Annotated in this window: 105 protein-coding genes and 3 pseudogenes (2 of these 108 only partly in view); 59 read left to right on the forward strand and 49 right to left on the reverse strand. The window is 44.5% G+C overall.

Going from position 1 to position 115,343, the window contains the following annotated elements:
• The 4 genes from ADP71_RS04780 to hutI form a co-directional block, all read right to left on the reverse strand.
• Window positions 1-357 carry the beginning of an NAD(P)/FAD-dependent oxidoreductase gene (locus ADP71_RS04780; protein ID WP_019959066.1) on the reverse strand. Its footprint begins 858 nt before the window's first position, so 357 of the gene's 1,215 nt are visible here — the first part of the coding sequence; its start codon is at window positions 355-357; the stop codon falls past the left edge of the window.
• 227 nt (window positions 358-584) lie between these two features.
• Window positions 585-932 (reverse strand): methyltransferase family protein, encoded by a 348-nt coding sequence (locus tag ADP71_RS04785; protein WP_169708877.1) that lies wholly within the window; start codon window positions 930-932, stop codon window positions 585-587.
• Window positions 933-1,149: 217 nt separating this feature from the next.
• Window positions 1,150-2,100 (reverse strand): formimidoylglutamase, encoded by a 951-nt coding sequence (gene hutG / locus ADP71_RS04790; RefSeq protein ID WP_171460933.1) that lies wholly within the window; start codon window positions 2,098-2,100, stop codon window positions 1,150-1,152.
• Between the two features lies 1 nt (window position 2,101).
• Entirely contained in the window at window positions 2,102-3,322 is a 1,221-nt protein-coding gene (gene hutI / locus ADP71_RS04795) for an imidazolonepropionase (protein WP_019959069.1), read from the reverse strand.
• Window positions 3,323-3,501: 179 nt separating this feature from the next.
• On the opposite strand from hutI, the gene hutU reads away from it, so the two are divergent.
• The 4 genes from hutU to ADP71_RS04815 all read left to right on the forward strand — a co-directional run bounded on the left by hutU (window position 3,502) and on the right by ADP71_RS04815 (window position 8,485).
• Window positions 3,502-5,193, forward strand: coding sequence for a urocanate hydratase (gene hutU / locus ADP71_RS04800; RefSeq protein WP_171460934.1), 1,692 nt, complete (start codon window positions 3,502-3,504; stop codon window positions 5,191-5,193).
• A 91-nt stretch (window positions 5,194-5,284) separates the two neighbouring features.
• Window positions 5,285-6,820: a histidine ammonia-lyase gene (gene hutH, locus ADP71_RS04805; RefSeq protein ID WP_026353658.1), complete on the forward strand. Its 1,536-nt coding sequence runs from the start codon at window positions 5,285-5,287 to the stop codon at window positions 6,818-6,820.
• 111 nt (window positions 6,821-6,931) lie between these two features.
• Complete coding sequence (gene hutC / locus ADP71_RS04810) at window positions 6,932-7,651, forward strand: histidine utilization repressor (RefSeq protein WP_040755905.1); 720 nt, start codon at window positions 6,932-6,934, stop codon at window positions 7,649-7,651.
• A 273-nt stretch (window positions 7,652-7,924) separates the two neighbouring features.
• On the forward strand, window positions 7,925-8,485 hold the full coding sequence (locus ADP71_RS04815; protein ID WP_019959073.1) for an acetate uptake transporter: 561 nt from the start codon (window positions 7,925-7,927) through the stop codon (window positions 8,483-8,485).
• Window positions 8,486-8,564: 79 nt separating this feature from the next.
• On the opposite strand, the gene ADP71_RS04820 is transcribed toward ADP71_RS04815, so the two are convergent.
• Together ADP71_RS04820 and ADP71_RS04825 are read right to left on the reverse strand one after the other, a co-directional pair.
• Window positions 8,565-9,620 carry a hypothetical protein gene (locus ADP71_RS04820; RefSeq protein ID WP_019959074.1) on the reverse strand — a complete coding sequence of 352 codons (1,056 nt, stop codon included), beginning with the start codon at window positions 9,618-9,620 and terminating at the stop codon, window positions 8,565-8,567.
• Between the two features lie 144 nt (window positions 9,621-9,764).
• Window positions 9,765-10,619, reverse strand: a complete 855-nt coding sequence (locus ADP71_RS04825) for an AraC family transcriptional regulator (RefSeq protein WP_171460935.1) — start codon at window positions 10,617-10,619, stop codon at window positions 9,765-9,767.
• Between the two features lie 248 nt (window positions 10,620-10,867).
• On the opposite strand from ADP71_RS04825, the gene ADP71_RS04830 reads away from it, so the two are divergent.
• Window positions 10,868-11,629, forward strand: a complete 762-nt coding sequence (locus tag ADP71_RS04830; RefSeq protein ID WP_237343044.1) for a DMT family transporter — start codon at window positions 10,868-10,870, stop codon at window positions 11,627-11,629.
• 238 nt (window positions 11,630-11,867) lie between these two features.
• The gene (gene trpB, locus ADP71_RS04835; protein WP_019959078.1) at window positions 11,868-13,076 is read left to right on the forward strand and encodes a tryptophan synthase subunit beta; all 1,209 of its coding nucleotides are present in this window, start codon (window positions 11,868-11,870) and stop codon (window positions 13,074-13,076) included.
• Window positions 13,077-13,173: 97 nt separating this feature from the next.
• Here the strand turns inward: trpB and ADP71_RS04840 are convergent.
• Window positions 13,174-14,308: pseudogene (locus ADP71_RS04840) on the reverse strand (IS30 family transposase).
• Window positions 14,309-14,446: 138 nt separating this feature from the next.
• Between ADP71_RS04840 and ADP71_RS04845 the strand changes: the two are divergent.
• Window positions 14,447-15,481: a DUF4917 family protein gene (locus ADP71_RS04845; protein ID WP_158667118.1), complete on the forward strand. Its 1,035-nt coding sequence runs from the start codon at window positions 14,447-14,449 to the stop codon at window positions 15,479-15,481.
• A gap of 64 nt (window positions 15,482-15,545) precedes the next feature.
• Here ADP71_RS04845 and ADP71_RS04850 read toward each other — a convergent pair whose 3' ends face one another.
• Complete coding sequence (locus ADP71_RS04850) at window positions 15,546-16,721, reverse strand: acetyl-CoA C-acetyltransferase (RefSeq protein ID WP_019958918.1); 1,176 nt, start codon at window positions 16,719-16,721, stop codon at window positions 15,546-15,548.
• Between the two features lie 36 nt (window positions 16,722-16,757).
• Window positions 16,758-18,512, reverse strand: coding sequence for an alpha/beta fold hydrolase (locus ADP71_RS04855; protein WP_019958919.1), 1,755 nt, complete (start codon window positions 18,510-18,512; stop codon window positions 16,758-16,760).
• A 242-nt stretch (window positions 18,513-18,754) separates the two neighbouring features.
• Between ADP71_RS04855 and ADP71_RS04860 the strand changes: the two genes are divergently transcribed.
• Window positions 18,755-19,393 (forward strand): CoA pyrophosphatase, encoded by a 639-nt coding sequence (locus ADP71_RS04860; RefSeq protein ID WP_019958920.1) that lies wholly within the window; start codon window positions 18,755-18,757, stop codon window positions 19,391-19,393.
• A 62-nt stretch (window positions 19,394-19,455) separates the two neighbouring features.
• On the opposite strand, the gene mscL is transcribed toward ADP71_RS04860, so the two are convergent.
• Entirely contained in the window at window positions 19,456-19,935 is a 480-nt protein-coding gene (mscL, locus tag ADP71_RS04865) for a large-conductance mechanosensitive channel protein MscL (protein ID WP_019958921.1), read from the reverse strand.
• Between the two features lie 187 nt (window positions 19,936-20,122).
• Entirely contained in the window at window positions 20,123-20,914 is a 792-nt protein-coding gene (gene fabI, locus ADP71_RS04870) for an enoyl-ACP reductase FabI (protein WP_019958922.1), read from the reverse strand.
• Between the two features lie 278 nt (window positions 20,915-21,192).
• On the opposite strand from fabI, the gene ADP71_RS04875 reads away from it, so the two are divergent.
• The gene (locus ADP71_RS04875; RefSeq protein ID WP_104931622.1) at window positions 21,193-23,031 is read left to right on the forward strand and encodes an extracellular solute-binding protein; all 1,839 of its coding nucleotides are present in this window, start codon (window positions 21,193-21,195) and stop codon (window positions 23,029-23,031) included.
• A 94-nt stretch (window positions 23,032-23,125) separates the two neighbouring features.
• On the opposite strand, the gene ADP71_RS04880 is transcribed toward ADP71_RS04875, so the two are convergent.
• Complete coding sequence (locus ADP71_RS04880; RefSeq protein ID WP_104931415.1) at window positions 23,126-23,968, reverse strand: IS3 family transposase; 843 nt, start codon at window positions 23,966-23,968, stop codon at window positions 23,126-23,128.
• On the reverse strand, window positions 23,944-24,258 hold the full coding sequence (locus ADP71_RS04885; RefSeq protein WP_104931416.1) for a transposase: 315 nt from the start codon (window positions 24,256-24,258) through the stop codon (window positions 23,944-23,946). The genes ADP71_RS04880 and ADP71_RS04885 overlap by 25 nt, the downstream gene beginning before the upstream one ends.
• A 110-nt stretch (window positions 24,259-24,368) precedes the next feature.
• Here ADP71_RS04885 and cysK point away from each other — a divergent pair, with 110 nt between their 5' ends.
• Window positions 24,369-25,301: a cysteine synthase A gene (cysK, locus tag ADP71_RS04890; RefSeq protein WP_171460936.1), complete on the forward strand. Its 933-nt coding sequence runs from the start codon at window positions 24,369-24,371 to the stop codon at window positions 25,299-25,301.
• Window positions 25,302-25,367: 66 nt separating this feature from the next.
• Window positions 25,368-25,901: a hypothetical protein gene (locus ADP71_RS04895; protein ID WP_026353635.1), complete on the forward strand. Its 534-nt coding sequence runs from the start codon at window positions 25,368-25,370 to the stop codon at window positions 25,899-25,901.
• Between the two features lie 63 nt (window positions 25,902-25,964).
• Here ADP71_RS04895 and ADP71_RS04900 read toward each other — a convergent pair whose 3' ends face one another.
• On the reverse strand, window positions 25,965-26,336 hold the full coding sequence (locus ADP71_RS04900; protein ID WP_019958926.1) for a YkvA family protein: 372 nt from the start codon (window positions 26,334-26,336) through the stop codon (window positions 25,965-25,967).
• A gap of 30 nt (window positions 26,337-26,366) precedes the next feature.
• Window positions 26,367-27,656 carry a serine--tRNA ligase gene (gene serS, locus ADP71_RS04905; RefSeq protein ID WP_019958927.1) on the reverse strand — a complete coding sequence of 430 codons (1,290 nt, stop codon included), beginning with the start codon at window positions 27,654-27,656 and terminating at the stop codon, window positions 26,367-26,369.
• Between the two features lie 208 nt (window positions 27,657-27,864).
• Here serS and ADP71_RS04910 point away from each other — a divergent pair, with 208 nt between their 5' ends.
• From ADP71_RS04910 to ADP71_RS04930, 5 genes are all read left to right on the forward strand, one after another.
• The gene (locus ADP71_RS04910) at window positions 27,865-29,904 is read left to right on the forward strand and encodes a hypothetical protein (protein WP_171460937.1); all 2,040 of its coding nucleotides are present in this window, start codon (window positions 27,865-27,867) and stop codon (window positions 29,902-29,904) included.
• Between the two features lie 76 nt (window positions 29,905-29,980).
• Complete coding sequence (gene phoU, locus ADP71_RS04915) at window positions 29,981-30,691, forward strand: phosphate signaling complex protein PhoU (RefSeq protein ID WP_019958929.1); 711 nt, start codon at window positions 29,981-29,983, stop codon at window positions 30,689-30,691.
• A 101-nt stretch (window positions 30,692-30,792) separates the two neighbouring features.
• The gene (locus ADP71_RS04920) at window positions 30,793-31,074 is read left to right on the forward strand and encodes a DUF4031 domain-containing protein (protein ID WP_104931625.1); all 282 of its coding nucleotides are present in this window, start codon (window positions 30,793-30,795) and stop codon (window positions 31,072-31,074) included.
• 16 nt (window positions 31,075-31,090) lie between these two features.
• On the forward strand, window positions 31,091-31,411 hold the full coding sequence (locus ADP71_RS04925) for a YbjQ family protein (protein WP_104931626.1): 321 nt from the start codon (window positions 31,091-31,093) through the stop codon (window positions 31,409-31,411).
• A 15-nt stretch (window positions 31,412-31,426) separates the two neighbouring features.
• Entirely contained in the window at window positions 31,427-31,855 is a 429-nt protein-coding gene (locus ADP71_RS04930) for a YbjQ family protein (protein WP_019958932.1), read from the forward strand.
• Window positions 31,856-32,485: 630 nt separating this feature from the next.
• On the opposite strand, the pseudogene ADP71_RS04935 reads toward ADP71_RS04930, so the two are convergent.
• A pseudogene (locus ADP71_RS04935) lies at window positions 32,486-33,793 on the reverse strand (DEAD/DEAH box helicase); the annotation flags it as partial.
• A gap of 737 nt (window positions 33,794-34,530) precedes the next feature.
• Between ADP71_RS04935 and ADP71_RS04940 the strand changes: the two are divergent.
• Together ADP71_RS04940 and ADP71_RS04945 are read left to right on the forward strand one after the other, a co-directional pair.
• A complete protein-coding gene (locus ADP71_RS04940) occupies window positions 34,531-35,484 on the forward strand; it encodes a class I SAM-dependent methyltransferase (RefSeq protein WP_019958935.1) in 954 nt (317 codons plus the stop codon).
• A gap of 59 nt (window positions 35,485-35,543) precedes the next feature.
• A complete protein-coding gene (locus ADP71_RS04945; protein ID WP_104931627.1) occupies window positions 35,544-38,018 on the forward strand; it encodes a heavy metal translocating P-type ATPase in 2,475 nt (824 codons plus the stop codon).
• A 233-nt stretch (window positions 38,019-38,251) separates the two neighbouring features.
• Here the strand turns inward: ADP71_RS04945 and ADP71_RS04950 are convergent, their stop codons facing one another.
• From ADP71_RS04950 to rph, 3 genes are all read right to left on the reverse strand, one after another.
• Window positions 38,252-38,479: a hypothetical protein gene (locus ADP71_RS04950; RefSeq protein ID WP_019958937.1), complete on the reverse strand. Its 228-nt coding sequence runs from the start codon at window positions 38,477-38,479 to the stop codon at window positions 38,252-38,254.
• 76 nt (window positions 38,480-38,555) lie between these two features.
• Window positions 38,556-39,797: an aspartate kinase gene (locus ADP71_RS04955; protein ID WP_019958938.1), complete on the reverse strand. Its 1,242-nt coding sequence runs from the start codon at window positions 39,795-39,797 to the stop codon at window positions 38,556-38,558.
• An 84-nt stretch (window positions 39,798-39,881) separates the two neighbouring features.
• A complete protein-coding gene (gene rph / locus ADP71_RS04960; RefSeq protein WP_019958939.1) occupies window positions 39,882-40,619 on the reverse strand; it encodes a ribonuclease PH in 738 nt (245 codons plus the stop codon).
• A 175-nt stretch (window positions 40,620-40,794) separates the two neighbouring features.
• Here rph and ADP71_RS04965 point away from each other — a divergent pair, with 175 nt between their 5' ends.
• From ADP71_RS04965 to ADP71_RS04985, 5 genes are all read left to right on the forward strand, one after another.
• Complete coding sequence (locus ADP71_RS04965) at window positions 40,795-41,664, forward strand: YicC/YloC family endoribonuclease (RefSeq protein ID WP_171460938.1); 870 nt, start codon at window positions 40,795-40,797, stop codon at window positions 41,662-41,664.
• 96 nt (window positions 41,665-41,760) lie between these two features.
• Window positions 41,761-42,744: a 3-oxoacyl-ACP synthase gene (locus tag ADP71_RS04970; RefSeq protein ID WP_019958941.1), complete on the forward strand. Its 984-nt coding sequence runs from the start codon at window positions 41,761-41,763 to the stop codon at window positions 42,742-42,744.
• Window positions 42,741-43,739 (forward strand): NAD-dependent epimerase/dehydratase family protein, encoded by a 999-nt coding sequence (locus tag ADP71_RS04975; protein WP_019958942.1) that lies wholly within the window; start codon window positions 42,741-42,743, stop codon window positions 43,737-43,739. Before ADP71_RS04970 ends, ADP71_RS04975 begins: the two co-directional genes overlap by 4 nt.
• Window positions 43,740-43,747: 8 nt before the next feature.
• A complete protein-coding gene (locus ADP71_RS04980; protein WP_104931628.1) occupies window positions 43,748-44,554 on the forward strand; it encodes an MBL fold metallo-hydrolase in 807 nt (268 codons plus the stop codon).
• Entirely contained in the window at window positions 44,551-45,831 is a 1,281-nt protein-coding gene (locus ADP71_RS04985; protein WP_171460939.1) for a F390 synthetase-related protein, read from the forward strand. The genes ADP71_RS04980 and ADP71_RS04985 overlap by 4 nt, the downstream gene beginning before the upstream one ends.
• 1 nt (window position 45,832) lies before the next feature.
• Here the strand turns inward: ADP71_RS04985 and ADP71_RS04990 are convergent, their stop codons facing one another.
• From ADP71_RS04990 to ADP71_RS05005, 4 genes are all read right to left on the reverse strand, one after another.
• A complete protein-coding gene (locus ADP71_RS04990) occupies window positions 45,833-46,951 on the reverse strand; it encodes a hypothetical protein (protein ID WP_171460940.1) in 1,119 nt (372 codons plus the stop codon).
• A gap of 2 nt (window positions 46,952-46,953) precedes the next feature.
• Window positions 46,954-48,072 (reverse strand): ATP-grasp domain-containing protein, encoded by a 1,119-nt coding sequence (locus ADP71_RS04995; RefSeq protein ID WP_171460941.1) that lies wholly within the window; start codon window positions 48,070-48,072, stop codon window positions 46,954-46,956.
• A 57-nt stretch (window positions 48,073-48,129) separates the two neighbouring features.
• Window positions 48,130-48,690, reverse strand: a complete 561-nt coding sequence (locus ADP71_RS05000) for an rRNA large subunit pseudouridine synthase E (protein ID WP_171460942.1) — start codon at window positions 48,688-48,690, stop codon at window positions 48,130-48,132.
• 265 nt (window positions 48,691-48,955) lie between these two features.
• Window positions 48,956-49,657 carry a GntR family transcriptional regulator gene (locus ADP71_RS05005; RefSeq protein WP_104931631.1) on the reverse strand — a complete coding sequence of 234 codons (702 nt, stop codon included), beginning with the start codon at window positions 49,655-49,657 and terminating at the stop codon, window positions 48,956-48,958.
• 241 nt (window positions 49,658-49,898) lie between these two features.
• On the opposite strand from ADP71_RS05005, the gene ADP71_RS05010 reads away from it, so the two are divergent.
• The 11 genes from ADP71_RS05010 (at window position 49,899) to ADP71_RS05060 (ending at window position 60,656) form a co-directional block, all read left to right on the forward strand.
• Window positions 49,899-50,978: a phosphotransferase gene (locus ADP71_RS05010; RefSeq protein ID WP_171460943.1), complete on the forward strand. Its 1,080-nt coding sequence runs from the start codon at window positions 49,899-49,901 to the stop codon at window positions 50,976-50,978.
• Window positions 50,975-52,234 carry an aspartate aminotransferase family protein gene (locus ADP71_RS05015; RefSeq protein WP_104931634.1) on the forward strand — a complete coding sequence of 420 codons (1,260 nt, stop codon included), beginning with the start codon at window positions 50,975-50,977 and terminating at the stop codon, window positions 52,232-52,234. The genes ADP71_RS05010 and ADP71_RS05015 overlap by 4 nt, the downstream gene beginning before the upstream one ends.
• Window positions 52,235-52,473: 239 nt before the next feature.
• The gene (locus tag ADP71_RS05020) at window positions 52,474-53,589 is read left to right on the forward strand and encodes an ABC transporter substrate-binding protein (RefSeq protein WP_019958951.1); all 1,116 of its coding nucleotides are present in this window, start codon (window positions 52,474-52,476) and stop codon (window positions 53,587-53,589) included.
• Between the two features lie 77 nt (window positions 53,590-53,666).
• Entirely contained in the window at window positions 53,667-54,737 is a 1,071-nt protein-coding gene (locus ADP71_RS05025) for an ABC transporter ATP-binding protein (protein WP_019958952.1), read from the forward strand.
• Window positions 54,734-55,909 (forward strand): ABC transporter permease, encoded by a 1,176-nt coding sequence (locus tag ADP71_RS05030; RefSeq protein ID WP_019958953.1) that lies wholly within the window; start codon window positions 54,734-54,736, stop codon window positions 55,907-55,909. Before ADP71_RS05025 ends, ADP71_RS05030 begins: the two co-directional genes overlap by 4 nt.
• Window positions 55,909-56,685, forward strand: a complete 777-nt coding sequence (locus ADP71_RS05035) for an ABC transporter permease (RefSeq protein ID WP_104931635.1) — start codon at window positions 55,909-55,911, stop codon at window positions 56,683-56,685. Before ADP71_RS05030 ends, ADP71_RS05035 begins: the two co-directional genes overlap by 1 nt.
• Before the next feature lie 76 nt (window positions 56,686-56,761).
• On the forward strand, window positions 56,762-57,496 hold the full coding sequence (locus tag ADP71_RS05040) for an SDR family NAD(P)-dependent oxidoreductase (RefSeq protein WP_019958955.1): 735 nt from the start codon (window positions 56,762-56,764) through the stop codon (window positions 57,494-57,496).
• Window positions 57,497-57,565: 69 nt separating this feature from the next.
• Window positions 57,566-58,318 (forward strand): class II aldolase/adducin family protein, encoded by a 753-nt coding sequence (locus ADP71_RS05045; RefSeq protein WP_019958956.1) that lies wholly within the window; start codon window positions 57,566-57,568, stop codon window positions 58,316-58,318.
• Window positions 58,319-58,494: 176 nt separating this feature from the next.
• Window positions 58,495-58,752 carry a hypothetical protein gene (locus ADP71_RS05050; RefSeq protein ID WP_171460944.1) on the forward strand — a complete coding sequence of 86 codons (258 nt, stop codon included), beginning with the start codon at window positions 58,495-58,497 and terminating at the stop codon, window positions 58,750-58,752.
• A gap of 138 nt (window positions 58,753-58,890) precedes the next feature.
• Window positions 58,891-59,733, forward strand: coding sequence for an SDR family NAD(P)-dependent oxidoreductase (locus ADP71_RS05055; protein WP_171460945.1), 843 nt, complete (start codon window positions 58,891-58,893; stop codon window positions 59,731-59,733).
• Between the two features lie 95 nt (window positions 59,734-59,828).
• Window positions 59,829-60,656: a PhzF family phenazine biosynthesis protein gene (locus tag ADP71_RS05060; RefSeq protein ID WP_019958959.1), complete on the forward strand. Its 828-nt coding sequence runs from the start codon at window positions 59,829-59,831 to the stop codon at window positions 60,654-60,656.
• Window positions 60,657-60,697: 41 nt separating this feature from the next.
• Here ADP71_RS05060 and nusB read toward each other — a convergent pair whose 3' ends face one another.
• The 6 genes from nusB to ADP71_RS05090 all read right to left on the reverse strand — a co-directional run bounded on the left by nusB (window position 60,698) and on the right by ADP71_RS05090 (window position 66,592).
• Window positions 60,698-61,126 carry a transcription antitermination factor NusB gene (gene nusB, locus ADP71_RS05065; protein WP_019958960.1) on the reverse strand — a complete coding sequence of 143 codons (429 nt, stop codon included), beginning with the start codon at window positions 61,124-61,126 and terminating at the stop codon, window positions 60,698-60,700.
• 14 nt (window positions 61,127-61,140) lie between these two features.
• A complete protein-coding gene (gene ribH, locus ADP71_RS05070) occupies window positions 61,141-61,608 on the reverse strand; it encodes a 6,7-dimethyl-8-ribityllumazine synthase (RefSeq protein WP_019958961.1) in 468 nt (155 codons plus the stop codon).
• 95 nt (window positions 61,609-61,703) lie between these two features.
• Complete coding sequence (locus tag ADP71_RS05075) at window positions 61,704-62,798, reverse strand: metallophosphoesterase (protein ID WP_171460946.1); 1,095 nt, start codon at window positions 62,796-62,798, stop codon at window positions 61,704-61,706.
• A gap of 28 nt (window positions 62,799-62,826) precedes the next feature.
• Window positions 62,827-63,489, reverse strand: a complete 663-nt coding sequence (locus tag ADP71_RS05080) for an HAD hydrolase-like protein (protein ID WP_019958963.1) — start codon at window positions 63,487-63,489, stop codon at window positions 62,827-62,829.
• A 76-nt stretch (window positions 63,490-63,565) separates the two neighbouring features.
• Window positions 63,566-65,890: a YgiQ family radical SAM protein gene (locus ADP71_RS05085; RefSeq protein ID WP_171460947.1), complete on the reverse strand. Its 2,325-nt coding sequence runs from the start codon at window positions 65,888-65,890 to the stop codon at window positions 63,566-63,568.
• A gap of 189 nt (window positions 65,891-66,079) precedes the next feature.
• Window positions 66,080-66,592 (reverse strand): hypothetical protein, encoded by a 513-nt coding sequence (locus ADP71_RS05090; protein ID WP_019958965.1) that lies wholly within the window; start codon window positions 66,590-66,592, stop codon window positions 66,080-66,082.
• 202 nt (window positions 66,593-66,794) lie between these two features.
• Between ADP71_RS05090 and gshA the strand changes: the two genes are divergently transcribed.
• The 3 genes from gshA (at window position 66,795) to ADP71_RS05105 (ending at window position 71,556) form a co-directional block, all read left to right on the forward strand.
• The gene (gene gshA, locus ADP71_RS05095) at window positions 66,795-68,105 is read left to right on the forward strand and encodes a glutamate--cysteine ligase (RefSeq protein ID WP_026353642.1); all 1,311 of its coding nucleotides are present in this window, start codon (window positions 66,795-66,797) and stop codon (window positions 68,103-68,105) included.
• Between the two features lie 246 nt (window positions 68,106-68,351).
• Complete coding sequence (gene trpS / locus ADP71_RS05100; RefSeq protein ID WP_104931640.1) at window positions 68,352-69,365, forward strand: tryptophan--tRNA ligase; 1,014 nt, start codon at window positions 68,352-68,354, stop codon at window positions 69,363-69,365.
• Between the two features lie 202 nt (window positions 69,366-69,567).
• Entirely contained in the window at window positions 69,568-71,556 is a 1,989-nt protein-coding gene (locus ADP71_RS05105; RefSeq protein ID WP_171460948.1) for a UvrD-helicase domain-containing protein, read from the forward strand.
• Window positions 71,557-71,671: 115 nt separating this feature from the next.
• On the opposite strand, the gene glnD is transcribed toward ADP71_RS05105, so the two are convergent.
• Window positions 71,672-74,236, reverse strand: a complete 2,565-nt coding sequence (gene glnD / locus ADP71_RS05110; protein ID WP_171460949.1) for a [protein-PII] uridylyltransferase — start codon at window positions 74,234-74,236, stop codon at window positions 71,672-71,674.
• Between the two features lie 11 nt (window positions 74,237-74,247).
• Window positions 74,248-75,354, reverse strand: a complete 1,107-nt coding sequence (gene cca / locus ADP71_RS05115) for a hypothetical protein (protein ID WP_019958971.1) — start codon at window positions 75,352-75,354, stop codon at window positions 74,248-74,250.
• Between the two features lie 270 nt (window positions 75,355-75,624).
• On the opposite strand from cca, the gene ADP71_RS05120 reads away from it, so the two are divergent.
• The 5 genes from ADP71_RS05120 to ADP71_RS05140 all read left to right on the forward strand — a co-directional run bounded on the left by ADP71_RS05120 (window position 75,625) and on the right by ADP71_RS05140 (window position 79,492).
• Window positions 75,625-76,542, forward strand: a complete 918-nt coding sequence (locus tag ADP71_RS05120; protein WP_019958972.1) for a branched-chain amino acid ABC transporter permease — start codon at window positions 75,625-75,627, stop codon at window positions 76,540-76,542.
• A gap of 11 nt (window positions 76,543-76,553) precedes the next feature.
• A complete protein-coding gene (locus ADP71_RS05125; protein ID WP_019958973.1) occupies window positions 76,554-77,648 on the forward strand; it encodes an ABC transporter permease subunit in 1,095 nt (364 codons plus the stop codon).
• On the forward strand, window positions 77,649-78,419 hold the full coding sequence (locus ADP71_RS05130; RefSeq protein WP_019958974.1) for an ABC transporter ATP-binding protein: 771 nt from the start codon (window positions 77,649-77,651) through the stop codon (window positions 78,417-78,419).
• A complete protein-coding gene (locus ADP71_RS05135) occupies window positions 78,416-79,126 on the forward strand; it encodes an ABC transporter ATP-binding protein (protein WP_019958975.1) in 711 nt (236 codons plus the stop codon). The genes ADP71_RS05130 and ADP71_RS05135 overlap by 4 nt, the downstream gene beginning before the upstream one ends.
• Before the next feature lie 180 nt (window positions 79,127-79,306).
• Entirely contained in the window at window positions 79,307-79,492 is a 186-nt protein-coding gene (locus ADP71_RS05140; RefSeq protein ID WP_104931643.1) for a hypothetical protein, read from the forward strand.
• 15 nt (window positions 79,493-79,507) lie between these two features.
• On the opposite strand, the gene ADP71_RS05145 is transcribed toward ADP71_RS05140, so the two are convergent.
• Window positions 79,508-80,350, reverse strand: coding sequence for an IS3 family transposase (locus tag ADP71_RS05145; RefSeq protein ID WP_104931415.1), 843 nt, complete (start codon window positions 80,348-80,350; stop codon window positions 79,508-79,510).
• A complete protein-coding gene (locus ADP71_RS05150; protein WP_104931416.1) occupies window positions 80,326-80,640 on the reverse strand; it encodes a transposase in 315 nt (104 codons plus the stop codon). Before ADP71_RS05150 ends, ADP71_RS05145 begins: the two co-directional genes overlap by 25 nt.
• A gap of 42 nt (window positions 80,641-80,682) precedes the next feature.
• Here ADP71_RS05150 and ADP71_RS05155 point away from each other — a divergent pair, with 42 nt between their 5' ends.
• Complete coding sequence (locus tag ADP71_RS05155; RefSeq protein ID WP_104931644.1) at window positions 80,683-81,000, forward strand: hypothetical protein; 318 nt, start codon at window positions 80,683-80,685, stop codon at window positions 80,998-81,000.
• Between the two features lie 107 nt (window positions 81,001-81,107).
• Here ADP71_RS05155 and trxB read toward each other — a convergent pair whose 3' ends face one another.
• From trxB to ADP71_RS05175, 4 genes are all read right to left on the reverse strand, one after another.
• Window positions 81,108-82,061, reverse strand: coding sequence for a thioredoxin-disulfide reductase (gene trxB, locus ADP71_RS05160; protein ID WP_019958977.1), 954 nt, complete (start codon window positions 82,059-82,061; stop codon window positions 81,108-81,110).
• Between the two features lie 100 nt (window positions 82,062-82,161).
• A complete protein-coding gene (waaF, locus tag ADP71_RS05165; RefSeq protein ID WP_019958978.1) occupies window positions 82,162-83,178 on the reverse strand; it encodes a lipopolysaccharide heptosyltransferase II in 1,017 nt (338 codons plus the stop codon).
• Between the two features lie 3 nt (window positions 83,179-83,181).
• Window positions 83,182-83,370 (reverse strand): zinc-finger domain-containing protein, encoded by a 189-nt coding sequence (locus ADP71_RS05170; RefSeq protein WP_026353644.1) that lies wholly within the window; start codon window positions 83,368-83,370, stop codon window positions 83,182-83,184.
• Between the two features lie 51 nt (window positions 83,371-83,421).
• A complete protein-coding gene (locus ADP71_RS05175; RefSeq protein ID WP_019958980.1) occupies window positions 83,422-83,685 on the reverse strand; it encodes a hypothetical protein in 264 nt (87 codons plus the stop codon).
• 310 nt (window positions 83,686-83,995) lie between these two features.
• On the opposite strand from ADP71_RS05175, the gene ADP71_RS05180 reads away from it, so the two are divergent.
• From ADP71_RS05180 to ADP71_RS05225, 10 genes are all read left to right on the forward strand, one after another.
• On the forward strand, window positions 83,996-84,337 hold the full coding sequence (locus tag ADP71_RS05180; protein WP_081619579.1) for a LapA family protein: 342 nt from the start codon (window positions 83,996-83,998) through the stop codon (window positions 84,335-84,337).
• Window positions 84,338-84,360: 23 nt separating this feature from the next.
• Window positions 84,361-85,539 (forward strand): lipopolysaccharide assembly protein LapB, encoded by a 1,179-nt coding sequence (gene lapB / locus ADP71_RS05185; protein WP_019958982.1) that lies wholly within the window; start codon window positions 84,361-84,363, stop codon window positions 85,537-85,539.
• 5 nt (window positions 85,540-85,544) lie between these two features.
• Complete coding sequence (gene pyrF, locus ADP71_RS05190) at window positions 85,545-86,288, forward strand: orotidine-5'-phosphate decarboxylase (protein WP_104931646.1); 744 nt, start codon at window positions 85,545-85,547, stop codon at window positions 86,286-86,288.
• A gap of 20 nt (window positions 86,289-86,308) precedes the next feature.
• Window positions 86,309-87,271, forward strand: coding sequence for a D-glycero-beta-D-manno-heptose-7-phosphate kinase (gene rfaE1, locus ADP71_RS05195; protein ID WP_019958984.1), 963 nt, complete (start codon window positions 86,309-86,311; stop codon window positions 87,269-87,271).
• A 21-nt stretch (window positions 87,272-87,292) separates the two neighbouring features.
• Window positions 87,293-88,297 carry an ADP-glyceromanno-heptose 6-epimerase gene (rfaD, locus tag ADP71_RS05200; RefSeq protein ID WP_019958985.1) on the forward strand — a complete coding sequence of 335 codons (1,005 nt, stop codon included), beginning with the start codon at window positions 87,293-87,295 and terminating at the stop codon, window positions 88,295-88,297.
• A 191-nt stretch (window positions 88,298-88,488) separates the two neighbouring features.
• Window positions 88,489-89,478, forward strand: a complete 990-nt coding sequence (locus ADP71_RS05205; protein WP_019958987.1) for a putative oxygenase MesX — start codon at window positions 88,489-88,491, stop codon at window positions 89,476-89,478.
• 41 nt (window positions 89,479-89,519) lie between these two features.
• The gene (locus ADP71_RS05210; protein WP_019958988.1) at window positions 89,520-90,545 is read left to right on the forward strand and encodes a methionine synthase; all 1,026 of its coding nucleotides are present in this window, start codon (window positions 89,520-89,522) and stop codon (window positions 90,543-90,545) included.
• Window positions 90,546-90,626: 81 nt separating this feature from the next.
• Window positions 90,627-91,118, forward strand: a complete 492-nt coding sequence (locus tag ADP71_RS05215) for a flavin reductase (RefSeq protein WP_019958989.1) — start codon at window positions 90,627-90,629, stop codon at window positions 91,116-91,118.
• A gap of 94 nt (window positions 91,119-91,212) precedes the next feature.
• Window positions 91,213-92,130 carry a LysR family transcriptional regulator gene (locus tag ADP71_RS05220; protein ID WP_026353645.1) on the forward strand — a complete coding sequence of 306 codons (918 nt, stop codon included), beginning with the start codon at window positions 91,213-91,215 and terminating at the stop codon, window positions 92,128-92,130.
• Between the two features lie 84 nt (window positions 92,131-92,214).
• Window positions 92,215-92,418 carry a hypothetical protein gene (locus tag ADP71_RS05225; protein WP_019958991.1) on the forward strand — a complete coding sequence of 68 codons (204 nt, stop codon included), beginning with the start codon at window positions 92,215-92,217 and terminating at the stop codon, window positions 92,416-92,418.
• Between the two features lie 35 nt (window positions 92,419-92,453).
• Here ADP71_RS05225 and ADP71_RS05230 read toward each other — a convergent pair whose 3' ends face one another.
• The 3 genes from ADP71_RS05230 to ADP71_RS05240 form a co-directional block, all read right to left on the reverse strand.
• Entirely contained in the window at window positions 92,454-94,685 is a 2,232-nt protein-coding gene (locus ADP71_RS05230) for a FepA family TonB-dependent siderophore receptor (RefSeq protein ID WP_019958992.1), read from the reverse strand.
• A gap of 77 nt (window positions 94,686-94,762) precedes the next feature.
• Entirely contained in the window at window positions 94,763-96,391 is a 1,629-nt protein-coding gene (locus ADP71_RS05235; RefSeq protein WP_019958993.1) for an alpha/beta hydrolase-fold protein, read from the reverse strand.
• 494 nt (window positions 96,392-96,885) lie between these two features.
• Complete coding sequence (locus tag ADP71_RS05240) at window positions 96,886-98,223, reverse strand: aspartate aminotransferase family protein (protein WP_104931649.1); 1,338 nt, start codon at window positions 98,221-98,223, stop codon at window positions 96,886-96,888.
• A 460-nt stretch (window positions 98,224-98,683) separates the two neighbouring features.
• Between ADP71_RS05240 and ADP71_RS13090 the strand changes: the two genes are divergently transcribed.
• Both ADP71_RS13090 and ADP71_RS05245 read left to right on the forward strand, forming a co-directional pair.
• Window positions 98,684-98,884, forward strand: a complete 201-nt coding sequence (locus ADP71_RS13090) for an SDR family NAD(P)-dependent oxidoreductase (protein WP_216604041.1) — start codon at window positions 98,684-98,686, stop codon at window positions 98,882-98,884.
• A gap of 50 nt (window positions 98,885-98,934) precedes the next feature.
• A complete protein-coding gene (locus ADP71_RS05245) occupies window positions 98,935-99,483 on the forward strand; it encodes an SDR family NAD(P)-dependent oxidoreductase (protein ID WP_250645962.1) in 549 nt (182 codons plus the stop codon).
• Window positions 99,484-99,882: 399 nt separating this feature from the next.
• Here the strand turns inward: ADP71_RS05245 and ADP71_RS05250 are convergent, their stop codons facing one another.
• Window positions 99,883-100,056, reverse strand: a complete 174-nt coding sequence (locus ADP71_RS05250) for a TonB-dependent receptor domain-containing protein (RefSeq protein ID WP_257793077.1) — start codon at window positions 100,054-100,056, stop codon at window positions 99,883-99,885.
• Between the two features lie 109 nt (window positions 100,057-100,165).
• On the opposite strand from ADP71_RS05250, the pseudogene ADP71_RS05255 reads away from it, so the two are divergent.
• Window positions 100,166-101,300, forward strand: a pseudogene (locus ADP71_RS05255) (IS30 family transposase).
• On the opposite strand, the gene ADP71_RS05260 reads toward ADP71_RS05255, so the two are convergent.
• The 5 genes from ADP71_RS05260 to ADP71_RS05280 are packed head-to-tail and all read right to left on the reverse strand — an operon-like array spanning window position 101,199 to window position 108,433.
• Window positions 101,199-103,220, reverse strand: a complete 2,022-nt coding sequence (locus ADP71_RS05260) for a TonB-dependent siderophore receptor (RefSeq protein WP_171460950.1) — start codon at window positions 103,218-103,220, stop codon at window positions 101,199-101,201. The pseudogene ADP71_RS05255 and the gene ADP71_RS05260 sit on opposite strands and share 102 nt — an antisense overlap.
• A 20-nt stretch (window positions 103,221-103,240) precedes the next feature.
• Window positions 103,241-104,887, reverse strand: a complete 1,647-nt coding sequence (locus tag ADP71_RS05265) for a multidrug ABC transporter permease/ATP-binding protein (RefSeq protein ID WP_171460951.1) — start codon at window positions 104,885-104,887, stop codon at window positions 103,241-103,243.
• The gene (fhuB, locus tag ADP71_RS05270) at window positions 104,884-106,857 is read right to left on the reverse strand and encodes a Fe(3+)-hydroxamate ABC transporter permease FhuB (protein WP_171460952.1); all 1,974 of its coding nucleotides are present in this window, start codon (window positions 106,855-106,857) and stop codon (window positions 104,884-104,886) included. The genes ADP71_RS05265 and fhuB overlap by 4 nt, the downstream gene beginning before the upstream one ends.
• A complete protein-coding gene (locus tag ADP71_RS05275; protein WP_081619587.1) occupies window positions 106,851-107,729 on the reverse strand; it encodes an ABC transporter substrate-binding protein in 879 nt (292 codons plus the stop codon). The genes fhuB and ADP71_RS05275 overlap by 7 nt, the downstream gene beginning before the upstream one ends.
• A complete protein-coding gene (locus ADP71_RS05280; protein WP_104932376.1) occupies window positions 107,726-108,433 on the reverse strand; it encodes an ABC transporter ATP-binding protein in 708 nt (235 codons plus the stop codon). Before ADP71_RS05280 ends, ADP71_RS05275 begins: the two co-directional genes overlap by 4 nt.
• 830 nt (window positions 108,434-109,263) lie before the next feature.
• On the opposite strand from ADP71_RS05280, the gene ADP71_RS05285 reads away from it, so the two are divergent.
• Complete coding sequence (locus tag ADP71_RS05285) at window positions 109,264-110,373, forward strand: YkvI family membrane protein (protein ID WP_019959369.1); 1,110 nt, start codon at window positions 109,264-109,266, stop codon at window positions 110,371-110,373.
• A gap of 291 nt (window positions 110,374-110,664) precedes the next feature.
• Here the strand turns inward: ADP71_RS05285 and ADP71_RS05290 are convergent, their stop codons facing one another.
• Together ADP71_RS05290 and ADP71_RS05295 are read right to left on the reverse strand one after the other, a co-directional pair.
• Window positions 110,665-111,687 (reverse strand): ABC transporter permease, encoded by a 1,023-nt coding sequence (locus ADP71_RS05290; RefSeq protein ID WP_019959371.1) that lies wholly within the window; start codon window positions 111,685-111,687, stop codon window positions 110,665-110,667.
• A complete protein-coding gene (locus ADP71_RS05295) occupies window positions 111,687-112,736 on the reverse strand; it encodes a microcin C ABC transporter permease YejB (protein WP_019959372.1) in 1,050 nt (349 codons plus the stop codon). Before ADP71_RS05295 ends, ADP71_RS05290 begins: the two co-directional genes overlap by 1 nt.
• A 182-nt stretch (window positions 112,737-112,918) precedes the next feature.
• Between ADP71_RS05295 and ADP71_RS05300 the strand changes: the two genes are divergently transcribed.
• Window positions 112,919-113,770, forward strand: a complete 852-nt coding sequence (locus tag ADP71_RS05300; RefSeq protein ID WP_019959374.1) for a ferritin-like domain-containing protein — start codon at window positions 112,919-112,921, stop codon at window positions 113,768-113,770.
• Window positions 113,771-113,778: 8 nt separating this feature from the next.
• Complete coding sequence (locus ADP71_RS05305; protein WP_019959375.1) at window positions 113,779-114,429, forward strand: HAD family hydrolase; 651 nt, start codon at window positions 113,779-113,781, stop codon at window positions 114,427-114,429.
• Between the two features lie 357 nt (window positions 114,430-114,786).
• On the opposite strand, the gene ADP71_RS05310 is transcribed toward ADP71_RS05305, so the two are convergent.
• Window positions 114,787-115,343: the 3' portion of a siderophore-interacting protein gene (locus ADP71_RS05310; protein ID WP_158667129.1), read on the reverse strand. Its footprint extends 541 nt past the window's final position; the window shows 557 of its 1,098 coding nt (coding positions 542-1,098); its start codon lies beyond the right edge, outside the window; the stop codon is at window positions 114,787-114,789.

Raw genomic sequence — 115,343 nt, forward strand, 5'->3', positions numbered from 1 at the left:
ATCAATGATGGTTTGTGAGTCGTCTGACTCTGGGAAAATGCGCCCATCTTCTTCAATTTTCAAACGCACGCCACGGTTTTCAAACCACGCCATCGTGTCGCCTGTACAAAACGAATGAAACGGGCCTTTCAATTCGCGTTCGCCACGCGGGTAAAACTTGGTCAATTCATTCGGTACAAAACACGCATGCGTCACATTACAACGGCCACCGCCCGAAATTTTGACTTTGGACAAAACGTCTTTGCCGCGCTCTAAAATGGCGATGCTCAAATCAGGTCTGAGCTCAGCCAATTGAGCCGCTGCAAAAAATCCCGAAGCGCCGCCGCCGATGATGATGGTGTCAAAATGTTGTGACATGTGTGTAAAAACCTTTGTGAATGGACTGGCCATATTTGAAACAATGAGAAAGGCGTATTTTACGTTTGTTTGGCATCGGTGGCTAAGGTTTATTCCGTTTTGTGAGCCAGTTGCGGTGAAATTTTCGATTGAAATATGGATTTTGAAACGCTGGTGTTGCGGGCATTGAGTATGTGCATGGGTCTTTTAAGCGTCCTGTAAACGTTTACAGGACGCTTAAAGAGGCATTAAAGCCAACGGCGGACTCGTTGACAATATTGTTGAAAAGCATCTTGAAACTTGATGTTTAAAAAACGCTCTTCAGGCAGGATTTGAAAATAAGTCAGATACGCTATGAAAAATGGCAGCCATAAAATGGCGAAGGCATGTGCCAAATACACCAACCAAGCCAGTAAAATCAAGCCAAAGCCAACATACATGGGATTGCGAGTTCGCCTATAAATGCCAGTTTGCACCAAATGTGCGCTGGTTTCAGGTTGCCAAGGATTGACGGTGGTCTGATGGCGTTTGAATGCAATCACGCCCGCTGCAATGAATGCCAGACCCATAAAGGCGATGAGGCTGCACAGCATCATATGCAGCCAATGTGTAGAGGGCGTTTGAACAATTTGGGCAGCCGGAAAAAGCCACGCGAGCCCATAAGCGCCGCTAAGGCAAAACCATAGCAACAATACAGGTGGGATTTTTAATTCCAATTTGGATAAAAATGGCTTCATATGGCTGTCTTTTGGCGGTGATTCCAAATGGTTAAATGGCACATGCTAAAAGACAGTGGCATGAATATCAAGCACTTCAACGCCAAGTTTGCCAAATGTGCCACAGCAAACGTGCGGCCACCCGTGCGCCTTGTTTGTCGATATCAAAATCAGGATTGAATTCTGCCACATCTGCGCCAACCAAGCGCCCACTTTGTAAAATTGGTGTTATCAAGTGTATGAGCAAATCTAGCGCAATGCCTAAGGCGGCAGGGGCTGAAACGGCAGGCATTTGGTAGCTGGGTAAGACATCCAAATCTATGGTCAAATAAACGATGTCGGCACGACTTAAAACTTGTTCGATGTGGCTTAAAACAGCGTTAACATTGCCCCAATGTATATCGGTGTCCCAAACAATATTCACGCCCAAATGTTCAGCGTCCTGTAACAACGCGGCGGTATTGGCAGCACCAGAGGCACCAATGCAAGTGTAATCAAATGGGCGATTTTGAGTGTGCGCCAATTGGGCTAATTGGGCAAATGGCGTGCCTGATGTGGCTTGATGGTGGCGGCGCAAGTCTAAATGTGGGTCAAAATTGATGATGGCAATGCGCTGGTTGGGGTAGGCTGCGTACAGGCCGCTGCCGTGGGCAAAAGCAGTTTCGTGGCCACCGCCCAAAACCAAAGTCTTGCCTTGATGGGCATGAATGGCTTGTACGGCTTGGGCAAATTCGTTTTGAGCTGCATCCAAGTCACCATCAGGATAATGAATGTCGCCTGCATCAAGCAAAGGATAGGCGCTTGTTTGGCTGGCCATATTCGCCAAAGCTTGGCGTAAGACAGGCGGCGCTTTGGCTGCGCCCACGCGCCCTAAATTACGCGCCACTCCGACATCGGACGCAAAACCCAACAAAGCCACATGTTGAGCAGTTTGTTCAGGCTGCCAAGTTTGTAATGAATGTATGGTTTGAAATACCCGTTTGGCAGTAGGGCTTTCGCGGCTGTCGTCGCGCCCTTGCCAGATTTTGCTATCAGAGGCTTGCCACATATTACGCTCCCACAGTGATGTTGCCGTGTAACACACGTTGTTTTAAAAATGAGCGACCCAATTCATACACAATGTCCACAGGCGTGTCGGTATCCCACACGTTGAAATGGGCGGGTTTACCCACTTGCAAGCTGCCAAAATCATGTTCACGGCGCAAAGCGCGCGCAGCATGCACGGTCACGCCTTGCCAAGCTTCCAACGGTGTCAAACCAAATTGCACACACACCATATTCATCGCCAAACGCAGCGAGGCAAATGGGCTGGTGCCAGGGTTAAAGTCTGATGCCACTGCCATCGCAACACCATATTGGCGCAACAAATCAATCGGCGGTTTTTGGGTTTCGCGTAAAAAGTAAAATGCGCCCGGTAACAAGGTCGCCACAGTGCCGTTTTGTGCCATGGCTTGTATGCCTTGTTCATCTAAATATTCGACATGGTCAGCCGACCAACCTTGAAAACGTGCCACCAATTCACTGCCGCCCATGAGGCTTAATTGTTCGGTATGACCTTTAATGGGAATGCCCAGTTGCTGGGCGGCCTGAAACAAGCGTTCGCTTTGTGCCAAATTGAAACCCACATTTTCACAAAACACATCCACACAATCGAACAAATCTTGTTGCCACAAAATCGGCATAATCACCTCAATGATGTGGTTCATATACTCATCAGGGCGTCCTGTAAACTCAGGCGGAATGGCATGCGCAGAAAGCAAGGTGCGGCTGATTTCTATGGCTTGATGTTGTGCCAATTGTTGTGCCACGCGCAAGGTTTTCGCTTCGGTTGCCAAATCCAAACCATAACCTGATTTGATTTCAATCAATCCCACCCCTTCATGCAAAAAACTTTGTAAGCGTTTTTGGCTGAGTGTGAATAAATCTGTTTCAGAAATGGCGCGAGTGGCTTGGACGGTGGCGTTGATGCCGCCACCTTGTGCGCTGATGTCTTGATACGACACACCGTTTTGACGTTGTTCCCACTCATTGGCACGGCTGCCACCAAAGACCAAATGGGTATGGCAATCGACTAAGCTCGGTGTAATCAAAGCGCCCTGTAAGGGATAAATGGTGTCGGCTGATAATTCACCTGATGGGGCAATGGCAATGATTTGATTGCCTTCAACTAAGATGTCATGATGGGTTAATAATCCATATGAATCATCTATTTGTGGGTCAAAAGTGGCAATGGTGGCATTTTGCCACAAGGTTTGGTGTGCTTGGGTCATGGTCATCATCCTTATCAATGAACGGTTTCCAACGGTTTGGTGTGGATTTTAAATTTTTTTATAAAAATTGCATAAAAAATACTTGCATGCAGATTACAATATTTGTATATTCTTGTCTATACAAGTTAGCGCAAGTTTTGCGCTCAACACCCAACACCTAAGAAACAAAGGATGAAGCCATGACAAATTCAGCTGTTGACACCGCTCAAAACAAATTCCGTGATGTGGAAATTCGTGCGCCACGTGGCACCACTTTGAATGCCAAATCTTGGTTGACCGAAGCGCCGCTGCGCATGTTGATGAACAATTTGGATCCTGAAGTGGCGGAAAATCCGAAAGAATTGGTGGTGTATGGTGGTATTGGTCGTGCGGCACGCAATTGGGAATGTTATGACAAAATCGTAGAAACCTTGAAAGAGTTGAACGACAATGAAACTTTGTTGGTGCAATCGGGCAAACCTGTGGGCGTGTTCCAAACCCACAAAGACGCGCCGCGTGTGTTGATTGCCAATTCCAATTTGGTACCGCATTGGGCGAATTGGAAACATTTCAATGAGCTGGATGCCAAGGGTTTGGCAATGTACGGTCAAATGACCGCAGGCAGTTGGATTTACATCGGTTCGCAAGGCATTGTGCAAGGTACGTATGAAACGTTTGTGGAAGCGGGTCGCCAACATTATAACGGTGACTTGACGGGCAAATGGATTTTAACTGCAGGCTTGGGCGGCATGGGTGGGGCGCAACCTTTGGCGGCTTCGTTGGCAGGCGCGTGTTCACTCAACATTGAATGCCAACAAGCGAGTATTGATTTTCGTTTGCGCACGCGTTACGTGGACGAGCAGGCGACTGATTTGGACGATGCTTTGGCGCGCATTGAACAATACACGCAAGAAGGCAAAGCGGTGTCGATTGCTTTGTGTGCCAATGCAGCGGATGTGTTGCCAGAATTGGTGCGCCGCGGTGTGCGTCCTGATATGGTCACCGACCAAACCAGCGCGCATGATCCATTGAACGGTTATTTGCCACAAGGCATGAGCTGGGAAGAGTACAAAGAGCGTGCCAAAACCGAGCCTGAAGCGATAGTACAGGCCGCTAAAGAATCGATGGCGGTGCATGTTCAAGCGATGTTGGATTTTCAACAAATGGGTGTGCCAACGTTTGATTATGGCAATAATATTCGTCAAATGGCGCAAGATGTGGGTGTGAAAAACGCGTTTGATTTCCCAGCTTTTGTACCAGCTTACATTCGCCCATTGTTCTGCCGTGGCGTGGGACCGTTTCGTTGGGTGGCGTTGTCGGGAGACGCGGAAGACATTTACAAAACCGACGCCAAGGTTAAAGAATTGATTGCTGATGATGCACATTTGCACCGTTGGTTGGATATGGCGCGCGAACGCATTGCTTTCCAAGGTTTGCCTGCGCGCATTTGTTGGGTGGGTTTGGGCTGGCGTGCCAAATTGGGTTTGGCGTTCAATGAAATGGTGCGTTCAGGCGAATTGTCGGCACCGATTGTGATTGGGCGTGACCATTTGGACTCAGGCTCGGTGGCAAGCCCGAACCGTGAAACCGAAGCCATGCAAGACGGCTCGGATGCAGTATCAGATTGGCCGCTTTTGAATGCTTTATTGAATACCGCAGGCGGTGCGACGTGGGTGTCTTTGCATCATGGTGGTGGCGTGGGCATGGGTTTTTCGCAACACTCGGGCGTGGTGATTGTGTGTGATGGTACTGACGAAGCGGCGGCGCGCATTGCCCGCGTATTGACCAATGATCCAGCCACTGGTGTGATGCGTCACGCTGATGCAGGTTACGACATCGCCATTGATTGTGCCAAAGAGCAAGGTTTGAATTTGCCGATGATTACAGGCTGATGATCAACATGTGAAGCATCAAGCGTCCTGTAAACATTTACAGGGCGCTTGATGCTACGACAATCCAATAAATTGATGAATGGGCAATAATATGAATACATTGATGATAGAACCGGGTACTTTGACTTTGGCACAATTGCGTCATGTGTTTGAAAATGACGTACAGATTCAATTGCATCCGAATGCCGATGCCAATATTGAGCAATCGGTGGCATGTGTGAACCAAATTGTGGCGGAAAACCGTACTGCTTACGGTATTAACACGGGTTTTGGTTTGCTCGCCTCCACCCGCATTGCCAACGAAGACTTGGAAAAATTGCAACGCTCGATTGTGTTGAGTCATGCGGCAGGCGTCGGTGAAGCCTTGAGCGACGATTTGGTTCGCTTGATTATGGTTTTGAAGATCAACAGTTTGGCGCGCGGTTTTTCAGGCATACGCCGTGTGGTATTGAACCATTTGATGGCGCTTGTTAACGCGCAAGTGTATCCACACATTCCTTTAAAAGGTTCGGTCGGTGCATCGGGCGATTTGGCACCCTTGGCACACATGAGTTTGCTGTTGTTGGGTGACGGCAAAGCGCGTTTTAACGGTCAATGGTTGTCGGCTCAAGATGCTTTGAAACAAGCAGGCATTGAAGCGATTGAGTTGGCACCCAAAGAAGGTTTGGCACTTTTAAATGGTACGCAAGTGTCGACCGCTTTTGCATTGCAAGGCTTGTTTGAAGCGGAAGATTTGTATGCTGCTGCTTCGGTGACAGGCGCGTTAACAGTGGAAGCGGCCTTGGGTTCGCGTACGCCGTTTGATGCACGCATTCATGCGGTGCGTGGTCAACAAGGACAAATCGACGCAGCCAGTGTGTATCGCCATTTATTGGGCAATGAAAGCGAAGTGAGTCATTCGCACGAGCATTGTGGCAAAGTGCAAGACCCGTATTGTTTGCGTTGTCAGCCGCAAGTGATGGGCGCGTGTTTGACGCAATTGCGTCAAGCGGCGGCAGTTTTAGAAGTGGAAGCCAATGCCGTTTCGGACAATCCATTGGTGTTTGCCGATACGGGTGATGTGTTGTCGGGCGGTAATTTCCATGCCGAGCCTGTGGCGATGGCAGCCGACAATTTGGCTTTGGCTTTGGCGGAAATTGGCTCGATGTCTGAGCGTCGTATTTCGATGATGATGGACAAACACATGTCACAATTGCCACCGTTTTTGGTGAACAATGGTGGCGTGAATTCGGGCTTTATGATTGCACAAGTGACCGCAGCCGCGCTTTGTAGCGAAAACAAGGCTTTGGCGTTTCCCAATTCGGTAGACAGCATTCCCACCTCCGCCAACCAAGAAGACCATGTGTCGATGGCGCCACGAGCAGGCGCGCGTTTGTGGGAAATGGCGGCGAATGTGCGTCATATTGTCGCCATTGAGTGGCTCGGTGCCTGCCAAGGTTTGGATTTGCGTGAAGGCTTGAAAACCACTGCTGCTTTGGAACAAGCGCGCTCGATTTTGCGTGAACAAGTCCCATTTTATGAAGAAGATCGTTTTTTTGCACCTGACATTGAAGCGGCAGCTGACTTACTGGCACAACGCCAATTGAGTGATTTATTGCCACAACAAATCTTGTGCAGTTTGGCGTAATGTTGATGTAAATGAAATCATATTAAGCGTCCTGTAAACACTTACAGGACGCTTATTGTTCTGAATTATCGTACAATATCAACTATGAAAATACTATTGCAAGCGAATGCCATGAGTTTGAATACGCCACAACCTTTGTATGAACAAGTCAAACAACATATTTTGCAACACATCAACAGCGGTCAGTGGCAAGTGAATCAACGTTTGCCATCTGAAAACGAATTGGTGGCGCAATTTGGTTTTTCACGCATGACCATCAATCGGGCTTTGCGTGAATTAACCGATGAGGGGCGTTTGGTGCGTTTGCAAGGTGTGGGCACGTTTGTGGCAGAGCCCAAAGCGCAATCGGCTTTGTTTGAAGTCAACAGCATTGCCGATGAAATTCGTCTGCGTGGTCATGTACATTGTTGTCATGTGTTGCAATTGGAATGTGTGGCGGCTGAAGCGGAGATGGCTGCGGCTTTGGGTTTGGTGCAAGGTGCAGCGGTGTTTCATTCGCAAATGGTGCATGATGAAGATGGTCGAGCGGTACAGTTTGAAGACCGTTGGGTCAATCCTGCGATGGCGCCGACATATTTACAGCAAGATTTTCAGCATACCACGCCACATGATTATTTGACTGCGACGACACCATTTAGTGAAGGTGAACACATTGTCGAAGCATTGATGCCGCCTAAATTCATTGCCGAAGCTTTGTATATGCCCAAAGGCGAGCCTTGTTTGGTGGTGCAACGCCGCACTTGGAGCCAAGGGCAGATTGTCACGTTTGTACGCTTGTGGTTTCCAAGCAGCCGTTATCGCTTGATGGGCAAATTCATGGCACCCAATTGAAAGATTGAATTTCCAAAAACCTTGCTGCTAACAGCAAGGTTTTTTTTTGTATTGGCATTATTTTAAAATCTGAATATTAATGAATTAATATTCAGATTTTTTAAAATTAAATCTTTGATGCGCATTGATTTATTCTGATTTTTGCTGGTTTATTTGCCATTTAAACTCGGTTTTTAAAGTTTATCTTCTTTAATAACAAGTAAATAAATGTCTTGATTTTATTTTATTTATAAGTATGATGCGGCTGAATTAAAAACCACAGAGCGGAACAAAATGCACACAGCATCACACGATTACACAGCCAACCCAGGTCCATTGGGTTTGTTTGGCTTTGCCATGACCACCATTTTGTTGAACATTCACAACGCAGGATTTTTCCCTGTGAACAGCATGATCATTGGTATGGGCATTTTCTTTGGCGGCGGTGCGCAATTTATTGCAGGCGTCATGGAATGGAAAAAAGGCAATGATTTTGGCAGTATCGCTTTTATGGCGTATGGCGCATTTTGGTTGACTTTGGTGGTGACGTGGTTGGCGCCTTTGGCTGGTGTGGAAAAAACCGATGGCAATGCTATGGGTTGTTATTTGACTATGTGGGGTTTGTTCACTGTGGTGAATTTCATTCAGACCTTAAAAGGTCCGATGGTGGGTAAATTGTTGTTTGGTTCATTGAGCATTTTGTTCTTTTTGTTGGCAGCGAGCAATTTTGCCGCCAGTAAAACCATTTTGGCCGTTGCCGGTTGGGTGGGGATTGTGTGTGGTTCGATTGCTTTTTATGAAGCTTCCGCCATCATGATTAACAAGCGTTATGGCAAAACGGTTTTGCCTTTGTAAGATAGCAAACGGTTAAAATCTACAAAAGCCGCTTTCAAGGCGGCTTTTGTGTGGTGCCATATCGGTATGTGCCATCAGTTTAAAAAATGGCTTCCATGCGCATAAACGTACCCAATTCATGACCACGATCGGCATTGCGATCATTTTGGTAATTCACATCGCCTTGCATAAAAAACCAATCGCGCAAAACAGGTTGTCGCCATGAGACAAATGGACCATAACTGTTTAAATGTTGTTTTTTCTCAGAACCATTGGTACTGATGCCATAGCTTAAACGCTGATTTTTAAAAAAACTGTGTTCGGCAAACAAATTATTGCCCCATTTTAAGCCTAAATCTTGATTCTCATCTTCATAACCAATATGCAATTGGTTGGACCAAAAATGTTGTTCAAACACTTGTTTGCGCCATTCTAAATTGGCACGTGCATGCAATTGGCTGTCGCTGCCGTAACGCAAAATTTGTTCTGCACGAATGCTCTGTGTGTCATTCAATTGCCAATCTTTACCGACCTTGGCACGCAAATACACATCGTTTCCGCTGCGAATACCAACGTCTAAATCGGTATCTAGACCTAGGCGTTTGGTTTGTTTGGACATGCGCAAAGCCAAAGATTGATTTCTGGAAGTGTCTTTTTGAACTTGGTTTTTTTCTTGTTCATTTAAAGGCATTGGGGTATTGCGTAGATGAGCCGCTTGTTGGAATTCGTCTTCTAAATGTTCATCGCCAAACACCAGACTTAAACGTTTTTTTAAAGTCGGCAATTTAATGCTGCCGCGTATGCGTGGTTTGACTTTATAGCCATCAGTCGGGCTCCAACTTTGGTCTAAAATCGCCCGCACTCTCGCAGACGCGGGCTTGTCTTCGTCAGGTTCGCCAAACCAATCATCCATATGGTGCGCCCAAGTACTCAGTTGGCCTCTGGCTTGATGGTGTTGTTCATCCACCCAGTTTTCACGCACAACCGTTTCATGCTGCAACTGGCTGTGATCGGTATTTAAAATGGCTTTGGCTACCAATTCGGGATTGCTGCGACTGCTGTCTAAGCCCCGTAAATTATGAGCATGAGCGATGCTGATGCACAAAGACCATGCCGTCAAAACCGAGAATTGGAAACAAAAATATTGCGCAGACATGTCTTCCTTGAGCAACTGCTTGCAAAATGGCTATTTAATGCTAGGAGTATAGCGCAAGCATGTCAATGTGCTTTAATAATATTAAAGTGGCATTGTAGTCTGTGCTGGTTGATTTGATGATAAAAGCATTTTATTCTGCCAAATTTAGCGATATTGTGATGGTGTGATACCAAAATATTGTTTGAAGCGGCGGCTGAAATGGCTAGAACTGGCAAAGCCACAAGCGCTGGCAATGTCTGTGAGTGAATAGGGTGGGTATGCCATTAAATTTTTGGCATGTTCTAAACGGCGCTGTAAAACATATTGGTGCGGTGATTGCCCTGTGCTGGCTTTGAACATGTGTGCAAAATGGTATGGGCTCAAACAAGTGATTGTAGCCAAGTCTTGTATGCTCAAAGCGTCCTGTAAATGGGCATCAATATAGGCGGTGACGGTGCGCAAGCTGCTCGGTGACAAACCTCCTTTGATACGTGGTAACGCCCATTTTACACTGCTGTAATGTTGTAAAACATGGTTAATCAACAAGGTATTGGCGCTGCTGATTTGCAAATGTTGACTCGGTTCATGCCAATCTTGGTTGAGTAAAAACAAACGGTACACGCTGCTAATGTGAGGGTCTTGTGCAAAAGTGTGTTCGTTTAAACTGATGCTCAGTGGCTCTTTGTCCCAAATTTGAATGGACAAATCGCGTACATGGGCTGCGGTAAAATACAAATGCACAAAGCCCAAACGCCCACGAATGTCCCATTCGCTTGCTTGTCCTTGCGGCATCAAACAAAAATGATCAGGCGCACCGCCATTTTTCCAACCATGAGCCGTTTTGTGGTAACTCTCATAACCATCTCGGATGTACAAACTCAAAGTATGGTGATTGCTTAAGACTTTGACACGGTCTTGCTCATTAGACCAATGTGCCAATTGCATGCCTGCATTCAAACTCAAACTGTCATGCAGCTTGGCATGGGTGTGTTCTAAAATGTGTCGGGTTTGGTAAACCATGACTGCGGCTCTGTATTCAATGGAAGGGTGATTGTAAACAAAACCGTAAGCTTACAGGACGCTTGTATTAAATAAACGCAAGAACAGGCAAGCGAAACACAAGAAAGTGGCAGTTTGAAACCAGCGAGTCGGTCACAATTGAGTGGTTTTTTGAAACTGTGGCAGGTGTGGAATGAATGCAATATTGTATGTGGCGGTAGTGTTGATTTGGGGGACAACATGGATAGGCATTACTTTACAAAGCCATTATGTGCCACCGTTGGCCGGTATTTTTTGGCGGTTTATGCCTGTGTCGGCGTTTGCAGCGCTTGTCATGGCAAGACCATGTGATGTGTTTGTTACAAAGTCTGTGCGTGTTCAGTTTGAATTTTGTGTGTTTTTATACGGCAGTACAATACATCCATTCAGGCTTGGAGTCGGTGATTTTTTCGATGGCGGTGTTTTTTAATGCCTTGTTTGCGTGGTTGTTTTTTAAACAAAAACCAAGCCGCCAATTGATACCTGCGGCATTGTTAGGCTTAGCGGGTATGGTATTGCTCTTTTGGCAAGAGTGGAATTGGCAAAATGGGGATATGGGACAATTAAAAGGCGTGGCTTTGTCGCTCTTGGGGACTTTGGGCTTTTCTTTGGGCAATATGCTCAGCTTGCGCCATCAACGCCATGGCTTGGATGTGTTTTCCAGCAATGCTTATGCCATGATGTATGGTGTGGTGGTGTTGTGGTTTTTAGCCAAAATAACGGGCACGACTTTGCAAGTACCATGGCAGGAAATGACTTTCACATGGTCTTTATTGTATTTGGCCATATTCGGCTCGGTGATTGGATTTACCGCTTATTTTTCTTTGGTCAAACGCTTGGGTGCCGCCCGTTCGGCTTATGCAACATTGTTGTTTCCCTTGGTGGCATTGGGCATTTCGACCGTGTGGGAAGGATACCAGTGGCATGTGACAGCCATCGTGGGCATGATTTTGATTTTGATGGGCAATTTGTGGATGTTTAAAAAACCTTGAATGGCGTGCATAAATGTTACAGGACGCTTGTATTGGGTCGTGCTGCATATTGGCAGATGCCGTGAACAATATACAAGCGTATCCAAAAAATGAATCTAGGCAGCCTGTCAATTGGATGATATTGAACCAAAATAAAGTTGAATTGATGGGTGAATCAGGTTATGTTCTGATTGCTGTGATTACCCAAATTGGGTAGTTAAATCGAGATGATGAAATGGTGACGAAAATAGGAAAACCAATGGAACAACAGATTAATGGTATTGCTTTGCCTAATGACGAAGGCTTTTTTGGCGTATACGGTGGTCAATTTATTCCAGATGATTTGAAGCAAGCGATGGATGATATCAATGCAGCTTATCAAGAAATTCGCCAAACCGAAGCGTTTCAAACCGAATTGAAAGAATTGTTTGCACATTATGTCGGTCGTCCTAGCCCTTTGTTTCATGCCAAACGCTTGTCTGAAAAATTGGGTGGGGCGCAAATTTATTTGAAACGTGAAGATTTGAACCACACAGGCGCCCACAAAATCAACCACTGTTTGGGCGAAGCATTGCTGGCCAAATACATGGGCAAAACCAAAGTGATTGCCGAAACGGGCGCAGGTCAACACGGTGTGGCTTTGGCAACCGCTTGTGCTTTGGTTGGTATTGCATGTGAAATTCATATGGGACAAGTCGACATTGAAAAAGAGCATCCGAATGTCGTGAAAATGAAGATTTTGGGCGCTCAATTGATTGCGGTGACCCGTGGGACTGCAACGCTGAAAGATGCCGTAGACAGTGCATTTGAAGCGTATTTGAAAGACCCTAAAAATTATATTTATGCCATTGGCTCGGTCGTGGGACCGCATCCATTTCCAATGATGGTGCGTGATTTTCAAGCCATTATTGGCGAGGAAATCAAGGTGCAAACACAAGAGCGTTTTGATGCTTTGCCTGATTATGTGGTGGCGTGTGTCGGTGGTGGCTCGAATGCGATGGGGGCGTTTACGGCATTTTTGAATGATGCTGCGGTCAAATTGGTGGGTGTCGAGCCTGCGGGTTTGGGCTTAGAGACGATGCAACATTCAGCAACTTTGACTTTGGGCAAGCCTAGCCACATTCACGGCATGGCGTGTTATGTTTTAGAAGACGAACAAGGTCAGCCGTTGCCTGTGCATTCGATTGCATCGGGCTTGGATTATCCTGGTGTGGGTCCGCAACACTCGTTGCTCAAGGATTTGGGTCGGGTGCAATATGAAACCGCCACCGATCAAGAATGTTTGGATGCATTCATGACTTTGTCACGAGTGGAAGGCATTGTGCCTGCTTTAGAAAGCTCACACGCTGTGGCATGGGCTTTGCGTGAAGCACCAAAACTTAGCCCTGAAACCAAGATTGTGGTCAATGTATCGGGTCGTGGTGACAAAGATGCCGATTATGTGGCGGGCAAATTGGGTTTGCATTGAAATATGTAAGATAATCAATGCTTTGAAAGATTAAATAAGCGTCCTGTAAACCTTTACAGGACGCTTATTTGTATTTAGTTGTTTGGTATATGCGGATTCAACCGGTCAGCGCAACACCTGTTTGAAAGACCTCAAGAGGTGTTTTAAAGCCCAAGATTTTTCTCGGCCTAGTATTAAGTTGCAAAGCAATTTTATCTAATTGTTCTTGTGAATAAAGACCAAGATTTTTACCTTTGGGTAAATATTGTCTTAAAAGCCCATTTGTATTTTCATTTGTGCCTTTTTGCCAAGGACTGCTAGCATCACAGAAATAAACAGACATATTGCATTGAGCAGTTAAAAGATGGTGTTTAGACATTTCATGACCTCTATCCCAAGTCAGTGTTTGCCTGATGGATGAAGGTAATCCAGCTAATTGGTCAATGACAGCCTTTATAACAGATATGGATTTTTTATCAGCCGTTTTACCTAGCAATGTATAACGAGATTTGCGTTCTACCAAAGTCACTATTGCTGAAGCTAATGTGCCAATAATCATATCTCCTTCCCAATGACCAACATACTGTCTGTCTTTAATCTCTTTAGGGCGGTCCCAAATTGACTTTAAATTTGGAATCTGCTGCTTACCAGAGTTGTGATGATTGCGGGCGTGGCGAAACATTCTTTTTCTGCGAAGATGTCTTTTTAGCTTTGGAGGCAGAATGTTTTTTTTTCAGCAGATACAGTGATTTGTATATGGTTTCATAAGAAACATGCATCGATGGATTATGAGGAAACTGTATGAATTTCAGCCAGCCTGCTATTTGTTCGGGAGACCAACAACATGACAGTTTATCAATAACCATCTGTTTTAATAATGAATTGCTTTATAAAATAAAAGATTTTGGCCTTTTTGCTTTCTTTAAAGCCAATTGCTCTGCTAAATAAGCCCTGTATTTATGAGCACCTCCATTACGTGAAACCTCACGCGAAATGGTCGATGGCGATCGATTTAATTGGCGACTTATGGCTCTTAAACTCAGTCCTGCTACCAATGCTCGAGAAATGCATTCGCGCTCTTGCAAGGTTAAATCGGTCGCTTTTCGGCGTCGAATATCAGGTTCAATACCACCATGGTATTCTAGAAATGAGTAAACGGTCGCAGGTGGTTTCATAATGTCTTTGGCAATGAAGGCCATAGGCTTTCCCTGCTTCCATAGAAACCAGATTCGTTTCTTACGTTCATCAGTCATTGCTCCATGTATGGAAACCATAACAATCCTTTTAACATAAAAAGTAGGATTGGTGTTGCGCTGACCGGTTGAATCCGCATATATTATAAATAGAATTTGATATTGAAGAAGGCTGGATTGAAGAAGGCTGGAGGGGAAATGGTTCGTGAAATTTATGATTGGCAGGATATTGCAAGCCGTTATGAAAATGGTTCTATTCTTTTGGGTAATGGTGCGAGTATCGCTATTTCGGGTGATTTTAATTACAAAAATCTTAAAGACAAAGCTTGCAGAGCAGGTCTTATGATTGATAGTGTTAATGATTTATTCAAAAATTTTAAAACCGATGATTTTGAATTGGTTTTGAGATTGGTTTGGCAAGCGAATACAGTTAATAAAATTTTAAAAGTGCCAGACGGTACAATTGCTGAAGAAGCTTACCAAAATATCCGAGATTGCCTGATTCAAACTATCCAACAAAATCACCCAAGTTATGATTCAGTGATAGATAAATTTGAAAAAATGCATAAGTTCTCATCTCAATTTAAAACTCTTATTTCACTGAATTATGATTTGCTGATTTATTGGATGATGATGTGGGGCAATAATAAGAATAAAAATAATGGTCGTATGCATACTTATAAAGATTGTTTTAATGGCTATGGGCAGTTTAATCAAAATTGGGAGAGTTGTCGTACGCTTGATCGAGCATGGTCTAATACATTGGTTTTTTATCCTCATGGCAATTTGATTTTGACGAGAGATATTGAAGAGTATGAATTTAAGGTAAAGGGCGGCGGCGCAGGGGACAATTTGCTAGCAAGCATTTTTAGAGTTTGGAATGATGGCGAGAGTGTGCCGATATTTGTTAGTGAGGGTGAGACGAAACAAAAAGAAACCGCCATTCACAATAGTTCGTATTTGTCGACTGTTTACCATGAGGTGATTCCTAAAATGAAAGAATCTTTAACCATTTATGGTTGGGGTTTTGGTGAGCAAGATGACCATATCTTAAAGCAAATTCTTAAATCAAATGTAAACAGAATAGCTATATCTGTCTTTGAAAATAACCAAGATTATTGCGACCATGTGACAAAACGAATCGCAAAAATGTGCCAAGCCGTGAACAAAGATTTTAATAATATTAAATTAGAATTTTTTCACAGTGACAGTTCTGATTGTTGGATATATTAAACAGATACAAAAAGCGTCCTGTAAACTTTTACAGGACGCTTGATGGTATTGCAATCAAACAGATTTACACGCGTTCAACTGCCAAAGCCACGCCCATGCCACCGCCGATACACAAAGTCGCCAAGCCTTTTTTGGCTTCGCTGCGTTGCATTTCGTGCAACAAAGTCACCAAAATACGGGTACCAGAAGCACCAATTGGGTGACCCAAAGCAATCGCACCGCCGTTGACATTGACTTTGCTCAAGTCAAAATTCAATTCGCCCGCCACACCCAAAGCTTGTGCTGCAAACGCTTCGTTCGCTTCAATCAAATCCACTTCGTCCAAAGTCCAACCCGCTTTTGCCAAAGTTTTTTGTACCGCAGGTACAGGACCCATGCCCATGATTTCAGGCTCAACACCAGCTGATGCGTAAGCGACGATTTTCGCCAATGGTTTCAAACCCAATTCAGCTGCTTTTTCAGCAGACATCAACATCACTGCTGCTGCGCCATCGTTGATGCCTGATGCATTGGCTGCGGTCACTGTGCCGTCTTTTTTGAAAGCAGGTTTTGGTTTGCTGATAGATTCGATGGTGGCACCTTTTTTGATGAACTCATCGGTGTCAAACACAATTGGATCACCTTTGCGCTGTGGAATCGATACAGGCACGATTTCACCTTGGAATTTGCCCGCAGTTTGTGCCGCTTCGGCTTTGTTTTGTGATGCCACAGCCAATTGGTCTTGTGCTTCGCGGCTGATATTGTATTTTTCAGCAATGTTTTCAGCGGTAATACCCATGTGATAATTGTTATACACATCGGTCAAACCGTCAGACACCATAGAGTCAACAATTTTGCCATCGCCCATGCGCAAGCCATTGCGCGCCGCTGGCATCAAGTAAGGTGATTGAGACATGGATTCTTGGCCACCAACAATCACGATGTCAGCATCGCCTGATTTGATTGCTTGTGCGCCCAAATGGGTCACTTTCAAGCCTGAACCACACACTTGGTTAATGACCATACAAGGGGTTTCGATGCCCAAACCTGCTTTTAAGGCCGCTTGACGGGCTGGGTTTTGACCTGCACCTGCAGTCAAAACCTGACCCAAGATCACTTCGTCCACAGCTTTAACGCCAGTTTCTTCTAGCAAGGCTTTGATCACAGTGGCGCCCAAATCAGCGGCTTTCAAGCTTGCCAAGCTGCCACCGAAATTGGCGATGGCGGTACGTTTTGCTGCAACGATTACTACTTCAGTCATATTGTTCTCCATTGTAATGATTGGTGTTTGGATAATTTACACCAAATGAGCTTTAACCACATTCATGGCTTTGGCTTGTACATATTCGCCTGGGGCTTCTGCCACGGCTTTGTGTGAGGTGTTGCCCAATGTACGTGGGGCAGCAACCAAGTTTCCTGAGCGGTTAGACAACCAAGTATTCAAGTCTTTCCACCAACTGCCTTTGTGATTTTCTGCGCTGGCGCGCCATTGTTCTGCTGTTTTGCCTTCAATATTGCCTGTCCAATAACTGCGTCTGTCTTTAGAAACAGGATTGATAGCACCTGCAATATGACCTGATTCTCCCAACACAAAACGGCGTTCGGCAGCATCACCATACAAAGGTAAGCCTGAATATACCGCCAACCAAGGCACGATGTGATCGGCTTCGGCGGAGAAGAAGTAAATTGGCATATCCAAATGCGCCAAATCAATCGGTACGCCACAAACACTCATGCTGCCTGGTTTGGTCAAAGCATTGTTCAAATAAAATTGACGCAAGAAGAAGGTATGCATTGGCAATGGCAAATCGACAGAATCATTGTTCCAATACAATAAATCAAATGAAGACGGGGTTTTGCCCTTCAAATAATTGTTTTGCACATAATTCCAAATCAAATCATCAGGGCGCAAAGCTGAGAAAGTGGCCTGTAACTCTAAACCACTGATGATGCCGCCTTGTGCTATTTTCGCTTCACGCATGCGCACCACATCTTCAGACAAGAAGTATTTGATATCGCCTGGCTCGGTATGGTCTGCCATCGATGTCATCAAAATCAAATTGTCCACACGCTGTTCGCCACGGGCTTTCATCACACACAATGCCGTAGACAAAATCAAACCACCAATACAAAAGCCTAAGGCATTGATGCTTTCTTGTTTGGTAATGCTGGCAACGGCATTGATGGCACTGATGACACCACGCTCAACATAGGTATCCCAAGTAAAGTGTTTGGTTTCTTCCACGGCACTGCGCCAAGACACTAAAAAGACGTTATAGCCTTGCTCAACATAGTATTCAACCAAAGATTTTTGAGGACCTAAATCCATCAAATAATATTTATTGACGCAAGGCGGCACAATCAACAAAGGCTTGGCATAGACTTTGGCAGCAGTGGGCGTGTATTGAATCAATTCAATCAATTCGTTTTTTAAAACCACTTTGCCAGCGGTAGCAGCGATGTTTTCACCCATTACAAAACTTGCTTCTTCTGACATGGTGATGCGGCCTTTTTCCAAGTCAGATAAATAATTTTGCATGCCTTTTACCAAGCTTTGACCTTGGGTTTGATAGGCTTCTTGTAGGGCGTCAGGGTTGGTCATCAGATAATTGTTAGGATGCAATGCTGACAAATATTGACGAGTCATGAAACTGATATTGTCTTGCTGGTCTGCAGACAACTTTGCATAAGCGGGATTTTTTTCTAATTGTTGTTCCACAAAATCGCAAGTGTGCTCATACATTTTTTGCATGTTTTGGAAAAAAGGCAATTGTTGCCAAGCTTCTGGGGTATTGTTTAATGGGTTAAACGTACCAAATGGATTTGCCACACCTTGATGACCAGACATGGAAAACATTTTGGTTAAATTTTTTTGCCACAATTCCGTTTGCTGGTTCAACATGTTTTGCCAAGCGCTGTTGTCAAATACAGGTGTTGGTGGTGGAGAAGCCTTTTGTGCAGGCTGCCAGCCCGATAGCCACAATTTTTGCCATTGTTCCATGGCTTCGTTCATTTTCTTTGGATCAAAATTAAAAGGCTGATTCACACGCATCTCCTTTAGGTGGATGGCATTGCTAATTAATCTAAACTGCTCGAAGGAACTGAAAACTTTGGATCTTATTTTTTTTAGGCTTGTGTGTGGTTTTGTATACGTATGAATAACAATAAACAGCCTACCATTGTTTTATGAAAGATGAAATACACTTACATAGTTAGCAGATTATCTTAGCGCTTGTTGTCATCAACATGTTTGTTACAGGTTATACTGCTTGTTTTTCGGATGAATGTCTAGAGATGACGAAAGCATTTTTGGATTGGCATGATTGGCAAACCTTTGTACAAAGCGATTTGAGCCAAATAAATTACCCCAATTTGGCCGATCAAAAGCAATGGTTTTTTGAATTGGGCATGCAACAGTTTAAGCCAGCTGCGGTATTGGTATTGATTGAAAACCTGAAAATTCCGCAAGTTATCTTAACCGTTCGCTCTAGTCGCTTGCAAAAACATGCGGGACAAGTGTCGTTTGCAGGTGGTAAAAAAGATGAAGAAGATGCCAGCTTGATTGCCACGGCTTTGCGGGAAACCGAAGAAGAACTGGGTGTTGCATCACAGCAAATTACCGTCTATGGGCAGTTGCCACCTTTACCGACCATCAGTGCTTATGAAGTGCATCCGGTGATTGGGGTTTTGAATGAAGCGGTGAAGATGAGCATCAATCCTGATGAAGTGGAAACGGTGTTTCGCATTCCTTTGGCCGATTTAATGCGTCCTGAAAACTACCGCCCTTATCCAATAGAACGCCATCAAAAATTGTTTTACACCGTACAATTTCCGCATCAACACATTGTTTGGGGTGTGACAGCAACCATTTTGTTGGCTTTGGCGCAAGCGTATGAAAACTGGCAAATGAAAAAATCCAGTTTGGATGTGTAAATGCATGATGAAAAAAAAGCCACTGCAATATAAGCAGCGGCTTTTTGAAGTTTACAGGACGCTTATTGGGCATCGCTGACATTGTCCAATTGCGATGTGCAATGTGGACAACGATGTGCTTTGATGGAAATTTCGGTAAAGCAAAAACCACATTCTTTGGTGGTGACTTCTGCTGGTTCTTCCTCTTTTTTGCGATGCAATTTATTCACCGTGCGCACCAACATGAAAATGGCGGTGCCAACAATCATAAATTGGATGATGGCGTTGATGAACAAACCATAATTCAAAGTCACAGCTCCTGCAGCTTGTGCGGCTGCGAGCGTGGCGTAATCGCCTGTTCCTTTGCCATCGCTCAAGGTGATAAACAATTCGCTGAAATCAACGCCGTTTAATAACAAGCCAATGGGTGGCATGATGACATCATCAACCAATGATTTGACGATGGTACCAAATGCGCCACCGATGACCACACCAACCGCCAAGTCAATGACGTTGCCACGCATTAAAAATTCGCGTAACTCTGTGCCAAATTTACGAACCATATTTTTTACTCCTCCACAATGAATATATGAGCAGTATGATGACCACTGTCCATTGATTATTTGAAAATCTGATGATTTTGCATCATGTGGATCAGAAATATACATTCCCAACACGCATGAGTTCTTTTGACTGTGATTTTGCCAAGGGTTCCATGGGTGTTGGGTAAGACTGAAAGCAAACAGTGTATTACTGACCTTCTTCAACGCTCAACGCATTGATGCTGTAACCGCCATCGACGTAAGTGATTTCACCTGTGATGCCAGAAGCCAAGTCGGATAACAAGAATGCAGCGACGTTGCCGACTTCTTCGGTAGTTACGTTGCGACCCAATGGATTGTGAGATGCCACATGACCTAACAAGCGACCAAAGTTGGCAATGCCAGAAGCTGCCAAAGTTTTGATAGGACCTGCTGAAATGGCGTTACAGCGAATGCCTTCTTTGCCTACTGCCGCAGCGGTAAAGCGAACAGATGCCTCTAGGCTGGCTTTGGCCATACCCATGATGTTGTAGTTAGGAATCGCACGAACAGCGCCCAAATACGACAAAGTCAACAAAGCACTGTTACGACCTTGCATCATGGGACGTGCTGCTCTGGCCATTGCAGGGAAACTGTAAGCAGAAATATCATGGGCGATGGCAAAGGCTTCGCGATCTAAGCTTTCCAAAATATCACCATGTAAAGCCTCTTTAGGCGCAAATGCAATGGCATGTACCAAACCATCCAAACCATCCCAATGTTGACCTAAATCGACGAATAATTGGTTGATTTCATCATCGCTAGAAACGTCGCAATGAAATACCAATTCAGAGCCAAACTCTTTGGCCATTTTGCGCACACGGTCTTCGAGTTTGTCTACGGCGAATGTGAAAGCCAATTCTGCACCTTGGTTTTGACAAGCTTTAGCGATGCCATAAGCAATCGAGCGGTCAGAAATCATGCCAGTGATTAGAATTTTTTTGCCTTGCAAAAATCCCATAAAATTATCCTTATACGGTATCATGAGTTAAATTAGCGTGGATTATAAGCCAATTGTGATACCGACTCCAATGACTTGCTTCAACAAACTTACTCAAATGAACTCACAAATGACTGCAAACAGATAGATTCAATTAGTGCCATTACTTAATTTTATGTAGAGGTAATTTTTTCGACAGGATTCATTCAATGTGCATAAAAAATTTTAAGTTGGTGAATTTTAGCTATAATTTAAGAAACAAGCAGGCTTTTTACTGCGGTGAGTGTGGATAAACAAGCATGTTCAAAACCATTTTTCAAGGCTTCAAACAAGGGCTCTATATTGGTTCAATCACGGGTGTATTGTTGTGTTTGAGTCAGGTCAGTTTTGCAGGTGTTTATGGTCTGGCATTGGGTACGCAAGCCAAATACGCTTCGGGTAAGCAATCTTTTGCCTATGTTAATCCGCAAGCACCGAAAGGTGGCATGTTGCGTTTGGGCGTACAGGGCGATTTTGATACGCTCAATCCATTTTTGCTCAAAGGCAGTAAATTGGCAGGTGCTGAGGCGTTTGGCGACAGTTTGTTGCTTGATACGTTGATGACAGAAAGTTGGGATGAGCCGTTTGCGATGTACGGTTTGTTGGCGCAAGACATTGCTTTGGCGCAAGATGGCTTGTCGGTGACATTCACTTTGAATCCCAAAGCACGTTTTAGCAATGGCGATGCGGTTTTGGCTCAAGATGTGGTGGCGTCGTTCAAAACCTTGACTACCGATGAAGCGGCCTCACCGTTTTACCGTTTTTATTATGCGGATGTCAAAGATGTGGTGGCGGTGAGTGAGCGAGCAGTGCGATTTGATTTTGCCAAAAAAAATGCTGAATTGCATTTGATTTTGGGACAGTTTCCGATTTTTTCACACAAAAGTTATCCCGATGGTTTGGGCAAAGCCGCAACCGTGTTGCCCATTGGCTCAGGTCCTTATTTATTAGAACGATTTGAATACAACCGTTTGGTGCAATACCAACGTCGCAGCGATTATTGGGCAGATGCGTTGCCCATTCGACAAGGCTTTTGGAATTTTGACCAAGTGCGTTTTCGTTATTACCGTGATCCGACGACTTATTTAGAAGCTTTGAAAGCGGCTCAATTTGATGTGTCGTATGAAAACAGTGCCAAAAACTGGGCACGCTCATACAACAATCCGAGCTTGTATGAGCGAGGCTTTGTTAAAAAAGAATTTGCCCATTCCAATAATGCAGGTTTGCAAGCGTATGTGATGAATACGCGCCGCGCGCCTTTGGATGATCGCACGTTGCGCCAAGCTTTGGCTTTGAGTTTTGATTTTGAAACCATCAATCAGCAAATGTTTTATGGCTTGTATACCCGTTCTTACAGTTATTTTAGTAATAGCGAATTGGCGGCAACGGGCATGATTTCAGACGGTGAGCGTCAAGTTTTAAAGCCTTTACAAGACAAATTGCGTCCTGAAGTGTTGACCCAAGCGGTGCCTATGCCTGCGGTGGTGTCGCCTGTGCTAGGCGTGCGCCCGAATTTATTGTTGGCGCGTACTTTATTGTTACAGGGCGGTTATCGTTATCAAAATGGCCAATTGTTAGACAAACAAGGCAAACCGATAGTGTTGGAATTTTTAACCAATGCCAAGACGTTTGAGCGTGTCAGTGCCAAATGGCAACGGGACTTGGCTAAATTGGGCATTACGCTACGCTTGCGTTTGGTAGACAGCGCCATTTATCAAAAACGGGTACAAAGTTTTGATTATGACATCATCACGCACAATTATGGACAAAGCCAAAGCCCTGGCAATGAGCAAGCAGAAATGCACAGTTGTGCTGCTGCGCAGACACCTTCTTCACGCAATCGTGCCGGTACGTGTAACGAGGCGATTGATGCGTTGCTCAAGCGTTTTGAACACTTTGAAACCCGTCAAGAGTTGGTGGATGTATCGCGCGCTTTAGACAGGGTATTGCGGCATGAATATTATGTGGTACCACAATGGTATAGTGACCAATGGCGCATGGTGTATTGGGATAAATTTGAGCAAGCGCAGCCTTTGCCATTGTATTACGATCCCATCAATTGGCCTTTGAAAACATGGTGGTCAAAATCTGCACAATGACATCAAACAGTTACATGGATGGTATATAGATATAGTTTTATGTTCTTTGCGCCTGTGTGTAAAAAATGTAATGACCTAGCACTTTCTGCACAAGTCACAAGCTTAATCGATAGACTTCAGTAGGAGTTTTCATACCCAATGCCTGATGAGGTCTTCGTTCATTGTAAAACTGTATCCAATCGCTCAATACACGATTGGCATGTTGCAAACTCTCAAAGCGGTAGCGATGAACGCATTGCTCTTTAATGGTGCGAATCAATCTTTCCACCATGCCGTTTTGCTGTGGGCAATGCGGTGTGATGAATTCTTGCTGCAAACCATAACTGCTCACCAACGCAGTATATTTGCGACTGGTAAACACCAAACCATTGTCTGAACGCAATAAGAAACGTTCAGGCACCTTGCCCAAACAGCGAAAGCGGCTGATCAAAGCGTGTTCCAATGCACTCACAGCCGTACTGGCTTTACCAGTTTTGGAAAGTTGCCAGCCCAATAATTCACGGGTATGGCAATCCATTACCAAAGCCAGACTGAGCCAACCATCTTTACCACCCCAAACCCGACACAAATCTGTAGACCAACGTTGATTTGGCTCCTGTGCTTTGGATGGCACCGCTTGAATCCGAGGTCTGCGACCGACTGAGCGTTTACGTACTTGCCAACCTTTGAGCTGAAACACACGTTGGACAGTGTTTTTATTCATACTCAGCAAAGCAGCAACCGTCCTGTAACCAAATGATGGTTGTTCTTCAATCAATTGTTTAATCGGTTCTGAATAGCATTCTTTTACCACTGGCTGTTTGCGATGTGGTCGGTAATACACTGAACGACGAGCCACACCAAACCAAGCACACAAGCGGCTGATGCTGACGTGAACACCATCAGATGCAAACTGTTCATGCAAACGCCAAATCAGTTCTCGTCCCGCTCCAACCATTCCTCCAACTTTTTTCGCGCACGCAGCTCCAACATCGCTTCACCATAAGCGGCCTGTAATTGGTGAATTTGCTTTTCGTATTGCTGACGCACATCACGAGGTTTGGCTCGCAAAGCGTTTTCCATACCTTCTTTAGCTTGATCAACCCAGCTTTCCAATTCAGATGGCGTTAAATCAAATTGCCGAGAAGCTTCGGCTACCGTGGTCTTACCTTGGATGATTTCCAATACCAATGCACTCTTGCGTTTGGCACTCCAACGTTTGTTTTCATCACTCATTTGGCTACTCATTTTAGTATCTCCTAGATGGAATAATACCTGAGCAGAAATTTAGTGGGTCATTACAAAAACGCCATAATGAATTCAATCAAATTTAATCAACGTCTCAAGGATGGATGAATATGAATATTGCAAATAATGTGACTGAGTTGGTAGGCAACACGCCATTGGTAAAATTGAACCGCGTGACCGATGGTGCAGAGGCAAATGTGTATGCAAAATTGGAATTTTTTAACCCAGGTTCTAGCGTAAAAGACCGCATTGCAGTGGCGATGTTGGATGCAGCTGAAAAATCAGGCAAAATCAACCAAAACACCACCATTGTAGAGCCTACTTCTGGCAATACGGGTATTGGTTTGGCTATGGTGTGTGCAGCGCGTGGCTACAAATTGATCATCACCATGCCTGAAACCATGAGCCGTGAACGTCGCATGTTGATGCGTGCTTATGGCGCAGAGTTGGTATTGACCCCTGGCCCTGAAGGCATGGGCGGCGCGATTGCCAAAGCCAAAGAATTGGCAGAAGCCAATCCTGACAGTTTCTTCATCCCACAACAGTTTGAAAATCCAGCCAATCCAGAAGTACACCGCAATACGACTGCTTTGGAAATTTGGAACGATACCGATGGTCAAGTAGATATCGTGATTGCTGGCGTGGGTACAGGCGGCACCATTACAGGTGTGGGCGAAGTCTTGAAAGAGAAAAATCCAAACATTCAAATCATTGCGGTTGAGCCTGCTGCGTCTCCTGTTTTGTCAGGTGGTGCTAAGGGTCCACATCCGATTCAAGGCATTGGTGCAGGTTTTGTGCCAGCGATTTTGAATACTGATGCTTACAATGAAATTGTACAAGTGCCAAACGAAGCGGCTTTTGAAACAGCACGTGCAGTGGGTTCACAAGAGGGTGTTTTGGTGGGTATTTCTTCAGGTGCGGCGGTGTGGGCAGCAGTACAAGTGGCCAAGCGTCCTGAAAACAAAGGCAAAAATATTGTCGTGATTATCCCTTCAAACGGTGAGCGTTATTTGTCTACCGCTTTGTTTGAAAATTTGGCTTAAGTCGTTTTAATACTTGTTAAACAGGTCAAAATGCGGTAAGTTAAGGCGTGACTTTTTGGATGAATATTGATAGTAATGAAAAAATTCAAACTTCTTGTGTCTGTATTGGCCATGAGTTCTGCCTTAACTGCTTGTACCACGACGTTAACCAACGATTTGTTTGGTGGCGGCAATCGTCCAAGCAACCACACCAATCAAGGTAATACGGGTGTGGTAGTGATCCCAACCAATACAGTGACACCTTACCGCTTGTCTGCAAACCATTGGTCTGATGTGGCAAGTATTCGTAATCGTGCCAATGAATTGAGCATACGTGTGGGTCAAGGCGAATTGACCAAAGTGCAAGCAGCACAATTGTTAAATGAATATCGTGTTAAATTGGTCGGACACAATAGTGTGGATGACAATGTGTATACCGTGTATTTGCGTGCTGCGACACAAAGTCAAAGTGGGCAAATCAATACCGATCAATCTAAGCGTTTGATTCAAAATGCTTTGAGCGGTTGGAGCCAACGTTGGCCGAATATGCAAAACAAACCCACCAATCCTGCATTTACCAACTTTTTAAATGAAGTGATGGGTTTGCAAGCTTTGAAATAAAATCAGAGTCTATAAAAAAGCGTCCTGTAAATGTTACAGGACGCTTTTTATATGCTGGGTGATTTAAGATTGCACTTTTTTGAGCAGTTTTTCAGTTGCTTCCAGCGCTTTGGCTTTGATGTCGATAGACATGCCATCTTTCAATTGCTTGAAGACCAAAGCAATGACCGCAACATCATCGCTAAAACCCAAAGGACCCAGTAAATCGGGAATGGCATCCATAGGACTGACAAAATATAACAAAGCACCGACAATCATCAATTTGCTTTTCATCGGTGTGTCAGGTGACAGCATCATAAAATACAAAGCATAAATTTGTTCAATGACCGGTTTGCCTAGAGTGACGGCAAAACGTGCCAATTTTTGCAAAAAACGCTGTTCATTGAAGTTTTGCAAGTCTTCTTCGCTGCCTGAAGAGGGATTAACACGTTTCATGATGTCTCCTAAACAATTTTGTCATTGCATTTAAGCACGCAATTCGGTGATGCCATTCATGTATGGTTGCAATACGGTTGGTACGGTAATAGAACCGTCGGCTTGTTGGTAGTTTTCCAATACCGCCACCAAAGTACGACCCACAGCCAAACCCGAACCGTTCAAAGTGTGTACCAATTGGTTTTTGCCATTTTCATCTTTGAAACGTGCTTTCATGCGGCGCGCTTGGAAGTCTTCACAGTTGGAGCAGCTTGAAATTTCACGGTAAGTGTTTTGAGCGGGTACCCAAACTTCCAAATCGTATGTTTTGGCCGCGCCAAAACCCATGTCGCCTGTACACAAGGTAATCACTCGGTATGGCAATTCCAAAGCTTGTAAAATCGCCTCAGCGTGTCCTACCATTTCTTCTAAAGCGGCATAAGAGGTTTCAGGATGAACCACTTGTACCATTTCTACTTTGTCAAACTGGTGTTGGCGAATCAAACCGCGTGTGTCTTTGCCGTAAGAGCCAGCTTCTGAACGGAAACATGGTGAGTGAGCAGTCATTTTAATTGGCAAATCACTGGCTTTTAAAATGCTTTCACGCACGGTATTGGTCAAAGTGATTTCAGCAGTTGAAATCAAATATTGTTTTTGAGTATCAACTTCGGTGTCGCCTGATTGTACTGCGTACATGTCTTCGGCAAACTTAGGCAATTGACCTGTACCATACAAAATTTCAGGATTCACAATATAAGGCGTGTAATGCTCAGTATAACCGTGTTTTAAAGTGTGGGTATTGAGCATGAATTGTGCTAATGCACGGTGCATTAATGCAATTTGGCCGCGCATCAAAGTAAAACGTGCACCTGCCAATTTAGAACCTGTTTCAAAATCCAAGCCCAAAGGCGCACCGACATCGACATGGTCTTTGACTTCAAAATCAAAGGTGCGAGGCGTGCCCACTTTGCGCACTTCGACATTGTCATTCTCACTTTTGCCCACAGGCACAGATTCGTGTGGCAAATTAGGCAAATGCAATAATAAATCGTCTAATTGTTGTTGTACGTTTTTGTAAGCTTCTTCAGCTTGTTTGAGTTCTTCGCCCAAAGAGCCTACTTGTGCCATGATAGGGGCAATGTCTTCACCTTTGCTTTTGGCAATGCCAATTTGTTTGGACACTTGGTTGCGCTTGGCTTGCAATTCTTCGGCGGTCATTTGCAATTGTTTGCGTTGCTCATCTAATTGTGCAAAGACATCGGCATCAAAAGCAAACGAACGGCTTTGCATGGCATCGATAACGCGGTTCATGTCGTTGCGCAACACTTGAATATCTAACATGGTCTGAATCCATACAATGAAAATGGTTATTGTAGCGGTGTCACAGCATTTTGTCAGGTTGCTTGCATAAGTGATGGCTTCCAAGCGTCCTGTAAACTTGTCTCAATACTATGTCAGATTAATGTTAAAATATTTGTATATAATGTCATAATGATATTCATGGATTTTGAAAATGGTTTTGATGGCGATGGCTGAAGGGTGGTAAGTGATGCAACCGAATAAAAGTTTGGTATTTTACTTGGCAAATGAAGATACAGGTGATGTGAATGTGCCAGAGAAACAATTGCTTGCGTCTTATCAAGAGGAATGGGATGCACAAGCTAAAAACACCATGAGTTTGAGTCAAGAGCGTGCGGTTGAGTCACCTGCACCTATTGAAACAGAAGCCAAACCCACCACAGAAAAATCGACTGAGTTGGATGATGCTGAGGCATCGGATGTGTTCGACTCACAATTGTTTTTTACACAACATTTGAAAGATGCCATTTTAGAGCCTAATGCAGGCTTGGATTTGGGTGTTGATGATTTAGAAGACGATTGGATTGCAGGCTTGGAGCAGCTGCGCAATCAGCGTCGCTATCATAAAGAAGATCGCTTAACACCGATTGCAGAATTGGCAAAGCCTCAAGTGACTCAATTTGCCCAAGTAGAGCATTCGGCATTGTCGGGAGTGCTGAAAGTTACTTCGGTTAAAGCCACACATTTATACCAACCTGCTGCTAAAGCCATTGCAGCAGGCAAGGATTTGGATTCGGTCACTTTGCACATGCAAGAGGCGACCAATAAAGCGAAAAAAACGGTGACAAAACCTATTCAGGACGCTGATGTTAAAGAAATCGTGACCAAGGCGATTGTTGACAAGCTTTTATTGCCTGAAAATGAAGAAATTTTGCCAAAAGTCGAAGATGCAGCAGTATTTGTCGCTGTGCAAGAAGCTGCAAAAGCCAATGTGCCATTGCTTACCTTGGTGAATATAGCTGAAACCGAAACAGCTGAAACCGAAACAGCTGAAACCGAAACAGCTGAAACCGAAACAGCTGAAACCGAAACAGCTGAAACCGAAACAGCTGAAACTGAAACAGCTGAAACTGAAACAGCTGAAACTGAAATAGCTGAAACTGAAACAGCTGAAGCCGAAGCAGCTGAAACCGAAACAGCTGAAGTGTCTAAGTCCACTCAAACATCTAATGAGATGGTATTTGCTTCGATACAAGAAGTGACCGATGATTTAAATCAATTGGTATTGGAAACCTTGGCGCAATCGAATGAAGCGGCCGTCGATGTGGTGGTGACTGCGGCACCTTTGATCGAGTCTAAGGATGTGCCAGCTGCGTTAAGTGCATCTAAACCCAAAGCCAAGCCGCAAACACAACCACTGATTAAATTATTGGTGGATATTGAAGAGGTGGCTCAGCCACTGGTTGAACAAGAGCACCATTTGATTGAGCCAACTGCGGCGCCTGTGCGAACCGACTCTTTGCTATTGGATGAATCGGCTGGATTGTCTTTGCAAATGCAGATGAAACAATTGAAAGAGGCTGCTAAAAACGTACCGATTGATCCTTGGTATGTTGAACCAGCGCCATTGACCCCAAAAGCAATGAAACACGAGCCAACCGAAACGGATGAAATTGATCCTGCATTATTGGCTAAAGCCGAAGAGGTGGCACAAAAAACCGCGTTGACACCAGAAGAAAAAGTGACTTTGTTAGATGGCTTTTTGTCTTTGTGGCAAGACCGCCAAACATCGAAACACACCAAGGCAAGCAAAGCACACATTGTGTTTAAAGAAGATTGGCAGCAACACAATGAATCTATTTTGCAATCTGATGTGGCAGGCGCCAATACTGAAACGGTCATGTGGCTGAAGACACAGCCTGAAGCGGTTGAGGGCGACGAAGCAGCAGTGACGGTTGTACCTGAAATTGTAACGCAGCCTGATGCATTGGCCCACAACGCCATGTATGCACCGATTCATGTGCATCTTCATATGCCAGTTGAAGAGGACGATGCCGTCATCAGTGTGATTAGTGAAGCGGATTTGTTGTCACAATTGACCGAACGCTTGCAGCCTTATTTTGTGGACATGTTAACCGGTTTGGTGAAAACAGAATTGACCAAGCAAACCCATTTCTTGGTTCAGCGTTTACAAGAAAATTTGGCCGCAGAAATTCCAACGATGGTGGATGAATTGTTACAAGAGAATTTGAGCAAAGCCTTAAATGACATCAAAAAACAATCTGCTTGATGGTCTGTCATAAATATGTCACTGAGTGTCCTTATACTGCCAGACAGTATTGAAACCATGCAAAGGGAATTTGAATATGTCAGAACACATTTCATCTCAGTTTAACCAAGAGTTGGAAACGGTGCGCACGCAAGTGATGAAAATGGGTGGCTTGATTGAGCAGCAATTGCAACAAGTGATGCACGGTTTGGAAACAGGTCAAATTGCCATCTTGGAGGAAGTTTCTGCTGCCGATGCCCAAGTCAATGCGATGGAAGTGAGTATTGATGACCAATGTCAATTGATTATTGCCCGTCGTCAACCTGCGGCAGGCGATTTGCGTTTGGTGTTGACGGTAACTCGCATCATCACTGATTTGGAACGCATGGGAGATGAAATCAAAAAGATTGCTTTGTATGGCAGAGATTTGCTTGCAAAACATGGTGTATTGCCGCATCAATTTCAAGATTTACAACGTTTGGCACAACGCTCATTGGGCATGGTGCACAGTGCATTGGATGCGTTTGCACGTTTGGACGCCACGGTTGTTGTGGCTTTGAGTAAAGAAGACATTGTGCTCGATCGTGAATATGACAATTTATTGCGTCAGCAAATCACTTATATGATGGAAGATCCACGCACTATTGGTACCAGCTTGGATTTGTTGTTCATGTTCAAAGCGATTGAACGCATTGGTGATCATGCTTTGAATGTGTCGGAACATGTTGTGTATTTGGCCAAAGGCATTGATATTCGCCATTCTTCGATAGAACAAGTGAAAAAAGTTTCGGGTGCCGTAGACGAATAAAGCACCAAGATGTTAAAGCGGCTTACAGGCCGCTTTTTTTATGCTTGTCGTTCAGCAAAACAGTGTGCCATGATGTGTTTTTAGCCAGAAAGGTGGTGTGTATGACGGTTTGGGTAGACGACATGCGCATTGTCAAAAACGGTCAAGATAGGTGTCATTTGTTGGCAGATTCTTGGGAAGAAATGCATGCATTTGCTTTACAGCAGTTGCAATTGCCCAAGCAACGTTTTCATGCGGCTTCACGTTTGCCGCATTATGACATTACTTGGGCCGAGCGTGATCGTGCCATCGCATTGGGAGCAATCTTGATTCATAGGCGCGAGTTGGTGAAAAAAGCCCATGTTTTATTGGCACAAAAGCCTTTTTTAACAGATGAAAATTAATCGTATAGGAGAGAACATGTTATTGAGCAATTTGGAAACCGTGCCGGGACATGAGATTGTCCGTCAGTTGGATGTGGTTTATGGCAGCACGGTGCGCAGCAAGCATGCGGGGCGAGATTTTTTGGCGGGACTGAAAAATATTGTGGGCGGTGAGCTGACGGCCTATACCGAATTATTAGAAGAATCACGCCAAGAAGCGATGGATCGGATGGTGGCCAAAGCGCAAACCTTGGGTGCCAATGCCATTGTCGGAATTCGTTTTTCGACATCCAATATTGCCCCGGGGGCATCGGAATTGTTCGTGTATGGTACGGCTGTCATGGTCACTGCACGTTAACATGGGAGAAGCCAGATGTTATTGGAAATCATTGTTTTTTTGAGTTTGTTTGGCATAGGTTGGTTTTTTGGTCGCAAAGCCGAACGAGACCATTGGCGCTCTTTGGATGAGCAAGAAAAAGCCTTGGCACACATCAGCATAGACACCAATAAATTCAGCCGCAGTGATGAAGCAGGTTGTTTTGTCAGTGGCAATGTGGTTTTGGCGAACGATTATTTCAAATTGGTTTTGGCCAATATTCGCAATTTTTTGGGTGGTCGAATCGGCAGTTATGAAACAGTGGTCGAACGAGCCAGACGTGAAGCCATTTTGCGCGTCAAACAAGATGCGCAAGCCGCAGGTTTAAACCACATTATGGGTTTGCGCTTAATCACCACGCAATTGACTGAAACAGGTGGTGTGGTTGAGGTGTTGGCATATGGTACGGCGGTGAGAAAACAGTGATTTGAATGTTGGATGAATCATTCCATCGAAAAACAAGCGTCCTGTAAACATGAATAAGACGTTTTTTAGACAATACCATTCATCTTGGATTCATGTAATGGCTCGCTAACAACTGCTTTGGATACAGTTTTACAAGGAACGAAGACCCCATCAGGATTTGGGTATGAAAACGCCTATTGAGGTTTATTTTGTAAGCTGGTGACTGGTGCAGAAAGTGCTAGGTCATGGTATTTATGCGTGAACATATCAAAAAGCGTCCTGTAAATATTTACAGGACGCTTTTTAGATTTCAAACAGCCGTTTTAATTAACCGCGGTCAGAAGAAGGACGACGGTTGCCGCCTTTGTAGCCGCCTTCGCGTTTTTCACCGTTACCGCTGAAAGGTTTGCGTGCGCCATCACGTTGGCCGCCGAATGATTTGCGTGGTGCGCCGCCGTCTTCGCGACGACCTTGATAACCACCTTCGCTGCGGCGATTGTCTTCACGACGACCTTGGTAACCACCTTCGCTGCGACGGCTGTCTTCACGACGACCACCTTCGCGTTTTTCACCTTGGGATGACGGATGGTCATTGTTGTAGCTGCGACGTTCATCACCGCCACGACGCTCATCGCTGCTGCGACGTTCATCACCACCACGGCGTTCGTCACGACCACCACCGAAACCGCCTTGAGGACGTGAATCACGGTTGCCATCACGGCTACCGAATGAGCGGCGTTTGTCACCACCGAAACCACCATTAGGACGGCCACCACGACGACCATTACCACCAGCACCACCTGCTTTTGGTTTGCGGCGAGTGGGTTCCATGCCTTCAATCGCAGTTTCTGGCAATTGGCGTTTTAAGTAACGCTCAATTTTAGACACTTTCATGTATTCTTTGACTTCGGCAAAGCTGATCGCGATACCGCTGCGACCTGCACGACCAGTACGACCAATACGGTGAACGTAGTCTTCGGCTTGTTTTGGCAAGTCGTAGTTGATGACGTGAGTAATCGTTGGAACGTCAATACCACGGGCAGCCACGTCGGTTGCTACCAAGATTTTGGTGCGACCTGTACGCAAGTTGTTCAAAGTACGGTTACGCCAGCTTTGTGGCATGTCGCCATGCAAACATTCTGCTGCGTAGCCTTTTTCGTACAATTGGTCAGCCAATTGTTCGGTAAATGCTTTGGTTGCTGTAAAAATCACACATTGGTCGATGTTGGCATCGCGCAAGATGTGGTCTAACAAACGGTCTTTGTGGCGGAAGTCATCGCAATACATCAATTGTTCTTCGATGCGGCTTTCTTCTTGCACGCGTTCGATTTCGATGCTTTGTGGTTCGTGGGTGATTTTGCGAGCAATATTACCCACAACGCCATCCAAAGTAGCAGAGAACAACAAAGTTTGACGGTCTTCAGGAGTTGCAGCCACGATGGTTTCGATGTCTTCTACAAAACCCATGTCCAACATGCGGTCCGCTTCGTCCAAAATCAACAACTCTAAACGAGAGAAGTCAATACGACCTTGACGCATGTGGTCCATCAAGCGGCCTGGAGTGGCAACAATGATATCAATCGGACGGCTCAAGGCACGAGTTTGGAAGCCAAAAGAGGTACCACCCACCAAAGTCACGGTGCGCAACCATTTCATGTTTTCGCCGTAAACTTGGGCATTTTTTTCAATTTGTTGTGCCAATTCGCGTGTTGGCGTCAAAATCAATACGCGAGGACCTTTGCCGGGTTTGTCGCTGCGTGCTTGTAATTTTTCTAATGATGGCAATAAGAATGCTGCGGTTTTACCGCTGCCTGTTTGCGCAGAAACCAATAAGTCATGGCCTTCCAACGCAGCAGGAATCGATTTCATCTGTACTGGTGTTGGAGAGACGTAGCCAGCTTCAGTAATTGTTTGAACTAAGTTTGCGTTTAGATTTAAATCTGCAAATGTGATGGTCATAATACCATTCCTGTGTATAGAAAACAGCAAAAGCAAGGCATAAGCATGAAATGCTTAACCGAATGGTTTTTGCCGAAAAGCCCTATGGCTTTAGGTTACGAATGTCGGCGACAACCCATCGGTTGAGAGTTCAGCTTGCTCGAGAGTCTGATTTTTCTAAGAAAATCACGAGGAAAAGGCAGGCAGAGGTTGAAGACGACAGCTTCAATATGGAATTTGAGGGCAAATAGTAATGGATGTAGTCAGGCTTATCAAGTGTATTTGTGTAAAAAAGCAATATTTACTTAACTTAGCAATTGATTTTTTATTTTAATGGGATATAGGTATATTTCAAAAATATAAAAGTGGATTAAAAAATAACCATATAGAAAATGGATTACCTATAAATGTATGATTGCCGACTATGACATGTTGAGTTTTAACTGTACCGTTGTATGAAGTCATTACAAAGAAAGTTGCTTAAATTCTTAATTTATCCAGTGTGGAAAACCTCATTGCGGCAACTGTCATATATCTTTTTGTATCTATTTCGCGATGAAATATGTAATCGTCCATTTTTGGGTCAATAAGGCGTTTGCTTGGCTGAAAAAAAGAAGCTCAAAGACTTTGTGTCTAAGGTTGGTTTGGGCATATTGCAGCGTCCTGTAAGATGTGTATGGCGTTTTTCAAGCTGTTTTTTTGTGTCTTCAGGACGCTTACGTTAAAATAGCACATTCTTTTTTTGAAATAGATGCTACATGTCTGAAATCACCGCTTTTGCCAATCGTTTGGGGAAAAATGCCAAACATTTGATTAAATGGGCACGTCGCCAAAACATTGAAGCGTTTCGTTTGTACGAACGTGACATTCCTCAATATCCCTTGATTGTGGATGTGTACAAAGACAAAGTGCATTTGCAAGAATTTGACACGGGCTGGTTGATGCACAAAGACGACCACGATGCTTGGCTCAAAGAAGCCATTGAGGCAATTTGTTTCATCACGGGTTTTACGCCTGAAGACGTGTATGTCAAAGTGCGCAAACGTCAAAAAGGCGAAGAGCAATACGAAAAAACAGGGTTGGCAGGCGAAGACTTTGTGGTGGTAGAACAAGGTCGCCAATTTTGGGTGAATTTGGGAAAATATTTGGACACAGGTTTGTTTTTAGACCATCGCAATACGCGCAAAGCGGTGGGTGATGCGGCACAAGGCAAACGCTTTTTGAATTTGTTTGCCTATACTGGCAGCTTTACGGTGTATGCAGCCACAGGCGGCGCCATCAGCAGTGAAACTGTGGATTTGTCTAACACGTATTTGGCTTGGGCCAAACGCAATTTTGAACTCAATGGCATGGATGAAAACCGCCACCAAATTGTTCGCCAAGACGTATTTCAATATTTGGACGATGCATTTTTTGATCGCAAAGAGTTTGACATGATAGTGATGGATCCACCGAGTTTTTCTAACAGCAAAAAAATGTTGGAAATCTTGGATGTGCAGCGCGACCAACAACGCTTAATTGATGGCGCGATGAAATTGTTGGCGCAAGACGGTGTATTGTATTTTTCAAACAATTTGCGCACGTTTGAGTTGGATGCGGTTTTGAGCGAACGTTATGTGGTCAAAGACATTTCCAAGCAATCTGTGCCTGAAGATTTTCGCAATAAAAAAATTCATCAGTGTTGGAAAATCCAACATCGCCCTAAGATATAAACCATCTTAGCCAAGACAAACACCCGCCGAGTGCGGGTGTTTTGACAAGTGAGTAAGCCATGACATCAACAGACTCTGTAAATAAAACCTTATCCTCCAATGCTTCTATCATCCAGTTACATGTTGAAGGTATGACGTGTGCCTCTTGTTCGGCACGAGTGGAGCGGACATTGAACCGTTTGCCCGAAGTAAGCCATGCCCAAGTGAATTTGACAACTGAAATGGCCACGATTGAAATGGATACCGCGCAACTGCCTCTTGCGGTTGATGCGATTGAGGACGCAGGTTACCACGTGGTGGTGCCGCAGATGATTTTGGATGTTGAAGGTATGACGTGTGCCTCTTGTGTGGCGCGTGTGGAGCGTGTGGTTAAGCGTTTGCCTAATGTGGTAGATGCCCAAGTGAATTTGGCGACTGAGCAAGCGGTGGTACAAGGCTGGGCAAGCCAAGCTCATGTCATCGCTGCGATTGAAGATGCAGGTTATGTTGCCAAGCCTTTACAGGCCGCTCTTCATCGTATGGACGAGGACAAGCAAGCACGCAAAGCGGCGGAACAACAACAATTGCAGCGAGATTTTAAATGGGCGTTAGGCTTGAGTGTGCCTGTGTTTGTTTTGGAAATGGGCGGGCATTTGTGGTCTGATTTTCACCATTGGATTTCACACCATATTGGCATGCAAACATCGTGGTTATTGCAATGCGTATTGACTGCTTTGGTTTTATTATTGCCAGGACGTCGTTTTTGGCAAACAGGCTTGCCTGCATTGTTCAAAGGCGCGCCTGACATGAACAGTTTGGTGGCAGTTGGTTCTTTGGCGGCATTTGGTTTTTCATCGGTCGCCACATTTTTGCCTGATGTATTACCGCCGCAAGCGCGACATGTGTATTACGAGTCGGCAGTGGTCATCATCACTTTGATTTTGTTAGGTCGGGTTTTGGAAGCACGTGCCAAAGGACGCACTTCTGAAGCCATTCGCCGTTTGGTCGATTTGCAATCTAAAACGGCCACGATTGAACGCGATGGACAAATATTGACTGTCGACATTGCTCAAGTGCAAAGGGATGATGTGGTGTTGGTGAAGCCAGGTGAGCGTGTGGCGGTCGATGGTGTGGTGGTGGGAGGGCAGTCGTGGGTCGATGAGGCGATGATTACAGGCGAGCCGATGCCAGTTGAAAAAAACTTGGGTGCAAACGTTACAGGCGGCACCATCAATCAGCAAGGCAGTTTGCGTGTACAAGCATCAGCAGTGGGTGACGCGACTGTGTTGGCGCAAATCATTCGCATGGTCAGCGAAGCGCAAGGCAATAAATTGCCGATACAGGCCGCTGTGGACAAAGTGACGTTGTGGTTTGTGCCTGCGGTGATGGTTTTGTCGTTGTTGACATTTGCGTTGTGGTGGTTATTGGGTGGCGAGGCGGCTTTGAGTTTGGCTGTGGTCAATGCGGTGGCGGTGTTAATCATTGCATGCCCTTGTGCCATGGGCTTGGCGACACCGACTTCAATCATGGTGGCAACAGGTCGAGGTGCTGAGTTGGGTGTTTTGTTCCGTCAAGGCTCGGCGCTACAAAGTTTGCAAGAAGTGAGCGTGGTGGCGGTAGACAAAACAGGCACACTGACCGAAGGCAAGCCGCAATTGACGGATATGGTGTTACAGGACGCTTTTGAGCGTGAACACGTTTTGTCATTGGTGGCGGCCGCAGAATCACCATCTGAGCATCCGATTGCTCAAGCTTTGTTACAGGCCGCTCAAAAAGCCCATCTTGATATACCCTCGTTGCGTCATTTTGAATCACACACAGGTTTGGGCATTGCCGCTTTAACCGATGCACACCACATTCACATTGGTGCAGACCGTTATATGCAGCAATTGGGTTTGGATGTGAGCGTGTGGCAAGTTCAAGCCAAGGCTTTGGCAGCGGCAGGCAAATCGCCTTTGTATGTGGCGATAGATGGGGTGTTGGCGGCAATATTGGCGGTGTCTGACCCGATTAAGCCCAGCACTCCTGCGGCCATCGCGGCTTTGCATGCACAAGGCTTAAAAGTGGTGATGGTTTCAGGTGACAATCGCGTCACAGCTGAAGCGATTGCCCGGCAATTGGGCATTGATGAAGTGGTGGCTGAAGTGATGCCTGATGGCAAAGTGGCGGTAATTCAAGACTTGCAGCATCAAGGCAAAGTGGCTTTTATTGGTGATGGCATCAACGATGCGCCTGCTTTGGCACAAGCCGATGTGGGTTTGGCTGTGGGAACAGGCACAGACATCGCCATAGAATCGGCTGATGTGGTGTTGATGAACGGGCGTTTGACAGCAGTAGCGGATGCCATTGCTTTGTCGCGCGCCACCATGCGCAATATTCATCAAAATCTATTTTGGGCGTTTGCTTATAATATCGCGTTGATTCCGATTGCTGCGGGCATTTTATACCCATTTTTCGGTATTTTGCTGTCGCCGATGCTTGCCGCTGGAGCGATGGCGTTGAGCTCGGTGTTTGTGTTGAGCAATGCGTTGCGCTTGCGCTGGTTTCAAGCTTGAGATTGTTTGGGTGAAACAAGCGTCCTGTAAAAAGTTTACAGGTCGCTTGAAACATTGAGTTTGAATCCAACCTAATGGGTAAGTTTGAACGCTGCGTTCATTTTGTGGTTGAATGTCAGTCTGTCTTATGTGTATTTTTGGCTGTAATGTTGTGATTCATTTTGAATCATTTGATAAGCGTCCTGTAAAAGTTTACAGGACGCTTATCAATATATTAAATGATACAAATGATATTATACCGTTTGTGTAAAATTGCCACCGATTACCAATAAAATGAGGCCTGCCAATTGCAAGAAAAAGGGGTTTTTAGCGTCTTGCCAATGCAATATTAAAAATACCAAACTGGCGGGTGCCAAAAGCAAGCAGGCCAAAAACCAACCAATATGCACTTTAAAAGCCGCAATCAACGAACCGATGCCGCCAATCATGAAAATGGCCAAACCAATATAAGCTAAAATCATTGTGAGTCTTCTGTGCACGAGTATAAAAAAACAGGGTTGCTTGTGTGTGAGCAACCCTGTTCGATTTTCATGTCAATTAAGCTTGAGCGACTTTTTCAGGGTCATCCAAACCAAAGGCAGAGTGCAACACGCGGGTTGCCAATTCCAAATATTTCTCGTCAATCAATACCGATACTTTGATTTCAGAAGTGGAAATCATTTGGATGTTGATGCCTTCTTCAGCCAAAGTACGGAACATGGTTGACGCCACGCCCACGTGTGAACGCATGCCCACGCCAACGATAGACACTTTGCATACGGTGTTGTCGCCGTCTACGGTTGCTGCGCCAATGTTTTTCTGAACTTCGTTCAAGATAGACAAAGTGCGTTGGTAATCGCCACGAGGTACGGTGAATGAAAAATCGGTTGTGCCTTCGTCACCCACGTTTTGGATGATCATGTCCACTTCGATGTTCGCGTCCGCTACTGCACCCAAAATTTGGTATGCAATACCTGGTTTGTCAGGTACGCCGCGTACATTGATACGTGCTTGGTTTTTATCGAAGGCAATACCTGCCACTGCTGCTTTTTCCATGTCTTCGTCCTCTTCAAAGGTGATCAAGGTGCCATCGCCACCTTCTTGTAAACTGCTCAATACGCGCAAACGCACTTTGTATTTGCCTGCAAATTCAACCGAACGAATTTGCAAAACTTTTGAACCCAAGCTCGCCAATTCCAACATTTCTTCAAATGAAATGGTTTTCAAACGACGTGCTTCTGGAACCACACGAGGGTCAGTGGTGTAAACACCGTCTACGTCGGTGTAAATTTGGCACTCGTCCGCTTTCAAAGCCGCTGCCAAAGCCACCGCTGAGGTGTCAGAACCGCCACGACCCAAAGTGGTGATGTCATTGTTTTCATCCACACCTTGGAAACCTGCCACAACAATCACACGACCTTCTTTTAAGTCAGCGTGAATGTGGTCAGCATCGATGCTATCGATGCGGGCTTTGGTGTGAGAAGTATCTGTTTTGACAGCCACTTGCCAGCCTGTATAACTCTTAGCGTCCAAACCAATGTTTTTCAATGCCATAGACAACAAACCAATGGTCACTTGCTCGCCTGTTGACAAGATGACATCCATTTCACGGGGATCTGGATACTCTTGCATGGCTTCAGCCAAAGCCACCAAACGGTTGGTTTCACCACTCATTGCAGACACGACAACGACAACATCGTGACCAGCTGCTTTGAATTTGGCAATGCGATTGGCGACATTTTTGATACGGTCGGTTGAACCTACCGATGTGCCACCGTATTTTTGTACGATTAATGCCATGTTTCTTTGCTTCCGTTTCTATGTGAGTCAAACGCACCAGACATGTGCCACACCAAGGGTATTGGTGTCGTTTCTGAAAATCTCTCAGGCAGCTTGTGACTGCAAGGCACGCTGTTGATGTTCCAATAATTCATTGATGCCACTTTGGGCCAATTGTAATAATTCGTTCAGTTCGTTGATGCTGAAAGTGGCACCTTCGGCAGTACCTTGTACTTCAACGATTTTGCCACTTTGTGTCATCACCACATTGACATCAGAATCGCAGCCTGAATCTTCTGGATAATCCAAATCCAACAAAGCCACACCATCGACCACGCCCACAGACACAGCAGCAATGGCTTCGATAATTGGATTTTCAGCAATCAAACCCTTGGCAAGCAAACCATTGATGGCCAATTGCATGGCGACAAATGCGCCAGTGATGCTGGCTGTGCGGGTGCCGCCATCGGCTGCAATCACATCGCAATCAATCAAAATTTGACGCTCGCCCAATTTAGAACGGTCTACCACCGCACGCAAAGAACGTCCAATCAAGCGTTGGATTTCTTGGGTGCGACCCGATTGTTTGCCTGCTGCAGCTTCACGGCGCATGCGTGAATGGGTAGAACGTGGCAACATGCCGTATTCTGCCGTGACCCAACCCAAGCCTTGCCCACGCAAAAAGCCTGGCACGCCTTCTTCAACCGATGCGGTACAAATGACCTTGGTATTACCACATTCAATCAATACTGAGCCTTCAGCATGCGGCATGAAATGAGGGGTGATGCAAATAGGGCGGATTTGATTTGCTTGGCGGTGTTGGCGGATAATGGCAGCATTCATACAAATAGCAATGGGCTTATGATAAATAGAGGCTTGGATTATAGCCCATTTCCATAATTTTTTGCGGCATTGCAGAAGAAAATTTTGCATTGCAACCGAATTTGTTTATTTTATGCTTAATAACGGCCGTGTTGATGTGCGACTCGGTTTTTGGATTGGGCATTAGAAAGTATTGATGATGATGAACAGCATGACGGGTTTTGCCAGCGCCCAACAAGATTTTGGCAGCGAGCGCATCAATTTGGAATTGCGCGCGGTGAATCACCGTTATTTGGATTTGCAATTCAAAATGATGGACGATTTGCGTGTCATCGAAGGCAAAATGCGTGAAAACATTGCCGCATCGGTGGCGCGTGGTAAATTGGAATGCCGCATTTACATTCAAGCGGTGGCTCAGCAACATGGTTTGCATTTGAACCAAAGCCTGGTTGCAGAATTGGCTGCCATCAACAGCGATTTGTCGACACAATACCCGCATTTACAGGCTTTGAGTGTGGCAGACATTTTGCGTTTTCCTGGCGTGGTACAACAAAGTCAAACCGATGCAGAAGGTTTACAGGCCGCTGTCTTGGCTTTATTGCAACAAGTTTTGACAGAATTCAATCAATCACGCGTGCGTGAAGGTCAAAAATTGGCGCAACATTTGTTAGAACGTTTGGCGCAAATGACGCAAGTGGTTGACGATTTACAAGGTATTTTTCCAAGTTTGGTTCAAGCGCATTTGGAAAAAACCGAACAACGCTTGCGTGAAGCAGTAGAAAATATGGAAGACGATCGCATCAAGCAAGAATTTGCCATTTTCATGCAAAAAGCCGATGTCGATGAAGAAATGAGCCGTTTGAAAGGTCACATTGCTGAAGTGACGCGCATTGTGCAAGAAGGCAAAGGCGCGGTGGGCAAGCGTTTGGACTTTTTAATGCAAGAATTGAATCGTGAAGCCAATACTTTGGGCAGCAAAGCCATTGCCATTGAATGCACCAATGCATCGATGCAATTGAAGGTGTTGATTGAGCAAATGCGTGAACAAGTACAAAATATTGAATAGTGCAGTAGCAAAATATGCGGCTGGTTTGATGTGAATGACGGGATTTAAGGTATGCTATGGCATGATTAAATCCCGTTTTACATGTAAAGTCGCGCCATGAAACTGCCATTGTCCATTATCGCCACGGGCAAAGCTTTGCCCAGCGAACGCCTATTGTCTTCTGATTTGGATGCTCGTTTGGGCTTGCAAACAGGTACAGTTGCCAAAAAATCCGGCATACAGTGGCGTTATTTTGCCAGTGCTGAGCAAACCCAATCTCAGTTGGCCGCTGAAGCTTTACAGGACGCTTGTCAACATCATGGTATAGATACCAACAGCATTGATTTATTAATATGTGCCAGCGCCATTCCTGAGCAAGTGTTGCCCAATACGGCCAGCGCAGTGATTCAAGCTGCGGGTTTAAAAAATGGTTTGGCTGCATTTGATGTCAATGCCAGTTGCATCAGTTTCATGACAGCTTTGTTTCAGGCCGCAGCTTTGCTACAAACCAAGGTTTATCGGCGCATTGCCATTGTTTCGGCAGAAATTGCGTCGCGTGGCTTGAATTGGGATGACGCTGAATCGTCTTTTATTTTTGGTGATGGGGCGGCGGCAGTGATTGTTGAAGCGGGCGATGGTATTGCCGCTTGTGTGGCGCAACGCTTGGAAGTACATCCTGTTGGACGCACGTTTTGTCAAATCAAAGCAGGTGGTACGCAGCGCAATCCGCGCATGGGTTTGCTTGAAACCGACCATTATTTTCAAATGCAGGGCAAGCCTGTGTTCAAATTGGCTTCACAATTATTGCCTGCTTTCATTCACAATCTGTTTAGTGATTTGCCTTATACATTTCATGAGGTCGATTGGGTGGTGCCGCATCAAGCGAGCCATTTGTCTATGGAACATTTGAAAAATCGTTTGGGGCTAGACAGCCAAAAAATCATCGATATTTATGCCACACACGGCAATCAAGTGGCCGCCTCCATGCCAATGGCGTTACATGAATTGTACCGCTCCGGCAAAACCCAATCAGGTCAAAAAGTGTTGCTCATCGGCACTGCCGCAGGCTTTGCTATGGGAGGGATGGTGTTAAGCTTATGAAAAAAGTTTTGTTGACAGGTGCAAGCCATGGATTGGGTCGCAGTGCTTTGGATTTTTTAATTGAGCACAATATTGAAGTGGTTGCCATTGCCCGCCATATCGAGCATTTGCAGCATTTAAAAAGTGCCACCGTACACATTCACGCTGTTGATTTAACCCAAATGTATGCCCATCAAGCAGAAGCTTTGTTACAAGGCTGTGATACGGTGTGGCATTGTGCGGCTTTGTCATCGCCGTGGGGAGCTTATGATGATTTTTATGCCATCAATGTGCAAGCGGTAGAGACTTTGTTACAGGCCGCAGGCCGCCTGAAGATTTCTCGATTGATCCATATTTCTACGCCATCTTTGTATTTTGATTTTAGCCACAGACGGGGTGTGTGTGAAACACAATTGGCGCAACAATGGGCCAATCATTATGTTTCGACCAAATATTTGGCAGAGCAGGCGGTTTTAAAAGCAGTGGCGGCTTTTCCATACACGCAATATTTGATGCTACGACCACGTGCGATTTTTGGGGAATACGACAGGGTATTGATTCCACGCCTATTGCAATTGCATCAACAAGGCAAGGGCGTGCTGAAATTGCCGCGAGGTGGCGATACTTTGATGGATTTGACGTATGTGGGCAATGTCATCGAAGCGATGCGTTTGGCCAGCATCAGTCCACACATTGCCTCGGGCAGCGTGTTCAATATTACCAACCAAGAGCCGTGGTCTTTGCAGCAAGTGTTGCAAGAATTGTTTCAAGCTTTGGGTAAAGACATGCGCATTCAAAAAGTGCCGTATGTGTTGGCCAAACAAGTGGCGACTTTGGCGCAAGCGTGGGCCAATATCAGTGGCAAAGAACCTGTGTTCACCCCTTATTCTATCGGCGCCTTGTCGTTTGATATGGTTTTGGACAACACGCAAGCGCAAAATGTGTTGGCATACCGTCCTGTAAGCAATATGCATGATGCCATTGTCAAAACAGCGCAAGCTTTCAAAGCGGATTGAATTCAAATATGGCCAGCATTCAAACATTCAAAGCAGGATTTTGTACCCATGCGTCCTGTATGGCGGTGCGTGGCAGCGGCTTGGGTTCGTGTGAATTTCCAGCGCAAGTGTTTTTGATTCAAGCGCGTGGCAAAATGTGGCTGTTTGACACAGGTTATGCCCACCATTTTTTGGATGCTACCGCACACGGTTTGTTTGCTGTGTATCGCAAAGTCACGCCTGTGTTTTTCAATGAATCTGAAGCGATGTTGGTGCAATTGCGTGAGCGCGGCATACAGCCGCAGGATTTGAGCGGCATCATCGTGTCGCATTTTCATGGTGACCATATAGGCGGCCTGAAAGATTTTCCCAAAATTCCATTAATTGTTCATGGCAAAGGTTGGCAACAAGTGCGGCGTTTGCGTGGTTTGCGCGCGCTCATCAAAGGTTTTGTGCCCGATGTCATGCCTAGCGATGTTGAACAAAGGCTGTGGTATATGGAGCAAGGCAAGAAAATTGCTTTGCCGCAATCTTTGCGCCCTTTACAGGACGCTTATGTTGTGCCCGATAGCGGTGGCGAAGTGTTGCTGGTGGCCTTGCCCGGGCATGCGGCGGGGCATATGGGTGCTTTGGTATTGTGTGACGATGGTTGGCATTTGCTGGCGGCAGATGCTGCTTGGCATCAAGACAATTATCGTGAATGGAAATTGCCTGCGGCTCCGAGTTTTTTAATCATGGACAACGCTCAAGCTTTCAAACAAACCTTGCACACTTTGCGCCAATTGGATGAGCGTGCTGCGCTCACCATTCATTTGAGCCATCAGGAGGCAACATGAAACTGTTGCGATTATTGTGGTCGTATTGGCAAACCAAGCGTTTGTCATTTCAAACTCGCCAAGCGTTAGAATCTTATCAACAACAAAAATGGCAACAATTTGCTCAGCGCACTTTGATTCACAGTCCGTATTTCAAGCCTTATGTCGGACAAGATTTGGCAGATTATCCGTTGATGAACAAAGCGGTGATGTTGCAACATTTTGATGCGATGAATACGGCAGGTCTGCGTTTACAGGACGCTTTTGCTGTGGCGATGCGGGCAGAAAAAGAGCGTGATTTTGCGCCGACTTTGCAAGGCTTTAGCGTGGGTTTGTCTTCAGGCACCAGCCACCAACGAGGGGTTTTTGTGGTGTCTGAGGCAGAGCAAGCCCATTGGGCGGGTGTGATTTTGGCCAAACTGTTGCCGCAAGGCTTGTTGGCAGGCGAACGAGTGGCTTTGGTTTTGCGGGCGAACAATAATTTGTATGAAACCATAGACAATCGCTTTATTGCATTTCAATTTTTCGACTTATTGCAGCCATTTGATAATATTTTGCAGCAATTGCAAGCTTATCAACCCTCTATTATCGTGGCACCTGCTCAAGTCTTGCGTGCTTTGGCTTTGGCCAAACAGCGTGGCGAGCATGATTTGAAGCCCAAACAAGTGATTTCTGCGGCGGAAGTGTTGAGTGAGCGCGATGCGGCATTGATCACAGAAGTCTTGGGTCATGTGCAGCAAGTGTATCAAGCCACAGAAGGTTTTTTGGCGGTGACATGCACGCATGGGCGGCTGCATTTGAATGAAGCTTTGTTGATGGTGGAGCCTGAATGGTTGGATGAAACCCGATTTATACCGATTATCACTGATTTTAGCCGCACCACGCAGCCGATTGTTCGTTACCGTTTGGACGACATTTTGCACAACGATCCTCGTCCTTGTCCGTGTGGGCAGGTGACGCGCGTCATCAGCCAAATAGAAGGGCGTTTGAACGATGTGTTGGCATTGCCTAAGGTGGGCGGTGGCGTGGTATCGGTGTTTGCCGATGCGTTGGAGCGCATCATGGCTCAAAATTTGCCATTAGTTTGTGATTACCAATTGACCCAAACAAGCGACAATAACGTGTTTTTGGCCGCAGAAGTGGTGGATATGCTGGCTTTAAACCGTTTACAGGACGCTTTAAAAGTGTTTTTACAACAGCAAGGCGTGAATGTGGCAGCCTTGCAATGGCAATTGAGTTTGACCTTGCCCGACATTCCCATGAGCCAAAAACGCCGCCGCATTCAAGTTCAAAGGTGAGTTACAAATCCATTTTTTCCAACATGGGTTTGCCAATGTAATGGCTGATGGCTTGCACCATTTTCAAAGCCTGTTGTTGCGCTATGGGTAAGTGTTTGGCATAAACGGCACTGTATTCAATGTGTGGCACCGCACCACGATTTTGCTTGAAGCGTCCTGCGCCTGCGCTCAAATTCAATTGTAAATTGTGTTCAATGGCATGGTCGCTAGCGACCAAATTATTCAAGCGGTATAAGCCTTGTTTGTGTGGCAAATCGGTATTGAAACCGAAAATTGGTGTGGTCAATTGTTGGGTATTGTGAATGCTGCCTGCAATGCCTTGTAAAACCTGATTTTCATCTTGCCAACCTTGCATATAAATTAAGCCTGCTTGATGCCATTGTTGTAAATATGTGGCTGTGTATTCGGGATTCAAACGAGAATATTTGTCCAAATATAATTGTGCATACAATGTCGCTATGGTTGCATAGTCCGCAGCACCAAATTCGTGATTTTGGCGCAAAGTCAGCTTGGTTTGGCGTTGTAAACGTCGGTCGTTGCGCCAATCTTGGTGTTGTGTTTGCGCGTGTTGCACATTGCTCAATAAGAAAATGCGCCTACTTGGAATCAACAAACAACCTTGTTGTTGCAAATAATGCAGCCATGGTGCGTGATGACAAAAATTCAACGAACGCCACCAAAGTGCATGATGCGGATAATGCCGTATGGCTTGATTCATGCAAGTATTGATGGCATCGGCATGAAATTCAGGGTACAAATTGGTGCTGACCAGCCAATTGTTCAACATCGCCGCCCGCGCAAAATGTTGGCGGCGCAAAAAGACTTTCAGGCCGCTTAAAACCGCTCCAATAGCGCGAGCGAGCAGAGGAGACAGATTGCGCAGGCTTTCTTCTTGCGCATAGTCAATGTAAGTACTCAAAGGCGACACCACCCAAGTTTGCGCGGCATCGCTGTGGCAAACCGTCATTGGCAACACATTTTTTTGGTATGGTAAAAACGCCATTTCCACTTGGTCGGTATTTCGAATCAGGGTATTTAAATCGTTTTTTAACATAATGCTTTTGAATGCTTCACTATGTTGGTGTAAACCCAATAATGAGGCAGATGGTATGGCTTGCATATTCAATCTCCATTCCACGCAAAATCGACAGCCGTTGCAGCTTCCAAAGGGATGTTTTGTTGGCGACACACACGATAAAAATAATAAGCGTCCTGTAAACTGCCCACATGATGCGACCAATGTTGTAGAACATCATCTGCACGTTGGTAATCTTGATACCATTTTTTGAGCGTTCCTTGAGCCGCTGCTTGAGGCAAGGCATGTAAATACATCATGGGCAATAACATTTTTGCTTTGGGCTGATAATTGGCGATGGGTGTTTCATTTAATAACGCATTCAGCAAAGAACCATTGTGTGGCAATAAATGCAAACCGCTGGTGGCTCTAGGATTGCATTCCAAAACATAAGCTTGATGGTCATGATTGACCATCCAATCAAAACTGATTTGACCACTGAAATTCAAAGCTTGAACCACGCGTTCTACTTGTGTTTGTATGCCTGCATGCACAATGGGATCGAAATAAAAACTGGCGCCTTTTTTATAACGGTACAAACCTTGATAGCTTTGATGTGCCAGCAAGCGTCCTGAAATCGCAAGGCTATAACTGCAATATTCTTGCCCTTGTACACATTCTTGTACCAACCAAGAGCCATTCAAAGGAATGTGTGTGGGAATAGTTTGATATGGCGATAAGGCCAATACTTGATGCCCAAAACGGCTGAACAATGGTTTGACAATTCGAGCTGTATCCATTTGCCATGAGGTATCTTGATTGTTTTGCAAGCGGACTGTGGCAGGTGCATGCAAACCCAAATCTTGAGCCAATTGATTGAACACATATTTATTGTGTAAATTTTGCAGTATCTGAAAATCTGCACACAAAATACGGCAAGATGACGGCAATAAAGCTTGAAATTTGGCGATGTAAAAAATTTCTTCGCAAGTCGGTATCAACCAATCAATCTTGTGTGTGTGTATGGCTTGTGCCAAAGTTTGAATGTAGATGTGAGGATTTTGAGCGGCAGCTGGCGTGGGAATGAAAGTGTGCGGCAATACTTTTTGGCAACTGAGCCGACCTGCTTGATGATCGGCTAAAAAAACGTGCCAAGAAGCGGCCTGAAAATGTCTGGCCCATTCCAAGGCCACTGGCGCACGCGCGCTGAGTATCAAAACGTTCAAATGCCATTCCTATCTTCAATCATCATGTCAAACATTTCAGGACGCTTAAGGATTCTATTATGGATGTTCAGTACTGTATTGCCATTGTCCTAACTCCAAACCCAATTCAAACAAATTGATGGAACCGATGCCAACACGCACCAAACGCAAACATGGCAAACCCACTTTGGCACACATGCGGCGCACTTGGCGGTTTTTGCCTTCAGAAATTTGGATTTCTATCCAAGTGTCAGGAATCGATTTGCGCACGCGAATTGGAGGATTGCGTTCCCACAGTTTTGCAGCTTCTTCATTGGTAACCAAACGCACTTTGGCAGGACGGGTCACAAAATCGCCCAAATCCACGCCACGGCGCAATTGATTCAAAGCTTCTTCTGTTGGTGTGCCTTCTACTTGCGCCCAGTAGGTTTTCACGGTTTTGAATTTTGGATTGGCAATGCGCGCTTGTAAGCTGCCATTATTAGTTAACAATAACAAGCCTTCGCTGTCGGTATCTAAGCGGCCTGCAGGGTAAAAATGAGGCACATTCACATATTGTTTTAAAGTGGGGTGTTTTTCATGTTCAGAAAATTGACAAATTACACCATAGGGTTTGTTCAAAACAATCAAATCATTCATATTGGCCATTCTATTTTTTCAGAGTAGCAAGACGAGACTGTTTTTGCATGGCCGATTGTAGCCTGCCAATGGCCTGGTCTTGCCAAGTATTCAATGGCACGTATTTTAACAGGACTTCTAAGATGCTTGAGGTCTTTGTGCTTGAAAAACGATTGGATGAGAGTGACGGATAGCGCAAGGTCGGAATGTATCACAGAGCGTTTTATGATTGACTAGATGCTCTGTGATACAAATGGATTCAAGTAAACGATTTTGAAGCGAGTTTTTAAATCATGGCTTGGTTTTCACTCAATTTGAGATTTTGTTCAGCCTCTTTCATCTGCAATAATAAGTGCCCGCCTGACATCAAATCTGCTTGTATTGCCACACGAGCCGCTTGTGGGTCTTTGTTTTCTAAGGCTTCTAGGATTAAATAATGGTAATTGATCATGTTGCGTTCACCATGTTGGTAAGCTTGAGCAATCAATGGACCAATGCGTATCCACAATTGCCTTAATACATTAATCAAAATCGGCATATTGGCAATGTCACACAGTTCAAAATGAAAGTTTTGGTTCAAAGCGATGCTCATTTTGTAGTCTTTGTTGCTGAGGGAAATTTCATTTTGTGCGACCAAATGTTTTAATTTGTTCAAGTCTTGAACGGTGGCATTTAAAGCAGCATTGGCAGCCGCCAAACCTTCCAATTCAAAACGGATGCTGCGTATTTCCAAATATTCTTGTAAGCTTAAATTGCGCACGCGAATATCGCGTTGTGATGACAAACTCAAAGCCCCTTCATGCACCAAGCGCAACAACGCATCGCGCACGGGTGTGACACTGGTGCCCATGGCTTGTGCCAGTTCTCTGATTTTCAAACGCTCGTTAGGCAGTAAAACACCATTCATCAAATCTCGGGAGAGTTGGGTATAAATCCAATCCCCTTTGTTGTCATGCTCGTGTAACACCATATCAAGCGTATTTTCCATAGTTTTTCCCTATTGCTAAATTAGGCTCATTTGTAGAATTGATGCATCGGCTAAAAAATGCAAATTTATTTTTTGTTTTAAAACAGAATCTTAAATATTTAACTTTTGTTAAGGTTTTCATGTTTATTGCTTATGATGCATCAATTTGCCTATACTGAAAACACAGTAAGACAAAAAAAATTCTTTTTGATGCAAACAGGATTTTTTTGGTTTCCATGTTAATTCGATAGAGTGAAATTGAATGCCAGCTAAAAATGATGTTGTTTCGTATAGTGAAATTGGCGAGGATGAAGGTGCCAAACAATTTCTGATGCAAGCACCACCCACAGTTGATAATCAGCAAGCTGCCAATATTGCACAGCAATATTATGATGTTGTGGCACAGGTTAAAAGTTTGGCTGGCGAGCGTGATAAAAATTTTTTATTGAAAACAGACCAAAATCATTTGTGGGTATTGAAAATCATTAGCCAAAGTGAGCAACTAGCGGAAATTGATGTACAGGTTCAAGTTTTAAAACATTTACAAAAACAAGCATGTAAAGTCAAAACGCCAGTGGCCATTGCCAGTAAAACAGGCAATGACTGGGAATGTTATCAACAAGGTGAACAGGCTTGGAATGTGCGTGCTTACACGTTTTTAGAGGGCATTCCTGTCAATCAAGTGGCGATGACATATGAGTTGCAACGTGCTTTCGGTGTGACTGCTGCGAACATTTCTACCGCTTTGCAGACGTTTGAGCATCCAATTTTGGAGCGAGTGATTTTGTGGGATGTGATGCGTTTGAGTCATTTGGAATCTTGGGCGCAAGAGGTTTTGGGTGTGGAAACTTTGGATGTATTCATTTTGAGTTTTTTCAAACATTTCAATGCTGTGGTGTTACCAAAATTACAACAATTACCGCAATATGCCATTCATGGTGATTTATCGCAAAGCAATTTGGTGGTGAGTGCAGATAATGAATGTGCGATTGATGGGGTCTTGGATTTTGGTGACATGGTCAAAGCGCCGCGCGTGGTGGAGTTGGGCATTGCTGCTTCGTATGCATTGGATACAAATTTGGAGATGCAAACTTCATTGCAACAAATTGTGGCTGGATTTGAATCGGTCTGCTCATTGGATGATGTTGAAAAAGATTTGTTGATGGATGTCATTGTTGCCCGTTTGGTGCAGCGCATTGTCATTACCACTTGGCGAGCGCAACGTTTTCCTGAAAATGCGGAATATATTTTACGTGGTACGGCTCATGCCAAAGCGGTGTTGGCAGCTTTGTTACAGCATGAGTTTGTGGCATCTCGTTACGCATCAGAAAGTACATCATGAGTGATTCAATAGAAAATTTGTTAGAGCGCCGCGCTATTTTAGGTCCAGCTTACCGCTTGTTTTACGATGAGCCTTTGTTTCCGGTGCAAGGCGAAGATGTATGGTTGACCGATCATACAGGCCGCCGTTATTTGGATGCGTATAACAACGTGCCAGTGGTCGGCCATTGCAATGGTGCAGTGGTGCAAGCGATGAGCGAGCAAGCGCAAACTTTGTGTACGCATACCCGTTATGTGCACGATGCGGTGTTGGATTATGGTGAGCGTTTGTTGGCACATTTTCCCAAATATTTGAATCGGGTGATGTTCACATGTACCGGCAGCGAAGCCAATGATTTGGCTTTGCGGATGGCGTTTGCCGTGACAGGTGGACAAGGTGTGATTGTGACAGCGAATGCTTACCATGGCGTGACGCATTTGTTGGCGCAATTGTCGCCGTCTTTGGGTGCGATTGGCGATTTCGTGCGTGTGGTGCAGCCGCCATTAACCCAAAGCGAGGATGCAGCGCAAGCGTTTGCGCAAGAGATTCGAGCGGCAATACAAAGTTTACAGGACGCTCATATCAAACCCAGTGCTTTGTTAATAGACACGGTTTTTGCCAGTGATGGTATTTTTGCACCTGATGAAGGTTTATTGGGTTTGGGCATTGATACGGCACGAGAAGCGGGTTTGCTTATTATTGCCGACGAAGTACAAGCAGGCTTTGGGCGTTTGGGCTCGGACTGGTGGGGCTTTGTCAGCGCAGGTTTCAAGCCCGATATTGTGACTATGGGTAAACCTATGGGCAATGGCTATCCTTTGGCTGGCGTGGTTGCCAAAGGTGATTTGGTGCAAACATTTGCCGATACAGGCCGCTATTTCAATACTTTTGGCGGCAATCCTGTGGCGATGAAAGTGGGTATGGCGGTGTTGAATGAATTGGAGCAACGCAATCTACCTGAGCAAGTGGATACATTGGGTGAAACCATGCAAGAAGCTTTGCTGGGTTTGAAAGAATTGGGCGTGGTCGAAGTGCGTGGCAAAGGTTTGTATTGGGGAGTGCAATTGGCAGCAACAGACACACAAACAGCGGCAGAACGTGCCAAATTTGTGGTCAATGACATGCGTCAACATGGCGTGTTGTTAAGCCAATGTGGTCCGAATATGGACACGTTGAAGATTCGCCCTCCATTGACATTCACAGCATCACACATTGAAATTTTCATTCAAACATTGAGCGCTGCTTTGCAAAAACAGTGTTTGGTGAATATCAAATAAGACCATGTTAATGGCTGCTGCGGTTTGAAGTAAGGTGTAAAGAAGTAAAAGAGCAAAATCTTGTTGGGCTGTTATAAAAGAGGGTTTGGTTATAAAAATGACCATCAATAGCAATGGTTTTTTATTATCAAGCCTCCTAATAAGCACAGTGTATTTGTGCAATCAGTATTAAAGATGGATGTGTAATTTGTTTTGTAAATTGTTTTTATCTTTTAATCAAACGGGAAGGTAGCATTACAATGAAATTGACTCACTTGGCACTTTTAATAGGTACTTTGGCCACAGCAGTTGCTTGCGGTGGTGGTTCTTCTTCAACGCCAGCGGCGGCGACGTCTGACAGCAGTTCCGCTCCCGCAGCGGCCACAACTTCAGGCGGCAAGCGTGATTTGACTGTGGCTGGTTTCGGTGGCACAACGCAAGAAGTGTTCAAACAAATTTACTTCACACCATTTGCAAATCAAACAGGCAAACCTGTATTGGAAGAGTCTTATGATGGTGGTTATGGTATTTTGCAATCGAAAATTCAAAGCGGTAATCCAAACTGGGACATTGTACAAGTAGAAGTGGAAGAGTTAATCCGCGGTTGTGACGATGGTTTGTTTGAAAAATTGGATTGGGACAAACTCGGTGGCAAAGACAAATACATTGACGGTTCTGCAAGTGATTGTGGTGTAGGCAATATGGTTTGGTCTACTATCTTGACTTATGATGGTGACAAATTAAAAGAAGCGCCAAAATCATGGGCGGACTTCTGGAATGTGGAAAAATTCCCAGGCAAACGTGCTTTGCGCAAAGGTCCTAAATACACCTTGGAATTTGCTTTGTTGGCAGATGGCGTGAAAAAAGAAGATTTGTATACCGTCTTGGCCACACCTGAAGGCTTGGATCGTGCATTCAAAAAATTGGATGAATTGAAGCCGCATTTGATTTGGTGGGAAGCTGGTGCGCAGCCATTGCAATTTTTGGCTTCGGGTGAAGTGGTGATGGCATCCACTTACAGTGGCCGTATTCCTGGTTTGAACAAAACCGAAAACCGCAATTTCAAAATGGTATGGCCTGAAAGCATTTATGCCATCGATAGCTGGGTGATTTTGAAAGACGCTGCTAATAAAGATGCTGCGATGGATTTGATTGCATTTGCCAGCTTGCCTGAAAATCAAGTGAAAATGCCTATGAATAATATTGCTTACGGTGTGACCAATAAGGCTGCTATTCCTAACGTGCCTGCCGAGTTTTCTAAAGATTTACCAACCACGCCTGCTAACCAAAAAGATGCCATTTTCTTGAATGGTGATTTCTGGATCGATAACTCAGAAGAGTTGACTGAGCGCTTTAACGCTTGGTTGTCTAAATAATATAACACGACATAAAAATAACTTCCGACCGCCTCAGGTGGTTGGAAGAGTATGGTCACGCCTTGAAGGAGTCGATTTTGAGCGATTACCACATTCGTTTTGAAAACATTAGCAAGTCTTATGGTGATGTAAAAATCATTGAAAATCTTGAATTAAATATCGAAAAAGGTGAGTTTATCAGCCTGTTAGGTCCATCTGGTTCAGGTAAAACCACTTTGTTGATGATGTTGGCTGGTTTTGAAGGACAAACTGGCGGTAACATTTGGTTGAATGAAAAATCTTTGAACGATTTGCCTTCTTACAAGCGCAATATCGGTGTGGTATTCCAAAACTATGCTCTGTTCCCGCACATGAGCGTGGGTGACAATATTGCTTTTCCTTTGAAAATGCGTGGCGTTTCCAAAGCAGATATCCAAACCAAAGTGACCAAAGCTTTGGAAATGGTGCAATTGTTGCCAATGAAAGACCGCAAACCATCGCAATTGTCAGGTGGCCAGCAACAGCGTATTGCGTTGGCACGTGCTTTGGTATTTGAGCCTGAAGTGGTTTTAATGGACGAGCCTTTGGGTGCTTTGGACAAACAATTGCGCGAACAAATGCAATTGGATATTCGTGAGTTGCACAAAACTTTGGGTTTGACCATTGTGTTTGTGACGCATGACCAACAAGAAGCGTTGACGATGTCAGACCGTATTGCGGTGTTTAACAAAGGCAAAATCGAACAAATCGGCACTCCTCGTGAGATTTATGACCATCCTGCTACACGATTTGTAGCGGAGTTTATTGGTGAAACCAATTTGTTTGAAGGTGAAATTGCCGCTGTCAATGGCGAGTTGGCCACTGTGCGTACCAAACAAGGTCAAGATATTACGGTACAAGCACAAGAGCATTTCAAAGTGGGTCAAGAAGCTTTGGTGTCAGTGCGTCCAGGCCGCATTGATTTGAGTTCGTCTTGTAGCGGTGCACAAAACAGCTTGCATGCTAAAGTCAAAGACAGTGTGTATTTGGGCGACCATTTGCGCATTCAATTGGACGAACAAGCCCACAATTTTGTGGTGCATTTGGGTCGCAAAACCAGCGAATGGGATATTGGTTCTGAAGTGGTGGCCAATTTCAATGCCAACGATTGCTGGACCATGACATCATGAATATATTAGCCAATAAAAAAACCCGTGCGTACTTGCTCATTGCGCCACTGATTTTATTCATTTTGACATTTTTTATTTGGCCCATCACCGTTGTGATGAAACAGTCTGTGTCTGACGATGCGGTTTTGGTCGTTTTAAAAGAAACCACTGACATCATTGGTAATTGGGACAAACAATCGCCACCAACTTTGGAAATGAAACAAGGGTTGGTGACGGATTTAAAAGCAGAAACAGACCAACAAAAAATCGGTGACATGGTACGCAAACTCAACAGTGAGCAACCTGGTTTCCGTACTTTGTTTACCAAGACTTTGAATGTGGTGAAAGCTTCTGATACGCCACCGGATTTAGAGACGATAGACAAGCGTTGGAGTGAGCCTCAATATTGGCACGCGATAGATAAATTGTCTTCACCAGTGACAGACCGATTCTTATTGGCTGCAGTGGACATGGAGCGTAATGTAGAAGGCAAAATTGTCAGCATGCCTGATGGTAAATCGGCCAACCAAGAAATGTTGTTGCGCACGTTTTGGATTGCGGCATTGGTAACCATTTTCTGTGTGTTGATTGGTTATCCTTATGCAGTATTGTTGGCTTCAAGCAGTGGCTGGACCAAAGCGATTTTGTTTGGTGCGGTATTGTTGCCGTTGTGGACGTCTTTGCTCGTGCGTACTGCTGCTTGGTTTATCTTGTTGCAAGACAATGGTTTGATCAATGGCGTGTTGACCACTTTGGGATTGGCCGCTGAGCCTTTGCAATTGATTTTTAACCGCACTGGTGTGGTCATTGCCATGACGCATGTGTTGTTGCCATTCATGGTCTTGCCTATTTACAGCGTGGTGTCCAACATTCCTAAAAATTTAATGCCAGCTGCCGCTTCTTTGGGTGCTGCACCTTGGCGCGCATTTTTGAAAGTTTTGTTGCCGTTGAGTTTGCGTGGCATTTTGTCTGGCATGTTGTTGGTGTTCATGACGGCCATTGGTTATTACATTACGCCAGCTTTGATTGGTGGTGCGAGCGACCAAATGATCAGCTCGGTGATTGCTTACTACGCAATGGGAGCAGCCAACTGGGGCATGGCAGGCGCTTTGGGCATGGTGTTGTTGGTAGCGTGTTTGATTTTGTATTTTGTCTACGCTCGTATGACCGATGACAAACCAAGGAAAGCATAATGGGAAAAATCATTAAAATTTTATTTGCCATTGCAATCGTGACTTTCTTGATTGCACCTTTATTGGCCATCTTGCCATTGGGTTTTACTTCAGGCGGCTTTTTGACTTATCCCGTGCCTGAGTGGTCTACCCGCTGGTTTGAAGTGTTGTTTACCAATGAAGCTTGGAAGCGTTCTATCATCAATAGCTTGATTATTGGTTTTGGTACGACTGTTTTGGCAACGGTATTGGGTACGATGGCGGCTTTGGGTTTGCGCCATCAAGGCATCATGTTGTCAGGTCCGATTCGTACCATCTTCATCTTGCCGATGGTGATTCCTGCGGTGGTTTTGGGTGTGGGCATGCAGTTGTTGTTCGGTCAATTGGGCTTGGCCAATACTTATATTGGCGTGATCATTGCACATACTGTGGTGGCGATTCCTTTGGTATTCATCAGTGTCAGTGGCTCTTTGGCTGGCATTGATACTCGTGTGGAATTGGCGGCAGAAAGTTTGGGCGCCAGTCCTAAAACGGTTTTGGCACGTGTGACTTTGCCTTTGGCAGGACCGGGTATTATTTCAGGTGGCGTGTTGGCATTTGCCACATCTTTGGATGAAGTGGTGTTGAGTTTGTTTGTGGCAGGTCCCAATCAACGCACCATCGCGCGCCAAATGTTTTCGACCATTCGTGAAAACATCAGCCCTGCGATTGCCTCGGCGGCTTTCTTGTTCATTGTTGGCACCATTATCGTGGGCATTTTGACTGTGTTGATTCAACGCCGAGTGAAAAATGCTTAAACCTTGTCTGAGTCATAAGCCAGTGATGTAACAATGAGGGCAGGGATGCCCTCATTTTTGATGAAAGGAATGAAATATGGATACCAAATACATGTTGCTCACAGGTGCCAGTCGAGGCATTGGACATGCGACTGTGAAAGTGTTTCAAGAACAAGGTTGGCGTATTTTGACCGTTTCACGCCATCCATTTTCAGAAGCGTGTCGTTGGCCTGCTGCGCGCGAAAGCCACATTCAAGCTGATTTGGGTGATTTGGACGGCATAGAACAGTTGGCGCAAATCGTGCGTGAAAAATTGCCCAATGGTCAGTTGGCGGCGTTGGTGAACAATGCGGGTATTTCACCCAAAGGTGAGGGCGGCAGTCGTTTGGGTGTGTTACATACTGACGCGACCACTTGGATGCAAGTGTTGAATGTCAACTTAATTTCTACCGCTTTACTGGCCAAAGCTTTGGCACCTGAATTGATTGCGGCCCAAGGTTCAATTGTCAATGTCACCTCGATTGTCGGTTCGCGCGTGCATCCGTTTGCAGGTGTGGCTTATGCCGCTTCTAAAGCAGGTTTGGCAGCGTTGACGCGTGAAATGGCGCATGAATTTGGACCTTTGGGTGTGCGGGTGAATGCCATTGCACCGGGCGAAATCAGCACCGATATTTTGTCTCCTGGTACCGATAAGTTGGTGAAAGATTTGGTGCCGATGCAGCGTTTGGGCACCACAACAGAAGTGGCCAAAACCATCCAATTTTTGTGTTCGGATGCTTCGTCTTATATCAATGGCGCAGAAATACATATTAATGGTGGTCAACACGTTTAAAGCGTCCTGTAAACCGTTACAGGACGCTTAAAGGGCTATTTTCACACCATAAAATCACAAAGGACACACATGTTAGCGCAACACATTTCAGAAGTTGAATGGCAAGCCCGCTGTGAGTTGGCGGCATTGTACCGTTTGATGGCACATTTTCGCATGACCGATTTGATTGACACGCACATCAGCATGCGTGTGCCGAATGAGCCGAACCATTTTTTAATCAATCGTTATGGCATTTTGTTTGACCAGATGAAAGCGTCTGATTTGGTCAAAATCGACCATGATGGCCATATTGTAGAAGCATATGATGAAGGCAAAAATGTCAATGTGGCAGGTTTTGTGATTCATTCAGCCATTCACCATGCCCGCCCTGAAATCCATTGTGTGATTCACACGCACACGGCCGATGGCATTGCGGTATCGACTCAAAAAGACGGCTTGGCGTTCATCAGCCAACACGCGATGAAGTTTTACAATCGCATTGCTTACCATGATTTTGAAGGTGTGGCGACAGATTTGGATGAGCGTGAACGTTTGGTGGCAGATTTGGGTGACAAGCGCACGATGATTTTACGCAATCACGGCTTGCTCGCTGCGGGCATCAGTACCCATCAAGCGTTTCACGACATGTTTTTCTTGGAGCGTGCGTGTCAAATTCAAGTCAAAGCTTTGTCTATGGGTGGACAAATGACTTGGCCGTCGCCTGAAGTGTGTGAGCACACGGCGCAACAATTTGACGAAGAAGACCATCCTGAATATGTCAAAATGGCATTTGAAGCGGCCTTAACTTTGATTGCAACACAAAAAGCGGATTATTGTTCTTAAGTCGATACTCAGCCAAAAGCGTCCTGTAAAGATTACAGGACGCTTTGTGTTGGATGATGGGTATGTTGTTTCATGTCTATTGCATATAGAAATCTGTGTTGCTGTACTTGTCAGCCACGATGGTGACACTTAATATTACATGGTAAAAATTGACTCCATACTGCCTAAGGAAAGCCATGTCTTTGTCTGCCATTGATATTGCATTTTTTGTGGTGAATAAAATGCACACATTGAAAGCGCCATTAGTGTTTGCACGATTGGAAGAGGATGTCCAATGTCAGCATTTTTGGGATACCCATCATGCATCATTTGCCAAATTGATGACCACATATTTGCAAACACATTGCCAAACTTTGCGTTTGGACTTACACAAAAAAAACAAACTGTTGCGCTTTGCCCAAATCAAGCCTGCTCGCAATCGTACCATTCATTGATTGGTTGGATTGAAAACTGTTTGTATGCATTGAATCAATCTGTCACATGAGGCTTATCAATGGTTTACAGGACGCTTTTGACAACATATAAACCTTTCATCGTGCTCGAAAAAAAGCTATTGACCAAAAGGAAATGAAATGGGGCAAGAAACGCAAACGCTTTACAATCAAAAAGTCGTGATTACGGGTGCTGCGCGCGGCATGGGTGCTTTGTACGCGCAAAAAGCCGTGGCGCAAGGGGCAAAATATGTGGTGTTGTGGGATGTGGATGCGCAAGGTGCGCACGCGTTGGCAGTAGATTTGATGACACAAGGGGCGAAAGTGTTGGTGGTGTCTGAGAATTTGGCGCAATTGGATTCTATTCGAGCTGGGGCGCAGCAAGTGAAAGCGTTTTTAGATGTGCCTGATGTGTTGATTAACAATGCAGGCATAGTGCGAGGCAGCTTGTTTTGGGAACATGACAGTGAAAAAGACATAGAATTGACCATGCGCATCAATACTTTGGCACCGATGTGGTTAACGCGCGAATTTTTGCCTGAAATGTTACAAGACACGAGCCGTCGCAAACGCATTTTGAATGTGGCTTCTGCGGCAGGGACTTTGGCCAATCCCAATATGAGCGTGTATGCCGCGTCCAAATGGGCAATGATCGGTTGGAGCGATTCTTTGCGTTTGGAGTGTCAAAAAATGGGGCATACACATGTGAGTGTGACCACGTTTTGCCCAAGTTATGTGTCCACAGGCATGTTCGATGGTGCCAAAGGGCCGTTATTGACGCCTATTTTAAATCCGACCCAAGCTGTTGAACGTGCTTGGCGTGGTATGTTGCAAGGCAACGCCATGGTTTATACACCTTGGACGGTCAAATTGGCCATGGCATGTCGTGGGGTGTTGCCGCTGTGTGTTTGGGATTGGGTGGCTGAGAAAGTTTTTGGCGTGTATGCCAGCATGGACGAATTCAACGGCAAACCGACGGTGTAATGGGGTTTGATGTGACTCAAGCGTTCTGTAAACATTTACAGGACGCTTGAGTTGTGGCTGATAAAGTAAAAATAGATGACTTTGAAAGGGATGTCATGCAATTGAAGCAATATATAGTCGATGCGTTTACCCAAACTTTGTTTGGCGGCAATCCTGCGGCAGTGGTGGTGTTGCCTGCTTTTTTAAGCGATGATTTGATGCAGCAAATGGCAGTTGAAAACAATTTGTCTGAAACGGTTTTTGTGGTGCCACAAGGGCAGAAATATCAAATTCGTTGGTTTTCGCCGCTGACGGAAATCGAATTTTGTGGCCATGCCAGCTTAGCGAGCGCGTATGTATTGCACCATTTTTATGGCGCAGGCGAACACATTGTGTTTGAGTGTGCTTTATTGGGTGAATTTACCATTGAGGTGCAAGCCGATGGTTTAATCCGTATGGCGTTTCCAAAACGTGAAGCGGCGGCGGTGGCGTCTGTGCCTGAGGCGTTGTTAAACGGTTTGTCACATCAGCCGCAACAAGTTTTGCGCAGCGCACAAGCTTATTTTGCCATTTATGATGATGAACAAGCAGTGCGCGATGTGACGATTAATGCGGCATTGTTAAAAACCTTGGCGCCTTATGATGTGGTGGTTACCGCAGCCAGTACGCAAGAATTTGACTTTATATCGCGTTATTTTTGGCCTGCCAATGGAGGTGATGAAGACCCTGTGACAGGTTCGATTTATGCAGGCTTGTTTCCTTATTGGTCGGAGCGTTTGGGCAAAACCAACCTTTGTGCCAAACAAGTTTCCAAACGCGGTGGTGTCGTGTATGGAGAGGTGCAAGCGCAAAAAGTGTTGGTGAGCGGTTATGCGTGTTTGTTTGCACAATGCGAGTTGTTTGTGCAAACTGCGGTATCTGTGAATGAAACAAGCGTCCTGTAAAGGTTTACAGGACGCTTGTTTGAACCGAATGGTTAAAAAGATTATTTGCGTGGTGGGTCGTTAGGACGCAATTGTGGTGCCAATTTGTCTAAAATGCCATTGACGAATTTGTAGCCATCGGTGCCACCAAAAGTTTTGGTGATTTCGATGGCTTCATTGATGATGACAGGGTAAGGTGTTTCTGGCATTTCACGCAATTCGTAAGTGGCCATCAACAAAACCGCGCGTTCAATTGGGCTGACTTCGTCCAAAGCACGGTCTAAGTGTGGCAACATCAAGTTCAACAATTCTGTTTGGGTTTCAAACGCATTTTCAAATACTTGGTTGAACAAAGGTTCATCGGCTTTGAAAAATTGTTCGTTGTCCAACAAATTGTTGCGGATGTTGGTTGCGGTCAATTCGCTGTTTAATTGGGCTTGGTACAAACCTTGTACCACAAATTCACGCGCGCGGCGGCGGGCAGTTTTCATAAATAAATTCCTTGTTATTCTTCGTTGTCTGCCACATTGATTTGTGCCAACAAGTTCGCCAATTCAACCGCTACCACAGCAGCTTCTTCGCCTTTGACGATGCGAGCAATCGCTTGTTCGTCGTTTTCTGTGGTCAAGATGGCATTGGCAATCGGGATGTTGAAATCCAAACCCACGCGGGTAATGGCCGCGCCTGATTCGTTGGCAACCAATTCAAAGTGGTACGTTTCACCGCGAATGATGACGCCCAAAGCAATCAAAGCATCATAATCGCCAGTGGCTGCCAGATTTTGCAAAACCAAGGGTACTTCCAAAGCACCTGGTACAGTCGCAACAGTGATGTTGTGTTCTAAAACACCCAATTCCAATAATTTGCTGATACACGCTTGGCGCAATGGCGTGCCGATTTCATCGGTGAAACGGGCTTGAACCACGCCGATACGCAAATGACTGCTTTGATGGTTGACTGCTAAGGTTTGCATTTAAAATCCTTTCTGAGCAAACAACGGCGCTTCAAATGGGCGCCGTTGATAAACGAATGACGTATTATAGCCTGAATATGGGCAGTTCGCTGCCCCTATTTGCCTGTGATGTGGATGATGACCACTTCTGAACGGGTACCCAAACGAAATGGCAAGCCCCAAAGCCCCAAGCCTGAGGTCACAATCAATTGATTGTTGTCTATATGGTAATGCCCATAAGGATAGGTTTGAAAAAAGCCAATCAAAGCCGTCATCGGGAAAATTTGTCCGCCATGGGTATGTCCTGACACCGTCAAATCTGCGCCTGCATGAGCCAAAGCTTGCATTTGTTCGGGGACAGGTTGGTGGTCGATGACTACCACAGGCATATCACTTTGCGGCAACAATTGGGCAGCAGGCAAGCGTGGCTCGACTTTGTCACGCCGCCCAATTAACACCAATTGTTCACCAATTTGTACACGCTCATCACGCAAAACAGTGAAACCAGCGTCCTGTAAGTCTTGTACGATGTCTGCTTGTACTTGGCGATAATTGTCATGATTGCCTAAAACCACATATTTCCCCAACGGTGCTGACAGTTGTTGCATGTATGGGTGCATGTTCAGCGTGCGATAATCATCAGGCAAATCATCCATCACATCGCCTGCCAATAATAAAATGTCTGCTTGTTCGCGCTGTAAAATCTCATTTAAGGCTTGTAAATGGTGTTTGCCTATGAATTTGCCCAAGTGCGTATCGGCAACCAAAGCCACTTTAATGGGTTCAGACATGGGTTTGTCGAGTTTGACTTGGTAATGTACCGTGGTGGGTGAATATGCTCCATACAAACCGGCTGCAATCACCGCCATCCAACTCAGTGGCATGGCGATGAGCAAGCTGGTGTGGAGGATTTTGGCAGACATGAAGCGTTTGCCTATTGAATACCATGCGATTGCTGCCACGACAAACATCACCGCGTAAGAGGTGAACAACAACAAACCCATTGTGCCACGCCAGCGCAAGGTGGGCATGGCGGCATTGAAAACCCACATCAACACATCGCCTATCACAACAGCAGCGAGCATAAAGACCCAAGCATGCTTGCATTGAGGCTTGAATAGTTGAACGTAGCGGTAAAATCCCCAACCGACAAACAGCCAAAGAAATTGTAATAAGGCGAGGCTGCCCCAAAAAACCAAAGGATTTCTCATATTTGAATATCAATAATAGAAGGAAGATTTAAGCGTCCTGAAAGTGTTCTAACACGTTCAATAAGTCGGCAAAAGTGTTCATTTGAGCATCGGCAGGCGATTGTTGCCATTCTGCTGTGCTGCCATAGCCATAAGACGCACCGATGACAGGCATACCATTGGCACGCGCACCCAAGACATCAAATTCTCGGTCACCAACCATAATGCACTTATCGGCAGACAAATCATGGGTGTGTAATATATGTGCAATCAATTCGCCTTTGTTGGTGCGTGTGCCATCCAGTTCGCTGCCATGAATGGCGGTGAAATAGGGCGACAATCCGAAGTGTTCCAAAATGCGTTTGGCGTAAACAGTCGGTTTTGCCGTTGCCAAAATCAAGGCATAACCTTGTTGTTGTAGGGTGTTTAAGGTTTCAGCAACGCTGGGATAGACTTCGTTTTCAAACAAGCCGATATCACCAAAACGCTCGCGATAGCCTGCCAAGGCTTCTTCGGTGAGATGTTGGTATTCAGGTGGTAGCAATTGTTCTAAAGAAGCGTGTAAGGGTGGACCAATACACCAATCCAAATCTATTTCTTCATGAATCGGATGACCCACTTTGGCCAAACCGTAACGGATGCAAGTGGTGATGCCGATTTTAGGGTCGGTCAAAGTGCCGTCTAAATCTAATAAAATGGTGTGTACAGACATGATTTTTGATGAATGAATGGGGTAGAAAAAACACCATAGCATGCTATGGTGTGGTGTAGGTTAAGCTTAGCGTTTATTAACGGGCTTTTGGCTTGCTAGGTTTGGCGCGGCGACTGCTGTTATTGCCATTGCTGTGTGCGCCTTTACCAGCGTCCTGAAAACGCTCGCTTGGGTGCCAAGCGGTACGTGCGGTTTGGGTTTTGGTCTTGCTGCCTGCATGGTTTGGACGGTTGTTGCCTAAGACTTTTTTACCGCCATTACTGGCTGTGGGTTTGTGTTCGTGCCCCGTTGTCGACAAGCGTTTGCTACCTTTGCTTGGCGGTTCCCAGCCTGCAGGTTGTGTCGGTGGAATCAGATGTTTTTTGCTGTAACCTATCAAATCTTCACGACCCATCTCCACCAAAGCTTCGCGTATTAACGGCCAGTTGTCAGGCAGATGATAACGCAAGAAAGCTTTGTGCAGTTTACGACGCTTGCCTTCTTTGACGATGTCGACTTTATTAGAGCTGCGAGACAATTTTTTCAACGGATTGCGACCGGTATGCCACATGGTTGTTGCCAAAGCCATTGGGGTTGGCATGAAGGTTTGCACTTGGTCGAGGCGGAAATTATTGTCTTTGAGCCACAAAGCCAAATTCATCATGTCTTCGTCTGATGTGCCAGGATGCGCCGCAATGAAATACGGAATCAAATATTGCTCTTTGCCTGCTTCTTTACTGGCTTTTTCAAACAACTCTTTGAAACGGTCGTATTTTTTCATTTCAGGCTTCATCATCATCGACAATGGACCCGCTTCGGTATGTTCAGGCGCAATTTTCAAATAGCCGCCAACATGGTGCGTCACCAATTCTTTGATGTATTCAGGGCTTTCTACCGCCAAATCGTAACGCAAACCCGAACCGATGCTGATTTTCTTGACGCCATCAATCGCCCGAGCTTTGCGGTATAACTCAATCAAAGAAGTGTGGTCAGTGTTCAAATTAGGGCAAATATCAGGCCATACACAAGACAATTTACGGCAGTTTTTTTCGATGTCGTGTGATTTACACGCCAAACGGTACATATTGGCAGTCGGACCGCCCAAATCGGAAATATAGCCTTTGAAACCGTCAACTTTATCGCGAATTTCTTCAATTTCTTTCAATACCGATTCGTGTGAACGGCTTTGAATGATGCGGCCTTCGTGTTCGGTAATCGAGCAGAACGTACAACCACCAAAACAGCCGCGCATGATGTTGACCGAAAATTTAATCATTTCCCAAGCAGGGATGTGGGCATCGCCATAGCTTGGATGGGGATTGCGTGCGTACGGCAAGCCAAACACATAATCCATTTCCTCGGTAGTTAATGGAATAGGAGGGGCGTTAAGCCACACATCGCGCTCGCCATGCAATTGCACCAAAGCGCGCGCATTGCCTGGATTGGATTCCAAATGCAAAGTACGGCTGGCGTGAGCGTACAATACAGGGTCATAAGCTACCGCTTCAAAGCTCGGAATGCGCACCACTTGTTGGTGGCGCTCTTGGCGGCGTGCTTCAGCACGTTCTTTGGCCGTCATGAATACCACTGGTTTGGCGTGTTCTTTAACGTCGTTGTCGCGAGCGGCCAATTCTTCAGGGCTGAGCTCTTGATAAGGATTTAAAATTGTATCGACTTTACCTGGTACGTCAACAGTGGTGGAATCGATTTCAATCCATTCTTGGTTGTCTGGCGTTTTGCCATGAGGTACCAAAAATGCGGTGCCACGCACGTCGCGAATGTCTTTAAAACGTTCACCTGCCGCACGGCGGTGGGCAATTTCGACCACCGCACGTTCGGCATTGCCATATAGCAACAATTCAGCTCGTGCATTGATGAGGACAGAGGGACGTACTTTGTCCGACCAATAATCGTATTGGGCAATGCGGCGCAAACTCGCTTCAATGGAGCCTATCATGACGTCCACGCCAGGATAAGCCTCTTTACAGCGTTGTGAATACACAATCACCGCGCGGTCAGGACGCTTATTGGGTGCAGCATGAGGCGTATATGCATCATCGGAGCGGGGTTTTTTATCAGCCGTGTAACGGTTGATCATCGAGTCCATATTGCCAGCGGTCACGCCGAAGAACAAATTCGGTTCGCCCAATTCACGAAATGCAGCCGCAGAAGTCCAATCAGGTTGTGAGATGATGCCAACACGGAAGCCTTGGGCTTCTAGCAAGCGACCAATCAAAGCCGAACCAAAGCTAGGATGGTCAATATAGCAGTCGCCTGAAACCAAAATGATGTCGCAAGAATCCCAACCCAATTCGTCCATTTCGGCGCGGGTAGAAGGTAAAAAAGGCGCAGTGCCAAAGCGTTTGGCCCAGTATTTTTTATAAGAAAAAATCGGCTTTTGTGCCGAAGGATGTGTGTTCATGGATTTGTCTGAATCTAGGTCTTTTTAAGCAAGCGCTATTTTCGCACAAATCGCGCTCAAAAGGCAGGATGGATGCATGCAAAGATTGAAAATAAACGTGATTTTTTAAATTGAAAGCGTTTAAAAATCCGAAACTTACGTTTCGGATGTGGAATTGATATATAAATGCTGCGTTCAAAAAGAGCGGCCTTAACGCCAATTCACGCCATTGTCTTTGCCCAAAGCTTGGATTTTTTGGTGGGTAATTTGGATGTTGTCATCAGCTTGTTGTATTTGTCGTTGTGAGCGCTCTATGGTTTGTGTGGCACGTTGATGTTGGTCGGGGCTTAAGGCAATTCCTGTGCGCAGGTTCAATTGCAGTATTTGATCTAAAGCGCTGATCATTTGGCGATTGTGATCGCTCAACTCGTTGCGCAAAGTGCGCACTTCATTGGATTTAAAATCCAATTGGGCGATGGCTTGATTGTAAACTTGAAACTGATGGTGAATCTCTTTTGCCACTTGCATTTGTGTTTCAATGCTTTGGGCTTGTTCTGCTTGCTGAATCAGTTTTTGGCTATTGCTTGCAGTCATGCCTGATTCATACATTGCTTGGTCCAAGGCAATCAAATCTTTTTTGATGTCATTGCCACAAGCGGACAGAACAAAAACGGTGAAAAGCAGACAAATCCATTTGTATGGGTATGATTGAGAGATATTCATATACTTTTTTTGCATGAGTTAATGACGATAAGGTTTTGCGTCTGTGGCCAGTTACTGCCATGATACAGTCTAATTTGTGTCGCTTTATTGCGATAGTATCAAAGGTAAGCTGTGTTAGAATCCATCCCATTTTGTTGGTTTTTTGCTTGTTTCCCACCACAAAAATAATGATTTTGTTAATTTTTCAGAAAGCATAACGCTTATGAATATCTCGATGTTCGATCAATTTGAACAACATGCTGCCGTGTTTCAGCAAGTGATTTTGGACAAACAAAGTGAAATTGAAGCTTGGTTTCGTACCAAATGGCAACAACACCGTCCACCATTTTACGGGTCGGTAGATTTGCGCAACGCAGGTTACAAAATGTCTTCAATCGACATGAATTTGTTTCCAGGTGGCTTCAATAATATCAATGCTGATTTTTTGGCCGCGGCTGTATTGGCAGCGCAAGACGCAGTAGAGCGTGCTTGTCCTACGGCAAAATCCATTTTGTTGATTCCTGAAAACCACACTCGCAATACGTTTTATTTGCAAAATGTGTATGCATTGAGCAAGATTTTAGAGTCGGCAGGCTTTGTCGTGCGCATAGGTTCTTTGAATGCGGAAGTAACCGAAGCAACCGCTTTTACCACTGCTTTATGTGATGAGCTGGTCTTAGAACCTGTGGTGCGTACAGGCAATCGTTTGGGTTTGGCTGATGGCTTTAACCCATGTTTGGTGTTGTTGAACAATGATTTGTCAGGTGGCGTGCCTGAAATTTTGCAAAACATTGAGCAAGTGATGTTGCCACCGATTAAAGGGGGTTGGACCACACGCCGTAAGACACAACATTTTGCCGCTTACAATCAAGTGGCTGATGAGTTTGCAGCCGTCATTGGCATTGATGCTTGGGATATCAATCCTTATTTTGAGCAAGCCAATGGCTTGAATTTTCATGAGCGTGAAGGTGAAGACCAATTGGCAGACGTGGTGCAGCGTTTGTTGGATAAAATCCAAGCCAAATACGATGAAAAAGGCATTACCGACACGCCATTTGTGATTGTCAAAGCCGATGCGGGTACTTATGGTATGGGTGTGATGAGTGTGAAATCTGCCGAAGAAGTACGCAAACTCAATCGCAAAAATCGCAATAAAATGGCGGTGATTAAAGAAGGCTTGGAAGTGTCTGAAGTGATTGTGCAAGAAGGCATTTACACTTATGAAAAAGTTGGTGAAGCAGTATCTGAACCTGTTGTGTATATGATGGATCGCTTTGTCATTGGCGGTTTTTACCGTGTCAATGAAGCGCGTGGCATGGATGAAAATCTTAATGCCACAGGCATGCGCTTCATTCCTATGGATCAAGAAGTGCCGTATCAATGTGAAGATGCCGACAAACGCCATTTTGAACAATGGCAAAATGTGGGCGTGGCAGACCACAGCTTGCCTGCGACTGCTGAGCGCAATCGTTTGTATGTTTATGGTGTGATGGCACGTTTGTCTTTATTAGCGGCGGCAATTGAATTAGAATAAGCAACTCTTAAGTCGATGAATCGGAATTGGCATCACATGAACACAGCATTAATCACCCATAATTTGCCTGAGCGCCCAATTGTTTTGGTGGCTTTGGTGCGTGCTGCTTGGCAGCAGGGTTGGCGTGCGTGCGTGCGTTTCGGTTGATGTAAAGACTTACACCAGTTTCAAAGCCTTTAAAGCGTCCTGTAAGTTGTTTACAGGACGCTTTTTATATCTGAATATCTCAAGAAAGAAGAAAACGTCATGACTGAACAAAAACGTGTTTTAACCGGTGTCACCACCACAGGCACGCCGCATTTGGGTAATTATGTGGGTGCAATTCGCCCTGCGGTTGCTGCAACGCAAGAGGCGGGCGTGGACTCGTTCATTTTCTTGGCAGATTATCATGGCATCATCAAATGCCACGAGCCTGAACAAATTCACGAGTCGACTTTAGCCGTGGCGGCAACGTGGCTCGCTTGTGGTTTGGATGCGGACAAAGTCACGTTTTACCGTCAATCGGATGTGCCTGAAATCATGGAGCTCAATTGGATTTTCAACTGCATTTGCGCCAAAGGATTGATGAACCGCGCCCACGCTTACAAAGCGGCAGTACAAGCGAATGTGGATGCAGGTGTGGAAGACACCGATCACGGCGTGGAAATGGGTTTGTATTGCTATCCTGTGTTGATGGCGGCGGACATTTTGATGTTCAACGGCACGCATGTGCCTGTGGGACGCGATCAAATCCAACACATTGAAATGGCGCGTGACATTGCAGGCCGCTTTAATCACCGTTTCAAAGAATTGTTTGTTGAGCCCGTTGCGGTGGTAGACGAGCATACGGCGATTTTGACGGGTTTGGATGGTCGCAAGATGAGCAAATCTTATGGCAATACCATTCCTTTGTTTGAAACCGAGAAAAAATTGCGCAAATCAGTGATGAAAATTGTCACCAATAGTTTAGAGCCGGGCCAACCTAAAGAAGTGGAAGGCAGTACTTTGTTTGAAATTTACCAAGCATTTTCAAGTGCGGATGAGCAATTGCAAATGCGCCAAGCTTACGCCGATGGCATCGCTTGGGGTGAGGCCAAACAAATTGTGTTTGAAGCCATCAATGCGCAATTGGCGGAAAAACGCGAACGTTATGCTGTGTTGACTGCCAATCCTAGCCAAATTGAAGAAGTTTTGCAGTTTGGTGCAGCCAAAGCGCGCAAAGTGGCGCAAGAGCGTTTAAACCAAGTGCGTGATGCTATTGGTATTCGTGCTTTGAAATAATTCTTTGTACATTGCAATAATATAAAGCGTCCTGTAAGCATTGACAGGACGCTTTTTTAGATTCAATTCATAATTAATTCTTAATTAAACATAATGCATTTAAAATATATTTTCATTTCAATAAACATAAACAAAATCATCACACCTCACCCAAACCATCTAAAAATGTTAAAATTCTGACCTCTTCAAAAAAAATGTCAACATGCAATTAAACCAACAACAACAGCAAGCCGTTTTGTATCTTGATGGTCCTTTATTGGTCTTGGCAGGTGCAGGCAGTGGCAAAACCAGTGTGATTACCAAAAAAATTGCCCATTTGGTGAATCATGCTCATTATCCTGCGCATCAGATTGCGGCGATTACTTTTACCAATAAAGCTGCCAAAGAAATGCAAGAGCGTGTGGCAGGGCTTTTGAGCAAACAGCAATGCCAGCAATTGACTGTGTCGACGTTTCACTCATTGGGCATGCGTATTTTGCGAGAAGAAGCGCCTTTGGTAGGCTTGAAGAAAAAATTTTCTATTTTTGATTCAGGTGACAGCGCCAAGATTTTGCAAGAATTGTTGCAAACCAGTGGCAAAGATGCTTTGTTTCGGGCCCAACAATGCATTTCATTGTGGAAAAATGCGTTCAAAACCCCTGAGCAGGCTTTGGATGACGCTGCCAATGAGTGGGAAAAGCAAATTGCTTTGGTTTATGCGTCTTATCAAGAAACCTTGTTGGCTTATCAAGCGGTGGATTTTGATGATTTGATTCGCATCCCCACTTTATTGCTGCAAAACAATGCTGAAGTGCGTTACAAATGGCAAAGCCGTTTGCGTTATTTGTTGGTCGATGAGTGTCAAGACACCAATGAATGCCAATATGCTTTGCTCAAATTGTTGATAGGTTCGGATGGAAAATTCACGGCTGTGGGCGATGACGATCAAAGTATTTATGCTTGGCGTGGTGCCAATTTGGAGAATTTGCGTTTGTTGCAGCAAGACTATCCAAATATGAAAGTCATCAAATTAGAACAAAATTACCGTTCAACTTCGCGCATTTTGCGCATTGCCAATAAAGTTATCAGCCACAATCCCAAATTGTTTGAAAAAAAATTGTGGAGCGAATATGGTTTGGGCGAAATGGTGCAAGTGTTGGCGTGTAAGGACGAAGAACACGAAGCCGATACGGTGGCCAGCAAGATTGCATTTTTGAAAAACAGCCATCCAAATGTCAAATTGTCGGATTTTGCCATTTTGTATCGTGGCAATCACCAAGCCAAACGGTTTGAAGAGGCTTTGCGCAGCAGTCGTTTGCCTTACAAAATGTCAGGTGGACAAAGTTTTTTTGACCGTGCTGAAATCAAAGATGTGATGGCATATCTGCGTTTACTCAATAATCCAGATGACGATCCTGCATTCATTCGTGCTATTACCACGCCCAAGCGTGGTATCGGTGAAAGCACTTTGACACGCTTGAATGAATTTGCGCGCGATCATAATTTGAGTTTGTACCAAGCTGCTCAACAATTGGGTGCTTTGTCGACTTTGAACAGTCGTGCTAAGCAAGATGTGCAAGCGTTTATGCTGGGTTTTGCCAAATGGCAAGATTTGGCTGAACATCAAGATGCAGGCGATTTTTTGTGGCAACTTTTGGATGAGATTCATTACGAAGCCCATTTGTTGATGTTAGAAGAAGGCAAAGCCGGTGAAATCAAATGGCGCAATGTGGTGGAATTACAGCGTTGGATTGCCAATAAAGGCGAAAAAGATGGTAAAAATATTTTGGAGGTGGCACAAACCATTGCTTTGATGACGCTGCTTGAAGGCAAAGACCAAGAAGAAGTGGATGCGGTGAATATGATGACGTTGCATGCATCCAAAGGTTTGGAATTTCCGTGTGTGTTTTTAGTCGGTTGTGAAGAAGGCGTGTTTCCGCACCGTGACAGTGTGGATGAGGGCATGCTCGATGAAGAACGCCGTTTGATGTATGTGGGCATTACTCGTGCCAAACGTCAGTTGTTTGTGACCCATTGTGTCAAACGTAAAAAAGCGGGCGAATGGCAATTTATGCCGCCGAGCCGCTTTATTGATGAAATGCCATCTGATGACATTCAAATTTTAGGGCGCAAAAATACTGCTCCGATTGTATCCAAAGCCGAAGGCAAAAGCCGCTTATCGGGCATGATGAACATGCTCAAAGACAAATAAATTACCATCCGCCCAAAAAACCTTACAGGACGCATACAAGCGTCCTGTAAGGGTTGGGTTGTCATACTGTTGACAAATATGCAGTGGCTTGGTGGCTCATGCATCAAGCTTATTGTTATGTTGTTAATACCTCTAACAAAGTTTGTTTTAATGCCAATTGGGTTTTGGTATCTTCTAAACTGGCCGATTTGATTAAGAAGGTGTCTTCTACGCGCGCATCCAAAGTCATGATATGAGCATGTATTAAGCTGATTTCAAAATCTGACAATACTTTGGCAATATTGGCCAGCAAGCCACGGCGGTTGGCGGTGATGATGTTCAACACATAAACATGCGCTTGTTTGCCGCTGTCTTCTTCATACAGTTGAATTCTGGGGGCAATTTGCGTGTGACGAATGCGGCGTGAAGCGGGGCGTGGGGCTGGAATGTTAATGTATTTGCCCAAAATAAAATGCCCTAATGTGGCCTGTAACATCGCTGCAATATCAGGATATTCATCTTCGTCAAAACCATCTGGAATCAGCAAATAAAACGTGTCCAAAATGAATTGGTGGTTGGTGACATAAGCGCGGGCGGTCAAAATATCCAAATTTTGTTGGTTGAAAATGGCACACAATTGCGCAAATAGTTTTGGTGCATTGGGCATGAAAACCATGACTTTCAAGGTTTTCAAAGCGACATCAATCTTAATGCTCGCTTGTGGCTCGTTTTCGCGGCTTATCAATTGGCTGACATGCCATTGGATGTCTTGTTTTTCATGCCGCACCCAATACGAAGGTCCTAAAATATGCCACAAAGCACGTTGATTTTTTTCAGAATGCCCTTGCTGATCTAAGATGGTAATGGCTGCTTGTTGGCGGCGGCTGATGGTAATGCGTTGGTTGCTGCCTAAGCCTGACAAAGTTTTTAAAGCGGCCTGAAACAGGTTTTCCAATAATCCTGCTTTCCAATCGTTCCAAATTTTTGGATTGGTACCGCGTATGTCTACCACCGTCAATAAATACAAAGCCACCAAGCGGTCACGGGTTTTGACATGTTGGCAAAAACGGTTGACGACTTCAGGGTCGGAAATGTCTTCTTTTTGTGAAGTGGTTGACATAATCAAATGGTCTTCTACCAGCCAACACAACAAATCGGTTTCATAATTGGTTAAAAAATGGTCTTTGGCAAAAGTACGTGCATCGTCCACGCCTAATTGAGCGTGATCGCCGCCACGACCTTTGGCGATGTCGTGGAACAATGCCGCCAAATACAGGACGGTTTTGTAAGGGAAGCTTTCCATTAAGCCTGAGGCAAAAGGCAGTTCGTGGCTGTGTGCGGTCAAAGCCAAGCGGCGCATATTGCGCACCACCATCAAAATGTGGTCGTCGACAGGGTAGATATGGAACAAATCGTGTTGCAACAAGCCGACGATTTTGCCCCAAGGTTTGAGGTAGCGCCCTAAAATGCCATATAAGTTTAAAAAGCGCAAAATGTGGGTCACACCTGTACCATGGCGGAAAATGGAAATGAACATCAAACGGTTTTCGACATCGGCATAAAACGAGTCATCAATTTTTTGCGCTGCCAACCACCAAGCCCGCAAAGTGCGTGGGGCAATCAAATCCAAATCAGGATGGTTTTGTATCACGCGCAAAATATTGAAAATCTCACGCGGTTGTTGCTGAAACAGTTTGATGTTGCGTACGGCAATGGCCGTGCCGACTTGGTAATAATGTTCGTCAATATCATGAACGATGCGCGGCAAGCTAGAAAACACACGACCTTTGAGCATGGGCAGCAAAATACCGTTGAGCTGTTTAACGGTTTTGATGGCACGATACAATTGTTTCATCAATTGTTCGCTTTTCATGCTCGAATCATTGTCTTTGAAGCCAAGTCGTTCGGCTACTTGGCTTTGCAAATCAAAAATCAAACGGTCTTCTTCACGTCCTGCCAATAAATGCAATTCAATGCGCATGCGTGCCAATTGTTTGTGGCTGTGCATCAATAAGCCCGCTTCAGGACGGGTCAATATGCCTTCGTGCACCAAAGTCAAAAAATGTGGTCGCAAGCCTTGTGCTTTGGCCAACCACAACATGGTGTGTAAGTCGCGTAAGCCACCAGGACAAGTTTTGATATTCGGTTCTAATTGGCTGGTTGCACCGCGTGATTTGTTGTGGCGTTGAGATTTTTCCAGCAGTTTGCCATCAATAAAAGTGGCAATATCACGTTGCAAATTGAGTTTGGCTAAAAAGTCATCGGCCACTTTGTGATTGCCACACACAAAGCGTGCCTCTAGAAATGCAGTATCGCTGGTCAAGTCTTCTTGTGCTGACAATAACAATTGGCGGATGCTGCCGATTTTAGCAGCAGGTGCCAAGCCGACATCCCATAAGGTTTGTACAAAACGAGCGACTTGCTGTTCTTCTGCCTCGCTTAAAATATGCGTGCTGACAATGGCCAAATCCACATCAGAATGCGGATACATTTCTTGGCGACCGTAGCCGCCGGTGGCAATCAGGCAAATGGGCATATTGATAAAAAACTCTTGCCACAATCTGCCCAAACAACGGTCTAGTTCCGCGCCATAAGCTTCAAAAAAGCGTGAAGGATGGCGATGGCTTAAATAGTCTTGAGTGATGTCTTGTTTGCGTGAGCGCAATTCTTGGCGCAGGCAGTTAATCAGTTCAGCATTCATGGTGTGTTTTCTTATTGTAAACTTTGAGTAATGGCAGCTAAGCGTGCAGTGTGTATGGTATTGGCAATCATGCGTTTGTCTTCACATTGTAAAGCCAATTGGGCAGTGTTGACTGCCAAACAAGCCGCCAGTGCTTGTGGCCAAACCGATGGTGGTGGAGTTTGTGATGTGAGGGCAGCAAGTGTGATACAGGTTTGCCACAATTGTTGCCAGCGTTCAGGTCGTCGCCATACATCACAACGTTGGAATACTGACAATATTTGTTCGGCACTTAAAATCTCTGTTTGCATGAGTATTGGATAAGCGTCCTGTAAAATATTGGCAGCGTCAGCACAATCTTTTGGCACTCGCAATGATTGGTGAATGGTTTGTAAAGGTGGGGGCAGGTGCAAACACAATATCGCATAACTCATGCTTAAATGTTGATATGGACTGAAGCCTTGTAAATTTTGCAAAGTGTTTTGCCACAAATCAGGCGCTTGCTGTTGCAAAGTATCAGCGGCCTGTAAAATTTTATGCAGCGCATGGCTGTGTGACAACACTTCAAAAAAGCGTTGTGGCTGCGGCTCTAACAAGGCTTTGGACAATTCTTGCCATACCCGTTCGGGAACCAATGCATCGACTTCGCCTGCGTCAACCATCTTTTGCATCAAAACCATGGTTTCGGCAGCCACTTGAAAATCAAAGCGAGCGGCAAAACGACCAACGCGTAAAATGCGCACAGGGTCTTCGCTAAACGCGGCGCTGACATGGCGCAACATACCTGCGTGCAAATCTTGTTGCCCCAAATAGGGGTCGGTGATGTTGCCATCGGCATCTTGAGCCATGGCATTGATGGTCAAATCGCGTCTTTGTAAATCTTGTTCTAAGGTGACATCGACCGCGGTATTGAATTGAAAACCATGATAACCTGCGCCAATTTTGCGCTCGGTACGCGCCAAAGCATATTCTTCTCGGCTTTTGGGATGTAAAAACACCGGAAAATCTTTGCCTACCGCTTCAAAACCCAAATCCAGCATTTCTTGTGGCGTGGCACCGACCACTACCCAATCCTTGTCTTTTATGGGCAAACCTAATAAGCCATCTCTGACGGCACCGCCTACCAAATACACCTGCATGGTCATTCCTATATATACTCAAAGTATGAAAACATCTTAGCACACCTGTATTTTATGCAAAAATAATCTATTTTTTGCAGAAAACAGCAAAAACTGCCGATATCTGCCAAATTACCTTGGTGAATTGGTTAAATTCATTTTAATTATGCAAAAATTTGTGCTATTTTCCCTAGCTGATTGAATGTGAAAAAATGGCTCGTTTTGATAGCCATAGGAATAAATAACCATAAAGCACAGAAGAAGGAGCAAATTTTGACATCGGAAATTTTCATGCAATTGCTGTTAAACGGGCTTGTTGTTGGCTCGATTTACGGTTTGATTGCACTTGGCTATACCATGGTGTATGGCATTATGGGTTTAATCAACTTCGCCCATGGTGAAGTGGTTATGTTTGGCGGCATGATTTGTATCAGTATTCTGTCTGCGTTTATCAGTATGGGCATCGATTTGCCTGGTTTTGCCATGGTGTTGTTGGCCATGATTTGTACCATTCCTGTGTGTATGGCTTTGGGCTTCAGTATGGAGTTGATCGCATACCGTCCACTGCGTAAGGCGCCGCGTTTGGCACCTTTGATTACGGCCATTGGTTTGTCAATTGTATTGCAACAAGTGGCCGTGATTATTTGGGGCACTTCTTATGTGAAATTCCCTGCTGTTTTAGACCACACGCCCATTAACATCATGGGCGCAGTCGTAACCAAAATTCAAATTTTGATTGTGGTTTTGTGTTTTGCGGTGATGTTTGGCATGTTGGCCTTGGTGAACAAAACCAAATTGGGTCGCGCTATGCGTTCGACCAGCCAAAAACCTGATGTGGCTCGTTTGATGGGCGTAAACGTGAACTGGATCATTTCTTTGACCTTTATGTTGGGTTCAGGTTTGGGTGCCATCGCTGGCGTGATGCATGCTGCCAATTATGATCAAATCCATTACACCACTGGTTTTATGATTGGCTTGAAAGCATTCTGTGCGGCTGTTTTAGGCGGTATTGGTAATTTGACAGGCGCTGTGGTGGGCGGCTTGGTTTTGGGCATTGCAGAGAGCTTTTTTGCAGGCACGATTTCCAATATTACCAATGGCTTTTTGGGTTCCAATTACCAAGACATCTTCTCGTTCTTCGTGTTGATTATGGTATTGGTATTCCGTCCAAGCGGTTTGTTGGGCGAAAAACAAGCTGACCGTGCGTAAAGGGGGAAAAGATGACAAAAAATAATCCCGCCTTGAATATAGGCATTAACATCGCTTTATTGGCTGCTTTAGTGGTCTTGCCATTCATCATTGGTACTTCATTTGGCAATTCATGGGTGAACTTGCTTAACTTCGCCTTGATTTACGTCATGCTGGCTTTGGGTTTGAACTTGGTAGTGGGTTTTGCAGGTTTGCTCGATTTGGGTTATGTGGCGTTTTATGCAGTCGGTGCTTACACGTTTGCTTTGCTGGCCTCGCCACATTTTGGCATCCATTGGCCTTGGTATGTCACCATTCCGATTGGTGCCTTGCTCGCTGGTTTGTGCGGCATTATGTTGGGTACGCCGGTATTGCGTTTGAAGGGCGACTATTTGGCAATTGTGACTTTGGGCTTTGGTGAAATCATTCGAATTTTCATGAATAATTTGAGCCAACCTGTCAACATTACCAACGGTCCCCAAGGCATCAGTGCCATTGATCCTATCATGTTTGGCGATTACAAATTAAGCTCAGGCATCGACATTTTTGGTCAGTCGTATCCTAAAGCGTATGCTTACTATTATTTGTTCTTGTTATTGGCTGCTTTGACAGTGCTTTTTTGTAGCCGCTTGCAACACTCGCGTATTGGTCGTGCTTGGGAAGCGATGCGTGAAGACGATGTGGCTGCACAAGCGATGGGTATTAACATTCGCAACATGAAATTGTTGGCATTCTCTTTGGGCGCTTTGAGCGGTGGTATGGCAGGTGGCTTGTTTGCTTCGTATCAACGCTTCGTATCGCCTGAATCGTTTGTGTTGCTTGAATCTATCATGATTTTGTGTATGGTGGTTTTGGGCGGTATGGGCAATATTCGCGGTGTGATTGTTGGTGCAATTTTGATTACTTTTATTCCTGAAGTTTTGCGTGAATTTGCTGAGCCTGTGCAAATGATGTTGTTGGGTAAAGTGGTATTGCCAACTGAGAATGTGCGCATGTTGGTATTTGGCTTGGCGTTGATTTTGATGATGTTGTTGCGTCCACAAGGTTTGTTGCCGGGTAAACGCCGTGCTTCAGGCTTCAAAGTGGCACAAAATACATCTGCATCCAAACCAACAGGAGACGCATAAATGTCTGAAACATTATTGAGCATCAATGGCATCGTCAAACGCTTTGGTGGTTTGACTGCTTTGAATGAAGTAGGCTTATCAATCAACAAAGGTGAAATTTATGGTTTGATTGGTCCTAATGGCGCGGGTAAAACCACTTTGTTCAACGTGCTGACAGGTCTTTATATGCCTGATGAAGGGCAGTTCAACTTTGATGGTCACAATTTGTTCCGTGTTAAACCTGACCGTGTGGTGAAAGCAGGCATTGCGCGTACGTTTCAAAACATTCGTTTGTTTGGAGAAATGACGGCTTTGGAAAATGTCATGGTAGGTCGTCATACTCGCAGCAAAGCCAATGCCATTGGTGCTGTATTTCGCACGCCTGCTGCCAAACGTGAAGAGCAAGAGATTTTGCAAAAATCTTATGATTTGCTCAAATACGTGGGCATTGAAGATGTGATTGATGAGCAAGCTTGCAATTTGTCTTATGGTCATCAACGCCGTTTGGAAATCGCGCGTGCTTTGGCGTGTGAGCCAAAACTATTGGCTTTGGATGAACCTGCGGCAGGCATGAACCCATCTGAAACCGAGGGTTTAAAAGAGTTGATGAGTAAAATCCGCGACGATGGTGTGACCATTTTGTTGATTGAACACGATGTGAAATTGATGATGGAATTGTGCGACCGTATCGCGGTTTTGGATTATGGTCAAAAAATTGCCGAAGGTTTACCAGAAGAAATCCGTACCAACCCGCGCGTGATTGAAGCGTATTTGGGAGCTGCACACGAATGAGTATTTTGAAAATTGAGAATTTGAATGTCAATTACGGTGGTATTCAGGCCGTATCGGATTTGAATTTGCACATTGAGCAAGGCGAGTTGGTGACTTTGATTGGTGCCAATGGCGCGGGTAAAACCACCACTTTGCGTACCATTACTGGTTTGGTGAAACCCAAATCAGGTACTTTGTTATACCAAGACCAAGACATTCGCAAAACCGAAGTGCATAATTTTGTGCGTCAAGGTTTGGTGATGGTGCCTGAAGGTCGCGGTATTTTTCCTAAGTTGACCGTGTTGGAAAACTTGGAGATGGGTGCATATTACCGCCATGACCATGCTGCTATCAAAGATGAAATCGATCATGTGATGCAATTGTTTCCACGCTTGAAAGAGCGTGCGACGCAATTGGCAGGAACGCTTTCAGGTGGTGAACAGCAAATGGTCGCAATGGGCCGGGCGATGTTGTCTAAGCCTAAACTGCTGTTGCTTGATGAGCCGTCTATGGGTTTGGCGCCCATCATTGTGCAGCAAATTTTTGACATCATTCAAACCATTCACAGCCAAGGCGTGACCATTTTGTTGGTAGAACAAAACGCCAAATTGGCTTTGCAAATTTCTGACCGTGGTTACGTGATGGAAAGTGGCAAAGTGACGATGGCAGACAAAGCCGATGTCTTATTGAACGACCCGCGCATCTTGAGCGCATATTTGGGTGGTTAAGCCTATGTGAAGCCTATAAGCGTCCTGTAAAGTTTACAGGACGCTTTTTTTGCGTTGCAGCAATTATCCGTATAAATATAGTTTTTTCATAAATGATTCGGTTATACTGAAAAACCAATCATGATAAAACAGACTGACAGTATGCAAACAGTCGATAACAAAAAAAGCAAGGAAGCGAATATGGAAACCAAGACCTTGAACACAGCGTTTGATGTGCAAGACAAAAATCTACAACAATTGGTGGCTTTGGCCACGCAAGCACATGAAGGTCAAGTTGATAAAAATGGTGTGGATTATATTCACCATCCCGTCAGCGTTGCCAATCATTATTATCGTTTGTTTGGTCAAGATTATGTAATGACCTAGCACTTTCTGCACAAGTCACAAGCTTAATCGATAGACTTCAGTAGGAGTTTTCATACCCAATGCCTGATGAGGTCTTCGTTCATTGTAAAACTGTATCCAATCGCTCAATACACGATTGGCATGTTGCAAACTCTCAAAGCGGTAGCGATGAACGCATTGCTCTTTAATGGTGCGAATCAATCTTTCCACCATGCCGTTTTGCTGTGGGCAATGCGGTGTGATGAATTCTTGCTGCAAACCATAACTGCTCACCAACGCAGTATATTTGCGACTGGTAAACACCAAACCATTGTCTGAACGCAATAAGAAACGTTCAGGCACCTTGCCCAAACAGCGAAAGCGGCTGATCAAAGCGTGTTCCAATGCACTCACAGCCGTACTGGCTTTACCAGTTTTGGAAAGTTGCCAGCCCAATAATTCACGGGTATGGCAATCCATTACCAAAGCCAGACTGAGCCAACCATCTTTACCACCCCAAACCCGACACAAATCTGTAGACCAACGTTGATTTGGCTCCTGTGCTTTGGATGGCACCGCTTGAATCCGAGGTCTGCGACCGACTGAGCGTTTACGTACTTGCCAACCTTTGAGCTGAAACACACGTTGGACAGTGTTTTTATTCATACTCAGCAAAGCAGCAACCGTCCTGTAACCAAATGATGGTTGTTCTTCAATCAATTGTTTAATCGGTTCTGAATAGCATTCTTTTACCACTGGCTGTTTGCGATGTGGTCGGTAATACACTGAACGACGAGCCACACCAAACCAAGCACACAAGCGGCTGATGCTGACGTGAACACCATCAGATGCAAACTGTTCATGCAAACGCCAAATCAGTTCTCGTCCCGCTCCAACCATTCCTCCAACTTTTTTCGCGCACGCAGCTCCAACATCGCTTCACCATAAGCGGCCTGTAATTGGTGAATTTGCTTTTCGTATTGCTGACGCACATCACGAGGTTTGGCTCGCAAAGCGTTTTCCATACCTTCTTTAGCTTGATCAACCCAGCTTTCCAATTCAGATGGCGTTAAATCAAATTGCCGAGAAGCTTCGGCTACCGTGGTCTTACCTTGGATGATTTCCAATACCAATGCACTCTTGCGTTTGGCACTCCAACGTTTGTTTTCATCACTCATTTGGCTACTCATTTTAGTATCTCCTAGATGGAATAATACCTGAGCAGAAATTTAGTGGGTCATTACAATTATGCTGGCATCGCCACAGCTTTATTGCATGATACTTTAGAAGATACTTCTTTGAGCGCGCATGATTTGAGTGCTTATGTCCCGCAAACCATTATTTATTCAATTTCCTTATTGACTAAAAACAAAGGTACGGATTATTTAGAATATGTTAAAAATCTGATTGCCACAGGCGATAAAACGGCCATTCGGGTTAAATATTGCGATTTGCTGCACAATACTGACCCCAATCGTGGCAGTGAACCGCCTGCGCACAAAGCAGCTTTATACCAACAAGCGTTGAATCTTTTACGTGAGCATGTTTGAAATGAAAATCAGTAATGACCAAGCGTCCTGTAAAGTTTACAGGACGCTGATAAACACAAAACGCTTAACCATTTGGTTAAGCGTTTTGTGTTTCAAATACCGAACAATCAGTTCAAACCATCCAAATAACGTTCTGCATCCAAAGCCGCTTGGCAACCGCTGGCTGCGCTGGTAATGGCTTGGCGGTAGGTGTGGTCTTTGACATCGCCAGCTGCCCACACGCCTGCAATATTGGTCAAGCCAACATTGTCTGCGGTGCCACCTTGGGTAATCAAATAACCTGTTTCGTCCATGTCCAATTGGCCTTTGAAGATATCGGTATTGGGTTTGTGACCGATTGCGATGAACACACCTGCCAAAGCGATGTCTTCGGTGCTGCCGTCATTGTTTTTCAAACGTGCGCCAGTCACACCTGAAGCATCGCCTAAAATTTCGTCTAAGTTGGCATTCAATTTCAATGAAATTTTGCCTTCTTCCACGCGTTTCATCAATTTATCAATCATGATTTTTTCAGCACGGAAAGTTTCACGACGGTGTACCAATGTCACGTGTTCGGCAATGTTGGCCAAATACAAAGCTTCTTCAACCGCCGTATTGCCACCGCCTACAACAGCGACTTTTTGACCTTTGTAAAAGAAACCGTCACAAGTGGCACAAGCTGAAACACCTTTGCCTGCAAACGCTTCTTCGCTAGGCAAACCCAAATACTTGGCCGATGCACCTGTGGCGATAATCAATGCGTCACAAGTGTAAGAACCCATGTCGCCTGTCAAAGTGAAAGGACGATTTTGTAAGTCCACTTGGTTGATTTGGTCGAACAACATTTCTGTGCCAAAGCGTTCTGCATGTTCTTGAAAACGCACCATCAAATCAGGACCTTGTACGCCGTTGACGTCAGCTGGCCAGTTGTCTACTTCGGTGGTGGTCATCAATTGACCGCCTTGTGCCAAGCCTGTGATTAAAGTTGGTTTTAAGTTGGCGCGCGCGGCATAGACTGCAGCAGTATAACCGGCAGGACCAGAACCTAAAATAATCAAACGGCTGTGTTTGATGTCAGACATACGAAAACTCCTTGGTGTTAACAGCTGGGATTGTTGCAATAAATAAGAGAGGATTGTCGTTAACTTTGCCGACACAGTCTAATTTATATAAGTAATCTACTTATAGTGATGTCATTAATTCTTGTGCCGCCAAATACACAGACAACGGTGTCAATTGATTCAAGCAATTGGTATGTCCTAATGGACACACTCGCTCAAAACAAGGGCTGCAATCGAGGTTAAGACTAACAATTTTGGCTTTTTGACTCAGTGGCGGTGTGTGGTGAGGACTAGATGAGCCAAACACACTGACCACCGGTGTACCGACGGCAGCGGCAACATGCATCAAGCCTGAATCGTTACAAACCACTACTTTGGCGGTCGCAATCAAATCAATGGCTTGGTCTATCTTGGTTTTACCACATAAATTGATGCATTGATTAAGGCTTAGTTGGTTGATTTGTTCGGCAATGTCATGGTCTTTTTGCGAGCCAATCAACCAAATTTGTTTGCCTTCTTTGATAAAGCGTTGTGCCAAATCCGCATAATGTTCAGCAGGCCAGCGCTTGGCAGGACCATATTCAGCGCCAGGGCAGAACACGACGGCATCTTTGGTGCTCAATTGCAAATCTTGTAAGGTTTGCTGTTGTTGCGCATTGTTCACTTGCAACCGTGGGTAGGCAATGGGGCGTTGCAAAGCTTCGATAGGTGATTGTGCCAACTTAGCATAGCGTTCCACCATCAACGGCAAAGCCATTTCATCCAATTCGTGGATGTTGTTGAGTAAGCCGCGACGTGATTCGCCCAAAAAGCCTGTGCGACGTTTGATGCCACTGAAAAAAGGCACCAAAGCCGATTTTAATGAACCAGGCAAAACCACCACTTCTTGATAATGGTTTTTGGATAAAGCTCGACCTTCTCTAAAGCGTGCACGCAGTTTGACATCTCCATGACCAAAAGGGTTGGTAATGATGTTGTTGACTTCGGGCATGCGACTGAAGACGGCTTTAGACCAATTGGCGGCATACACATCGATGATGGTATGGTCTTGACGTTGCTTTAAGCGAGCCAATAAAGGCTGGGTCATCACACAATCGCCTATCCATGAAGGTGCGATGACCAAGATGCGATACGTCATGGTTTAGTGATGACCGCCAGCTTCGCCTTCTAAACGGTAAACTGTACCGCAATATGGGCAACGGATGCTGCTGTTAGATTCGATAGGCAAAAACACACGAGGGTGATTGTTCCATAAAGCCACATCAGCAGTTGGGCAATGCAAAGGCAAATCATGAGGGGTAATGGTGATTACTTTTTCGTTGTTGCTCATTTTAAAGTCGGTTCCTGTTTTGAAAATCAATGGTGACATTGAAAAATGTTTTTATTTGTCTGTCGCCGCCTCGATGGCCCAAGTGGCCTCTTGCCACGATGGACACGCCGATTTATCTACAATGTGAAAAAACGCGCCATCATCGTAAAACCAAGCCGAAATTTTCGGTGTCATCAAAATCAGCCAAGCTTTGGCATAATTCCGACTGTATAACCGTGTATTTCGTGCTTGTACAATCGCAGCATCTAATGCGTTACTCAGGCGTACATCGTCCCCATAAAAATAAATTTCATGCGGAAAAGTGACTATGTTCATTTTGATGTCCTCGCAGTGGTCACTGATAAGGGTGAGCTACATCGTGTGCATCCATCACAACACATCCAAGACTTCAGAATGTTGATGGCGTGGATTTGATTTAAATCAAATGTGTGTTTAGCTCAGAATCAAAATGTCCATATTTAGTTCGATTATACACATGAACTTCAATGCGCCGCAAAGCCATATAGCATTGGCTTTGGTGCCTGATTGTGTTCAGGTGAAGCTTGTCATACATAGATGATACCTTAAAGTGTTAAAATCGTATAAACTGCGAAGCAAATAGAACTTTATTAAAAGGACAAGACCCATGCTTAAATGGCTTTCAATTGTCATGATGTTCATCGTTTTCATTGCTTTGTTGGCAGTGACTTTGGGCAATACTCACAGTGTTGACTTTAATTTGGTCGGTCTGCCGACTACCACTTGGCCATTGGTTGTGTTTTTATGGATGGCTTTTGTGATTGGTGCTTTGGTAGGTGTTTTATCGATGTTGGGTCGTTTGCTGCGTTTGCGCGGTGAAGCAGCTGATTTGAGTAAAAAATTGAAAAAAGCACAGCAAGCCAATGTTGATTTGCAAGCACAATTGGATCAGCAGGGCAAACCAGTGGCCATGAATACGGCTGATGTGATTGTGCCTGTACAACCATAAAAAAGCCAAACAGAAAGTAAGACATGGATACAGCAGTATGGTGGTGGATTGTACCGGTATGTTTGTTACCGGTATTTTTTGCCATGGGATGGTTCGCCGCACGGGTGGACATGAAAACCGTCCTGAAACAAGCCAAAACCGTCCCATCTGATTTTTATGCAGGTGTGGATGCTTTGGTTGATAAAAACACCGATGTGGCAGTGCGTGCGTTTGGTGATGTGGTGGCCAAACAAGAAGGCTCGATCGAGTCTTATGAATTGGCAGTGAGTATGGGCAAGTTATACCGCAATCGTGGTGAAAATGACAAAGCCATTGCCATGCATCAAAAATTGTTAGAATCGCCAGACTTGATTGGAGAAAAACGTCAACGTGTTTTGTATGAGTTGGGACAAGATTTTCAAAATGCAGGTTTGGTTGATCGCGCTGAGCAAATTTTTCAAGATTTAAAAGAAGGCAATGCAGGCAAATTGGCGCGTGAGGTGTTGCTTAACATTTACCAACAAGACCGAGATTGGGAGCAGGCCATTGCCATTGCGCAAGAGTTAAGCCACGATGCACAAACCTATCAATTTGAAATTGCACAGTTTTATTGTGAGTTGGCGCAGGCATCGTTGTTTCGTAGCCAATTTGAACAAGCCAAAAGTCACATTCAAAAAGCTTTGGATTACAATCGAAAATGCACGCGTGCCAATATGTTGCGTGGCGATGTGGCGATGGCGGAAAATCGTTTTCAGGATGCTATAGAGGCGTATAGTGCCATCGAACAACAAAATCATGCTTATTTGAGCATGGTGGGTGAAAAAATATTCGATGCGTACCATGCACAAGGTCAAGCGGAACAAGGCTTGAATGTTTTGATTGGTTATATCCGTACTTTCCCGCAATTAGATTTGATTGATGTGATTTATGAAAAAGCTTTGATTTTGCGTGGCGAAAGCGAAGCGGCGTCGTTGGCGGCAGATTTGGTGCGTGTGAATCCTGATTTGCGTGGTGCTTACCGTTTGCTAGGCTTGCAATTGTCGACCTTAGACCCAGCTTGGCGTGCTGATGTGGACATGATGCGTGGTGTGGTGGGGCGTTATGCACGCAAAGCTTTGATGTACCGTTGTCGCCATTGTCATTTTAAATCTCAAGTGTTTTTCTGGCACTGTCCTGCTTGCAATAAGTGGGAAACCTTTACCCCAAATAAAATAGAAGTTTGAAGAATATGAACCCATTGATTTTACCTGAATACCAAGCTGTGACCCCAACACCTGTCATTGTGGCTTTGGATTTTGACAATGCCGAATCAACTTTGTCGTTTGTACGTCAATTAGACCCAAGTTTGTGTCAAGTCAAAGTGGGCAAAGAGTTGTTTACTGCTACAGGACGCTTTTTGGTCGACAGTTTGGTCAATCAAGGCTTTAAATTGTTTTTGGATTTGAAATACCACGACATTCCCAATACGGTGGCGTCGGCGTGTCGTGTGGCCGCAGACATGGGTGTGTGGATGGTAGACATGCACGCGTGTGGCGGTCGTCGTCAAATGGAAGCGGCAGTGGAAGCGGTCGCCAATTACACTCACAAACCTTTGTTAATTGGCGTGACAGTGTTAACGAGCATGGACGAAGCGGATGCGCGCGAAGTGGGTATCACTAAGCCTATTGCTGAGCATGTTGTTGATTTGGCAAGCTTGGCAAAATCTTCAGGCTTGGATGGCGTGGTGTGTTCGGCACAAGAAGCGGGCATGTTGCGTCAAGCTTTAGGAAAAGAATTTTTATTGGTTACACCGGGCATTCGTTTGCCTAATGCACAAAACAGCGATGATCAACGCCGCATCATGACACCGCAAGACGCGTTAACAGCAGGCTCGAGTTATTTGGTGATGGGTCGTCCTGTTACTCAAGCTCAAAATCCTGTCGCAGTGATTCGTGATGTGAATGCCATTGCTATGGCGATGAATGCGCAATAAAGCGGCCTGAAAGGATGGCAATGAAATTATTGCAACAATTGGAAATGGCTGCAGATGATTTGAGCCAACGCTTTGCTGCTGCCAAAATTTTGGTGGTGGGCGATGTGATGTTAGACCGTTATTGGTTTGGCGATACACACCGTATTTCTCCTGAAGCACCTGTACCTGTAGCCAAAATTGAAAAAATCGACCAACGTGCAGGCGGTGCGGCCAATGTGGCGCGCAATATTGCTTGTTTGGGTGGTCAAGCGAGCTTGCTTGCCATTACGGGCGATGATGAGCCTGCTGATGCCTTGGCACAATTGATGCAAGACGAGGGTGTACAAAGCCATTTGGTGCGTGACAGCGGCATTGCCACTACCATCAAATTGCGTGTGGTCGCCCGCAACCAACAATTGATTCGTTTGGATTTTGAAGACGAACCTCAAACAGCGGCCTTGCAACAAAAATGGCAGCAATATCGAGATTTGATTCAAGACTGCGATGTGGTCGTGTTAAGCGATTACGGCAAAGGTGGTTTGGCGCAGGTGCGTGACATGATTTTGGCGGCCAAAGAGCTAGGCAAGCCTGTATTGGTGGATCCTAAAGGCAACGATTACATGAAATACGAATCGGCAAGTTTGATTACGCCGAATCGTTCTGAATTAAAAGAAGTGGTCGGGGCTTGGCATTCGGAAGACGAATTGATTGAAAAAGCACAGCGCTTGCGTGACAAATTGCATTTGGATGGCTTGTTGCTCACTCGCAGCGAGGAAGGCATGACTTTATTCAAAGAAAGTCATACCGAAAACCAAGACACGCGCGCGCAAGAAGTATTCGATGTCTCGGGCGCAGGCGACACCGTGATTGCGAGCATGGCTTTGTGTGTGGCGGCAGGATTGAGCCATAGCCAAGCGATGCACGTTGCCAATACCGCCGCTGGTGTGGTGGTGGCCAAACTCGGTACTGCGGTGTGTACGCAAAAAGAATTGTTTGACGCTTAAAGCGTCCTGAAAGGTTGAATCATGACGATTATTGTGACTGGCGCAGCTGGTTTTATTGGTAGTAATTTGGTATTGGGCTTGAATAAATTGGGTTATACCGACATTGTGGCGGTAGACAATTTGAGCAGCGGCGATAAATTCCGCAATTTGGTCAATGCCGACATTGTGCATTATATGGACAAATTGGAGTTTATTGATTTGGTGCGCAATCATCGCTTGCCATTTCGCCATATTGAAGCGGTCTTTCATCAAGGTGCGTGTTCAGACACGATGAACCACGATGGTTTGTATATGATGGAAAACAATTACCAATACACTTTGGATTTGTTCGACTGGTGCCAAGACCAAGGTATTCCGTTTATTTATGCCTCCAGCGCTGCCGTTTATGGCAAAGGCGAAGTATTCAAAGAAGACCGCTCTTTAGAAAAACCATTGAATGTTTATGGTTATTCTAAATTTTTATTCGACCAAATCTTGCGCCAACGTATGGCACAAGGCTTGAATGCACAAGTGGCAGGTTTCCGTTATTTCAATGTGTATGGCATGCAAGAGCAACACAAAGGCCGCATGGCTTCTGTACCATTTCATCATTTTAACCAATACCGTGAACGTGGTTTTGTAGAATTGTTTGGTGAATACAATGGTTATGCCAATGGCGAACAGCGCCGTGATTTTGTCAGCGTAGAAAACTTGGTCGATGTTTTGTTACACTTTTTTGAACATCCTGAAAAATCGGGTATTTTCAATTTGGGTACAGGTCGCAGCCAGTCTTTCAATGAATTGGCAGCTGCTACTGTCAATGCTTGTCGCATCAACGAAGGCAAAGAGGCTTTGTCTTTGGCGGATTTGGTGAAGCAAGAATTCATCCGTTATATTCCATTCCCAGACAGCTTAAAAGGCAAATACCAAAGCTTTACTGAAGCGGATATTTCGGCTTTGCGTGAGGCAGGTTATGGCCATGAATTTTACAATGTGGAACAAGGTGTGGCACGTTATGTGCATGGATTGATTAACCATCCTGTTTAATGTTTTTGGGTTTGAGCCAAGTTTTTCAAGCGTCCTGTAAGTTACAGGACGCTTTTTTATATGGGCTGCCAATATCAACATGAATTTTTTTCATTTTTAATTGAATTTATATCGTTTTACTCATTTTTTGATTTGCGTTTAAATGTGCTCAAACCAAAAACCAGCGACACCATTTCAAGGGGATACAATCCATGAGTACCGCATTTCAATGTTCTATTGAGCGCATTCGTTTTGATGAAAACTACCAACCTGCGGGCAATACCCGTTTAACCACCAATTTTGCCAATTTGGCGCGAGGTGAAAAGCGTCAAGACAATCTTCGTCGTACTTTGGCCATGATTAACAACCGTTTTAATCATTTGGCGTGCGTGGACAACCCTCAAGCCAATCGCTATTCACTTGAAATTGACATTGTTTCGGCAAAAATTGACATTGAAGGCAATGGCAAAACCTTTCCATTCATTGAGATGTTAAAAAGCACGATTACCGACCATCAAACCCATCAGCGTTTTGATGGCATGATTGGCAATAGTTTTTCATCTTATGTGCGTGATTACGATTTTAGTGTGGTTTTGCCGATGTTTGCGGTTCACCAAAATGAGCGTCCTGAAAATTTTGGTGATTTACATGGCAAGCTATACCAACATTTGGTGAATTCAGAGGCATTTCAAGCTGAATTTAATAAGCAGCCTGTCATTTGTTTGAGTGTTTCTAGCAGCAAAACGTATTGCCGTACTGCCAATACGCATCCTATTTTAGGCGTGGAATATCAAAATGATGAATATTCGCGCACTGATGATTATTTCGCCAAAATGGGCTTAACCGTGCGTTATTTTCAACCAGTAAATGGCAATGCGCCGCTGGCATTTTATTTTTCAGGTGATTTATTGCGGGACTACACTGATTTTGAATTAATCAGTGCTATCAGCACGATGGAAAGCTTTCAAAAAATTTATCGACCTGAAATTTACAATACCAACTCACCTGCAGGTGTGGTGTATCAACCGAGTTTGAGTTATCAGGATTATTCACTCACCCAAATTGAATATGACCGTGCGGAACGCAGCCAATTGGCAGTGAGACAAGGTCAATGGACAGAAGAGCATTTTATTAAGCCTTACCAAGACATTTTGGCACAATGGGCTGCTAATAACACATTGAGTCAGCAAAATATTGCTTGATACATCGAATCAATTCACACATTAATGATAGAAAATTGAATATGGCTATTTTACTTCCAACATCAACAGCTGGCAGCCTACCGAAACCTTCTTGGTTGGCTGAACCTGAAAAACTGTGGTCACAATGGAAACTGCAAGGCGATGAGCTTTTACAGGCAAAACGCGATGCATTGAGCTTGTCATTGCACGAGCAATTGCAAGCAGGCATTGATATTGTTTCAGATGGCGAACAAACCCGCCAACATTTTGTGACGACTTTTATTGAGCATTTAGAGGGTGTAGATTTTCAAAAACGTGAAACCATTCGGATTCGCAATCGTTATGATGCCAATGTACCGTCGGTGGTGGGAGAGGTATCACGCAAGCAAGCTGTTTTTGTGGAAGATGCCAAATTTTTGCGTAGTCAAACGACACAAACCATTAAATGGGCATTACCGGGACCGATGACCATGATTGATACATTATACGATGGTCATTATAAGAGCCGGGAGAAGTTGGCTTGGGAGTTTGCGAAAATTTTGAATCAAGAGGCTTTAGAGTTACAGGCCGCTGGAGTGGACATCATTCAATTTGATGAGCCTGCGTTCAATGTGTTTTTTGATGAGGTGAATGATTGGGGCGTGGCGATGCTAGAACGTGCGCTTGAAGGTTTGAAATGTGAAACAGCGGTTCACATTTGCTATGGTTATGGCATTAAAGCCAATACGGATTGGAAAAAAACCTTAGGCAATGAATGGCGCCAATATGAAGAGGCTTTTCCAAAATTGCAAAAATCGAAGTTGGATATTATTTCATTAGAATGTCAAAATTCACGCGTGCCGATGGATTTAATAGAATTGATTCGTGGTAAAAAAGTGATGGTTGGCGCGATTGATGTGGCGACAAACCAAGTTGAAACACCCGAAGAAGTGGCCAATACATTGAGAAAAGCATTGCAATTTGTGGATGCTGATAAGCTTTATCCTTCGACCAACTGTGGTATGGCACCATTGGCTCGATCTGTGGCAAATGGTAAATTAAAAGCTTTGAGTGCGGGCGCCGAGATTATTCGCCAAGAGCTGGCATAATATTGCATTGACGTATCAGTGAGACAGGATAATTCAATCAGCTTGATTATCCTGATTTTTATTTTTAAAGAGGAAAGAGCGATGGTTGCAGCAGTCGATTACCGCAACGCTATGTCTTGGTTCACCAGTGCCGTCAATGTTATTACCACTGGTGGCGATTCAGGCCGATATGGTTTTACCGCTTCTGCAGTATGCAGTGTGACTGATAATCCGCCAACTTTATTGGTGTGTATGAATCAGTCTGTGAGTTCACATGCACGGTTTATTGAAAATCAAACTTTGGCTGTCAATGTTTTGGCTGCGCATCAGCAAATGATTTCTCAAGCATTTGCATCCAAATTGACACCTGAACAACGTTTTGCGGTGGGACAGTGGACGACATTGGCAACAGGTTCACCTGTTTTAAGCGATGCTTTGGCAGCTTTTGATTGTGAAATCACACAAGTGCAAACGGTGGGCACGCACAGCCTGTTGTTGTGTCGCGTGGTGGCGATTCAAACCAGTGAACAAGAACAAAGTTTGGTTTACTTTAACCGTGCTTATTATCCAATAGGACATTTGGCATCGGTTTGATTGGGTCGTGTGAATAATGGGCAAGAAGTGTGACAAGGTTTTCATTGTGTACAATGTCGTATGCCCATCAAACATTATTGGGGATTAAGTTAGGATGATAGAACTTCGGTATTTAAAAACATTGGTTGCGTTACGCGAATATGGATCGCTGGTTGCCGCAGCAAATGATATCTGTTTGACACCGTCGGCATTGTCACATCAATTGAAAGAGTTGGATCAATTTTTTGGCACAGAAGTGGTTTATCGCCGCACACGTCCGGTTAGTTTTTCTCATGTGGGACAACGATTGCTCAAACTGGCTGATGAAATTTTGCCCCAAGTACAAATAGCACACACCGATATTGCTCGCATTGTACATGGGCAAACAGGACGGATTACATTTTCTTCTGAGTGTCATAGTTGTTTTGATTGGTTGATGCCATTGCTGAACCAATACCGATTGCAATATCCCGATGTGGATTTGGATTTTGCTGCTGGTTTTGAATCCAATCCACATGAATTGTTACAAATTGGTGAGTTTGATTTGTTGATTACGGCAGACCCTATTGCCTTAAAAGGGGTGGCGTATTTCCCTATTTTTGAATATGAGTCTCGCCTTGTGTTGTCGACCACACATTTTTTGGCTCGTGTGCCTAGCATCACGGTGCAAGATTTGGCAGAAGAAACGTTGATTACTTACCCTGTAGACAGGCACCGTTTGGATATTATGGCGCGTTTGTTTCTCCCTGCAAATGTACAGCCTAAACACATACGGACAACCGATTTAACCCAAATGTTGATTCAATTGGTTGCCAGTGGTCGAGGTATCGCTGCGTTACCTGATTGGGTGGTCAATGAGTTTGAACAGAAAGGTTGGGTGATTTCACGCCGTTTAGATTGTGTGGCTCCTGAAGGTTTGCGTCGCACACTGTATGCAGGTTATCGAGTGGAAGATCAAGAGAAAGATTATTTTGACGGTTTTCTAAAACAACTTAACAAGTTTTCAAAATCGCGCGGCTCATTTTATCATTGAATTTTGTTGGCTAGCGACAATGGCCATCATGGATACAATCAGGTATAAAATGCCCATGATACAAAGCTGGCGCACGTGGGATGAATGAAAATCCATGTTGAGACGCAGCCCAAACATGGCAATGGCAGCGCACAGATTGTTGACACTGGTCTTGGCGCAAAAACTGTGATTGAACAAGGTTTGGATTTCACCCATGGACATTTACAGGACGCTTTGAATGGCGGCATGGAACAGATTCAAATGAAAGCCCATACGTCACAAGCGTCCTGTAACAAAATAGCCTCATAAAGAGGCTATTTCATCTTAAATATTACAATAAAACGTTAGAATTTGGCAGTCACACCCATGTAATACGCACGACCTGGTTCGTTGTAAGTATTGGCACCTGCTTGGTCAAAATTGCCTTCGCGGTACAATTGTTTGTCAAACAAGTTGCGCACACCGCCTTGAATTGAGAAGTTTTTCGAGAAGTCATACTTGCCCACCAAGCCAAATACGGCATAAGAGTCGCGCTCATTGGTTTGATGGCCAGTGGTATCGTCACCATTGAAGGCATATTTGCGTGGTTTTTGTTTGCCGTAGAATGTACCTGTTGCGCCGACCATGGCTTTTTCATTGATTTGCCAATCCAAACCTGTGTTGATGGTGTATTTTGGAATGATGGTCAAATAGTCGCCAGTTTCTTTGTTTTCGCTTTCAATCATGAACGTGACATTATTACGCCATTTCAAGCTTGGATTGATATCCCAAGTGAAACTGCCTTCCACACCTTGGATTTTGGCATCGATGTTTTCCCATTGGAAGACGCGGCCAGTATTGGAAGTGCTGGTATTGCTCAAGCCTTCCACCAAGTTGATACCGGCATCAATTTTGTTTTTGTAATCGTTGTAAAAATAAGTGATGTTGCTGCGGGTATTTTCAGTGTTAAAGTCTAAACCCACTTCGTAGTTGATGCTGGTTTCGGCTTTCAAATCTTTGTTGCCAATTAAGAAACAACGTGTGCTGTTCCAGCAGCCATAACCTGTGCTGTACATGATGTAGTTTGGGTTGACTTGGTAGAGACTTGGTGATTTGTAGGCGCGAGCCACACCAAATTTTAAGGTCGCTTGATCGTTCAGTTTTTGCCAGAGGTTTAGGCTAGGAGAAACGTTTAAGCCTGAAACATTGTCATGGTTCAAACGCAAGCCCGGCAAAATGGTGGTGTTTTCGTTCAAAGCAATGTTGTTTTCGACAAACAAGCCCCAAACGGTTTTATCGCTGTTGGGATTGGTGGCTTGATTAAAAGATTCAGGGTAATCGCTCGGAGCGCGGCCGCCCAAATCTTCCACTTTGAAGCGGGTAGAGTTCACATCGTGCAATTTTTGATATTTGTAATCGGCACCAACTGTGATGTTTTGCTGGATTTTTTTGCCTTCAATTGGGAAACTCGCTTCGGTATGCACATTGATGTTTTTCAACGTGGCCGTGCTGCGATTTAATTCACGATTTTGGTATTGGTCAAAACTGCCTTCCCAACCACCAAACAAGCCTTCATCCAAACGGTCATTGTCGGTTTTATCATATTGAATATAGGATTTGGTAGAAACCTTGTCATAATCACCTTTGTGTGTCACGGCAAAAGTTTGGCGTGTCATGATGTTGGTATTACCACCGAGCAAACTGGTAAATGCTTCGTTGTTCAATGAGCCTTTGCTGTTTTGTTGGTCGCCTGCAAAAATATTTTCTTGTCGGCTCCAAGAAGCTTCCATGTCAATGTGATTGTTATCGTTGACATTCCAAGCCAATAAGGCATTGATGTCTTTGTTGCGCACACCTTCACGACCAGCGGCGACCATGTCGGCAGTGTCCATTTTGCTGTGTTCTGCATTCAATTCAGGATCATCAGCATCGGATTTATTGAAGTTACCATAGATGCGGAAGCTCAAATTGTCACTGATTGGTCCCATCAAGTTGAAATTATAGCGTTGGCTAGCACCTTCCAAACTGTTTTCAGGCTGCTCGGTAAATGCAGTTACAGAACCATGAAAAGCATCAAAGCGTTTTTTAGTCACAATATTGACCACGCCACCTGCTGCACCATCGCCATAACGCGCCGCAGCAGGACCTCGAATCACTTCCACTGACTCCACCATTTCGGCAGGAACCCAGTTAGAGTCACCACGTGTATCACGCTCACCACGCCAAGACAAACGTGTGGCTTCACGGCTCAATACAGGACGCCCATCAATCAAAATCAAAGTATTGTCAGGACCCATGCCACGTAAATCGATTTGGCGATTGTTACCACGTTGGCCACTGTTACCACCATTGGTTAAATTCACACCTGGCATGGTGCGAATGATTTGTGACAAATCATTCGCAACGGGGTGTTTTTCTAAATCGTCACGACTGATTTTTGAATAGCCCAAAGCTTGTTTGCTTTGTTGTTCTGCTGTCACGACAATGGCAGACAATTCGGTATCGGTTTCATCAGTGTTGGTATTGGCAGCGGCGTTGAAGCTGAAGCCAGTACCCAATAACATCAATGATGTAGCGATGATTGTACGTTGTTTCATTTTATTTAAATTTCATAATGTAAAAAGGTGTTAATATATTACCTATGTATAAATAATAATTCAAATAAAAATGATTCTTATTTGCTAATATTTTGGTTTTGGGCAGGATAAAAGTGTAACAACGCATCCAGTAAAGCTTTTTTCCACACCACATAATTGTGGCCACCTGAGTATTGTTGGAAGATGACATCTTGCTGCTGTATTTTTAAGCTGTGATACACTTCTTGAGTGGTTTCTAAAATACCAGCTTGGTTGCGACCTGTTTCATCGCTGTTGGCACTTAAAAACCATTTGAGCGTGGTAGGAGGGTGATGTTGAATGCGTTGCAATACAAATGGTTTATCATGTGGTAATTGGTGTTTAGCTTGCCACCAGAATGAGCCTGATAAAGACACTACATGGCTGAAGTGTCGCGGTAATGATAAGCCCAAATTCGCCGCTGCCAAGCCGCCAAAACTAGACCCTATGATGGCTGTATTTTGGGCGCTCATGGGTGTGTGTAAATGGGTGTGTAAAAATGGCAATAATTCAGTTTCTATCATATGCACATAATTGGCATTGGGAGGCAACTCTTGATTGCGAGCTTGTGCCGATGGGTTATGCACAAAAATCGCTTGCACTGGTGCGATGCGTCCTGTAAGTATCCACTCATCCAGTAAACGTGGTACATCAATGCTTTCGGTATAGCTTTCACCATCTAAAAAAATCAAAGTGGGTAAATTGTTCGTATTGGCAGCATTTGGAGGTTGATAAATGCTGATACGGCGTTGATTGTTCAATACGCTACTGTGTAAGACGTGGGTTTGCACATGAGATGAAACCACGGTATCTGTGTTAGGGTGAGATTCAGATGCAGCGTCAAACACGCTTTCGTTGCGTTGGGTAGTTGTTTTTGAGGCCATCAACGTGTTGGGATTGTATGGGTCTGTGTGTAAATGTCCTAATATTGCTAAGCGCTGCGCACGGCTTTCTTGGGCTTGTTGTCTGTCACAACCATCCATGCCATCGTTTTGCAAATGCGGTATATCGACCGCAAACACATAACTGCCACGATAATCGTGTGGCACCACATATTCTTTATACCAAACATCACTATTGGGCAAGCGTTGCAACCAATCGTGATTGTTACTGGCTCCGCCTATCATGCGCACATTGTTTTTTGCCCCTCGCCACAGATAAACCAAACGCATGGATTGAGCATTTATTGGCTCGGTAATGGGCGTGGATTGGGCAGCGATGCGTTGCCAAAAAAGGTTTAAAATTTGCGCATGTTCGGCGAGTGGTTGCGTGTTCAATTGCTGTTGTAGATTTTGCAATACAGCACTTTGTGGCTGAGCATGATGACAAATATCGGTTTGAGGGTAAATGGTATGGATTTTAAGTGTTAATTGGGCTTGTATGGTTTGGGAGGACGCTTGGCTTTGTTTAAGCCAAAGATGGGTGGCGTTGTGCGGCACACTCCAATAAATAGGCACCTCTTGCTGTTGGGTATGGAGCAAAACATGTTGCTGTTGGTCGCTGTCTTGCCAACCAAATGACACCATATGTTCAGGTAAGGCAGAAAATTTTAAATGACCTTGGTAATGTTGATTTTTGGCATCAATGGCCACAGTTTGTAAGGTATCCGTATGTGACCAAGTGTGGCTAAGATCATCAGCCTGAACCAAAGTGGGTAAAATAAATAAGCTCAAAAGCAATTTCTTCATGATGGTTATCGCAAAATATGGTTTTGGAATATTGTAATGTGCCCGCTATTTTTGATAAAGCAATTAATAATGATTTTTATTTAAAATAAAGTTTAAGAGCCAAATATTGAAAAATAGCCATCGAACCATGGCTCAAGCTAGCGCAAAGTATTCAGGCCGCTTATATTATTTTGCTGATTATTTTTGAAAACGATGCTCTAGGTGATTCGCGTGAGTCATGAGTCAGTAGATTGGATGAGCAGCAGTTGAGCGGTTTTTCAATCGTTTAGAGACTTTTGCAGGCGCAGTTTTTGAATCTATGCTTTTAATGAATGTAGCCGCTGAGGTTGGCAGATGAATTTCGCTGTGTTTTTTGTGTATTTAAGCAAGGTTTTGGCAGGTGGATGTGAGTGTTCAATGACGCTTATTGTTGGGTCTCAAGTCAATTTGAATCAATATTTTGAAAACAAGCGTCCTGTCAATATTTTTTACAGGACGCTTGTTTTTGATAAAAATTATTTTACATATTGGCTGGCAACTTCGCTCAATACTTTGTCATAAATAGCCAAAGCTTTTTGCACATCGTCAGCCGAAACATTGCAAGGCGGTACAACATGAATGCGGTTGTCAGCGATAAAAGGCAACAAGCCTGCTGCTAACAAAGCTTTTTTCACTTCGCCCATTGCCGCGGCTGTGAATGGGGTTTTGGCAGCAGCATCGCTGACCAATTCCATTGCCCAAAATACACCCACACCACGAACATTGCCGATGCAAGCGTGTTTTTGTGCCAAAGCTTCTAAGCCCGGAGCAATGGCTTCTGCACCGATTTGAGCCGCATTTTCGATGATGCCTTCTTCGCGCATCGTGTCAATTGTTGCCACAATCGAAGCCATAGCCAAAGGATGACCTGAATAAGTCAAACCGCCTGGGAACATTTTATCGTGGAAATGTTGGCAAATTTTCTCAGAGATAATCACACCGCCCACAGGCACATAACCTGAGTTCACACCTTTGGCAAAGGTAATCAAATCAGGCGTGATGCCTTGGTGTTCAAATGCAAACCATTTGCCTGTGCGACCAAAGCCTGACATCACTTCATCCATGATTAAGATGATGCCAAATTCATCACACAAAGCGCGCACGCCTTGCATATAGCCTGCTGGTGGTACTAATACACCTGCTGTACCTGGAATGCCTTCTAACAAAATCGCTGCAATACCCGAAGCACCTTCAGATTCAATCACACGGCGCAAATGTTGCAAAGCACGGGTACTTTCTTGGGCTTCATTTTCAGCATGAAACTCTGAACGGTATAAATAAGGGCCGAAAAAGTGTGCATGCCCACGAGAGTATTCATTAGGCTGCCGACGTGCATCACCCGTTGCCACAATTGCTGCACCTGTGTTGCCATGGTAAGAACGATAAGTCGACAATACTTTATCGCGGCCTGTAAACAAGCGTGCCATCCGAATCGCATTTTCATTAGCATCGGCACCGGCGTTGGTAAAGAAGATTTTTTTGAAATGGTCAGATACCAATTCCAAAATTTTCTTCGCCGCCAAAGAGCGCGTTAAGTTTGCCGTAGCAGGGGCAATAGTGATCAATTCGTCTGCTTGTGCTTTGATGGCAGCAATGACTTTTGGATGTTGGTGACCGATATTGGTATTGACCAATTGGCTGCTGAAATCCAAATATTCTTTGCCTTCAAAATCCCACAATTTGCTGCCCAAACCCGATTTGATGACCAATGGATTCAAACTGCCTTGTACAGACCAAGAATGAAATACATTTTCCAAGTCTTGCTGTGCGACATATTCATTACTGCTGTGATTCAAATCAATACCAATTGTCATTGCCTCTACCTCAATAAAATTATTATTAGGGCGTGTCCTCATTCTATTTAATGAAACACAACCACTATTTTTTAGGGAAAAAATGACTGTGTTTTATTTATATGACATTAAAAATGAACGAAAATAGGTGTTATTGACGCTCAATTTACATATTTGCTCAAATGAGAGTGCGCCCTAGATGTCTATGTGTTGAGCTTATGTCTATATGTTTGTCATAGTGAGTATGACACCCATGGGACATGTTTACTATGCCTTGTTTATAAAGACGAATCAACACCCATCAACAGAAAAATTTTAAAGTAAATATTTGCATATCTACACTGACAAAAACTTGTATATTAGTCAGATTATCAAACATATATTGTTTACTAATAGTAAATAATATGTATCCAATTACTGCAATTGTTTATTATAAAAACAAAGTTATAATGTTCAACATGTTTTTATAGGAAAAATTCACATGCAGATTTCACTCAAAAATAAAATAGCCTTGGTTACTTCAGCGACTGCGGGTATTGGCTTTGCCATTGCTCGAGGATTGGCTCAGTCAGGTGCCAACGTTGTGATTACAGGACGCCATCAAGACAAAATCAATCAAGCTGTGAATCAAATCAAATCAAAGCAGACATTGCTGATGCTCAAATTACAGGTTTGGCTTTGAATGCAGCGACGGCAGAAGGCTGCCAGAAAATTATCCAAAGCCTTCCTCAAGTGGATATTTTGATTAATAACTTGGGCATTTATGGAACGTGTGAATTTGCGGAAATTACAGATGAGCAATGGTTTGAGTTTTTTGAAACCAATATTATGAGTGGTGTGCGTTTAAGCCGTCATTATATGAAAGGCATGAAGAGTCAAGGTTGGGGGCGTATTCAGTTTATCTCGAGCGAGTCAGCATTTAATATTCCTGCTGATATGGTACATTACGGCATGACCAAATCGGCAATGCAAGGGGTTTCTCGTGGTTTGGCCAAAGCCTTGGCTGGTACAGGTGTAACGGTCAATACCGTATTGCCTGGTCCAACAAGAACTGAAGGTGCTGTCATCATGATTGAAAATATTGCGAAACAGCAGGGAATAACATCGGTAGAAGCCGAAAAATATTTGATCGAAAAACACCGCAATTCAAGCATTATTCGTCGTTTTACTGAGCCTCGTGAAATTGCCAATATGGTCGTTTATATTGCATCAGAACAGGCAAGTGCGACCACAGGTGCGGCTTTGCGTGTTGAAGGTGGCATCATTGATAGTATTCATTGAAATACATTTCAGCCAAATAGATTTTTTCAAGCTTGAATTGGGTTTAGGTATTATCACAGCAGTAAAGTCACTCGGTGTCAATCGAACGGTTTTTTCTTAAATATTCAATGACAAAGTGGCGATAAGTGCAGGATGACTTTACGATTGCATCTTTGATTTTGAGCTGATAGCCCAGCTGCATCCACAAGTTGATGATGGGAGCCTGTGCACATTTTGTGTAAGTTACCTTCGTCACAGATAGTCGCGTAAGCGCTCAACAGCGGAGCACAAGCTGGAGGTGAATCAACCCATCAGCAGTTTAAATTAAGCCGATATACAATGAATGAAGTAAAAAGAGTCCTGTAAAGTTTACAGGACGCTTGCTATGTTTCAATGAATAGACATTGGCTTAGCCAAAACCTACCATTTATAGCTCAAGTTGGCTTCTACACTGCGACCTGCTCCGTAATAACAGTAAAAGCTGCAAGCGCTGACATAGTCTTTGTCAGTCAAATTGCGGGCATTCACTTGTACTTGCCAGTTTTTGGCGAAGCGATACTGAGCCATCGCATCCCACAAGGTGTAGCTTGGGATGGTGTGGTAATCCCCCCTTTAAATAAATGATGCTGATTCAACCGGTCAGCGCAACACCAATCCTACTTTTTATGTTAAAAGGATTGTTATGGTTTCCATACATGGAGCAATGACTGATGAACGTAAGAAACGAATCTGGTTTCTATGGAAGCAGGGAAAGCCTATGGCCTTCATTGCCAAAGACATTATGAAACCACCTGCGACCGTTTACTCATTTCTAGAATACCATGGTGGTATTGAACCTGATATTCGACGCCGAAAAGCGACCGATTTAACCTTGCAAGAGCGCGAATGCATTTCTCGAGCATTGGTAGCAGGACTGAGTTTAAGAGCCATAAGTCGCCAATTAAATCGATCGCCATCGACCATTTCGCGTGAGGTTTCACGTAATGGAGGTGCTCATAAATACAGGGCTTATTTAGCAGAGCAATTGGCTTTAAAGAAAGCAAAAAGGCCAAAATCTTTTATTTTATAAAGCAATTCATTATTAAAACAGATGGTTATTGATAAACTGTCATGTTGTTGGTCTCCCGAACAAATAGCAGGCTGGCTGAAATTCATACAGTTTCCTCATAATCCATCGATGCATGTTTCTTATGAAACCATATACAAATCACTGTATCTGCTGAAAAAAAAACATTCTGCCTCCAAAGCTAAAAAGACATCTTCGCAGAAAAAGAATGTTTCGCCACGCCCGCAATCATCACAACTCTGGTAAGCAGCAGATTCCAAATTTAAAGTCAATTTGGGACCGCCCTAAAGAGATTAAAGACAGACAGTATGTTGGTCATTGGGAAGGAGATATGATTATTGGCACATTAGCTTCAGCAATAGTGACTTTGGTAGAACGCAAATCTCGTTATACATTGCTAGGTAAAACGGCTGATAAAAAATCCATATCTGTTATAAAGGCTGTCATTGACCAATTAGCTGGATTACCTTCATCCATCAGGCAAACACTGACTTGGGATAGAGGTCATGAAATGTCTAAACACCATCTTTTAACTGCTCAATGCAATATGTCTGTTTATTTCTGTGATGCTAGCAGTCCTTGGCAAAAAGGCACAAATGAAAATACAAATGGGCTTTTAAGACAATATTTACCCAAAGGTAAAAATCTTGGTCTTTATTCACAAGAACAATTAGATAAAATTGCTTTGCAACTTAATACTAGGCCGAGAAAAATCTTGGGCTTTAAAACACCTCTTGAGGTCTTTCAAACAGGTGTTGCGCTGACCGGTTGAATCCGCATCCATTAAAAATGGGAGGATTACCGTGTGACCGGCATAGTATTGGTCGTCGGTGGTGGCACCAATATAGCGCAACGAAGTGCCCAGTTTTAAGCCGTTGAGGGTGCCCGTATTGAATTGGTAAGCCACTTGTGCGGATGCCATGTGACGCGGAATCATAGGTGAACGGATGGTGGTATGGGTTGATAAGTCTTGTTTAGAGTCGGTGTAGGTGTATGCACCGGCCACAGACCAATTGTCATTCAGATTCACATCGGCCTGTAACTCAAGACCACGACCACGGCGTTCACCTGCTTGCACTTGTACGTTGGAGGCATCTGAGACTAAAGCATTTTTCTCTTGTAAATCAAAATAAGCGAGTGAGAAACGACCATCTAAGTTCATAGGGCTGTATTTCAAACCAGCTTCAATTTGTCGGCCTTCGTATGGCTTGTACGCACGATTATTGGCATCGCCGCCTGAAATTGGGCGGAAAGATTCAGAGTAGTTCACATACGGTGACAAACCCATGTCAAATTGGTACATCAAACCCGCATTGTAAGAGGTATGATTGACATTATAGCTTTGGTCAACGACACCAATATGACCGGAGCTTTTGGCTTGGTCATGACGAACACCCATGTTCAATACCCAATGCTGGTCCCATTTGTATTGATTTTGTGCATACAGGCCGGTTTGTTTCAATTTGATGTGGTAAGGGTCACCGCTTAAGGTGATATCAGCACCGTATTGAGGGTTGAACATGTCCAAGCCAGGCACATAACCGAAGCCATTGTTTTTACCATCGGTGGTGGAGTGCACATAGTCCATGCCAACCAATAAGGTATTTTCAAAGCGATCCCCTTGCCACAGCTTGCTGATGCGGTTGTCCAACGTATGAACATCGCTGTCACCATCGCTGTATGAATAACCACGGTAAGCAGTGCGATCGCCATCCGAACCCCATGCAAACACGCCTTGGTTGAGCAAATCTAAATGGCTATAGCGGTAATTTTGGCTGAATTTCCAACCATTGCCAAAGTCATGCTGCAACTCATAACCAGCAGTGACTTGGGTGCGGTCAGTCTTATCAAAACTGGGTTCTCCCATGGAGGTGTCACGGTCAATTTTGCCGTATGGGGTATCGATGAGGGTGCCATAAGCGGGCAAGAAACCATTGGTGGGTCGGCCTTTTTCATGTTGGTAGCTGGCCAATAGGGTGAGGTTGGTATGCTCAGAAATATCCCAAGTTAAGCTGGGCGCAAAATAATAATGTTTCATATTGGCAAATTCAATTTGGCTGTCTTCTCGCCGCGCGTGCGCCACCACACGGTAGCGCACGCTGTTGTCTTCTGTCAAAACCCCGCTGTAATCTGCACCTATGCTACCGCGTTTGTCGGTTCCCAAGCCCAATTTGACTTCGCCTGCTGGTTCGGTTTTGGGACGTTTGCTCACTAAATTGACCACACCGCCAGCATTGGCTGCACCATACAAATTGGAGTTGGCACCTTTAATCACCTCTATGCTTTCTAAGCCATAGGTTTCAGGCAACCATACAAAAAAACCATTAGGAGTGGTGACGTTGCCATCGATGGCCACTGAAGCATCGAAGCCGCGTATTTTGAACCAGTCGACCTTGTTGTCATTACCGTACATATTGGTCAATACGCCCGCTTGGTTGGCAATGGCTTCATCGACTTTGTGCACGGCTTGTTCGTCCATGCTGTTGCGCTTGATGATGTCTGCTGAGCGAGTGTCATGGAATTTAATGCCGCCGACTTTACCAGCCGAACCAACCACAACAATGGCGTTGAGCTCTGTATCGGTTTCTGTTGCTGCGTCAGGTACATCAGTAGCATATATAGGCGCATATGCCAGTAAAATGGCAGTGCTTAACAGCGCCAAATGAAATTTTTTAGAAGAAGTAGAAGACATAATGGGTCTCTTTATGGGTTTTAAAATGATGAGTGTGCACTGGCTGGATCGTAGTCAGTGAGTTTGCCTTGGTGCATTTGGATGATGCGGTCGGCATGATGAAAGTATTTGTCATCGTGGCTGATGGCAAAAATGGTATGGCCTTGTTGCTTGAGTAACGGCAACAATTGCTCGTAAAATACCTTACGAAAATGTGGATCTTGATCAGCAGCCCATTCGTCCAATATCAATACAGGCCGCTGTTCTACTGCCGCAATGAGTAGGCCTAAACGCTTCTTTTGACCTTGTGACAAAGCAGTATTTTGAATGTGACCATCAACAATTTCGGTTTTGTTGTGCATGCGCAAATGCTGCAGCCATGCATGAATCAAATTGGTATCGGCAAGTTGACCATCACCACTCAATAAATGGCTGAACAAATGCACATCAGTGAACACACTGGAAAAATACTGACGGTATGCCCAGCGGTTGTTGGCATCGATTGTGGTGTCATCGACCTCAATGTGGCCGCTGGTGGGAAGATACAGGCCGCTTAATAACAACGATAAAGTCGATTTGCCGCTGCCATTTTGACCAATCAAAAAAACGGTTTCGCCACGTTGTAACGTAAAATCCAATGGGGCCAAAACAAAGTTTGATGTACCATTGGTTGCACTGTCATAGGCATATGTTACTTGATTTAAATGGATGCGTTGCCAATCTTTTGGCAACAGCGTAGGTTGTAAAAAATCGGTTGAAGGTTCAGGCAGATTCAGTTCGCTTAAGGCTTGTAATGCCACCTTGCCTTGTAATACAGTAGGGTAAGCACCTACCGCTGCCAACAACGGTGTGCGGATGAACAATACGGTGATGGCGATGGTGGTCGCATCGGCAATACTGGCCCAGTGTTGGTAATAGGCCAAATAAAAAATAAACCCGACTGCACCCAACATCATCACATTCGTCCAATTGCCAGCTAATGCATGAAAATTGTCAGCCCAAACTACATGATGGCGACGTTTTTGTGCAGTAGGGGCAAATGTTTCATGGTAAAAACGCTGGGCACGGTAGCGGTTCAAACTCAGTTCTTTGTGACCATTTAAGGCCGCTTCATATTGCTGGAATAAGTCGTTTTCTTGCAGACGCATGTGTCCTAAGTGACGATACACATGCTTGACGGTGATATAACTGCCCATAAGGGTTACAGCCATCCACACCAGTGTCACAGCAAATAAACTCGGTGACAAATACAGCAAATAAGCACAAGCTGCAGTGATAAACAAACCGCCTTGCAGCAATTCGGGCATGCGCACAAACATATAACTGATGGCTTGAATGTCGCCAGAGAGACTGGCCATTATTCTGCCTTTACCCAAGGTTTGGATGTGGCGAAAGTCGCTGTCCATAATTTGTTTGAGTAGGCGCGTGAGTAAGTCGTACACCAATTGGTGTCCCAAACGGGTTAAAGCCATTTGTGCCCAAGTAGCAAGCAACAAATACAACAGCAATAAACCTACAAACCATACAATGGCTTGACTATACGCTGTATCGGCCTGTAACAATCGTGTGTTGATAAATGCCAACACTGCCACGCCCATGATGCTGGAACACAATGACAACAGCAGCATAATGACAATGTGACTGCGATAACGTTGTATGGCAAAAGACAGGGTTTGGGTAAAATTCATGTTTTTCGCATCAATCTAAAGAAGTAAGCTCCACCAAGTAAAGTGGCCATTAGACCGGCGGGGATTTCATACGGATAAACAATTTGGCGGCCTAACCAGTCGGCAAATACCATGGCAATCACCGCAATGGTGGCAGCGGCCATCAGTTGGTGTAAGGGCTTATGAAAGCCCAAAATTTTGGCTAAATGCGGGGCCCATAAACCAACGAAGCACATGGGGCCGAGCATCAAAGTGGACAGTGCCGTCAAAATAGCGGCCAAAACCACCAGTATTTTTTGGGTTAAGGGTACATTCAAACCCAAAGATTGGGCCATGATGGGATTTAAGCTGAGCAGTCCTAAGCAGCGTGCTAGGGGTAGGCTCAGTATCAACAACAGCAAAGCAATGCCAATTAAACCATTGGCCAATAAAGGTGTGGCTTGGTAAGTTGAACCAGACAACCAAACCAAAACACTTTGCGCCCGCGGATCACCTGCAGCCAAAAACACATTGATTAAAGCATCAAACAAAGCAGCGATGGCCATGCCAGTGAGTAAAATGCGTTCGGGCTGTAAACCGCTGTTGCGGTTGAATAACAAAATGATTGTCAGAGTGGCTATGGCCGAACCTACACCGCACATCCACAAATAACCACTGCTGCTGATACCCAATAAGAGGGCAATAAATACACCAGCGGCAGTGCCAGCACTGATGCCAAGCAATTCGGGACTGGCCATGGGGTTGAGCGTCATGCGTTGCAAAATGACGCCTGCCGTAGCCAACATGATGCCTGCCGCTGCGGACATCAACAATCGTGGGTAACGCAATAGCCAAGCATCTTTGTCCAAATTGATGTGCCAACCATATGCATCTTGTGTTACCCACAGACTTATCAGCAATACCGTGACTGCTAATACCATCATGATGAAAATGGTGGGGCGGTTGAATGGGGTGATGTGGACGTAATCTTTGTAGTCTTGTACCAAAGGTGTTGGCAAGGCGCGAAAAATCAGCCATAACAATAAAGGCGCACCGATAAAAGCTGTTACTGCACCTGTAGACAATAGCCAACCTGTGTGCAGTGCCAAAATTTGCAATACGGTATCGGTAAGCAATAGCAACAAAGCACCGATGGCAAACGCGACCATGCTTTGGGTTTTGAAATTGTGCAAGCCAAGATGTTTGCTCGCGGCTGCCGCAGCCAAACCTGCAAAACCCATCATTCCCACCATGCTGACAACGCTAGCACATAAAAAAGCGGCCAATACCAAGCCTGCCAAGCGCAAAGACAACACAGGTACGCCCAAACTTTTTGCTTGTTCATCGCCTAAACTAAGCATAGACAATGGTTTGGACAATAAAGCAATGGCGATAAACACTATGGTTGCACGCAAGGTCAAATCCAAGACGTCTTGCCAGCCATCTTGTACCAAAGAGCCACTGCTCCACTGCATGATGCCGCGGGCTTCTTCGCTGTAAAACAGCATCAATGTCATGCTTAATCCACCCAAATACAGGTTTAAAATCAAACCTGCTAAAATCATACGCACAGGATGAAGGCCATTTTTGTATGACAAAGCCAACACCATACTCATGCTGACAATAGCCCCCAAAAAAGCCCAGACATCCGCACGCCACAACATCCATTTGGGAAAAAACAGCGTGACGATTAATAAAGCGATTTGTGCACCGCTGCTAACGGCCAAAGTATTGTCTGCGGCAAGGGGGTTACGGGTTAGTTGTTGCAACAATACCCCACAGACCGCTAACACTCCGCCTGCCAACATCGCCATAACCAAGCGAGGTAGCACCGAGGTTTGCAGTAATAGGGCTTCTAAAGACAATTCTTTAGAATTAGAAAACAGTATTTGCCAAGCAGGTGCACCACTGTCATGCCATAACACAAGAAGACTGATAAGGCACAGTAACAATAAGCTGCCCAATACCCAGTGCCATTTTCGATTGCCTCTAGGCAGTTGTGTACTTACCATGTACCCACCTTGTTGCCATTTAAGCTGGCAGTCAATTCATTACCAAAACGCTGCATAGAAGGCAGAGCTCCAAAACTCCACACTGCCGGCAATACAATTTGATTGACCGAACGACTGTAAGGCAAGCGTTGCCATAACGCACTTTTTTGTAACTGCTGTGCCACATTGGCAGGATGAGGGTGCACGACGATTAAACGGGTGTTTGCAGGCAATTTAGACAGTTGCAATAAATCAATTTGGCTAAAGCCCCATGCATTGGTTGGCATGTTCCAAGCATTGCGTAAACGAAGTTGTGTCAAAGCTTGACCATACATGCTGTTATTGCCATATATGCGTAAATGGCGCGCATCTATGAATTGCACGATGGCATAAGGCCGCTTTGCATGTGGTGCCAATTGCTTGCTCTGGTGTGAAAATTGTTGCATGGCTTGCTGAATTAAGGTTTCAGCAGCAGGTTGACCAATGAGTTTACCCAATGCTCGGGTTTGTGCCACGCTATGGTGCCACTCTATGCCTTGAGAGGTAAAGAAATCGATGCTGACACTTTTAGCATTTGGGATGGCCCGTGCTTGCAATTGCATAAACCACGATGAATTCACAACCAAATCAGGACGCAATTGGCGTATTAATTCCAGATTGGGTTGGGCACGCAAACCAATATCAACAGTGCTAGGAGGTAATGCAGGTTGTGCCACCCAGCGCTGGTATGCACGTTTGTCACCCACGCCAATAGGTGCATGCCCCATCGCCACAAGGGTTTCAACAATGGCCCAATCCGATGAAATGATTTTGATGTTTTGTGCCTGTAACAAAACTGGTAGGCACAACAAAGCAATCAATAGCGACCTGTAAAGGTTTACAGGCCGCATCATAATAAGGCCACAGTGTGTTGATTCACAGGATGGGGCAATAAAGATAAGGCCACGCCATAAATATCTTGAAGCTTTGCTTGAGTCATCAATTCTGCTGGCTTTTCATCGTAGAGCAAGCTTCCGTGTTTGATGGCAATCAAGCGGTCGCAGTATTGTGCGGCCAAATTAATGTCATGAATAACGATGATGACACCCAAACCCAATTCATGGGCAAGAGTGTGCACCAATTGAATCACTTCCAATTGATGGGCAATGTCCAAAGCTGCCAATGGTTCATCCAGCAGTAAATAACGGCTTTTTTGTGCCACACATATCGCCAAAAACACGCGATGGCGCTCTCCGCCTGACAAAGTGTCAACCAATTGTTGTGCAAATGCTTCGGTATGCGTCAGTTTCAAGGCCTGATTGATGATGTGTTCATCTTGGTGATTCATGCATGTCATCAAACCATGCCATGCAAAGCGCCCCATTTGTACCAATTCAAAGGCAGTGAGTCCAGTAGCTGCAGGCAGGTGTTGGGGTAAGTAGGCAATTTCTTGAGCCAAAGCCTTGCTATGCCATTGTTGCAGTGACTTGTCATCAAGTAAAACTGTGCCATGAGTCGGTTTGAGTTGCTTAGCCAGCAGCTTTAGCAAAGTGGATTTACCTGAACCATTGTGACCGATCAGGCCAGTGACCATGCCAGTTGAAAATTGCAAAGACATAGGTTGTAACAATTGACGCTGAAGTACACTGAACTCAATCCGATTGATTGATAACAAAACTGATTCCTATTTACTATAAGCAATGATTGTAGGCAATATTGCAGCATAGGAATAAATTAATATTCACTATAATTTTTATAGTTTTTATAATTTTTATAGTTTTTTAAAATAATCTTTGTAAAGTCTTGTGGTGACTGCATGTAAATATGCATATAAATTATGTTGAATGTCATGATATTGTTAATTTTTTGGTACAGGTGCAACAATATTGCGTAAATTTTGCCAGATTAATTTCATCTTTGTGTTTTGAATGAATACCATGTTGCTTAGCATTTTTAATGCAAGTTCGATTTTATGTATTCAAAACCTTGTTAGAAGACAATTTGCATATCTGACCTGTTTCCTTGTAGGAGTATACTTTTGTAGAGTCATCTAAGGTAGAAATTGGTGGCAACAGCGAGGGATTTTTTGGTCATGACTTTGACCTTTTAAAGTGAGTGAATATTCTCTCAGAAAAGTGTCTTATTGTATTAGACCACTACAGGCTTAGATAGCAAAATCATTTTGATGGAGGCGTATGGCTATGTGTTGGCGGTGAATTTGAGTCGCTTAGGAACACAACATTTAAAGCGCTAATTTTTATTTCTATGGAATATGTATAAATTAATATAAAAAACATAGCCATTTATAAAAAATATTAATTTTTTGATTATATATTAATAAGATAAGTGGAAATTTATGACAATATTATGTCGAAAATATACATTCAAGGTTAATTAAAACACCTTAGATTTGCCAGTTCATTCATTATCAATCTCTAAGGCAAGTCTATGGCACAAACGCAAACACATATTTCTTGGGGGCGTGTTCTCACGTATGCAGGCGCATTCATCGCTTTTTTGATTGGTTCGGGCTTTGCTACTGGTCAAGAAGTCATGCAGTATTTTACAGCTTATGGTTATTCAGGCATTTTAGGAATATTGGTCGTATTGGTGTTGTTTTGTTATGTAGGGCGTGAATTTGTCATTATTGGAAATCATCAACGTTTTGAAAATGGTGGGCAAATTTATGAGTATCTATGTGGACGCTGGGTAGGTAGATTCTTCGATTACTTTTCTATTTTATTTATTTACATGTCGTTTATTGTCATGATTGGAGGCACTGGTGCGACGGTATCACAACAATATGATTTGAATCCTTGGATTGGTGCTTTGGGAATGGGATTTGTTGTCGCATTAACAGTGATCTGTGGTTTAGATAAAATTGTGGATGTTTTAGGTAAAGTCGGCCCTGCTATTGTCGTATTGACAATCATTTTAGGCGGCATTGCTATGGCCAAAAATCCAGATGGATTGGTGTCTGTTAATGAAATTTTGCCGAGTTTGAATTTAATGACGGCATCGGGTCATTGGTTTTTTGCAGCTACTTCGTATGTAGGATTTTGTATGCTGTGGTTGGCAGGTTTTATGAGTTTAATGGGGTCTTCTGCGAAAAATTTGAAAGAAATTACTCGTGGCGCGGTTTTAGGTGCTTGTGGTTTCAGTTTGGCACTGGCCATTATTGCTTTGGGTTTAATGGCTAATTTGGAATTGGTAGCAGGTTCTATGGTTCCTACTTTGAAATTGGCTGGTTATATTCATCCGATGTTTGCTACGGTGTTTTCTGTCATTGTATTAGCTGGGATTTATACGACAGCAGTACCTTTATTATGGCAAGCTTCAGCTCGCTTTACTAATGGTAAATCGGCTGGTTTTAAAATTTTGACAGTGGTTTTAACAGCCATAGGCGTCTTTGTTGGTATGAAAATTCCATTTGACAGTTTGGTCAATGCCATTTACGTCATTAATGGTTATGTTGGTATTGTATTATTGGCATTTTTATTCATTCATACCATTCAACGCTTGCGTCATGCCAAGGTCTTAACTCTAAAATCACAATAAACCATCATTACAAAATATTAAGTATATTGATTAGAAAAGGTCAGTTACAGGATGCTCGGAAACATAACCTTTTATTTACCTGACAATCAGCCTGAATCCATTTTCAGGCTTTTTTTATGAGTGACGTTTACTGCCAGTAAGATTTCAAAGAAACTGCCTTGTGCATGTTGGTCAGGAATACATGCTGAAGCCATATCGGAATTTTGGACATTGTTACAAGCGTCCTGTAAATATTTGGCTGCCTAACTTATGATGGAGAATTTGGCATAAAGCATTAATCCAAGAAGAGCATTATTTGCTTCTTCTCACATCCAAAGCGGCGCGCAAAGCTTCGCCAATAAAAATCAATAGCAGTAATAAGCATACCAAAGTCATGAAAGTGGGGACACCTATCCACCAAGCATCGAGATTGTCCTTAGATTGTGCTAACAATTCCCCCAAGCTCGGTTTGTGACTGGCCACGCCTAAGCCTAGAAAATCCAAACTGGTTAAAGCCAAAATGGCACCTGATATTTTAAATGGTAACAAAGCAATCACAGGGGTTAAGCTGTTGGGCAAGATATGGCGCAACATGACATGCGTGTGACTCGCTCCCATCGCACGCGCCACTTGTACATAATCCATTTGTCGGTTTTTCAAAAATTCTGCGCGAATATACGTATTGGTGTCCATCCAGCTGAACAAAGACAACAATACCAATAAAGTCAGTAAACTCGGTTCAAAAAATGAAGCCAAAATAATCAACAGATACAGTTCAGGCAAACCGCCCCATACCTCCATAAAGCGTTGCATAATCAAATCGACTTTGCCGCCAAAATAGCCTTGTATGGCGCCCAAAACCAAGCCAATGACTGTGGTAATCAAAGTCAAAACCAAACCAAACACCACCGAGTCACGAAAGCCATACACCAAACGTGCCAACACATCACGCCCACGATCATCTGTACCTAACCAATGTTGTTTACTTGGAGCTGCGGGAAATGGTTCGAAATCAAAATCATTCAAAGTGGTGGCGGCATAAGGATTGAGTGGATACACAGCCCAATTGTCACCGTCCTGTAAACGCTGTTTGATAAAAGGATCGAGATAATCGGTCGGTGTTTCAAAATCGCCACCGAATTCGGTTTCCAAATAGGTGTTCACAATCGGTTGATACGATTTGCCTTCATATTGCACCCACAGAGGCTGATCATTGCTCCATAACGGCGCCAATAACGATAAGGCAAACAAGCATATAAAGATTTTCAAACTCAACATGCCACGTCGATGATTTTTAAATTGTTGCCAAGCACGGCTGCGAGTGAAAGCCAACATCAACGCTCCCCATCAAAATGTATGCGTGGATCCACCAACACATATGACAAATCCGATAACAGTTTTGCGAGCAATCCCATCAAAGTGAACACATACAAAGTGCCCATCACCACAGGATAATCCCGCTTCATTACCGCTTCATACGACAACAATCCTAAGCCATCGAGCGAAAACAAGGTTTCTATCAACAAGCTGCCTGTAAAAAATGCGCCCAAAAATGCGGCAGGAAAACCTGTAATCAATGGAATCATGGCATTGCGAAACACGTGTTTGAACATGATACGTCGTTCACTCAAGCCTTTAGCACGCGCTGTATACACGTATTGTCGGCGAATTTCTTCTAAAAACACATTTTTAGTCAATAAAGTCATCACTGCAAAATTGCCCACGACCGATGCGGTAATCGGCAAAACCATGTGCCACAAATAATCCATGATTTTTTGAAAAGTACTGAAGCTGTCCCAATCATCACTGACCATGCCACCTAGTGGAAACCATTGCCAAAAACTGCCGCCACCAAACAAAATCAACAACAACACGCCCAATACAAAACCGGGAATGGCATAGCCAATCAAAATGAACACGCTGCTTATTGCATCAAAACGGCTGCCATCGCGCACGGCTTTGCTGATGCCTAATGGAATACAGACCAAATAAGTTAAAAAAAACGTCCACAAACCCAAACTCATAGATACAGGCAGCTTTTCTATTACCAATTCGGTCACTGTTTTGGGTTGAAAAAAACTTTCGCCCAAATCAAAACGCAAAAAATTGCCCACCATATCTACAAAACGGGTTAACGGAGGTTGATCAAAACCATACAAAGCTTTTAGTTTGTCCATCTCTTCTGGGCTTAAACCATGTTGGTTACCACGCAAACTACCGCCGCCTGAAACTTCGGCTGTGGCTTGAGTGCCTTGTGTTAACTGTTGCACCATTTGCTCTACGGGTCCACCGGGGACAAATTGGATGATGGCAAACGTCAATGCCAAAATACCAAGCAACGTAGGAATGAGCAGCAACAAACGTTTTAAAATATAAGCAAACATGGGAATGTTATCTCCATCAATACAAATGCCATATTACCATCATGAAAGTGACATGACTCAAGATAAACTGCTTCCGAAATATTTGAGTGGGTTCAGATTTGAATTTTTGATTGAAATTCCTCAATCAGACAGAACCAAACAGGTTAAAATATTGGCTTTGAAAAAATAAATTTGAAGGACGTATGGTGTTGCCTGTTTATGCTTGCTTACATGAAGCATTATTAGAATGTGAGCCCGTCCGAAAATGTGTGTTGACCCAAGCTTTGTATCAAGCCAGTGTCGAGCAAGCTTTGAGATGGGATGAAAATACGCCTATTGAAGATTTTGCGCGGGCAGGACAACCCAAGCGTCCTGTATTGGTGGAGCCTAAAGCCGTCAAACACCGCAAAATGAACACGCCTGAAGGTTATGCCGCTTTATTACATGCCGTGGCGCATATTGAATTCAATGCGATTAATTTGGCTTTGGATGCCGCTTATCGTTTTCGCCACATCAGCCAAGCGTTTACTTTGGATTGGTTGCGTGTGGCATCTGAAGAAGCTTTGCATTTTGATTTGATGCGAGAGCGTTTGCAAGCGCATGGTTTTGATTATGGTGATTTTGAAGCACACAATCATTTGTGGGACATGGCATATAAAACTGCTTACGATCCTTTGTTGCGCATGGCTTTGGTGCCAAGAGTGCTAGAAGCGCGCGGTTTGGATGTCACGCCTGCGATGCGTGCTAAAATCGAGCAAAAAGGCGATGTTGCAACCTGCCAAGTGTTAGATATCATTTACCGCGATGAAGTGGGGCATGTGAAAGTGGGCAATGATTGGTACCATTATTTGTGTCAGCAGCGTGGTTTAGATGCTTTGCAAGTGTTTCAAGATTTGATACGTCGTTATGATTTGTTTTTGTTTCGGGGACATTTGAATATGGAAGCGCGTGAGCGAGCGGGTTTCAGTGCGTTTGAATTGGCACTGTTACAAGACTTTCAGGCCGCACAAGAGCAACACCCACCGCAATGGAAACAGGCTTTGAGCCGTGTATGAGGATGAATATGAAAATAGAAGCGGTATTGTTTGATTTAGATGGCACGTTGGCAGATACGGCTTTGGATTTGGGCGGCGCATTGAACACGATGTTGCGCAGTAAAAATTTGCCTGAAGTGGCGATGGATGACATCCGTCCTGTAGCCAGTCATGGTGCCAGTGGCTTATTGAAATTGGGTATGAATATGGATAAAACCCATCCAAATCATGCTGCTTTGCGCCAAGAGTATTTGGATACTTATGAGCAATGTTTTGACCAAGACACGGTTTTGTTTGAGGGCATTAATGAAGTGATTGCAGAGATTGCAGCGCGTGGCTTGAAATGGGGCATCATTACCAACAAACCGCACACATTCACCCATCGTTTGGTACCGAGCTTGGGTTTCAGTGTCGCGCCTGATGTGGAAGTCAGTGGCGATACCACAGGCGAAGCCAAACCCAGTGTGAAGCCAATGTTGTATGCGTGTGAGCAAATCGGTGTAAATCCTCAAGCGTGTTTGTATGTGGGTGATGCGCAGCGGGATATGATCGCGGGTAAAAATGCGGGCATGAAAACGGTATTGGTGTCTTGGGGTTACATTCATGCGGATGATGACACAGCCAATTGGCCTGCTGATGTGGTAATCGATACGCCTATGCAATTATTGGATTTGTGTTAATTGAAAGTCTGATTTCTGAATCATGCAACTCAAATGAAAAATGCACTGCTTTAAATAAACAGTGCATTTTTTGTATTGAAAAAGTGTGCTGAAAACGTTACAGGACGCTTTAAAACTGTCATGGTTTAGTTTTTGCACAATGTATCGGCTTTATACCTGAGAAATTCTTGTTTACAGTGAAACCATATCCCATCTGATTAACAAAAAATTGGCAAATTGCAAACTGTCAAAGCGGTCTTTCTATCATATACCAACATTTGAGGCGCTTTAATGAAACTCAGTGCTCATGATTTTGGGGAAACCGATGAGCATTGGTGACAAAATGAGCCAAAATAGCGCACAAATGTTGAAGGAAAATTAACGCTTGGTCCAATAGCCTTTGACTCGATTTTTTGTGCCCAGTAATTGATGATTTTCGCGCAGATGCTTGCGTATTTTCTTGGCCAAAGTATTTTCAAGTGCAGCCCACGCCGCCTCTATTTTAGGGAGTGAATCAATAAGATCAATGATTGCCTGATCTAAAAAAGCACTGTTAGAGTCGATATAGTATAAGCCTGTACCCGCAGGAACATCTATCTGGTTGATATAGGCATGTTCAGCTTCGTCCTGTAACACATTGATTAAAATAGGTGGAATTGGATTGTGCCAGTTCTCTAACAAAGCCATCACAGTTGGCAATGAGGTTTCATCTGCCATCAGCAGCGTTTGACCTTGATGCAAATGGTCTGTTGCTTCTGTATATTCAGATGTACTGTGTATGATGTCGCCTTTTTGCAGAGATTTTGCCCATTCGCCTCCAGCAGTCGTACCATGCAGATATATGTCTACCCATGCTATTTCATTATCTTCACGATATTCTACTTTACGCAAAGTGTAATAACGCATGTCTTTCACCATGGAAAACATGATTTTTT

The organism is Vitreoscilla sp. C1, assembly GCF_002951955.2.
Taxonomy (GTDB): Bacteria; Pseudomonadota; Gammaproteobacteria; order Burkholderiales; family Neisseriaceae; genus Vitreoscilla; species Vitreoscilla stercoraria.

Excerpts from the sequence above, each read along its gene's own strand:
- ADP71_RS04980 (WP_104931628.1), top strand. The coding sequence starts at position 43,748 with ATGGCCAGCATTCAAACATTCAAAGCAGGATTTTGTACCCATGCGTCC.
- ADP71_RS05120 (WP_019958972.1), top strand. The coding sequence starts at position 75,625 with ATGCAATTGCTGTTAAACGGGCTTGTTGTTGGCTCGATTTACGGTTTG.
- ADP71_RS05295 (WP_019959372.1), bottom strand. The coding sequence starts at position 112,736 with ATGTTTGCTTATATTTTAAAACGTTTGTTGCTGCTCATTCCTACGTTG.
- ADP71_RS04855 (WP_019958919.1), bottom strand. The coding sequence starts at position 18,512 with ATGCGTGTGAATCAGCCTTTTAATTTTGATCCAAAGAAAATGAACGAA.
- ADP71_RS04970 (WP_019958941.1), top strand. The coding sequence starts at position 41,761 with ATGAAACTGCCATTGTCCATTATCGCCACGGGCAAAGCTTTGCCCAGC.
- ADP71_RS05125 (WP_019958973.1), top strand. The coding sequence starts at position 76,554 with ATGACAAAAAATAATCCCGCCTTGAATATAGGCATTAACATCGCTTTA.
- ADP71_RS05210 (WP_019958988.1), top strand. The coding sequence starts at position 89,520 with ATGGCTATTTTACTTCCAACATCAACAGCTGGCAGCCTACCGAAACCT.
- phoU (WP_019958929.1), top strand. The coding sequence starts at position 29,981 with ATGTCAGAACACATTTCATCTCAGTTTAACCAAGAGTTGGAAACGGTG.
- ADP71_RS05035 (WP_104931635.1), top strand. The coding sequence starts at position 55,909 with ATGGGAAAAATCATTAAAATTTTATTTGCCATTGCAATCGTGACTTTC.
- ADP71_RS04820 (WP_019959074.1), bottom strand. The coding sequence starts at position 9,620 with ATGTCTGCGCAATATTTTTGTTTCCAATTCTCGGTTTTGACGGCATGG.
- hutC (WP_040755905.1), top strand. The coding sequence starts at position 6,932 with ATGAGTTTGAATACGCCACAACCTTTGTATGAACAAGTCAAACAACAT.
- ADP71_RS04900 (WP_019958926.1), bottom strand. The coding sequence starts at position 26,336 with ATGAAACGTGTTAATCCCTCTTCAGGCAGCGAAGAAGACTTGCAAAAC.
- ADP71_RS05050 (WP_171460944.1), top strand. The coding sequence starts at position 58,495 with ATGTCTTTGTCTGCCATTGATATTGCATTTTTTGTGGTGAATAAAATG.
- pyrF (WP_104931646.1), top strand. The coding sequence starts at position 85,545 with ATGAACCCATTGATTTTACCTGAATACCAAGCTGTGACCCCAACACCT.
- ADP71_RS05085 (WP_171460947.1), bottom strand. The coding sequence starts at position 65,890 with ATGAACACACATCCTTCGGCACAAAAGCCGATTTTTTCTTATAAAAAA.
- ADP71_RS04990 (WP_171460940.1), bottom strand. The coding sequence starts at position 46,951 with ATGCAAGCCATACCATCTGCCTCATTATTGGGTTTACACCAACATAGT.
- ADP71_RS05170 (WP_026353644.1), bottom strand. The coding sequence starts at position 83,370 with ATGAGCAACAACGAAAAAGTAATCACCATTACCCCTCATGATTTGCCT.
- ADP71_RS05005 (WP_104931631.1), bottom strand. The coding sequence starts at position 49,657 with ATGGAAAATACGCTTGATATGGTGTTACACGAGCATGACAACAAAGGG.
- hutG (WP_171460933.1), bottom strand. The coding sequence starts at position 2,100 with ATGTGGCAAGCCTCTGATAGCAAAATCTGGCAAGGGCGCGACGACAGC.
- ADP71_RS05275 (WP_081619587.1), bottom strand. The coding sequence starts at position 107,729 with ATGATGCGGCCTGTAAACCTTTACAGGTCGCTATTGATTGCTTTGTTG.
- ADP71_RS04910 (WP_171460937.1), top strand. The coding sequence starts at position 27,865 with ATGCAACCGAATAAAAGTTTGGTATTTTACTTGGCAAATGAAGATACA.
- rfaD (WP_019958985.1), top strand. The coding sequence starts at position 87,293 with ATGACGATTATTGTGACTGGCGCAGCTGGTTTTATTGGTAGTAATTTG.
- ADP71_RS05180 (WP_081619579.1), top strand. The coding sequence starts at position 83,996 with ATGCTTAAATGGCTTTCAATTGTCATGATGTTCATCGTTTTCATTGCT.
- cysK (WP_171460936.1), top strand. The coding sequence starts at position 24,369 with ATGAATATTGCAAATAATGTGACTGAGTTGGTAGGCAACACGCCATTG.
- hutI (WP_019959069.1), bottom strand. The coding sequence starts at position 3,322 with ATGACCCAAGCACACCAAACCTTGTGGCAAAATGCCACCATTGCCACT.
- hutH (WP_026353658.1), top strand. The coding sequence starts at position 5,285 with ATGAATACATTGATGATAGAACCGGGTACTTTGACTTTGGCACAATTG.
- ADP71_RS05265 (WP_171460951.1), bottom strand. The coding sequence starts at position 104,887 with ATGAATTTTACCCAAACCCTGTCTTTTGCCATACAACGTTATCGCAGT.
- ADP71_RS05305 (WP_019959375.1), top strand. The coding sequence starts at position 113,779 with ATGAAAATAGAAGCGGTATTGTTTGATTTAGATGGCACGTTGGCAGAT.
- ADP71_RS05000 (WP_171460942.1), bottom strand. The coding sequence starts at position 48,690 with ATGAATGATTTGATTGTTTTGAACAAACCCTATGGTGTAATTTGTCAA.
- ADP71_RS05135 (WP_019958975.1), top strand. The coding sequence starts at position 78,416 with ATGAGTATTTTGAAAATTGAGAATTTGAATGTCAATTACGGTGGTATT.
- serS (WP_019958927.1), bottom strand. The coding sequence starts at position 27,656 with ATGTTAGATATTCAAGTGTTGCGCAACGACATGAACCGCGTTATCGAT.
- ADP71_RS13090 (WP_216604041.1), top strand. The coding sequence starts at position 98,684 with ATGCAGATTTCACTCAAAAATAAAATAGCCTTGGTTACTTCAGCGACT.
- trxB (WP_019958977.1), bottom strand. The coding sequence starts at position 82,061 with ATGTCTGACATCAAACACAGCCGTTTGATTATTTTAGGTTCTGGTCCT.
- fhuB (WP_171460952.1), bottom strand. The coding sequence starts at position 106,857 with ATGGTAAGTACACAACTGCCTAGAGGCAATCGAAAATGGCACTGGGTA.
- hutU (WP_171460934.1), top strand. The coding sequence starts at position 3,502 with ATGACAAATTCAGCTGTTGACACCGCTCAAAACAAATTCCGTGATGTG.
- ADP71_RS05260 (WP_171460950.1), bottom strand. The coding sequence starts at position 103,220 with ATGTCTTCTACTTCTTCTAAAAAATTTCATTTGGCGCTGTTAAGCACT.
- ADP71_RS05150 (WP_104931416.1), bottom strand. The coding sequence starts at position 80,640 with ATGAGTAGCCAAATGAGTGATGAAAACAAACGTTGGAGTGCCAAACGC.
- ADP71_RS04815 (WP_019959073.1), top strand. The coding sequence starts at position 7,925 with ATGCACACAGCATCACACGATTACACAGCCAACCCAGGTCCATTGGGT.
- ADP71_RS04955 (WP_019958938.1), bottom strand. The coding sequence starts at position 39,797 with ATGGCATTAATCGTACAAAAATACGGTGGCACATCGGTAGGTTCAACC.
- glnD (WP_171460949.1), bottom strand. The coding sequence starts at position 74,236 with ATGAATGCTGAACTGATTAACTGCCTGCGCCAAGAATTGCGCTCACGC.
- ADP71_RS04845 (WP_158667118.1), top strand. The coding sequence starts at position 14,447 with ATGGTTCGTGAAATTTATGATTGGCAGGATATTGCAAGCCGTTATGAA.
- ADP71_RS04945 (WP_104931627.1), top strand. The coding sequence starts at position 35,544 with ATGACATCAACAGACTCTGTAAATAAAACCTTATCCTCCAATGCTTCT.
- ADP71_RS05280 (WP_104932376.1), bottom strand. The coding sequence starts at position 108,433 with ATGTCTTTGCAATTTTCAACTGGCATGGTCACTGGCCTGATCGGTCAC.
- ADP71_RS04975 (WP_019958942.1), top strand. The coding sequence starts at position 42,741 with ATGAAAAAAGTTTTGTTGACAGGTGCAAGCCATGGATTGGGTCGCAGT.
- rfaE1 (WP_019958984.1), top strand. The coding sequence starts at position 86,309 with ATGAAATTATTGCAACAATTGGAAATGGCTGCAGATGATTTGAGCCAA.
- ADP71_RS05225 (WP_019958991.1), top strand. The coding sequence starts at position 92,215 with ATGAAAATCCATGTTGAGACGCAGCCCAAACATGGCAATGGCAGCGCA.
- ADP71_RS04875 (WP_104931622.1), top strand. The coding sequence starts at position 21,193 with ATGTTCAAAACCATTTTTCAAGGCTTCAAACAAGGGCTCTATATTGGT.
- ribH (WP_019958961.1), bottom strand. The coding sequence starts at position 61,608 with ATGCAAACCTTAGCAGTCAACCATCAAAGCAGTCATTTGCGTATCGGC.
- ADP71_RS04825 (WP_171460935.1), bottom strand. The coding sequence starts at position 10,619 with ATGGTTTACCAAACCCGACACATTTTAGAACACACCCATGCCAAGCTG.
- ADP71_RS04920 (WP_104931625.1), top strand. The coding sequence starts at position 30,793 with ATGACGGTTTGGGTAGACGACATGCGCATTGTCAAAAACGGTCAAGAT.
- ADP71_RS04860 (WP_019958920.1), top strand. The coding sequence starts at position 18,755 with ATGACGAAAGCATTTTTGGATTGGCATGATTGGCAAACCTTTGTACAA.
- rph (WP_019958939.1), bottom strand. The coding sequence starts at position 40,619 with ATGAATGCTGCCATTATCCGCCAACACCGCCAAGCAAATCAAATCCGC.
- ADP71_RS05175 (WP_019958980.1), bottom strand. The coding sequence starts at position 83,685 with ATGAACATAGTCACTTTTCCGCATGAAATTTATTTTTATGGGGACGAT.
- ADP71_RS05220 (WP_026353645.1), top strand. The coding sequence starts at position 91,213 with ATGATAGAACTTCGGTATTTAAAAACATTGGTTGCGTTACGCGAATAT.
- ADP71_RS05015 (WP_104931634.1), top strand. The coding sequence starts at position 50,975 with ATGAGTGATTCAATAGAAAATTTGTTAGAGCGCCGCGCTATTTTAGGT.
- mscL (WP_019958921.1), bottom strand. The coding sequence starts at position 19,935 with ATGGTTCGTAAATTTGGCACAGAGTTACGCGAATTTTTAATGCGTGGC.
- cca (WP_019958971.1), bottom strand. The coding sequence starts at position 75,354 with ATGCAGGTGTATTTGGTAGGCGGTGCCGTCAGAGATGGCTTATTAGGT.
- ADP71_RS04850 (WP_019958918.1), bottom strand. The coding sequence starts at position 16,721 with ATGACTGAAGTAGTAATCGTTGCAGCAAAACGTACCGCCATCGCCAAT.
- ADP71_RS04830 (WP_237343044.1), top strand. The coding sequence starts at position 10,868 with ATGTGCCACCGTTGGCCGGTATTTTTTGGCGGTTTATGCCTGTGTCGG.
- gshA (WP_026353642.1), top strand. The coding sequence starts at position 66,795 with ATGAATATCTCGATGTTCGATCAATTTGAACAACATGCTGCCGTGTTT.
- ADP71_RS05290 (WP_019959371.1), bottom strand. The coding sequence starts at position 111,687 with ATGTTGGCTTTCACTCGCAGCCGTGCTTGGCAACAATTTAAAAATCAT.
- trpS (WP_104931640.1), top strand. The coding sequence starts at position 68,352 with ATGACTGAACAAAAACGTGTTTTAACCGGTGTCACCACCACAGGCACG.
- ADP71_RS05240 (WP_104931649.1), bottom strand. The coding sequence starts at position 98,223 with ATGACAATTGGTATTGATTTGAATCACAGCAGTAATGAATATGTCGCA.
- ADP71_RS05055 (WP_171460945.1), top strand. The coding sequence starts at position 58,891 with ATGGGGCAAGAAACGCAAACGCTTTACAATCAAAAAGTCGTGATTACG.
- ADP71_RS05020 (WP_019958951.1), top strand. The coding sequence starts at position 52,474 with ATGAAATTGACTCACTTGGCACTTTTAATAGGTACTTTGGCCACAGCA.
- ADP71_RS05060 (WP_019958959.1), top strand. The coding sequence starts at position 59,829 with ATGCAATTGAAGCAATATATAGTCGATGCGTTTACCCAAACTTTGTTT.
- lapB (WP_019958982.1), top strand. The coding sequence starts at position 84,361 with ATGGATACAGCAGTATGGTGGTGGATTGTACCGGTATGTTTGTTACCG.
- ADP71_RS04965 (WP_171460938.1), top strand. The coding sequence starts at position 40,795 with ATGATGATGAACAGCATGACGGGTTTTGCCAGCGCCCAACAAGATTTT.
- ADP71_RS05040 (WP_019958955.1), top strand. The coding sequence starts at position 56,762 with ATGGATACCAAATACATGTTGCTCACAGGTGCCAGTCGAGGCATTGGA.
- ADP71_RS05030 (WP_019958953.1), top strand. The coding sequence starts at position 54,734 with ATGAATATATTAGCCAATAAAAAAACCCGTGCGTACTTGCTCATTGCG.
- ADP71_RS05130 (WP_019958974.1), top strand. The coding sequence starts at position 77,649 with ATGTCTGAAACATTATTGAGCATCAATGGCATCGTCAAACGCTTTGGT.
- ADP71_RS04925 (WP_104931626.1), top strand. The coding sequence starts at position 31,091 with ATGTTATTGAGCAATTTGGAAACCGTGCCGGGACATGAGATTGTCCGT.
- ADP71_RS05105 (WP_171460948.1), top strand. The coding sequence starts at position 69,568 with ATGCAATTAAACCAACAACAACAGCAAGCCGTTTTGTATCTTGATGGT.
- nusB (WP_019958960.1), bottom strand. The coding sequence starts at position 61,126 with ATGAAAACTGCCCGCCGCCGCGCGCGTGAATTTGTGGTACAAGGTTTG.
- ADP71_RS04985 (WP_171460939.1), top strand. The coding sequence starts at position 44,551 with ATGAAACTGTTGCGATTATTGTGGTCGTATTGGCAAACCAAGCGTTTG.
- ADP71_RS05215 (WP_019958989.1), top strand. The coding sequence starts at position 90,627 with ATGGTTGCAGCAGTCGATTACCGCAACGCTATGTCTTGGTTCACCAGT.
- ADP71_RS05080 (WP_019958963.1), bottom strand. The coding sequence starts at position 63,489 with ATGTCTGTACACACCATTTTATTAGATTTAGACGGCACTTTGACCGAC.
- ADP71_RS05205 (WP_019958987.1), top strand. The coding sequence starts at position 88,489 with ATGAGTACCGCATTTCAATGTTCTATTGAGCGCATTCGTTTTGATGAA.
- ADP71_RS04930 (WP_019958932.1), top strand. The coding sequence starts at position 31,427 with ATGTTATTGGAAATCATTGTTTTTTTGAGTTTGTTTGGCATAGGTTGG.
- ADP71_RS05140 (WP_104931643.1), top strand. The coding sequence starts at position 79,307 with ATGGAAACCAAGACCTTGAACACAGCGTTTGATGTGCAAGACAAAAAT.
- fabI (WP_019958922.1), bottom strand. The coding sequence starts at position 20,914 with ATGGGATTTTTGCAAGGCAAAAAAATTCTAATCACTGGCATGATTTCT.
- ADP71_RS04880 (WP_104931415.1), bottom strand. The coding sequence starts at position 23,968 with ATGGTTGGAGCGGGACGAGAACTGATTTGGCGTTTGCATGAACAGTTT.
- trpB (WP_019959078.1), top strand. The coding sequence starts at position 11,868 with ATGGAACAACAGATTAATGGTATTGCTTTGCCTAATGACGAAGGCTTT.
- ADP71_RS05145 (WP_104931415.1), bottom strand. The coding sequence starts at position 80,350 with ATGGTTGGAGCGGGACGAGAACTGATTTGGCGTTTGCATGAACAGTTT.
- ADP71_RS05285 (WP_019959369.1), top strand. The coding sequence starts at position 109,264 with ATGGCACAAACGCAAACACATATTTCTTGGGGGCGTGTTCTCACGTAT.
- ADP71_RS05010 (WP_171460943.1), top strand. The coding sequence starts at position 49,899 with ATGCCAGCTAAAAATGATGTTGTTTCGTATAGTGAAATTGGCGAGGAT.
- ADP71_RS04950 (WP_019958937.1), bottom strand. The coding sequence starts at position 38,479 with ATGATTTTAGCTTATATTGGTTTGGCCATTTTCATGATTGGCGGCATC.
- ADP71_RS04885 (WP_104931416.1), bottom strand. The coding sequence starts at position 24,258 with ATGAGTAGCCAAATGAGTGATGAAAACAAACGTTGGAGTGCCAAACGC.
- ADP71_RS05300 (WP_019959374.1), top strand. The coding sequence starts at position 112,919 with ATGGTGTTGCCTGTTTATGCTTGCTTACATGAAGCATTATTAGAATGT.
- ADP71_RS05045 (WP_019958956.1), top strand. The coding sequence starts at position 57,566 with ATGTTAGCGCAACACATTTCAGAAGTTGAATGGCAAGCCCGCTGTGAG.
- ADP71_RS05235 (WP_019958993.1), bottom strand. The coding sequence starts at position 96,391 with ATGAAGAAATTGCTTTTGAGCTTATTTATTTTACCCACTTTGGTTCAG.
- ADP71_RS05090 (WP_019958965.1), bottom strand. The coding sequence starts at position 66,592 with ATGAATATCTCTCAATCATACCCATACAAATGGATTTGTCTGCTTTTC.
- ADP71_RS04785 (WP_169708877.1), bottom strand. The coding sequence starts at position 932 with ATGATGCTGTGCAGCCTCATCGCCTTTATGGGTCTGGCATTCATTGCA.
- ADP71_RS05230 (WP_019958992.1), bottom strand. The coding sequence starts at position 94,685 with ATGAAACAACGTACAATCATCGCTACATCATTGATGTTATTGGGTACT.
- waaF (WP_019958978.1), bottom strand. The coding sequence starts at position 83,178 with ATGACGTATCGCATCTTGGTCATCGCACCTTCATGGATAGGCGATTGT.
- ADP71_RS05075 (WP_171460946.1), bottom strand. The coding sequence starts at position 62,798 with ATGAGAAATCCTTTGGTTTTTTGGGGCAGCCTCGCCTTATTACAATTT.
- ADP71_RS04940 (WP_019958935.1), top strand. The coding sequence starts at position 34,531 with ATGTCTGAAATCACCGCTTTTGCCAATCGTTTGGGGAAAAATGCCAAA.